The sequence below is a fragment of the Paracoccus albicereus genome (assembly GCF_024359525.1).
Lineage (GTDB): Bacteria > Pseudomonadota > Alphaproteobacteria > Rhodobacterales > Rhodobacteraceae > Paracoccus > Paracoccus albicereus.
Genome location: NZ_JAKZEU010000006.1, coordinates 57,348 through 172,690, shown reverse-complemented (window position 1 = coordinate 172,690; position 115,343 = coordinate 57,348). Strand labels below are relative to the sequence as shown.

Sequence of the window (115,343 nt, the reverse complement as noted above, 5' to 3'; positions counted from 1 at the left end):
GATCGTCACCCCCTGATCCGATCGGCCTCATCAATCATGCTCGACAAGCTGGAAATGTTCATCGCCGTCGCGAAAGAGGGCCATTTCGGTCGTGCGGCGCAAAGCCTCGGGATCACCCAGCCGACGCTGTCCACCGGCCTTAAGCAGCTCGAGGATCAGCTGGGCGTGCAGCTGGTCTTTCGCGGCTCGCGCTATGGCGGGCTGACGCCCGAGGGTCAGACCGCGCTGGTCTGGGCGCGCAAGATCGCGGGTGACGCGCGGCAATTGAAGGAAGAGATGCGGTTCAAGCGTCACGGCCTGTCGGGGCGGCTGCGCATCGCGGCGATCCCGACGGCGCTGACTTGGGCGGCGGAACTGGCCGCGATCTTCACCGATAAGCATCCGAACGTGCGCTTCACCATCCTGTCGCGCACCTCGGTCGAGATCCTGTCGATGCTCGACAATCTCGATGTCGATGCCGGCATCTCGTATCTCGACAACGAGCCGATGGGCCGCGTCAGCACCGAGCCGCTTTACGAGGAACGCTATCTGGTCGTGTGTTCCGCAAGCTCGCCCTTCGCCGCCAAGAAGTCGCTGCGCTGGCAGGATCTGGACGGGCAGAAGCTGTGCCTGCTGACCCCCGACATGCAGAACCGCCGGATCATCAACCGCAATTTCGAATCCCTGGGTGTTACGGCCGAGGCGACGATCGAATCCAATTCGACCGTTGTGCTTCTGGCGACCATCGCCCGCGGTGACTGGCTGACGGTCCTGCCCGAGGACATCGCCCGCTTTCTGGCCGAAGGGAAGGCGCTGAAGCTGATCCCGCTGTCCGGCCAGACCCCTGAACATACGGTCGGGCTGGTGGCGCCCTATCGTGAGCCGCACACCCCTGTTCTTGAGGAATTGCTGCGCGAGGCGCGGCGGCTTTCGGCGGCGAAACGATAGAGACTGTCAATCGACCAACGGAAAGCCTATATTGAATTCATATCATTGCACGTTAGGTTCCGGGAGGAGATAGAAGGGGGGCCAGCCATATGCAGTCAGCCAATCCGGCGTCCATCGACGAAATGCGCGCCATCATTGAAGAACATCTTGGGCTGGAAGGGCCGTTGTTGCCGATTCTGCACAGCCTGCAGGACACCTACGGCTGCATTCCCGAGGACTCGGTCGGCCTGATGGCCGAAGCTCTGAACCTGACCCGCGCCGAAGTGCATGGCGTCATCACCTTCTACCACGATTTCCGCAAGGCGCCGGCGGGCCGCCACGTCGTCAAGATCTGCCGGGCCGAAGCCTGCCAGTCGATGGGCGGGGCGAGCCTGGCCGAAGAGACGCTTACGAAGCTGGGCATCGACTGGCACGGCACCACGAAGAACGGCGCCGTCACGGTCGAGCCGGTCTATTGCCTGGGCCTCTGCGCCTGCGCACCGGCGATGATGGTGGACAAAAAGGTCCACGGCCGACTGGATCGCAGCCGTGTCGATGCCATTCTGGCGGAGGCGGGCGCATGAAGGTTTACATTTCCTCCGACAGCGCCGCGACCGCAGTGGGTGCCGATGATGTCGCCGCCGCGCTGACCAAACATGCCGCCGACAAGGGCATCGAGATCGAGCTGAAGCGGATCGGCTCGCGTGGGATGGCCTGGCTGGAGCCGCTGGTCGAGGTCGAGATCGATGGCGTCCGCCATGGCTTTGGCGGTGTCTCGCCCGACGATGTCGCCGCGGTTCTGGACAACAGCAGCGACAAGGCGCTTGGCCCGGTCGATGAGATCGAGTGGATGAAGCGCCAGACGCGGCTGACCTTCGCCCGCTGCGGCGTGATCGAGCCGCTGAACCTGGATGAATATCGTGCGCATGGTGGCTTGGTCGGCCTGACCCGCGCGACGTCGCTGACCGGCGGCGAGATCGTGCGGGAAGTCACCGACAGCGGCCTGCGCGGCCGCGGCGGTGCGGGCTTCCCCACCGGCATCAAGTGGAAGACCGTCCACGATGCCGTCGCGCCGCAGAAATACATCGTCTGCAACGCCGATGAAGGCGACAGCGGCACCTTCGCCGACCGCATGATCATGGAAGGCGATCCGTTCAGCCTGATCGAGGGCATGGCGATCGCCGGTCTCGCCGTCGGTGCGACGCGCGGCTACGTCTATCTGCGCTCCGAATACCCCGATGCGATCCGCGTGATGAACGCGGCGCTGGATATCGCGCGCCGCGAAGGCGTGCTGGGCGACAGCGTGATGGGATCGGGCCGGGCGTTCGACATGTGGGTCCGCGTCGGCGCGGGTGCCTATGTCTGCGGCGAGGAAACCAGCCTGCTCAACAGCCTCGAAGGCAAGCGCGGCACCGTTCGCGCCAAGCCCCCGCTGCCGGCGCTGGAAGGGTTCCTGGGCAAGCCGACGGTGGTCAACAACGTGATATCGCTGGCAACGGTGCCGGTCATCATGGAGCGCGGCGCCCAGAACTATGCCGATTTCGGGATCGGCCGTTCGCGCGGCACGGCGACCTTGCAGGTCGCGGGCAACGTGGCCCGCGGCGGTCTGTTCGAAACCGCTTTCGGCATGACGCTGGGCGAACTGGTCAACGAGATCGCCGGCGGCACCGCCAGCGGCCGCCCGGTCAAGGCGGTTCAGGTCGGCGGCCCGCTGGGTGCCTATATGCCGCTGTCGAAATTCGACACGCCGCTCGGCTATGAGGAATTCGACAAGGCGGGCGGCCTGATCGGCCATGCCGGTCTGGTCGTGTTCGACGACACCGCCGACATGCTGCAGATGGCGCGCTTCGCGATGGAATTCTGCGCCGTCGAATCCTGCGGCAAATGCACGCCCTGCCGGATCGGCGCCACCCGCGGGGTCGAGACGATCGACCGCATCGCGCGCGGCGACGAGGCAGCCAAGGTCATCCTCGCCGATCTGTGCGAGACGATGAAGGACGGCTCGCTCTGCGCGCTTGGCGGCTTTACCCCTTATCCTGTGATGTCGGCCGTGACCGAGTTCCCCGACGACTTCGCCACCGCAAAGGAGGCAGCGGAATGAAAGACTTCATCATCCCCCCGATGGACCTGCAGGACGACCGTGACATGGGCACCCCCGCCCGCGTCGGTGCGCCTGTCACCCTGACGATCGACGGCTTTTCGGTGACCGTGCCCGAAGGCACCAGCGTCATGCGCGCTTCGGCCGAGCTTGGGATCGACGTTCCCAAGCTCTGCGCCAGCGACAACATGGAAGCCTTCGGTTCGTGCCGTCTTTGCGTCGTGGAAATCGAAGGGCGCCGCGGCACCCCCGCTTCCTGCACCACGCCGGTGACGGAAGGCATGGTCGTCCACACCCAGTCCAGCAAGATCCGCAAGATCCGCAAGGGCGTGATGGAGCTCTACATCTCCGATCACCCGCTGGACTGCCTGACCTGCTCAGCCAACGGCGATTGCGAATTGCAGGACCAGGCCGGCGCCGTCGGCCTGCGCGAAGTGCGCTATACCTCGGGTGAGAACCATTACGATCCGGCGAACAACGGCACGCTGGCGCAGGGCGACGCCCGCGCGCGGGGCACCCGTGGCGCGGACGCCGCCGATCTGGGCAACCCGCTGTTCATCCCCAAGGACAATTCGAACCCGTATTTCACCTACGATCCCAGCAAGTGCATCGTCTGCTCGCGCTGCGTGCGGGCCTGCGAAGAGGTGCAGGGCACCTTCGCGCTGACGATCGAAGGCCGTGGTTTCGACAGCCGCGTCTCGGCCGGTGCTGCCGACGACAACTTCCTGACCTCGGATTGCGTCAGCTGCGGCGCCTGCGTGCAGGCCTGCCCGACAGCGACGCTTCAGGAAAAATCCGTGGCGGCGATGGGCACGCCGGAACGGTCGGTCATCACCACCTGCGCCTATTGCGGCGTCGGCTGTTCCTTCAAAGCGGAAATGCAGGGCGACGAACTGGTCCGCATGACGCCCTGGAAGCACGGCAAGGCCAACCGCGGTCATAGTTGCGTCAAGGGTCGCTTTGCCTATGGCTACGCGAACCATACCGACCGCATCCTGAACCCGATGATCCGCGACACGATCGACGAGCCGTGGCGCGAAGTGTCGTGGGAAGAGGCTCTGGGCTTCGCCGCCAAGCGGATGCGCGGCCTGCAGGAGAAGTACGGCAAGAAGTCGATCGGCGTGATCACCTCTTCGCGCTGCACGAACGAGGAAACCTACCTCGTCCAGAAGCTGACACGCGCCGTCTTCCACAACAACAACACCGACACCTGCGCCCGCGTCTGCCACTCGCCCACCGGCTACGGCCTGGGCCAGACCTACGGCACCTCGGCCGGGACGCAGGATTTCGACAGCGTCGAGCATACTGACGTTGCGATGATCATCGGCGCCAACCCGACCGACGGCCACCCGGTCTTCGCCAGCCGCCTGAAAAAGCGTCTGCGGGCCGGTGCAAAGCTGATCGTCGTCGATCCGCGCCGCATCGACATGGTGAAATCCGCGCATATCAGCGCACAGCATCACCTGCCGTTGCGTCCGGGCACGAACGTCGCCGTCGTTTCGGCGCTGGCGCATGTGATCGTGACCGAGAAGCTCTACGACGAGGCCTTCATCCGCGAGCGCTGCGACTGGAACGAATTCCAGGAATATGCGGAATTCATCTCGCAGGATCGTCACAGCCCGGAACAGACCGAAAGCCTGACCGGCGTTCCCTCGGCCGAGCTTCGCGCCGCGGCGCGGACCTATGCGACCGGCGGCAACGGGGCGATCTATTACGGCCTCGGCGTCACCGAACACTCGCAGGGTTCGACCACCGTGATGGGGATCGCCAACCTCGCCATGCTGACCGGCAATATCGGTCGGCGAGGCGTCGGCGTGAACCCGCTGCGCGGCCAGAACAACGTGCAGGGTTCGTGCGACATGGGTTCGTTCCCGCACGAACTGCCCGGCTATCGCCACGTCAAGCATCCCGACGTCCGTGCGATGTTCGAGGAAGTCTGGGGCGTTCCGATCGATCCCGAGCCGGGCCTGCGCATCCCGAACATGCTGGACGCGGCCGTCGAGGGCACGTTCAAGGGTCTTTACTGCCAGGGCGAGGACATTCTTCAGTCCGACCCGGACACGCATCACGTGGCGGCCGGTCTTGCGGCGATGGAATGCGTCATCGTCCACGACCTGTTCCTGAACGAGACCGCGAACTACGCGCATGTCTTCCTGCCGGGGTCGAGCTTCCTCGAAAAGGACGGCACCTTCACCAACGCCGAGCGCCGCATCAACCGCGTGCGTGAGGTGATGAAGCCCAAGAACGGCTATGCGGATTGGGAAATCACCCAGATGCTGGCCAACGCGATGGGCGCCAACTGGACCTACACGCATCCCAGCCAGATCATGGACGAGATCGCGGCGACCACGCCGTCCTTCGCGAACGTGACCTACGAATTGCTGGAAGAGCGCGGCTCGGTCCAGTGGCCCTGCAACGAAGAACATCCCGAAGGCACGCCCCTGATGCATGTCGACGGCTTCGTGCGCGGCAAGGGTCGTTTCGTGGTGACGGAATACATCGCGACGGACGAAAAGTCCGGCCCTCGCTTCCCGCTGCTGCTGACGACCGGGCGCATCCTGTCGCAGTACAACGTGGGCGCGCAGACCCGGCGGACCGACAATGTGATCTGGCATCAGGAAGACGTGCTGGAGATTCACCCCCATGACGCGGAAAGCCGCGGGGTGAACGAAGGCGACTGGATCAAGCTGGCCAGCCGCGCGGGCGAGACGACGCTGCGCGCGACGCTGACCGATCGGGTCAGCCCGGGCGTGGTCTACACCACCTTCCACCACCCGGTCACGCAGGCCAACGTCATCACCACCGACTTCTCGGACTGGGCGACGAACTGCCCGGAATACAAGGTGACGGCGGTTCAGGTCAGCCCGTCCAACGGTCCGACCGACTGGCAGGAGGAGTACAACGCCCAGGCCGAAATGTCGCGGCGGATCCTGCCCGCGGCGGAATAAGGCGATGGCCGACCGCTTCCCTCCAGCGGTCAGCAGCGCCGCCCTCTCGGTGCAGCGCGAGAATGCTTTGAACGTGCATCACGCGCTGCCCGAAGAGGTGCCCGTGGCGATGGTTTTCGATGCCAGCACGCTGGCCGTGATGATGGCCAGCCCCGCTGACATCGAGGATTTTGCCCGTGGCTTCGCCATCACCGAAGGCGTGATCACCGACCCATGCCAGATCGAGAAATTCGAGATCGCCGACCATCCGGCGGGGATCGAGGCGCGCTTCTGGCTGTCCGAGGATCGGCGCGATGCGCTGGCCGCGCGGCGCCGGCTTCTGGCTGGTCCGGTCGGCTGCGGATTGTGCGGGATCGACTCTCTGGCCGAGGCGATCCGTCCGCTGCCGCAGGTTGCGGATGACGGTCTTCGGCTCAGCCGCGATCAGGTTGCGGGCGCGACGGATCTGCTGCGCGATCTGCAGCCGCTGCACAACCAGACCCGCGCCACCCATGCGGCGGGGTTTCTGGTGCCGGGGCAGGGGATCGTGCTGGCCCGAGAGGATGTCGGCCGCCACAACGCGCTCGACAAGCTGATCGGGGCGATGTCGCGGCAGGGGATCGACCCGGCCTCCGGCGCCTTCGTGATGACCAGCCGCCTGTCGGTCGAACTGGTCCAGAAATGCGCGATCGCGGGCTGCCCCGCGATCATCGCCGTCTCGGCCCCCACGGCGCACGCCCTGCGTCTGGCCGAGGATGCCGGCATCACGCTGATAGCCCTAGCCCGCAACGGCGGCTTTTCCATCTTCACCCATCCTGAACGTATCCAGACGAAGGTTTCCGATGTCGCCTGAGAAAATGATCCACATGTGCAACCAGATCGCGAGCTTCTTCAAGACGCAGCCCAAGATCGACGCCGCGACCAGCATCGCGGGCCATCTGCACGATTTCTGGGAGCCGCGGATGCTGGCGCAGCTCATCGCCTACGTCCACGATGGCGGCGAAGGGCTCGACCCGCTGGTGATCGACGCGGTGGTGAACCACATCGAGCGGCCCGACCCCGAGGTCGAGGAATCCGAACGCGTCGCGGACCAAACCCCCACCGGCTGACCCGATCCGCGCAGGAAAAAGCCCCGCGCAGCGGCGACTGCGCGGGGCTTTCTGTTAAGCGGGCGTCTTAGCCCAGCACTTCCTCGATCGCGTCCTTCGTGGCGGCGACGATCTGGTCGGCCTCGCCCTTCGACAGGCAAAGCGGCGGCGCAAAGCCCAGGATATCGCCCTGCGGCATCGCGCGCGCGATCACGCCGCGCTTCAGCATCGCGGCGACGACCTTCGCGCCCTTGCCTTCCGATGCGTCGAAGAAGCGACGCTCGTCCCGGTCCGCGACCAGTTCGACCGCGCACAGCATCCCCTCGCCGCGCACTTCGCCGACATGGGCGTGATTGCCCACCGCGTCCTGCATCGCGCGGTTCAGGTAGGCACCGGTCTCGCCCGCGTTCTTCACCAGGCCCAGATCGTCGATCAGCTTCAGGTTCGCAATCCCCGCAGCCGCACCGATGGGATGCGCCGAATAGGTCCAGCCATGACCCAGGACGCCGTACTCGTCGGTCCCTTCGGTCAGCACATCCCACATCTTCTGGCCGACGATGCTCGCCGACAGCGGCGCATAGGCGCTGGTCAGCCCCTTGGCCGAGGTGATCAGGTCCGGCGTGATCCCATAGTGATCGCTGCCGAACATCGTGCCCAGACGTCCGAAGCCGGTGACGACCTCATCCGCGATCAGCAGGATGTCGTATTTCTCCAGCACGGCCTGGATCTTGGTCCAGTACCCTGCGGGCGGGGGAACGATGCCCCCGGTGCCCAGAACCGGCTCGCCGATGAAGGCCGCGATCGTCTCGGGCCCTTCGGCCTGGATCAGCGCATCCAGCTTCTGGGCGCAATAGGTCGAGAAATCTTCCTCGCTCATCCCATCCTCGGGGCGACGGAAGTAATAGGGCGCCTCGGTATGGATCACCTGCGCCAAGGGCAGGTCGAACTTCTTGTGAAACAGCTCCAGCCCGGTCAGGCTGCCGGTCATCAGGCCCGAGCCGTGGTATCCACGCCAGCGGCTGATGATCTTCTTCTTCTCGGGCCGGCCGAGGATGTTGTTGTAGTACCAGACCAGCTTGATGTTGGTCTCGTTCGCATCCGAGCCGCCCAGCCCGAAATAGACCCGTGCCATGCCCTTCGGCGCCCGGTCCATGACCATCTTGGCCAGCGTGATGTTCGCTTCCGATCCATGACCCGCATAGGCGTGGTAATAGGCAAGCTCATGAGCCTGTTTCGCGATCGCATCAGCGATTTCGGTTCGGCCATAGCCGACATTGACGCAATAGAGGCCCGCGAAGCCGTCCAGCAGCCGGTTGCCGTCACGGTCGGTGATGAAGCTGCCCTCACCCCCGGTCACGATCCGCTGCGGCGCTTCGCCGCGCGCGAATTGACCCAGGTGGGTCGAGGGGTGAAAGAAGCTCTCGCGGTCCCATTTGGCGAGTTCGTCGTTGGTCAGCATGTGGGGTCCTTTCTGAAATTTCGTGTGGGGGGGGCAGTTATAGGCCGCTCGGCGCTTCGCGCGTTCGCCGCTGAAAATGGTCCACTGGACCTTTTTCCGGGCGCGGCTCACCCCCAATCGCGGCAGACGTACTTGATCTCGGTAAAGGCCTCCAGACCCTGGCGCGCGCCTTCGCGGCCGATACCGGATTGCTTCATGCCGCCGAACGGAATCGGCGCGCCGGTGACCTTGGTGCGGTTCACCGCGACCATGCCGTACTGCAACGCCCGCGTCGCGCGATAGATCCGCCGCGGGTCGAGGCTGTGGACATAGGCCACCAGCCCGTATTCGCTGTCGTTGGCGCGGCGGTAGACCTCGTCCTCGTCGTCGAAGGGCGTCAGCGCGGCGACCGGGCCGAAGGTCTCCTCGCGCATGATCGCGGCCTCGTCAGGCACATCGGCCAGCACCGTCGGCTTGTAGAACAGCGGCCCCAGCGTCTCGTCGACCTCGCCCCCGGTCAGCAACCGCGCGCCTTTCTCCAGCGCGTCGGCGACATGCGCCTTCTGCTTGTCGATCTGCCGGTCGTGGATCAGCGGACCCAGATCGGGATCGTCCATGCCCATTCCAAGCGTCAGCTTTTCGACCGCGGCGGTGAATTTCTCGCAGAACGCGTCATAGACGGCGCGGTGGATGTAGAACCGGTTCGCGCCCAGACAATCCTGCCCGGACGTCGCGAACTTGGCCTTGATCGCCTCGGTCACGGCGCGGTCCAGATCGGCGTTCTGGAACACAATGAAGGGCGCATGCCCGCCCAGTTCCATCACCAGCCGCTTCACCGTGTCGGCCGACTGGCGATAAAGCAGCCGACCCACCTCGGTCGAGCCGGTGAAGGACAGCGCGCGCACCCGTTTGTCACCCGTCCATTCGCCCACGATCGTGGCGGCATCGCCGATCACCGTGTTGACGACGCCGTCCGGAAATCCGGCGCGCTGTGCCAGCACCGACAAGGCCAGTGCCGACAGCGGTGTCTCGGCCGAAGGGTGGATGACAACCGTGCAGCCGGCGCCAAGCGCGGCTGCGGCCTTGCGGGTGATCATCGCGCAGGGAAAGTTCCACGGCGTGATGAGCGCGGCGACACCCACCGGCTCGCGCCACAATTCGACCTCGGCATCGGCAAGATGGCTGGTGATGCCTTCGATATTCGGGCGCAGCGCCTCTTCGGCGTAGAACTGGACGAAGCTCGCGGCATAGTCGATCTCGCCCCGCGCTTCGCCGATGGGCTTGCCCTGTTCGGCGACCATGATCCGCGCAAGGTCTTCCTTCGCGTCGAGGATCAGGCGGTGCCACCGATGCAGGATCGCCGCGCGGTCCTGGGGCAGCATTCCCGACCAGGCGGGAAACGCGGCCTGCGCGGCATCGACCGCCTCGCGCGCCTGCGGGGCGCCGCTGATCGCAACCTGCGCCACCAACCCGCCGGTCGCGGGATCACGCACCGCAAGCCGCCCGTCGCCGGCAAAATCGCCGCGCCCCGGCAGCAGGTCCGCATCGTCCAGCAGATCGGGCAAACGGTCGGGCATCGTGTCGAGCATGGCGAAACTCCTTTGCATCATATGTGCAAGGATGGCGCCGACCACGGGGTGGATTTCACCAAAGACCGCCATCGCGGCAGAGGAATCCTCTGCAATGGCGCGGACAGCCGAGACTTTCCCTGCTGTTCTAGCCGCCCAGCAGCGGCGAGGCGGGCGGCGTTTCCTTCGCGGTCTTGGTCACGATGTAGCTGTAATACCGCCTGACGCCGGCCGGGCTTTCCAGCAGGCCGTCCATCAGGGCCTGGAAAGCCGCGACATCCTTTGCGATGACCTGCAGCAGGTAATCATGCCCGCCGCCCACGGCCCACGCACCAACGACCGCGTCCATCCGCGCCACCACACGCTCGAAGGTCTGGAAGCTTTCGGCCTTGTGGCTGTCCAGTTCCACCGTGACGAAGACCTGCACGTGCGGGCCAAGCGCGGCTAGGTCGATCTCGGCCCGGTAGCCGCGGATCAGGCCCGCCTCTTCCAGTCGCTTCATCCGTTCCCAGCAGGGGGTGGGTGACAGGTTCACGCGGCCTGCAAGCTCGGTCTTCGCGATGCGCCCCTCGCGCGTCAGGACGGCGAGAATGGCGATGTCGCGATCGTCGAGGCGCAGCTTGCTCATGTCCGCTTGTTGTCCCGACCCGGTGCTTTGTCAATCAGCGCGACCGTCGTCGGCACGCTGCCCATCCATGCGTCAGGACAGGTGCGGCAAAAAGCGCCTTGGAAAGGGTCGGAACCATTGTTCACGACCGGTTGTTTGACACCCAACGGCCGAATTGTCATGATTTCAACGTGAAAACTGACGTGGATGCCGTGTGGCCGGATCGTCGGCCACTCGCGGCGGCGGTCCCACCGGGTCCGTCCAAACCGAAAAGCAGGGCGCCCCGGCAACAGCCGCAGGGATCGCCCGCAACAGGAGGTTCAATGACCTATAAAGCGATCACGACCTACAAATCCCTCACCGCCGCCAGCGTTGTCGCGCTGATGCTCGGCGCAGGTGCCGCCAGCGCCGACACCTGGCGCTATGCCTTCGAAGAGGCGATGGAAGAGGTGCAGGGCAAGTACGCCCAGAAATTCAAGGAAGAGGTCGAGGCCAATTCCGACCATGAGGTACAGCTGTTCCCGTTCGGCACGCTGGGTGAATCCGCCGACATCATGGAACAGGCACAGTCGGGCATTCTGCAATTCGTGGACCAGTCGCCCGGCTTCACCGGCGCGCTGATCCCCGAGGCGCAGGTCTTCTTCGTGCCCTATCTGCTGCCCGCCGATGGCGAAGAGCTGAACACCTTCTTCCGCGAAAGCAAGGCGATCAAGGAGCTGTTCCCACCGCTTTACGTCGAGCAGGGCCTGGAACTGCTGACCATGTTCCCCGAAGGCGAGGTCATGATGACCACGCAAAACGCGGTCACCTCGCCCGAGGACCTGAACGAGGTGAAGTTCCGGGTGATGACCAATCCGCTTCTGGTCGAAAGCTATCAGGCCTTCGGCGCGACGCCGACGCCGCTTCCCTGGGGGGAAGTCTACGGCGCGCTGCAGACCGGCATCATCCAGGGTCAGGAAAACCCCGCCTTCTTCATCGAGTCGACGAAGATGTACGAGGTGACGGACCACATCACCCGCCTTGGCCACAACAACTTCACCACCGCGGTGATGGCCAACAAGGAATTCTATGACGGCCTGTCCGACGAGGACAAGGAAGTGGTCCAGAACGCCAGCCAGGCGGCCTTCGACTACATCCTCGAATACCAGCAGGGCCTGACCGAGGAATCGCTGGCCAAGATCAAGGAAGCGAAGCCCGACATCACGATCACCACGCTGACCGAAGAACAGCGCCAGCCGTTCATGGACACGGCGGAATCGGTCGAGGCGGAGTATCTCGAGATCGGCGGCGAACAGGCGCAGGCGATCCTTGACCAGATGAAGGCCGACCTCGAGATGGCGGCAGGCAGCGCCGGCGGCGAGGCCGCAGCGGAGGCCGGCACCGACACCGCGGCGGCCGAGGGCGAGATGGCCGAAGGCGAAGCTGCCGAAGGTGACGCCAGTGCCGAGCCCATGCCCGCCGAGGGCGAACAGCCGTCCAACTGAACGAACTTGATGGGCCCGGCCAATACGGTCGGGCCTTTTTCTTCACGGACAACCAACAGGCGGGGACAGCCTATGCCCAAACCCACGTCGCGGGACGATCAGGTCGACCCGGACATCATCGCTGCAGCCGAAGTCTCGGTCACGGATGACGACATCGACGATTCCACCTATCGCTCCGGCCTGCCGGGTCCGCTTGGGATCGTCGATGTCGCCATCGCCCGGATCGAGGCGGTTCTGCTCGCGGCAGGCGTTCTTCTGATGGCGATCAACACGATCGCCAATGTCGTCGGGCGCTACGTGTTCGGCGAAAGCATCTTCTTTTCCGAGGAACTGAACCAGGCATTGATCGTGCTGATCACCTTCGCGGGCATTTCCTATGCCGCGCGGCACGGGCGCCATATCCGTATGTCGGCTTTCTACGATGCGATGCCCTACGGGATGCGCAAGGCGATGATGATCCTGATCGCCGCGGTCACCGCCGCCGCGATGTTTCTTCTGGCCTGGTACGCCTTCGACTACGTCACCACGCAGGCCTCGCGGGGACGGGTGCTCCCGGCGCTGCAGATTCCGCAATGGTGGATCATCGTCTGGACGCCGCTGGGCTTTGCCCTGACCGGAATCCAGTACGCGCTGACCGCGGTGAAGAACCTGATCGAGCCAGAGATCTGGTTGTCGACCTCGACGCCCGACCAGCATGCGCCCGCACCCGGCAGCCCTGAAAACAAGGAGGCGCAGTCATGACCTGGGCCATCTTCGGCACGATGATCGTGCTGCTTCTTCTGGGCTTTCCGATGATGGTGCCGCTGATCGCGGGATCGCTGATCGGGTTCGTGGCGCTGTTCGGTGGCTTTTCCCAGCTCGACACGATGGTCCAGCAGGTGCTTGCGGGCATTCGTCCCGCCAGCCTGATCGCGGTACCGATGTTCATCTTCGCCGCCGACATCATGACGCGGGGACAATCGGCGACGCGGCTGATCGACCTCGTGATGGCCTTCGTCGGCCATCTGCGGGGCGGGCTGGCCGTCTCGACCGCCGCCGCCTGCACGCTGTTCGGGGCCGTCTCGGGCTCGACCCAGGCGACCGTGGTCGCGGTCGGCGGACCACTGCGCCCGCGGATGCTGAAAGCGGGCTACAAGGACAGCTTCACCCTGGCGCTGATCATCAACGCGTCCGACATCGCCTTTCTGATCCCGCCCTCCATCGGCATGATCATCTACGGCGTCGTCTCGGGTACCTCGATTTCCGAACTGTTCATCGCCGGCATCGGACCCGGTCTGCTGATCCTGCTGATGTTTTCGGTCTATTCGTGGTTCTATGCCAAGCGCCACAACGTTCCGACCGAACCGAAGGCCAGCTGGGGCGAGCGGCGCGACGCGATCCTGCGCGCCCTGTGGCCGCTGGGCTTCCCTGTCATCATCGTGGGCGGCATCTATGGCGGAATCTTCTCGCCGACCGAGGCTGCCGCGGCCTGCGTTCTCTACGCGCTGTTCCTGGAAATGATCATCTTTCGCGAAATGACGTTCAAACAGCTTTATGCCACCGCGAAATCGACGGGTCTGATCACCGCCGTGGTCTTCATCCTCGTCGGTGCCGGGGCCGCGTTCAGCTATGTCATCAGCTTTGCGCAGATCCCGCAGCAGATACTGGGCGCCATCGGCATCGACGAGATGGGGCAGTACGGCGTGCTCTTCACCATCTCGATCGCCTTCTTCATCGGCTGCATGTTCGTCGATCCGATCGTGGTGATCCTGATCCTGGTGCCGATTTTCGCACCGGTCGTGCAATCCGTCGGGCTGGACCCGGTTCTGGTCGGCACGATCATCACGCTGCAGGTGGCGATCGGTTCCGCGACGCCGCCCTTCGGCTGCGACATCTTTACGGCCATCGCGGTGTTCAAGCGCCCCTATGCCGAGGTCATCCGCGGCACGCCACCCTTCATCCTGATGTTGCTGACGGCCTCGGTGTTGCTGATCTTCTTCCCGCAGATCGCCCTGTTCCTGCGTGATCTCGCCTTCCCCGGCTCGGCGGGCTAGACCGTCCTCATGGACGACCTTCTGACCCGCTTCGGACTGATCGCGCTTGCGACCGACATGACGATCGAGCGTGACGCGCAGCGCCTGATGCCCGAGGGCACGGCGCTGCATGTCACCCGCATCGAATTCGCGAACCCCACCACGCCCGACAATCTTCGCGCCACCGGCCCGCGTCTCGCCGCGGCAGCGGCGCTGCTGGTGCCGGGTGTCGATCTGGCCGGGATCGGCTTTGGCTGCACCTCGGCCAGCGCGGTTCTGGGCGACGATCTGCCGCGGCTTCTGGATGACGGTCGCGCGCCGGTCAGCACGCCGGTCAACGGCGCCGTGCGCGGGCTGAAGGCGATGGGCCTGTCGCGACTGGCGTTGATGACGCCCTATCTGGCGGAAACCACGGTGCCGGTCGCCGAAAGCTTCGCCAAGGGTGGCATCGAGGTCGTGTCGCAGCATTCGATGGGTCACGGCGATGATCGCGACATGGCGCGGCTGAGCGATCAGGCGATGATCGACGCGGTCGCGCGTGCCGACACTCCCGATGCGCAGGCGATCTTCATGTCCTGCACTGCGCTGCCGGCGCTGCGGGTGATCCCGCGACTGGAGGCGATGCTGGGCAAGCCGGTCCTGTCCTCGAACCTCGCGCTGTTCTGGTCGATGCTGGACCGGGCCCAGGTGCCTTGTGCGGGACCGTTCCGATTGATGGGGTGCCGCACATGGTAGGTCTGGAGGACATCATCGCGGCGCAGGCCCGGATTGCCGGCAAGGTGCGCGAGACGCCGGTCCGGCAATCGGCCAGCCTTGCGCGGCTTGCGGGCGCGCCGGTCTGGCTGAAATGCGAACACCATCAGGACACGGGCGCCTTCAAGCTGCGCGGCGCCAGCAACGCGGTGGCGCGACTGGATGACGGCAAGGCGGGCGGGATCAAGGGCGTAACCACCGCGTCGACCGGCAATCATGGCCGCGCGCTGGCACAGGCCGCGCGCGATCACGGGATGGACGCGGTGATCTGCGTTTCGCGTCTGGTGCCCAGAAACAAGATCGACGCGATCGAGGCGCTCGGCGCCGAGGCCCGCGTGATCGGCGCGACCCAGGATGAGGCTTTCGAGGAGGCGCACAGGCTTGAGGCCGAAGAAGGCTTCGCGCTGATCCCGCCCTTCGACCATCCTGACGTGATCGCGGGGCAGGGGACCCTGGGGCTGGAAATTCTCGCCCAGATCCCCGACGTGGGCGCGATCGCGGTGCCGCTGTCGGGCGGCGGGCTGCTGGCCGGTGTCGCGGCGGCGGCCAAGGCACTGCGCCACGACATCCGTATCATCGGCATCAGCATGGAAAACGGCGCCGCGATGTCTGAGGCCCTGAAGGCCGGTCATCCCGTGGACGTGACCGAGGTCGAGACGCTGGCCGACAGCCTTGGCGGCGGGATCGGGATGCAGAACCGGCTGACCTTCCCGATGGTCCGCGACCTGATGGACGACCTGATCCTTCTCAGCGAGGACGAGATCGCGGCTGGCATCCGCCACCTGTCCGTGGCCGAAGGCGAAGTGGTCGAAGGCGCCGCCGCCGTCGGCGCTGGCGCGGTCCTGGCGGGCAAGCTGGTGTCGGACAGGCCGCTGGTGCTGATCCTGTCGGGCGGAAACATCGACCTTGCCCGTCACGCCGCCATTGTCCGGGGCGAGGCATGAGCGAAATCCGCGTCCTTGATGAGCAGACGTTGCGCGGCACGGTCTCGCTCGACGGCGCGCTGATCGACGTGATCGAGCGCGCCTTCGCCGGGCTGGCGCAGGGCGGCGTGGTCATGCCACCGGTCCTGTCGATGCATCTGCCCGACGCCAATGGCGAGGTGGACGTGAAGACCGCTTATGTTCCCGGGCTGCCGGGTTTCGCGGTCAAGATCAGCCCCGGCTTCTTCGACAATCCGTCGCGCGGCCTGCCCTCGACCAGCGGGTTGATGGTGGTGCTGTCCGCGGAAACCGGCCGGGTTCAGGCGGTGCTGCTGGACAACGGCTACCTGACCGACCTGAGGACGGCGGCGGCGGGCGGCGTCGCTGCGCGCTGGCTCTCGCGCAAGGATGCGCGCCGCGCCGCGATCTTCGGCGCAGGTATGCAGGCGAAGCTTCAACTGCGGGCGCTGCGGCTGGTGCGCCCGCTGGATGCCGCGACGATCTGGGCACGCGACCCGGCCAAGGCCGAGGCTCTGGCGGCGGAGATGTCGCAGACTGGCCTGCCCACCCGCGCCGAGGCCGATCCCCAAGCCGCCCTCGCGGACGCCGACATCATCGTCACCACCACGCCTGCCAGCCAGCCGATCCTGCAGGCCGACTGGCTGCGTCCCGGACAGCACGTCACCGCGATGGGCAGCGATCAGGCGGGCAAGAACGAACTCGACCCGCGCTGCCTGGACCGCGCGGACCTCTATGTCGCCGACCGCATCAGCCAGACCGAGGCGATGGGCGAGCTGCGCGCCGCGCTCGCCGCGGGCATCGTCGCGCCACCGCTGGACTTTCCCGAACTGGGCGACATCATCACAAAGCGTCATCCCGGTCGCGTCGGGGATGACCAGATCACCATCGCCGATCTCACCGGGACCGGCGTCCAGGACACCGCCATCGCCAGCCACGTGCTGGCCCTCGTGAAGTGACATCATGCCAGAACTCCAGCGCACACCGGAACGCTTCTCCACCGCCGAATACGAACGCCGCCTGCGCCAGACGCGCGAGAGCATGGCAAAGCTGGGACTGGACCTGCTGATCGTCAGCGACCCGTCCAACATGGCCTGGCTGACCGGCTATGACGGCTGGTCCTTCTACGTCCACCAATGCGTGATCGTGGGACCGACCGGCAGCCCGATCTGGTTCGGGCGCGGACAGGACGCGCAAGGCGCGCTGCGCACCTGCTGGATGCAGGAAGACGGCGCGATCATCGGCTATCCCGATTACTACGTCCAATCGACCGAGCGGCATCCGATGGACTACCTGTGGGCGACGCTCGCCGACAAGGGCTGGCACCGCGGCTTCATCGGCGTCGAGATGGACAATTACTGGTATTCCGCCAAGGCGCATGAACGGCTGGTTCACGGCCTGCCGGAAGCCGAGATCCTTGACGCGACCGGGCTGGTGAACTGGCAGCGCGCGGTGAAGTCCGAGGAAGAACTGGACTACATGCGCAAGGCCGCCCGCATCGTCGAGCGGATGCACCGACGCATCGCCGACAAGGTCGAGGTGGGGATGCGCAAATGCGATCTGGTGGCGGAAATCTACGACGCCGGCCTGCGCTATGACGAATGGGCGGGGCACGGTGGCGATTACCCGGCGATCGTGCCGCTGCTGCCCTCGGGGCCGGATGCCGCGGCGCCGCATCTGACCTGGGACGATCAGCCGATGAAGCCCGACGAGGGCACGTTCTTCGAGATCGCCGGCTGCTACCAGCGCTACCATTGCCCGCTGTCGCGCACGATCTTTCTGGGCACCCCGCCGAAGGAAATGGTCGAGGCCGAAAAGGCCGTGCTCGACGGGATGGAGGCGGGTCTGGAAGCCGCGCGCGCGGGCAATACCTGCGAACATATCGCGGCCGCGTTCTTTTCCGTCCTCGAGGCGCACGGGATCACCAAGGACAACCGCACCGGCTATCCGATCGGCCTGTCCTATCCGCCCGACTGGGGCGAGCGCACGATGTCCCTGCGCCGTGGTGACCAGACCGTGCTGCGGCCGGGAATGACCTTCCACTTCATGACCGGCCTCTGGATGGAAAACTGGGGTTATGAGACGACGGAGTCGATCATCATCACCGAAGACGGCCCGCCCGAGATGTTCTGCACCCTGCCGCGCAAGATGCTGGTCAAGGCATGAGCGCCAGTCCGATCCGGCCGACGATCCCACTCGATGCGCCCGGCAAGGCGCATGGCTTCCTGCGGCTGCCCTACAGCCGCAACGACAGCGCGTGGGGGTCGGTGATGATCCCGCTGACGGTGATCGTCGGCGGGGAGGACGGGCCGACCGCGCTGCTGACCGGGGCGAACCACGGCGACGAATACGAAGGCCCGATCGCGCTGCAGCATCTGGCATGGGAGATCGATCCGGCGGATGTGACGGGCCGGATCATCATCGTGCCCTACATGAATTACCCGGCCTTTCGCGCCGGCACGCGGGTCAGCCCGGTCGACCAAGTGAACCTGAACCGCGCCTTTCCGGGCAAGCCTGACGGCACCGTCAGCCAGAAGATCGCCAATTATTTCAACGACGTGCTTGTGCCGATGGCGGATGTTGTGCTGGATTATCATTCCGGCGGCAAGACGCTCGATTTCCTGCCCTACGCCGCCGCGCATCGGCTGGAGGATGCCGAGCATGAGGGTCGCTGCGTCGCCGCGATGCGGGCCTTCGGTGCGCCCTACAGCATGATGATGCTGGAAATCGACGCGGTGGGCATGTTCGACACCGCGGTGGAATCGCAGGGCAAGACCTTCGTGACGACCGAGCTTGGTGGCGGCGGGACGGCGACCGCGCGCTCGGCCGACATCGCGATCCGTGGCGCGAAAAACGTGCTGCGACACGCCGGCATCCTCAAGGGCGCGGTCGAGGCAGCGGACAGTGTCATGCTGGACATGCCGGGCGACGATTGTTTCCATTTCGCCACCCGCGACGGGCTGATCCAGATGCTTTCCGATCTGGGCGATCAGGTGCAGGCCGGCCAGCCGATCGCCCGCATCTGGCCCGCCGACCGCACCGGCGTCGAGCCTGTCGAGGTGACGGCCAACCGCGACGGGCTGATCGCCGCGCGGCATTTTCCGGGACTGATCCAGTCTGGCGATTGCCTCGCCGTGCTGGCCGTCAGGGTGTAGCGGCGCGGCCCGCATATTCGCCGACGATTTCAGCCAGCACCGACACCGCCAGCACCGCAGGATCGCGGGCCGAGGGGATGACGCCGATCGGACTGCGCAGCCGCTCGATGGCATCGGGTCCGACCCCCGCCTCGGTCAGCGCGGCGACCCGCGTCTCGTGCGCACGCTTGCTGCCCTGCGCACCGATCCAGAAGGCGCGTCCGGCCAGCGCGCGGACCAACAGCGGCAGTTCCAGGTCGTGCTCGTGGTAGAACAGCGCGACCGCGGTCCAGGGGTCCGCATCCAGCGCCTCGGTCCCCGTCGCGCCCACACCTGCCGCTGCGCCGGCAGCCTGCGTGGTCTCGTCGTGGCTGTGCAGCACCGCGTCGAACCCCGAGGCGCGGGCGAGGGCCGCAAAACGCACCGGCTCGATCCCCGTGCCTGCGACGGCGAAGCGGAGGTTTGGGGGCAGCGGCACCGCAAATCCGGGACCGCCTGCCGCCATCGCGCCGGTTTTCAGGTCAATCCCCAGATGGCCCGTCTGTCGCGAGGCCTGCCGCGCCAGCGCATCCTTGACCGGCGCGACATCACCGACCGGCACCAGCGCCACGTCGATTCCGCCGCCGCAGGGCAGGATCAGGTCGCGGAAGGGCGAGCCCTGACCATAGCGCAGCGACAGCGGCGCATCGCCCGGTGCAAGCCTGCCGGCATGGATCGCGATGTCGGCCTCGATGCAGCCTGATGACAATTGTCCCACGCGTCGACCATCGGGCAGGAAGGCCATCACCGTGCCGGGTCGGCGGTAATGCGGCCCCTCGACGCCGGTCAGGACGGCCAGAACCGATCCCGGCACAAGGGCGGGCAGCGGGTCGGCCATGTAATCGGCCGAATGACCGGTCAGGGTGTTCTGGGGGATCATCTTGCCTCGGGCTGGCGGGGGCGGCACTCTGACACCGAACCTAGGCATCTTCGGGGCAAAGGCCAAGATGACGACGACGAGCGGACCCGCGGTCATGGGGCTGTTGCTGGCGGCGGGGCAGGGCACGCGCTTCGGGTCGGGCAACAAGCTGCTGGCCGACTGGGACGGGCGCCCGGTCGTTACCGCCGCTGCGCTTGCGCTGCGGCGCGCAGTGGACGGTCCCTGCGTCGCGGTCGTGCGCGATGCCCGCGTGGCGGCGCTGCTGCCGGGGTTCATCATCCTGCGCATGACGGGGCCGGCTCAGGACATGGCGGCCAGCCTGCATCGCGGCATCGCCCACGCGGCCGAGATCCAGGCGGGCCGGGCGCTGGTCGTCCTGGGCGACATGCCCTGCGTGCCGGTCACGCACCTGATGCGGCTGGTCCGCTGCGCGACCGACAGCCGCCCCGCGGCCAGCGGTCATGACGGGCGGCCCGGCGTGCCCGCCTGCCTGCCGGCCCGGCTGTTTTCCACGGCGCTCGCGGCGTCCGGCGACATGGGCGCGCGGCGCCTGCTGACCGATGCCGGCGCGCTGACCATCCCGCTGGCACCCCGCGCACGTCACGACATCGACCGGCCCGAGGATCTGCGCCGCCTGTCGCACAACTGACACGCGACCGCATCTGGACTTCACCCAAGCCTGGGTGCAGGATCGGTGGATCACGGGTCCAGCGAGAAGGCCAGACCATGACCAATCTGACAGTCAACGGAAAAGAGGTCACCTGGGACATCGATCCCGAGACACCTCTGTTGTGGGCGCTTCGCGACCACGAGAAACTCACCGGCACCAAGTTCGGCTGCGGCGTGGCGCAATGCGGCGCCTGCACCGTCATGCTGAACGGCATGCCGCGGCGGTCCTGCGTGACCCCGATCGGGACGCTGGAAGGCGCCGAGGTGACCACGATCGAGGGGATGGAGGGCGCCGAGTTCGAGGCCGTCCAGACCGCCTGGCAGGGTATCGACGTGCCGCAATGCGGCTGGTGCCAATCCGGCCAGATCATGTCGGCGACCGCGCTGCTGCAAATGAACGGCGCGCCCACCGACGAGGATATCGACAACGCGATGGCCGGCAATGTCTGCCGCTGCGCGACCTATGTCCGCGTGCGTCAGGCGATCCATGACGCCGCCAAGACGATGGAGGGCTAGGCGATGAACAAGTCAATCCGAACTTCTCGCCGCGCGTTCCTTGCCGGCACCGCCGGTCTGGTCATCGGCACCTATCTGGCGCCGCGCGGCCTGCGCGCGCAGGAAGCCGCCGCGGGCGGGGGCGGCAATCCGCTGCCGCAGCCCAATGCCTTCGTGCGCATCGCGCCCGACGACACGGTGACCGTGATCGTCAAGCATATCGAATTCGGGCAGGGCCCAAATACCGGCCTCGCCACCCTGGTGGCCGAGGAACTGGACGCCGACTGGTCGCAGATGCGCGCCGAATCCGCGCCGGCGAATGACGAAACCTACAAGAACTTCGCCTTCGGTTCGCAGGGGACCGGCGGATCCACGGCGATGGCGAACAGCTATATGCAGATGCGGCAGGTCGGCGCGATGGCGCGTGCGATGCTGGTTGCCGCTGCAGCCGCCGAATGGGGCGTCCCGGCCGAAGAAATCACGGTCGAGAAGGGCAAGATTAGCCACCCCTCGGGCCAGTCGTCCAGCTTCGGCGCCTTTGCCGAGGCGGCGGCCCAGCAGCAGCCCCCGGCCGAACCGGTGCTGAAGGATCCCGCGAACTTCACCCTGATCGGGACCGATCTGCCGAAGCTCGACACCCAGAAGAAGACGAACGGGTCCGCGATCTTCGGGATGGACCAGTATCCCGACGGCGTGCAGACCGTGGTGCTGGCCCGCCCGCCGAAATTCGGCGCGACGCCGGGATCGGTCGACGATGCGGCGGCGCTTGCGGTGCCCGGCGTCAATGCCGTCCACACACTGCCTCAGGGGGTCGCGGTCTATGCCGACAGCACCTTCGCGGCGCTGCGGGGCCGCGACGCGCTGAGCATCGAATGGGACGAATCCGGGGCCGAGACGCGCAGCAGCGCGGCGATGGAACAGGAATGGGCAGCCGCAGCCAAGGCCGGCGGTGCCGTCGTCGAGGAAGAGGGCGATCTGTCCGGACTGGAAGCCGAGGGTGTCGAGGTGATGGAGGCGGAGTTCATGTTCCCCTTCCTCGCCCACGCCCCGATGGAGCCGCTGAACGGCATCATCGAGGTTTCGGGCGGCGAGGCGCGCGCTTCGTATGGCGCGCAGTTCCCGGGCGGCGACCAGATGACCATCGCGCAAGTGCTGGGCATCGATCCGACCGCCGTGACCGTCGAGGTGACGCTGGCCGGCGGTTCCTTTGGCCGGCGCGCTCAGCAGGACGCGCATTTCGCGGCCGAGCTGGCCAGCGTCGCCAAGGCTGCTGGTGACGGCGCCTACAAGCTGGTCTGGACGCGCGAGGATGACATCAGGGGTGGCTATTATCGCCCGATGACGGCGCATTACCTGCGCGCGGGGCTGGACGGGGATGGCAACATCACCGGCTGGCAGAACGACCTGGCCAACCAGTCGATCATGATCGGCTCGCCCATGGGCGAGATGATGGGCGCGAAGGAGATCGATCCGACCTCGTTCGAGGGCTCGAACATGCTGCCCTACGATTTCGGCGGGCGGCGGGTCAGCTGGACCAAGATGGATGCCGGCGTGCCGGTGCTGTGGTGGCGCTCGGTCGGCAGCAGCCATACCGCGACGGCGGTCGAGGTCTTCCTGGACGAATTGCTGGAAGCCGGCGGCAAGGATGCCGTGCAGGGCCGCCTGGACCTGCTGAAGGAGGACGCGACGCGGGAACGCGCGGTGATCGAGAAGGTGGCCGAGATCGCGAACTGGCAGGGCCGCAGCGCGAACGGCAAGGGCTATGGCATGGCCTATGCCAAAAGCTTCGGCACTTATGTCGCGCAGATCGCCGAGGTCGAGGATCGCGGCGGCGTGCCCCATGTCACCAAGGTCTGGTGCGCGGTCGATTGCGGCGTCGCGGTCAATCCCAACGTCATCCGCGCGCAGATGGAAGGCGGGATCGGCTATGGGCTGGGCGCAGCCCTGTTCGACGAGATCGTGATCGCCGAGGGCGGCGAGGTGGTGCAGTCGAATTTCGACGACTACCGGATGCTGCGCATCGCGGAGATGCCGGCGGTTGAGGTGGCGATCATCGATTCCACGGCCGATCCGACGGGGGTGGGCGAACCGGGCGTGCCGCCGATCGCGCCCGCTGTCATCAATGGTTGGCGCGGGCTGACCGGCCAGAAGATCAGGCGTCTGCCGATCGTGCAGCCGATGGTCTGAGGGGGAAACGGACATGACCGGAAGGATGCGAACGACGGCGATCCTCGCCGCCCTGATGCTGGTGCAGCCTGCCTGGGCGCAGGACGCGACCGAAGCCCCGGCCGAGGCGAGCGGAGAGATGCCGCCGCCCGACGCGATGGCGGACGGCAGCACGCCGGACGAGCCGATGGCAGAGGGTGAGACCGGAGGGGCCGAACCCGCCGCTTCGGATGCGGAGGCCGCTGAAGGCGAAGCGACGGCCGGGACGGAGACCCCGACCGAGGAAGAGCTGGAGGAAACTGCAGCAACCGCAGGGGTCACGCCCGAACAGGGCGCGACCGACGCAGAGGCGGCAGAGGCGACCGCACCCGAGATGGCGACCGACCTCAGCGGCCCCGACGCCTTCGCCGACATCGCTGATGAAGGCGAACGCTCGGTGGCGCTGTTCAACGAGATGGGCAAGGTTCTGCAGCACCCGCGTTGCCTGAACTGCCACCCGGTCACCGGCGGGCCGCTGCAGGGCGACGACATGCATCCGCACATGCCGCCGATGATCCGCGGCGCGGCTGATTTCGGCCCCGATGGGATGAACTGCAACACCTGCCACGGTGCCGAGAACGTCCCCTTCACCACGGGTGAGGGCTCGATCCCCGGACATGAGCCGTGGTCGCTGGCCCCGGTCAGCATGGGCTGGGTCGGCAAGTCGCTGGGCGAGATCTGCGAGCAGATCAAGGACCCGGAGCGCAATGGCGGCAAGGACCTGGAAGCGCTCTACGAGCACAATGCCGAGGACGGTCTGGTCGGCTGGGGCTGGGAGCCGGGCGAAGGACGCACCCCCGCACCGGGCAGCCAGGAGATCTTTGGCGAGCTGACGCGCGCCTGGATCGACACCGGCGCGGCCTGCCCGAGCTGACGCCATCCAAAGCGTCAAACGGAAAGGGCGGCACCGCTAGGTGCCGCCCTTTTTGTTCATGTCGCGTCGGACCCGCCTCTTCGGCTCTCGGCCTCGGCGACCCTGCGGTCGCGCCTGCGGGCCATCATGTTCAGCGCCTCGACCAGCGCGGAAAACGCCATCGCGGCGTAGATGTAGCCCTTGGGCACATGGAAGCCGAAACCGTCCGCGATGAGGGTGGTCCCGATCATCAAGAGGAACCCCAGGGCCAGCATCACGATGGTCGGGTTCTTCTCGATGAAGTTCGCAACCGGGGTGGCCGCGAACAGCATCACCGAGATCGCGACGATGACGGCGATATACATGATCGCCAGTTCGTCCGTCATGCCGACCGCCGTGATGATCGAGTCGACCGAGAACACCAGATCCAGAAGCAGGATCTGGAAGACCGCACCGGCCAGCGTGTTGCTGACCGCCTTGGCGGCGGCCGCTTCCTCGTCGTGATGGGCGTAGGGGTCCACCGCCTCGTGGATTTCCTTGGTGGCCTTCCAGACAAGGAATAGCCCGCCCGCGATCAGGATCAGGTCGCGCCAGGAAAAGCCGTGGCCGAAGGCGTGGAAGATCGGCGTGGTCATGGTCACGATGACCGCGATCGTGGCCAGCAGGATCATCCGCATCACCAGCGCGGCCAGGATGCCCATCCGCCGCGCCTTGACGCGATGTTCGCGCGGCAGCTTGTTGGTCAGGATCGAGATGAAGATGAGGTTGTCGATCCCCAGCACCACCTCCATCACGATCAGGGTCAGCATCGCGGCCCAACCCTCGACGCTGAGAAGGAAATCGAAATGCAGTTCAGGCATGGCGGCGATCCTTGCGGGGCGTCGTCGCGCGGTTGTCAGGCGCCGACCGAAGGGTCGCGGCGCACGGGCGGATGCAGGCAGTCATGGAAAGGGTCCGGGCGGCAGGTCACGGAAATGGGGTGCCGACATCGGCGACGTGCCGCCACGCCGCCCAGAGGGGCCCGGTCACCATCTCGCGTCCGCCCCTTGGCGGACCGCCGAGACATAGGCCCAATGGTAAAAAATGCAAGCGAATTCCCGTCGTGATTGCCCCGCAGCGCCCTGTGGCACCGACGCCGCCACGCTTCGCGTCCGGATGGCGCCACAGGTCCGCGGCCCTTCCCGCAGCAGGATGTTTGCGATAACAGTGGGTCAAGGGAATCGTCGGCCCTACCCGGAGTCCGCGTTCCGTAACCCGCTGCTGCCTGACCGAGAGCCCGATGAGAGACCAGTCCGAGCCCATGCAGATCGACGCCGAGACCTTCCGGGCCGAGATCCTGCGCCATCTGACCTATTCGCTGGGCACCGATCCCGACCACGCCTCGACCCATGACTGGCGCATGGCGCTGTCGCTGACGATCCGTGACCGGGTGGTCGAGCCGTGGTTCGCCTCGACCCGCCAAACATGGGAACAGGACCGCAAGCGGGTCTATTACCTGTCGATGGAATTTCTGATCGGCCGGGTGCTGGAGGATGCGGCGATAAACCTCGGCCTGCGCGACATCGCCGCCGAGGCGCTGGAAGGACTGGGTCAGGACTTTGCCACGCTAGCCGATGCGGAACCCGACGCGGCCCTGGGTAATGGCGGTCTGGGGCGGCTTGCGGCCTGCTATCTGGAAAGCATGGCGACGCTGGGCTGCCCGGCCTACGGCTATGGCATCCGCTATGAACACGGCCTGTTCCGGCAAAGCTTCGATCACGGCCGTCAGGTCGAGATGCCCGAGAACTGGCTGACGGTGCAGAACCCGTGGGAATTCGACCGCGTCGAATCCGCCTACACGATCGGTTTCAAGGGTCATGTCGAGGTGATCGATGGACGATCGGTTTGGCATCCGGGCGAGACGGTCATCGCCTCGGCCCATGACATGCCGGTGGTCGGCTGGCAGGGGCGCTGGGCCAACACGCTGCGGCTGTGGGCGGCGAAACCGACGACGCTGCTGGATCTGGACCGCTTCAACCGCGGCGATTACACCGCCGCCGCGGAGCCGGAGACGCTGGCCCGCACGCTGAGCCGCGTCCTTTATCCCGACGACACCACCTATGCCGGCAAGGAATTGCGGCTGAAGCAGGAGTTCTTCCTGACCTCGGCCGCGCTGCAAGACATCCTGCGCCGCTATCTTGCCACCCATTCCGACCTGCGCGCCTTGCCCGACAAGGTCGCGATCCAGATGAACGACACCCATCCCGCGCTGGCCGGGCCGGAACTGGTGCGGCTGCTGGTCGACGACCACGGGATCGAGATGGGCGAGGCGATCGGCATCGCGCGGTCCTGCCTGGGCTACACCAACCACACCCTGCTGCCCGAGGCGCTGGAGCGGTGGTCCACCTGGCTGATGGGCAACGTCCTTCCGCGCCACATGCAGATCATCGAGGCGATCGACGCGGACCATGCGAAGGCACATCCCGACCGCCCCGCCCATGTCGGCATCGTCGCCCAGAACGAGGTGAAGATGGGCGAACTGGCCTTCGTGATGGCCGACAAGGTGAATGGCGTCTCGGCGCTGCACACCGAACTCGTGAAGAAGAACCTGTTCCCCGATCTCGACCGGCTGCATCCCGGGCGGATCGTCAACCAGACCAACGGCGTCACGCCGCGCCGCTGGATTCGGATGGCGAACCCTGCGCTGTCGCGGCTGATCACCGAGACGGTGGGCGAGGGCTGGGAATCCGATCTGGACCGTCTGGCGGGGCTGGAGAGCCATGTCGAGGATGCCGGGTTCCGCGACGCCTTCGCCGCGGCCAAGCGCGCCAACAAGGAACGCGCCGCCGACTGGCTGGCCGATCGGACCGGCGTTCAGGCCGATCCGGCCGCGCTGTTCGACGTGCAGGTCAAGCGTATCCACGAATACAAGCGTCAGTTGCTCAACATCCTGCAGACCATCGCCCTGTGGAAGCGCATCCGCGAAAACCCCGACGCCGATCATGTCCCAGTCGTGAAGATCTTTGGCGGCAAGTCCGCGCCCGGCTATGCGGTGGCGAAGGAAATCGTCAACCTGATCAACGATGTGGCGGCGGTCGTTAACAACGATTCTGAGGTGCGCGGTCTTCTGAAGGTCATCTATCCCGCCAACTACAATGTCTCGATGGCAGAGGTGGTGATCCCGGCGGCGGACCTGTCGGAACAGATCTCGACCGCGGGCAAGGAAGCTTCGGGGACCGGCAACATGAAGCTGTCGCTGAACGGCGCGCTGACCATCGGCACGCTGGACGGGGCCAATGTCGAGATCCGAGAGAGGGTCGGGGCCGAGAACTTCTTCCTGTTCGGGCTGACCGCCGATCAGGTGATCCAACGCCGCAAGGACGCGCTTCATTCGCGCCACGCGATCGAGGCCAGCCAGTCCCTGCGCGACGTGCTGCAGATGCTGGCCGAGGGCGTGTTCAGCCCCGATCAGCCCGACCGCTACCACGGCGTGGTGGATCGTATCTGGCACCATGACTACTTCCTCGTCGCCGACGATTTCGATGCCTACGAGACCGCGCAGGCGCAGGTGGCCGACCTGTGGCGCACGCCCGACGAATGGGTGCGCAAGGCGGCGCTGAACACGGCGCGGATGGGCTTCTTCTCGTCCGATCGCGCGATCCGTGGTTACATGAACGATATCTGGAGGACCGAGCCCGCCATCTGAGCCTGGCGGGCCGCGAGAGGGGACGACCCTGGGGAGGGGCGACATGGCGGCCGGCAAAGCGAAGACAGAAGCGATCGACCCGGCCTCTGCCCGCGCGCTGGCAGAGGGGCGGCACGGCGATCCCTTCGCGGTGCTGGGTTGGCATGACGGCCGGCTGAGCGTGATGGTTCCGGGCGCGGTGCAGGTCTGGGCGGTGCCCGAGGGCGGCGATTCCGTGGCACTGACCGGCGGGACCGACGCGCCGGGCGTGTTCAGCGGCGCCTTTCCGGGCGGGCCATATCGCTTGCGCGCGCGGTCTGCCGACGGCACCGAATGGGAGTGGGACGATCCCTACCGCTTCGGCCCGGTCCTGGGCGAGATGGATGAATACCTGCTGGGCGAAGGCAGCCACCGCAAGCTGTGGCAGGTTCTGGGCGCCCACCCGGTCGATCATCAGGGCGTCGCGGGCACACATTTCGCGGTCTGGGCGCCGAATGCCGAACGCGTATCGGTCGTTGGTGAGTTCAACCTGTGGAATGGGCTGGCCCACCCGATGCGTCGCCGCGGCGCGACAGGGGTGTGGGAATTGTTCCTGCCCGGTGTCGGCGAGGGCGCGGCCTACAAATACGAGATCCGCGGACCGGGCGGGAAGATCCAGCCGCTGAAGGCCGATCCCTGCGGCTTCGGCGCGGAACATCCGCCGGCGACGGCATCCATCGTGCGCCGCGCGGGGCAGGCGCAGTGGGACGACGGTGCCTGGATGGACATGCGCGCGCGGGCGCAATCGGTCGATGCCCCGACTTCGGTCTATGAGGTGCATCTGGGCAGCTGGCGGCGAGGTCAGGGCGACCGGATGCTGTCCTATGCCGAACTGGGCGATCAGCTTGTGCAATACGCCAAGTGGATGGGCTTCACGCATCTGGAGCTGATGCCGGTCAGTGAGTTTCCGTTTGACGGATCATGGGGTTACCAGCCGGTCGGCCTTTACGCGCCGACCAGCCGCCACGGCACGCCGCAGGATTTCGCGGCTTTCGTCGAGGCGGCGCACAAGGAAGGGATCGGCGTGATCCTGGACTGGGTGCCGGGCCATTTTCCGACCGATCCGCATGGCCTGGGGCATTTCGACGGCACCGCGCTGTACGAACATGCCGATCCGAAGGAAGGGTTCCATATCGACTGGAACACCCTGATCTACAATTACGGGCGCACCGAGGTTTGCAATTACCTGACCGCCAACGCCCTGTACTGGCTGGAAGAATACCACGTCGACGGGCTGCGCGTGGACGCTGTCGCCTCGATGCTCTACCGCGACTATTCGCGCAAGGACGGCGAGTGGGTCCCCAACAAGTTCGGCGGACGCGAGAACCTGGAAGCGATCGACTTTTTGAAGGGGATGAACGTCGCGGCCTATGCCGAAGCGCCGGGTGCGATGACGGTGGCCGAAGAATCGACGGCCTTTCCCGGCGTGTCGCGCCCCGTTCATGACGGGGGTCTGGGCTTCGGCTTCAAATGGAACATGGGCTGGATGAACGACACGCTGAGCTATTTCCAGCGCGATCCGATCCACCGCAAGCATCATCACGGCCAGCTGACCTTCGGGCTGGTCTATGCGTTCTCGGAAAATTTCATCCTGCCGATCAGCCATGACGAGGTGGTCCACGGCAAGGGCTCGATGCTGGGCAAGATGCCCGGCAACGACTGGGAGAAATTCGCCAACCTGCGCGCCTATTACGGCTTCATGTGGGGCCATCCGGGCAAGAAGCTGCTGTTCATGGGCCAGGAGTTCGCACAGGGTCGCGAGTGGAACCACAACCAGAGCCTCGACTGGCATCTGGAGGCGGAAGCGCCGCACAAAGGCGTGCAGGCATGGGTGCGGGCGCTGAACACGCTCTATCGCGACACGCCCGCGCTTTATCGCCACGACAGCCGCCCCGAAGGCTTCGCCTGGATCGAGGCGGGGGATTCCGAAAATTCCGTTCTCGCCTTCGTTCGTCGCGGCGAGTCGGGCGACGCGCCGGTCGTCGTCGTCGCGAACCTGACGCCGGTGCAGCGCGATTATCGGTTGGGCTTTCCGGAAGCGGGGATGTGGGAGGAGATGCTCAACTCGGACGCCGGTGAATACGGCGGCGGCGGGCGCACGAACGGCACCGTGACGACCGAGCCGACCGATTGGCACGGGCAGGCGCAATCGGCCACAGTGGTGCTGCCGCCGCTGTCGGTCCTGTTTTTCAAACGGCACGCGTAAGGGAGGGGATTGGGATGGATCACGGACCGAACAGGCGGCTGTCGTCGCAGGCGATGGCCTTCGTGCTGGCGGGTGGGCGCGGGTCGCGCCTGAAAGAGCTGACGGACAAGCGCGCCAAGCCCGCCGTCTATTTCGGCGGCAAGACGCGGATCATCGATTTCGCGCTGTCGAACGCGCTGAATTCAGGCATCCGCAAGATGGCGATCGCCACGCAATACAAGGCTCACAGCCTGATCCGCCACATGCAGCGCGGCTGGTCCTTCTTCCGGGCCGAGCGGAACGAATATCTCGACATCCTGCCCGCCAGCCAGCGGGTCGCCGAGAACAAGTGGTATCTGGGGACCGCCGATGCGGTGACGCAGAACATCGACATCGTGGACAGCTACGGTGTGAAATACATCATCGTCCTGGCCGGCGACCATATCTACAAGATGGATTACGAGATCATGCTGGCCGCGCATGTGGACAGCGGCGCGGACGTGACCATCGGCTGCCTGACCGTGCCACGCGCCGAGGCCAGCGCCTTCGGCGTCATGGATATCGCCGATGACGGCCGGATCACCGCGTTTCTGGAAAAGCCCAAGGACCCGCCGGGGATGCCGGGCGATCCCGATCACACGCTGGCCTCTATGGGGATCTATGTCTTCGACTGGGATTTCCTGCGCGATCTGCTGATCCGCGATGCCGAGGACCCCAATTCCAGCCACGATTTCGGTCACGATCTGATCCCAGACATCGTCAAGAACGGCAAGGCGATGGCGCACCGCTTTTCGGAAAGCTGCGTGCGGTCCGGGCTGGAGGAGGAGCCTTACTGGCGCGACGTCGGCACGATCGACGCCTTCTGGCAGGCCAATATCGACCTGACGGATTTCGTCCCCAAGCTGGATATCTACGACAACACCTGGCCGATCTGGACCTATGCCGAACTGGTTCCGCCGGCGAAGTTCATCCACGACGAGGAAGGGCGGCGCGGCATGGCCGTAAGCTCGCTGGTCGCGGGCGACTGCATCGTCTCTGGCTCGGACGTGAAGAATTCGCTGCTGTTCACGGGGGTTCGGGCGCATTCCTTCTCGACCCTCGAATATGCGGTGGTGCTGCCCTACGCGCAGGTCGGCCGCAAATCGCAGTTGAAGAACTGCGTAATCGACCGCGGCGTGATCATTCCCGAAGGGCTGGTCGTGGGCGAGGACCCGGATGAGGACGGCAAGTGGTTCCGGCGCAGCGAGAACGGCATCGTGTTGATCACGCAGGAGATGATCGACGCCCGCGCGGCGAAGCTGGGATAGCGGCGATGCGCGTCCTGTCCGTCGCCTCCGAATGCGTACCGCTGGTCAAGACAGGGGGGCTCGCCGATGTGGTCGGCGCGCTGCCTGCCGCGCTGGCGCCGCTGGGGATCGAGATGCGGGTCCTGATCCCGGCCTATCCCGGGCTGACCGAGCGACTGGAAGGCGCGCGCGAGATCTGGGGTGAGCGGGACCTGTTCGGCGGGCCGGGTCGCGTTCTGAGCGGCAAGGCTGCCGGTCTGGATCTGCTGCTGCTGGATGCGCCGCATCTGTTCGACCGGCCGGGCGGGCCCTATTCGGGGCCGCAGGGCGACTACATCGACAATGCCGAGCGTTTCGCGGCCCTGTCCTGGGCCGGGGCGCAGCTTGCGATGGGCGCGGGCACGGACGGCTGGGTCCCGCATCTCATGCACGCGCATGACTGGCAGGCGGGGCTAGCACCCGCCTATCTGCACTATGGTGGCGGCGGAGAAGGCGGTGCCGCGCATTCGGTGATGACGATCCACAACGTCGCCTTTCAGGGCTTCGCGCCCGCCGAACGCCTGCGGGCGCTGCGCCTGCCGCAATCACAATTCACCAGCGATGCGCTGGAATATTACGGCGGCATCTCGGCCCTGAAGGCGGGGCTGGTGACGGCGGACGCGATCACCACCGTCTCGCCCACCTATGCAGAAGAGCTGATGCGGCCGGAATTCGGCATGGGCCTGCAGGGCGTGCTGGCCGCACGGGCGGGCGATCTGCACGGTATCCTCAACGGGGTGGACGACAGAATCTGGTCGCCCGAGACCGATCCGGACATCGCGCCCTATTCCGCCGCCGACCTGAACGGCAAGGCCGAGAACCGCGCCCGTCTGATCGCCGAGTTCGGGCTGGGCCATGTGCCCGGGCCTCTGGCTATCGTGGTCAGCCGCCTGACCGAGCAGAAGGGGATCGACCTTCTGGCCCGTGCGCTGCCCGGTTTTCTCGATCAGGGCGGCGGGCTGGTGCTGCTGGGCTCGGGCGATCCCCGGCTGGAAGCAGAGATGATCGCGCTGGCCGGGCGCTTCCCCGACCGGATGGGGGTCCGCATCGGCTATGACGAGGCGCTGAGCCACCGCTTGTTCGGGGGCGGCGACGCCGTGCTGGTGCCATCGCGGTTCGAACCCTGCGGGCTGACCCAGATGTACGGGCTGCGCTACGGCACGGTGCCGCTGGTCGCGGCGACCGGGGGGCTGAACGACGCGGTGATCGGGACGACGCCGGCGTCGCTGGCGGCGAAGGCCTCGACCGGGATCAGCTTTCACCCGGTCGATCAGATCGCGCTGACCGGCGCATTGCGTCAGCTGTCACGACTTCATGCGGATCAGCGCGGCTGGACGGCCCTGGTCAAACGGGCGATGAAGGCGCCGGTCGGCTGGGGTGAACCCGCCGCTCGTTACGCCGCGCTTTACCGATCGTTGATGTCTTGAACCACAGCCGAAAACCCGCCGCGGGCTTGCCTGCCGATCTGACCATCCGCGCCGGACGTCCCTGGCCGATGGGCGCCACCGTCACCGACGAGGGCGTGAACATCGCCGTCTTTTCCGCCAACGCCACGGCGATCGACCTGTGCCTGTTCGATGCCACCGGCGCCGAAACGCGGCTGCGCCTGCCTGCGCGCGACGGGGACGTCTGGCACGGTTTCGTGCCCGGATTGCAGGCCGGCGCGCGCTATGGGCTTCGCGCCGACGGGCCTTATGCGCCGCACGAAGGGCACCGCTTCAACGTCAACAAGCTGCTGATCGACCCTTATGCAAGGTCGCTCGACGGCGAGATCGTCTGGGACGACGCGCTTTACGGCTTCACGATGGATGATCCCGAGGGCGATCTGTCCTTCGACACGCGCGACAGCGCACCGTTCGTGCCGAAATGCGTGGTTTGCGCGGCGCTGCCCGCGCTGGAGGCCGTGCCACCGCTGACGCCCGCACGCGACAGCGTGATCTACGAGGCGCATGTCCGCGGTCTGACCATGCGTCACCCCGAAATTCCGCAGGATCAGCGCGGGACCTATGCGGGCGTGGCCAGCGACCCCGTGCGCGCGCATCTGCGCCGGATCGGCGTGACGGCGGTGGAATTGCTGCCCGTGCACGCCTTCCTTGACGACCGGTTTCTGGTGAACCGTGGATTGCGGAACTACTGGGGCTATCAGACGATCGGCTTCTTCACGCCGGCCGCGCGTTACGGCAGCGGCGACCCGGTCGCCGAGTTCCGGGCGATGGTGGACGCGCTGCATCGCGACGGAATCGAGGTGATCCTCGACGTCGTCTACAACCATTCGGGCGAGGGTGACGAGAAGGGGCCAACACTGTCGTTCCGCGGTCTCGACAACGCGAGTTACTATCATCTCAGCGGAACCGGCCGGCATTACGTCAACCATACCGGTACCGGAAACGCGCTGAACCTGACCCATCCCGCCGTGCTGCGACTGGTCATGGACAGCCTGCGCTACTGGACCGAGGTGATGGGCGTGGACGGCTTCCGCTTCGATCTGGCGAGCGAACTGACCCGCGGTCGGGACGGGTTCGCGACAGGGTTTCTCGACGCGATCCGGCAGGACCCGGTGCTGGCGCGGGTGAAGCTGATCGCCGAGCCGTGGGACATCGGGCCGGGCGGCTACCGGCTGGGCCAGTTTCCGGTGCCGTTCATGGAATGGAACGACCGCTTTCGCGACGATGTGCGCCGGTTCTGGCGCGGCGACGCCGGGACGCCCGCGGCCCTTGCCAAGCGGCTTCTGGGCTCGGCCGAGGTGTTCGACCACGATGGCAGGTCTGCGTCGAGCAGCGTCAACTTCGTCGCCTGCCATGACGGCTTCACGCTGAACGATGCGGTCAGCTATGCCGGCAAGCACAACGAGGCGAACGGCGAACAGAACCGCGACGGGCACCACGCCAATTTCAGCGACAACCTGGGTTCCGAGGGACCGACCGAGGATGCCGGGATCAACGCCGCCCGAGCCCAGCGAAAGCGCAACATGCTGGCGACGGTGTTCCTGTCCCAGGGCGTACCGATGCTGCTGGCCGGCGACGAGATGGGCCACAGCCAGGGCGGCAACAACAACGCCTATGCGCAGGATAACGAGACGACCTGGCTCGACTGGCCCGGCGATCAGGGGCTGACCGATTTCGTCGCCCGCCTGACCGCCCTGCGCCGCGCGCAGCCGGTGCTGCGTCAGCGCGGCTTCCTGCACAGCCGGATCCGGCCGCAGGACGGGCTGCCCGATCTGGAATGGCACCGCGCCGATGGCCGGCATCCGACGGAGGCGGACTGGCACGACCCGAACTTCCGCGCGCTGTGCGCCGTCATCCGCGGCTCGGCCGAAAGCGACGAGGATACCGGCGCGGCCGAGGTCTATGTCTGCCTGAATTCCGGTGAAGCGACCGCTGTCACGCTGCCCGATGGCCCCTGGCTGCGCGCGCTGGACACCGCCGCGCCCGATGACGAACCTGCACCCGAGGCGGAACCGCAGGCGGACATCGCCGCCCGTTCCGTCACCCTGTTTACCCGTCCATAGGATGAAGCTGCCATGACGACGATCCAGACCCAGCCGATCGAGGGACAGAAGCCCGGCACGTCGGGCCTGCGCAAGAAGACGAAGGTCTTCATGCAGCCGGGCTATGTCGAGAATTTCGTGCAGGCGATCATCGACGCGACCGGCGGGGCGGAAGGCAAGACCTACGTGCTGGGCGGCGACGGGCGGTTCTTCAACAAGCGCGCGGCGCAGGTGATCCTGAAAATGGCGGCGGCCAATGGCGCCGAACGGGTGATCGTGGGACGCGACGCGCTGCTGTCGACGCCGGCGGCCAGCAACCTGATCCGCAAGCGCGGGACCGATGGCGGTTTCATCATGTCCGCAAGCCACAATCCCGGCGGCGAGGACGAGGATTTCGGGCTGAAGTTCAACACGTCGAATGGCGGTCCTGCGCCCGAAAGCGTCACCGACGCGATCTTCGCGAGGACGAAGGACATCACCGAATACCGGCTGCTCGGCGCCGATGACGCCGATCTGTCGCGCTTGGGAGAGCAGTCGATGGGCGGGATGGTGGTCGAGGTCGTCGATCCCGTCGCAGACTACGCCACGCTGATGGAAAGCCTGTTCGACATGGCCACCCTGCGCGCGATGTTCGCAGGCGGGTTCCGGATGCGGTTCGACGCGATGCACGCGATCACCGGTCCTTACGCGACCGAGATTCTGGAAAACCGGCTGTGTGCGGAAAAGGGCACCGTCATCAACAGCACACCCTTGCCGGATTTCGGCGGCGGACATCCCGACCCGAACCCGACCTGGGCCAAGGCGTTGATGGACGAGATGATGGGCGCGAACGCGCCCGATTTCGGCGCGGCGTCCGACGGGGACGGCGACCGCAACATGGTGGTCGGGCGAGGGATCTATGTCTCGCCCTCGGACAGCCTCGCGGTGCTGGCGGCGAACGCCCATCTGGCGCCGGGCTATGCCGGCGGGCTGAAGGGGGTGGCACGATCCATGCCAACCTCGGGCGCCGCCGACCGGGTGGCCGAGAAGCTGGGCATTGACTGTTTCGAGACGCCGACCGGCTGGAAGTTCTTCGGCAACCTGCTGGATGCGGGGCGTGTGACCATCTGCGGCGAGGAAAGCTTCGGCACCGGGTCCGACCACGTGCGCGAGAAGGACGGGCTGTGGGCGGTGCTGCTGTGGCTGAACATCCTGGCCGCGCGGGGCGAAAGCGTGGCCGAGATCCTGAACGCGCATTGGCGGGAGTATGGTCGCAACTATTACTCTCGCCATGACTACGAGGCGCTGCCGCTGGAGCAGGGGCAGGCGATCATGGCCGGGCTGCGCGACAAGCTGGGAGACCTGCCGGGGACCGAGGTGCAGGGGATGCGCGTCAAAAGCGCGGACGATTTCGCCTATACCGACCCGGTCGATGGATCGGTGAGCCAAGGGCAGGGGCTGCGGGTGGTCTTTACCGACGGCTCTCGGATCGTGCTGCGGCTGTCGGGGACGGGGACAGAAGGCGCGACGCTGCGGCTGTATCTGGAACGCTATGTCGCGGGGCCTGACGGGCTGGACCAAGACGTCCAGCAGGCGCTGGCGCCGCTGATCGCCGCGGCCGAGGACCTGTCGGGGCTGCGCGCGACCTCGGGGCGCAGCGAGCCGGATGTCATCACGTGAGCGAGTGGTGGAAGGGGTCTGTTACCTATCAGGTCTATCCGCGCAGCTTTCAGGACGATGACGGCGACGGGATCGGTGACCTGAAGGGGATCACGCGGCGGCTGGATCACATCGCCGGATTTGGCGTCGATGCGGTCTGGCTATCACCGGTCTTCACCTCGCCCATGGCCGACATGGGCTACGATGTCAGCGATTATCGCGACATCGATCCGGTCTTCGGAACGCTGGCGGATTTCGACGCGCTGGTCGCCCGCGCGCACGATCTGGGGCTGAAGGTGATCATCGACCAGGTGATCTCGCACTCTTCGGACCAGCACCCGTTCTTCGCGGAAAGCCGGGCCAGCCGGACCGGGCCGAAGGCGGACTGGTATGTCTGGGCCGATCCGAAGCCCGACGGAACGCCGCCGAACAACTGGCTTGCGATCTTCGGAGGCAGCGCCTGGACCTGGGACACGCGGCGGCGGCAGTATTATTTCCACAACTTCCTGCCCAGCCAGCCCGACTTCAACTTTCACAACCCCGAGGTTCAGGACTGGCATCTGGACACCATGCGCTTCTGGCTAGACCGGGGCGTGGACGGGTTCCGGCTGGATACGGTGAACTACTATTTCCACGATTCGCGGCTGCGCGATGACGCGGCCGATTACCGGATCAAGGAACGACCGGACACCAATCCCTACGAGATGCAATATCATCTGTTTTCGAAGAACCAGCCGCAGAACCTTGATTTCCTTCGTCGGATGCGCGCGGTAACGGACGAGTACGACGCGCGGATGATGGTCGGCGAGGTTGGCGACAGTCATGATCCGATCGGGATCATGGGCGCCTACACGACCGGCGGGCGGCTGCATCAGGCCTACAGTTTCGAGATGCTGGGGCCGCAGTTCACGCCCGCGCATTTCCGCGATGCGGTGCGGGATTTCTTCGCCGATGCGCCGGGCGGATGGCCGTGCTGGGCGTTTTCCAACCATGACGTGCGGCGGCATGTCAGCCGCTGGGCGGAGCATGGGGCCTCGCGCGAGGCGCTGGCGAAGCAGGCGGCAGCGTTGCTGCTGTCGCTGCAGGGGTCGGTGTGCCTGTATCAGGGTGAGGAGCTGGGTCAGACCGAGACCGACCTGGATTTCGACGAGCTGACCGACCCGGCGGGGATCAATTTCTGGCCCGAGGAAAAGGGCCGCGACGGCTGCCGCACGCCGATGGTCTGGGAAGCGCCAGCGCCGAATGCGGGGTTTTCGGTGGCGAACCGGACGTGGCTGCCGGTGAAACCCGAGCAGGCGGCGGTCGCGGTCGACATGCAGGGTGAAGGCTCGGTGCTGGACTTCTATCGCCGGATGCTGGCGCTGCGGCGTGGCAACGAGGCGCTGCGGACCGGCGCGACGGAATGGATCGACGCGGCCGATCCGGTGCTGGCATTCCGCCGCGGCGCTTCGGTTGCGTGTGTCTTCAACCTGTCGCCCGAGTCGGTCGAGACTTCTGCCCCCGAGGGCGAGATCCTTCTGGCAGAGGCGTCAGGGGTCAAGGGCGACATGCTTGCGCTGGGTCCGAACGGGTTTGCGCTGATCGGCTGAGCGCCCCCGCCACCACGCTACGCGGCGGAGGCGGCTAGGTCAGCATGTCCGGGCGCGGAAGTATTCCGGCGCGTCCCAGGCATTGCGACGGATTTCCGCCGCAACCTGTTCGCGGGTCAGCCCGATATCTTGCAGCTGCTGGTCGGTCAGCCGGCCAAGGTCGATGCGGCTTTTCCGGACATCGAAGGCAGTCAGCACGCGTTCCAGCCAGCGCGGCCGTGGAATGATCCCCGTGCCGGTCACAACGCGCAGAAGCGCGGTCGAGCGGGTCGTCATCGTTCAATCCTCCTGATCAATCGTATCATCAGCATCGATGAATGATTGTCTTTCATTGATCGTCTTTAGTGATATGATGGGATTGCTTAGCACATTCGTAAAATGAATGATTTTGATCCCAGGCATCACGAGGATTGGGCAATGCGGAACCTGGATATCGCCACCCTGCGCTCGCTTCAGGCTGTGGCGGAATATGGCGCCGTCACTCGCGCGGCCGAGGCGTTGAACATGACGCAAAGCGCGCTGTCGATGCAGATCAAGCGGCTGGAGGAAGTCTTTGCCCGACCGCTGCTGGAAAAGCAGGGACGGGGCATCGTGCTCAGCGAATTCGCGCAACTGCTGCTGACAGAAAGCCGCAAGCTCGTCGCCCAGAACGACGCGATCATTGCGCGGTTCACCGGCGTGACGCCGGATTGCAGGCTGCGGGTGGGGCTGACGACGGATTGGCCGCCGCTGCACCTGACGCAGGCGGTGCGGCGTTTCCGCGAAGCGCATCCGAACGTCGAGATCGTGTTGAACGACGGCGCGAGCGTCGCGTTGCTGAAGCAGTTCGAGCAGGGTGAGCTGGACGTGATCCTGACGACCGAGGCGGATTGCGGGATGGACGGCACGGTGTTGATGACGATCCCGCTGGTCTGGGTCGGTGCGGTCGATGGCACCGCGTGGCGGCAGCGGCCCTTGATGCTGACCAACGCCTTGTGGTGCGCGTTCCTTCACATGGGGACCGCCGCGCTGAACCGCGCCGGGATCGCATGGCAGCACGCCTCGGGCGTCGGCAGTTGCGAGCGAAACCTGATGATGACGGCTGCCGACCAGGGGGTGAACATCCTGCTGCGCACGCATACCCGCGAGGGTCTGCAGCGGATCGACCACGGGGGCGCTCTGCCGCCGCTGCCCTCGGCGTCGCTGAACATGTATCTGACCAAGGGCAAGGTCGCCGCGATGGCAGGCGAGTTCGGTGGCTATCTGCGCCGTGCGGTTCAGGACGAGGCCCGCGTGGCGGCGTGACGCGTCTGTTCACGGCCGCAAACCGCGCCGATTCCAGGGCAATGGGCGGAATGCGGCCCAGCGGGTCCCGGTTTTGCGGCCAGCGCGTCGTTGCGCCCTTTGCGACCCGCGTGTATCAGGTTTTCAAAAGAACAAAGTGAGGATCGGGCATATGCGCAGGGTCGTTGTCACCGGGCTGGGATTGGTCACGCCGCTGGGATCGGGTGTGGAACATGTGTGGGATCGGCTGCTGAAGGGCGAGTCCGGTGCCGGCACGATCACGCGTTTCGACCCCGAGAACGTGGTCACGAAATACGCCTGCGAAATCCCGTTTGGCGACGGCAGCGACGGCAGCTTCAATCCCGACGACTGGATGGAGCCGAAGGACCGACGCAAGGTCGATGATTTCATCCTGTACGGGATGGCCGCTGCCCAGCAGGCGGTCGAGGACAGCGGCTGGAAGCCCGAAACGGACGAGGATCGCGAGCGCACGGGCGTGATGATTGGGTCCGGGATCGGCGGTCTGACCTCGATCGCGGAAACGGCGGTCCTGATCAAGGAGCGCGGGCCGAAGCGGGTTTCTCCCTTCTTCATTCCGGGCGCGCTGATCAACCTCGTATCCGGGCAGGTCAGCATCCGCTTCGGCTTCAAGGGGCCGAACCATGCGGTCGTCACCGCCTGTTCGACGGGCGCCCATGCCATCGGGGATGCGGCGCGGCTGATCGCGCTCGGCGATGCCGACGTGATGGTCGCGGGCGGGGCCGAGGCGCCGATCAGCGAGATCGGGATCGCCGGGTTCAACGCCTGCAAGGCGCTGTCCACCAAGCGCGCGGATGATCCCAAGGCCGCAAGCCGGCCCTATGACAACGACCGCGATGGCTTCGTGATGGGCGAAGGCGCCGGCGTCGTCGTGCTAGAGGAATACGAACACGCGAAAGCGCGCGGGGCCACGATCTATGCCGAGGTGCTGGGCTATGGGCTGTCTGGCGACGCCTATCACATCACCGCACCCAGCGAGGATGGCGATGGCGGCTTCCGGGCGATGAAGAACGCGCTGCGCTCGGCCGGGATCGAGGCGGACCGGATCGACTATATCAACGCGCACGGGACCAGCACGATGGCCGACACGATCGAGCTTGGCGCTGTCGAGCGGCTGCTGGGCGATCACGCCAAGGATGTCGTGATGTCGTCGACCAAGTCGAGCATCGGGCACCTGCTGGGCGCAGCGGGCGCGGTCGAGGCGATCTTCTGCATCCTCGCCATCCGCGATCAGATCTGCCCGCCGACGATCAACCTGGACGATCCGGCTGTCGAGCCGGTGCTCGATCTGGCGGCGAACGCGGCGGTGCGGCGCAAGGTCGATGTGGCGCTGTCGAACAGCTTCGGCTTCGGCGGAACCAATGCGAGCCTGGTTCTGGGCAAGGTCGCCGGCTGATGTGGCGCAACCTCGCCTCGAACCTGTTCACGCTGATGGTCGTGCTGCTGATCGCGGCGGCGGCGGCGGTGGCGTGGGGCAAGCGTGAATATGCCGGGCCGGGCCCGAGCGAGGTGGCGCAGTGCGTGCAGGTCGCGCCGGGGGCGAGCCTGAACGCGGTGAGCCAGCAGCTGGCCGAACAGGGTGCGATCTCGTCCGCCTACGTGTTCCGGACAGGGGCGGATTACGCAGGCAAGTCGCGCGATTTGAAGTTTGGCAGCTACATGGTGCCGCCGGGCGCCAGCATGGAAGACATCGTCGGCACGATCACCGCGGGCGGCCCGTCCACCTGCGGGACCGAGGTGATTTTCCGCGTCGGCGTGCGCGAGAACAACGTGATCCTGCGCGACATCAATCCCGCGACCGGCGCCTACGAGGATATCGCGCGGCACAATCCGGCCGATGGTGCGGTGCCGGAGGCGATCGCCCAGGCGGCCGAACAGGCGGATGCCCGGCTGCGCTTTGCGGTCGCAGAAGGTGTGACAAGCTGGCAGATCGTCGAAGGGCTGAAGCAGGCGGCGTTCATGTCCGGCGAGGTGGCAGAGGTGCCGGCCGAGGGCAGCCTTGCCCCGGATACCTACGAGGTCGATGCCGGCGCCGATCGGACCGCGCTGCTGAACGAGATGCAGGCGAGGCAGACGGCAATCCTGCAGCGGGAATGGGACGCGCGGCCGTTCGGGTTGCCCTATGCCAGCCCTGAAGAGGCACTGATCATGGCCTCGATCGTCGAAAAGGAGACCGGCATCGCCGAAGAGCGCGAGACGGTGGCGAGCGTCTTCGTCAACCGGCTGGAATCGGGGATGCGGCTGGAGACGGACCCGACGGTGATCTATGGCGTCACGGGCGGCGAGGGGATCCTGGATCGCGGGTTGCGGCGGTCGGAACTGGACACGACGACGCCCTACAACACCTACCGGATCGACGGGCTGCCGCCCACGCCAATTGCGAACCCCGGTGTCGCGGCAATCCGTGCGGCGCTGAACCCGGCCGAGACCGACTACATCTTCTTTGTGGCCGATGGCAGCGGAGGGCATCAGTTTTCGCGCACGCTTGAGGAACATAACGCCGCCGTCGCGCGCTGGCGCGAGATCGAGGCGCAGCGCGGCGAAGCCACGGATTCGCCGGTTCAGGGCGACGGCTGATCGCGCTGGCCGCCCGGAACTGCCGGGCGGGCCGAACCGTTGTCGCGTCATGATTCTTTCATCCGTGGAGGGAGACGGCGATGAAACTGTCCGACATGTTCTCGACCCTGGCGCGCAATGCCGAGGAACTGGAGAAGCGAGTTGCGAAATGGCAGGAGGATCTTGGCAAGAGCGGCGAGGACCTGATGGAAAACGCGCGTCGCTGGCGTGACCAGGCGGCGAAGCGGCAGGACGACCTGAACGCGCAGATCAAGGGCTATTTCGAAGAGGCCGACGAGAAGGTCCGGGCGGAATGGCAGAAGGCCAAGACCGAATGGGACGCAGAGGCGGCCCGCATGGAAGGCAAGACCGTCGAAATGCGCGCCCGGGCAAGCGGCATGGCTGAGGATGCCGCGGCGGACTGGGCCGAGGCCTATGCCGCCAATATGGTGGCCTATGCGCAGAAGGTGCAGGAAGAGGCCAGCAACGCGGTGGCAGCGGCGACAGAGGCACGCGCAAAGGCAAGCGGCAAGGGTTGAGGATTCGCGCTAAGGTTGAGTTTCCGTGCAGCGGTTGCGTCGTTGCACGGTTGCGCACTGTTGGTGTTGCGTGCGGTTAACGGTTTGTTTTATCGTCTTAATCTGATGCTAAAGGCTCGCACTCTGCGTTTGCGATTGACTCACCGCACGCCCTAGAGTAGAACACAAGCAAGCTGGGAGAAGTGGGCAGGCGGCCGGGGGCATCACCCCTTGGGCCGCTTTTTCATTTCTCGCTCGTGCGGACAAAGACACGAGGCGGGACAGTGATTGCATGAACGATATGGAGTGGGGCGGGCCCGGTGACGGTTCCGTGGGGGCCTTGGCGGGCCTTGAAAATCTGCCTGAGGAAGATCGTAAGGTCATCCTCGAGGCGATGAATAAATCCAAGGAAGCCGAGAACGTCGACGAGGTGAATTTCATCTCGTCGCTTTTTCTCAGCTACGTCGCAGACATGCAGCGCGACTATCAGGACATGCGCGCTGGGCGTCATGTTCACATCGACGCGGACGCCCTGAAGAAGGCAGTCAAGTCGGCGCGCGAGGTTCGTGATGCTCTCACCGACCTGAGACGGGAAAGGGATAAGGTTGACAAACTTCGCAAGGACATTGCCGGAAGCATCGGCGGCGGAAGCCTCGACCTTGACGCGGCACGAGATGAGGTCGGGCGCCGCCTGGCTTGCCTCCGCCGAGCCGCGGGAAGTTGACGAGTTCCTGGGCGGGCTGAGCGAGAACGCGCTGATGAGCCTGCCATGGCTGTTCGAGTTCTGGGCGCTGCCGCATCAGTTGCCGCCCGAAGGTGACTGGAAGAGCTGGGTCATCATGGGCGGACGCGGTGCGGGCAAGACCCGCGCCGGGTCCGAATGGGTGCGGCGGCTGGTCGAAGGCTCGACCCCCGTCGCACCCGGCAAGTGCCATCGCGTGGCGCTGGTCGGCGAGACGTTCGATCAGGCCCGCGAGGTGATGGTGATGGGCGAGAGCGGTATTCTCGCCTGTTCGCCGCCCGACCGCCGCCCTCTCTGGGAAGCGGGACGCCGTCGGCTGGTCTGGGCCAACGGCGCGACCGCGACGGTCTATTCGGCGCATGAGCCCGAAGCCCTGCGCGGGCCGCAATTTGACGCGGCCTGGGTGGACGAGCTGGCGAAGTGGAAAAAGGCGGAAGACACCTGGGACATGTTGCAATTCGCACTGCGTCTTGGGGAGCATCCGCAGCAGGTGATCACGACGACGCCGCGCAATGTGGGCGTGCTGAAGCGGATCCTGAAGAACGCGAGCACGGTGACGACCCACGCGCCGACGGATGCAAACCGCGCCTATCTGGCGGAGAGCTTCCTCGCCGAGGTCGAGCAGCGCTATGGCGGCACGCGGCTGGGCCGGCAGGAGCTGGACGGGGTGCTGCTGGACGACGTGGAAGGCGCGCTGTGGACGACCGCCATGCTGGAAGCTTGCCGGGTGGACGAGGCGCCGAAGCTGAGCCGCGTTGTCGTCGCGGTCGATCCGGCGGTGACAGCGGGCAAGGCCAGCGACGAATGCGGCATCGTGGTCGCGGGCGTGGTCAGTGACGGCGAGCCGGGCGCGTGGCGCGGCTATGTGTTGGAGGACGCGACTGTGAAGGGCGGGCCGACCGACTGGGCGCGCGCCGCGATCGCGGCGATGGACCGGCACGGCGCCGAGAGGCTGGTGGCCGAGGTGAATCAGGGCGGCGATCTGGTCGAACAGGTTATTCGGCAGATCGATCCGCTGGTGCCGTTCCGCGGCCTGCGGGCCGGGCGCGGCAAGGGTCTGCGGGCGGAACCGGTGGCGGCGCTGTACGAGCAGGGGCGGATCAAGCATCTGCGGCGCGGCAATCTGGGCGCGCTGGAGGATCAGCTTTGCCAGATGACGGTGCGCGGTTTCGAGGGGCGCGGCAGCCCCGACCGGCTGGATGCGATGGTCTGGGCGTTCCACGACCTGATCATCGAGCCGGCGGCGAGTTATCGGCGGCCGCAGATGCGCTCGCTGTAGGGCCGAGACGACATCGAAGACAAGCAAAGGGCTGCCCTGCGGGGCGGCCCTTTTTCGTACCTGGAGGCCAGGAGGCAAGGCATGGCGTTTCGATTGTTTTCACGGGGGAATGGCGTGGCGGACGCGGCGCCAGCCCCGGTGGTTGAGAAGAAGGCGAGCGCAACCGGGCGGATCGTGGCTTTCGCGAGCGGCTCGGGCCGGGTCGCCTGGTCGCCGCGCGACACGTCGAGCCTGACGCGGGGTGGCTTTGTCGGAAATCCGGTCGGCTTCCGCTCTGTCAAGCTGATCGCCGAGGCTGCGGCGGCTGTCCCGCTGATTTGCGAGGACGCCGAGCGCCGCTTCGACACACATCCCGTGCTGGACCTGCTGCGCCGCCCCAATCCTGGTCAGGGGCGGGCGGAACTGTTCGAGGCGCTGTTCGGGCAGTTGCTGCTGTCGGGCAATGGCTATCTGGAAGCGGCGGGCCTGACCGAGGCCGGGATGCCCGAGGAGCTGCACGTGCTGCGGTCCGACCGGATGAGCGTCGTACCCGGTGCGGACGGCTGGCCCGTCGCCTACGAATATGCGGTGGGGGGGCGCAAGCACCGGTTCGACATGACCGGCAGTCCCGATCCGATCTGTCACATCAAGAGCTTCCATCCGCAGGACGACCATTACGGGTTGTCCCCGATGCAGGCGGCGGCTGTGGCGCTGGACGTGCATTCGAGCGCCAGCGCCTGGTCCAAGGCGCTTCTGGACAATGCGGCGCGGCCCTCGGGGGCCATTATCTATAAGGGGCTGGACGGGCAGGGGAGCCTGTCGCCCGACCAGTATGACCGTCTGGTGGGCGAGATGGAGATGCATCACCAAGGCGCGCGCAACGCCGGCCGACCGATGCTGCTGGAAGGCGGGCTGGACTGGAAACCGATGGGGTTCAGCCCCAGCGACATGGAGTTTCATGCCACCAAGCAGGCCGCCGCGCGCGAAATCGCGCTGGCCTTCGGCGTGCCGCCGATGCTGCTGGGCATACCCGGCGACGCCACCTACGCCAATTACGCCGAAGCGCACCGCGCGTTCTACCGCTTGACCGTCTTGCCGCTTGCGACACGGGTGTCTGCGGCTGTGGCGTGGTGGCTGTCCGAACATCTGGGCGAAGTCATCGAGCTTCGTCCCGATCCCGACAAGATCCCGGCCCTGGCGGAGGAACGTGACCAGCAGTGGAAGCGGATCGGCGAGGCCTCCTTCCTGACCGACGCGGAGAAGCGCGCGCTGCTGGGGCTGCCGCCGCTGGATCAGGATGGCTGAGGTCATGGAGGGGTCGCGGTTCGCGAAGGACGCGTTCGGCTGGCACGACCAGCGCTTCGAGACCCAGGAGCGGATCATGGCGCTGCAGTTTGGTGCGGTCGAGAAGCGACTGGAGAAGATCGAGTCGCTGATCGAGGGGCTGGAACGGCGGTTGTGGATGACGGTTTACGGCGTCGTTGCCGTGATCCTGACCCAGGCCGTTCAGAGCATTCTGGAATTTGCGCCGAAAGGGGGCTGAGATGGATCTGGGGCTAGAGGTGAAGTTCGTGGGCGGTCCGCCGGTGCTGAGCGATGACTCGGTCATCGAAGGCTATGCGAGCCTGTTCGGTGTCACCGATCAAGGCGGGGATTCGGTGCTTCCCGGCGCATTCGCGGCAAGTCTCAAGCGACTTGCCGGTAAAGGCGACAAGGTGCGGATGCTGTGGCAGCACGATCCGACCCGTCCGATCGGCGTCTGGGACGAGGTCCGCGAGGACGGCAAGGGGCTGTGGGTCAAGGGGCGACTGCTGCCCGACGTCGCGCAGGCCCGCGAGGCGGCTGCGCTGATCAAGGCCGGCGCAATCGACGGTCTGTCGATCGGCTATCGCACCGTGCGGGCCGAACGTGACGGCAAGAGCCGCCGTCAACTGGTCGAGCTGGATCTGTGGGAGGTCTCATTGGTGACGTTCCCGATGCTGCCAGAGGCGAAAATTGGCCAGAAGGACGTCGATGATATGCGCGAATTCGCGGCGATCTTTGCTGCGGCGACCGAGGTGCTGCGCGGCGCCTGAAGGATGAAGGACGCCCGGCGTCCGGACAGTTCGACCGCTGCGGGGGCAGCATCGAAAGCGGGAGGCGATGGCCACCCAATCACGCAAGGAGACCGACATGACCGAGGGCAAATCCGCCACCGGCGCCACCGAAATCAATGCGCCCGGTGAGTTGAAGGGGGCCATGCTTGGGTTCGTCAACGAGCTCAGGACCTTTCGCGAAGAAATCGAAAATCGTCTGCAAACACAGGAAAAACGCATGACCATGCTGGACCGCAAGACCGCTTTCCGGGGCCGTGCGCCCTTGTCGACGGAAGCCGAGATCGAAGTGCCGCATCAGAAAGCCTTCAACGCCTATCTGCGCAGCGGTGCTGATGACGGCTTGCGTGGCCTTTCCATCGAGGAAAAGGGCCTGACTGTCGCCGGCGACGGCGGCTTTCTTGCTGCGCCGCAGGTCGCCGACACCGTGCAGAGCGTGCTGAGCGCCAGCGCTTCGCTGCGCAAGCTGGCCAATGTCGTCACGGTCGAAAGTGCGACCTATGAAGTGCTGGTCGACAAGGGTGACACCGGTGCGGGCTGGGCCACCGAGACAGCCAGCGCCGAGACTGCGCCGGGTGGCATCGACCGCATCACCATTCCCCTGCACGAGCTGTCGGCCATGCCCAAGGCGAGCCAGCGTTTGCTGGACGACGCTGCGTTCGACGTCGAGGGCTGGCTGGCCGAGCGGATCGGCGAGAAATTCGCGCGCGCCGAGTCCGCTGCCTTCATCAACGGCGACGGCATCGACAAGCCGAAAGGCATCTTGTTCTACCCGACCGCCGCAAACGGCACCGAGGGTGACGGGCAGCTGGGCACCGTCGATTCCGGTGCGATCGGCGGCTTTGCCGATACCGATCCCGCCGATGCGCTGATCGATCTCGTCTATGCCCTGGCGGCGGAGTACCGGGCCAATGCGTCGTTCGTCATGAACTCGAAGACCGCCGCGCAGGTGCGCAAACTGAAGGACAGCGACGGTCGTTACATCTGGACCGACTCGCTGGCGGCAGGTCAGCCCGCGCTGCTTCTGGGCTATCCGGTCGAAACCAGCGAGGACATGCCCGAGGTTGACAGCGGCGAGACCGCAATCGCTTTCGGCGACTTCCGCGCCGGGTATACGATCGTCGAGCGTCCCGACCTGCGCGTGCTCCGCGATCCGTTCAGCGCCAAGCCCCACGTCCTGTTCTACGCGACCAAGCGCGTGGGCGGCGGCGTGACCGACTTCAAGGCCATCAAGCTGATGAAGTTCGTCTGACGATCCGTCAGGCGAAAAAGGGGCCGCGTCATCACGCGGAACAGGCGGCGCCTGCAGCTGTCCGCGCGTGCAGGAATCGTCCGCGCGACGCGGCCCCACTCTTTTCGCATCTAGTCAAGGTGCCGGGCGGATGCCGCCCGGCTACCGACAACTTGGACGCGGGCTGACGCAGGACGGAAGGGTCGAGGGATGATGTTGATCGAAGAAGCGGCGCTTGCGGCGGATGCCCTGCCCATCGCCGAACTCGCGGAATATTTGCGGCTCGGCTCGGGCTTCGACCTGGTGGACGATGCGGCCGAGAACGCGGCGCTGGCTGGCTTCCTGCGTGCCGCGATCGCGACGATCGAGGCGCGGACAGGCAAGGTGCTTCTGACGCGCCGCTTCCGGATGCAGCTGGATGACTGGCGCGACCGGCTGGGTCAGACGCTGCCGCTTGCTCCGGTCCTATCCGTCGACCGGATCGAGATCGACGACGGCAACGGAACGGTCACGGAATTGCCGGTCGAGAACTGGCGTCTGGTTCCCGACTTGCAACGGCCGACGATCCTGCCTGCCGGTGTGATCCTGCCTCATGTGCCGCGTCGGGGCATGGTCACGATCACCTTCACGGCCGGTTTCGGACAGGCTTGGTCGAACGTGCCGGGCGATCTGGCGCAGGCTGTGCTGATGCTGGCATCGCGCTATTACGAGGATCGCGGATTTGATGGGTCGCGTAGCGGCGTACCGCATGGCGTGAGCGCGCTGATCGACCGCTGGAGGCAGATCCGCACGCTTGCCGGGCGCGGCAGCCGGGAGGCCCGGTGATGGTCGCACCACGGCTTTGCACCCCGCTGATCCTGGAAGAGGCCGAGCGGGTTTCCGACGGAATGGGCGGACACGGGCTGCACTGGCGGCCCGTCGCGCGGCTTTGGGCCGAGCTGAAAAGCGGCAGCGGCCGCGAACGCGGCGGCGAGGTTGGGCCGGTCAGCGTGGCCAACTGGCGGATCACACTGCGCGGCGCCCGTCCGGGCGACCCCAGGCGGCCCCGTCCAGGGCAGAGGCTGCGTATGGCGGGACGGTTCTTCCTGATCGATGCGGTGACCGAAGATGGCGCTGATGGACGCTGGCTGACCTGCTTCGCGCACGAGGAGAATTGAGGCATGAGCTATTCATCGTCAGTGGCGCTTCAGGCGGCCGTATATCGCCATCTGCGCGACGATCCGGCCCTGTCGGATCTGATCGGGGATTCGATCTTTGACGCGATGCCGGTCGAGGCTCCAAGCGGGCCCTATGTCTCATTAGGCCCCGAAGATGCCGTCGATGCGGGTGATATGACCGGACGCGGTTCACGTCATGACTTCGTCGTGTCGGTTCTAGCCGGAAGCGATCAGAGCGTTGGCTTCCATTCGGTCAAGCGCGTCGCGGCTGCAGTGTCGGACGCGCTGGAGAACGGCGGTGTCGAACTGGAGCAGGGACATCTGACGGCGATCTGGTTCCAACGCGCCAAGGCGCGACGGGTTGAAAACGGCGCGGCGCGGCGAGTCGATCTGACCTTCCGCGCCCGAATTGATCTAGGCTGAGGAGTAGGGACCGATGGCTGTACAGAATGGACGTGATCTTCTGATCAAGATGGACATGACCGGCGACGGCGCGTTCGAAACGGTGGCCGGACTGCGCGCAACGCGACTGTCGTTCAACGCCGAGACGGTCGACGTCACAAGCCTGGAGAGCGAGGGCGGCTGGCGCGAGTTGCTGGGCGGTGCGGGGATGCGCAGCGCGACCCTGTCAGGCTCGGGTGTGTTCCGTGACGCCAGCACGGATGGACGAGCAAGACAGATTTTCTTTGACGGAGAGATGCCGCGCTATCAGGTCATCATCCCTGATTTCGGCACTGTCGAAGGTCCCTTCCAGATCACCAGTCTGGAGTATTCCGGCAGCTACAACGGCGAGGCGACCTACGAGCTGAGCATGTCCTCGGCCGGGGCCCTGACATTCGAGGCGATGTGATGGCTAACCCGCAATCCGGGGAGGTCTCGGTCGTGATCGATGGCCGCGCGCAGACCGCCAAGCTGACGCTCGGCGCATTGGCTGAGATGGAGGCATCGTTGGGAGATGACAGCCTACTGGCGATGGTCGAGCGCTTCGAGAGTGGTCAGTTTCGCAGCCGGGACGTTCTGGCGGTTCTGGTCGCCGGGTTGCGCGGCGGCGGCTGGAGAGGCGACACCGGCGATTTGCTCAACGCGGATATCGGTGGCGGGCCACTCGGCGCTGCACGCTCGGCGGCTGAATTGCTCGCACGAGCGTTTCGCTTCGCATGAGTGTCGGCTCGGACGCGAAAGCAAATGGGCTCGACTGGCCCGGACTGATGCGAGCGGGCATTCGCGGACTGGGGTTGAAGCCCGCCGACTTTTGGGCGCTCAGCCCAGCGGAGTTGGCGATGATGCTGGGCGTTGATGCGCACCCCAAGATGATGACGCGGGATCGGCTGGCCGAACTTGCCGCTAAATATCCGGACCAACGCTAGGCTTGATCCGGAAGCATGACGAGGAGCGCGGACATGGCAGACAGAAGCGGGTTCGACAGCGCGTCGGACCGTCTGGACGAGGGGTTCGATCAAGGTGGCCGCGTGACCGCGGAATTCGAGCGTGAACTGGCGCGGCTGCGCCAATCCATGATGTTCACCAGCCGTGAGGTCGGCACTTTGTCCTCGGGTCTCGAAGGCGGTCTGAGGAGAGCCTTCGAGGGGGTGGCCTTTGATGGACTTAAACTATCAGACGCGCTGAAGGGCGTCGCGCGAACGATGGCCGACACGATTTATTCCATCGCCATGAAGCCCGTCGAGCAGGCGCTGGCAGGTTCCATCGCTGGCGGTCTCGGCAACATGATCTCAGGCGTCAAACCCTTCGCCGATGGCGGCGCCTTCAGCCAGGGTAGGGTGATGGCCTTTGCGAAGGGCGGCGTGGTGACGCAGCCGACGCATTTCCCCATGCGCGGCGCCACGGGGCTCATGGGCGAGGCGGGACCAGAAGCGATCATGCCACTGACCCGTGGCGCCGACGGTCGATTGGGTGTCGCGACGCAAGGTGGTCGCGCAACTCAGGTCACCATCAACATCTCGACACCGGACGTCGAAGGATTCCGCCGAAGTCAGTCGCAAATCGCGGCGCAATTGGGCCGCGCACTGGCTCGTGGTGAACGGAACGGGTGAGGTCCAAGAATGGCATTTCATGATGTGCGCTTTCCCGCAAACCTGTCACTGGGGTCGATCGGAGGTCCTGAGCGCCGGACCGAGATCGTCACGCTGACCAGTGGCTTCGAAGAGCGCAACAGTCCTTGGGCGCACTCGCGTCGGCGCTACGATGCGGGAATGGGACTGCGATCCTTGGACGACATGTCCGAGCTTCTGGCCTTCTTCGAGGCGCGCGGCGGACAGATGCATGGCTTTCGCTGGAAGGACTGGGCCGATCACAAGAGCTGTGCGCCCTCGGTCCAACCGGGATTCGAAGATCAGGTCATCGGCATCGGCGACGGAGTCCGGCGTGAATTCTCGCTGACGAAGGCTTATTCGTCCGGCGGGGTGAGTTACCTGCGGCCGATCCAGAAGCCGGTTCTTAACAGTGTCCGAGCTGGTGTTGGCGGCGTCGAAAGAGTTCAGACGCTCGATTACGCCATCGACCATGACACGGGTACCTGCACTTTTGCGGTTCCGCCGGACGTCGGCGCCAGCGTTACGGCTGGTTTCGAGTTCGACGTGCCCGTGCGCTTCGACACCGACCGGATCGCGGTATCGGTGGCGTCCTTCCGAGCAGGCGATCTGCCGCAGGTTCCCATCATCGAGGTGCGGATATGACGACGACAACGATCGCGCGCGCTTGGCGGATCAACCGGTCAGACGGCACCACATTGGGGTTTACTGATCACGACGGCCCCTTGGAATTCGATGGTGTGGTCTTTCGACCGGATAGCGGACTGTCGGCGCGCGCTCTTGTGCAGGCGGTCGGACTTTCGGTCGACAACACCGAGGCTGAAGGCGCGCTGAGCGACGAAGCCATCACCGAGACCGACCTGATCGCTGGGCGATGGGATGGTGCGGAACTGAGCATGTGGGAAGTAGACTGGAGCGATCCTTCTCAGCGGCGTTTGGCATTTCGTGGTCATATCGGCGAGGTGTCACGACGAGGTGGCGGCTTTCGTGCCGAGCTGCGTGGCCTGTCCGAGGCGCTAAACAAGTCCATGGGACGGGCCTATCACCCGCGTTGTTCGGCCCGCTTGGGCGATCGTTGGTGCAAGGTCGATCTTGAGCAGGCACAATTGCGGGTCGAAGCGAGTATCGTCGCGATTGACGATGACAGGACGTTTCGGATCGATACCCTGGTGGGTTACAGGGCGCGTTGGTTCGACCATGGGTCGATGAGTGTCCTTAGTGGCGCCTGCTCGGGTGTCACGGCGCCCATCAAAAACGACCGTCTGCTTTCAGTTGGGCGCCGGCAGATCGAACTTTGGGCTGCTGCAAGCGCACCTATGGCGGTGGGCGACAGGGTAAGCTTGACCGCGGGCTGCGACAAGAGCGGGGCCTGCTGTCGCGATAAGTTCGACAACTATCTGAATTTTCGTGGCTTTCCGCACATGCCGGGAGAGGATTGGCTAGTCGCGCCTCAGGTCGAAAAGCGCCGCAAGGATGTTGCCGTGGTTGCGCAGTTTCAGCCTTACAGCGGCAGGTCGGGCGATGACAGCTGACGTCGTTGATATGGCGCGGCGCTGGATCGGGACCCCATACATTCATCAACACAGCGCAAATGGCGCCGGAACGGACTGTCTTGGTCTGATCCGCGGCTTGTGGCGTGAGCGCTACGGCTCTGAACCAGAAGTGGCGCCGGCCTACACCCCAGATTGGGGCGAATGCGGCCGAGAAGAAGTGTTGCTGGCCGGTGCGTTGCGGCACCTGCGACCGGTGCATGCGGCAGCGGTCGAGGTGCCGGGTGAGGTGCTTCTGTTCCGGATGCGTCAAGGCGGCGTTGCGAAACATCTGGGCGTGCTGTCCGAGACGGGAGAGCACGCGGCCTTCATTCACGCTTACGACCGTCATGGCGTTGTCGAGAGCCCGCTGAGTACGCCCTGGCGACGACGCATCGCCGCCAGGTTCCTTTTCCCATGACCTGACTTTCAGGAGAACGCCCATGGCCACGTTGGTCCTATCTGCCGTCGGAGCATCGCTGGGTTCCGGCTTCGGTGGAACATTGCTGGGCCTTTCCGGGGCAGTGGTTGGTCGTGCAGTCGGTGCGTCGGTGGGACGCGTCATCGACCAGCGCCTGCTGGGGCAGGGCTCGAAGCCGGTCGAGACGGGGCGGATCGACCGCTTGCGCCTTCAGTCGGCAGGCGAAGGCATGCACATCCCAAAGGTCTGGGGTCAGATGCGGGTGCCTGGCCATGTCATCTGGGCGTCGCCGTTGGAGGAAGTGCGCACGTCGCAGGGCGGCGCGGGAAAGGGTGCCCCGCAGCCGCAGGTCACCGAAATCAGTTACACGATGTCGGTCGCGTTGGCGCTCTGCGAAGGTGCGATCAATGGTGTCGGTCGAGTCTGGGCTGACGGAGAGGAAGTCACCGCCGACGACCTCAACATGCGCGTCTATGAAGGCGATGAGAGCCAGCTGCCTGATTCCGCCATTGTTTCGTGGGAAGGAGCAGAGGCCCCGGCCTATCGTGGCATCGCCTACGTCGTGTTGGAAAACCTGAGCCTTGAGCGATGGGGCAACCGCATGCCGCAGTTGTCCTTCGAGGTCACGCGACCGGCCCAGACTGGAGGCGGTGTCAGCCGCGACGTTCGCGCCGTCGCGATGATCCCCGGTACGGGCGAATATGCGTTGGCTACGAGTCGAGTCGAGGCTGACCTTGGTCTTGGTGAGACCGTCGCATTCAATGAGAACACGCCGCTTGGAGGGACGGATTTCTCTGCCTCGCTCAAGGTTCTAGAACGAGAGTTGCCGCGAGCGAAATCGGTATCGCTGGTTGTGTCCTGGTTCGGCGACGATCTGAGGATCGGCCGGTGCGAGGTGAGGCCCAAGGTCGAATACCGGGAGCGTGATGGCGGCAACATGCCGTGGCGGGCAGGCGGAATTGCACGTGAAAGCGCGCGCGAGGTTGCGCGGCGCGATGGTCGACCGATCTATGGCGGCACGCCGGGCGATCAGTCTGTTGTGGAGGCGTTGCGAGCGCTTGCGGCATCCGGACGAAAGGCCGTGTTCTATCCGTTCATTCTGATGGAACAGCAGGAGGGCAACGGTTTGCCGGATCCCTACGGTGGAGGCGAACAGGCGCCCATGCCTTGGCGAGGACGCATCACCACTGAGAAGGCTCCGGGGCAGGCCGGCTCAACCGACGGGAGCGCCGCTGCAGCCGCAGAAGTGGCGCAGTTTTTCGGCACAGCGAAGGTGGAGGATTTTCAGCGTGACGGTACTCGCATTCTATATAGCGGGCCGTCCGAATGGTCGTATCGACGCTTCATTCTACACTACGCCCATCTTTGTGCGGCGGCAGGCGGTGTCGACACCTTCCTGATCGGGTCGGAAATGGTTGGGATGACCCAGATCCGGACGTCGGGCGGACGTTACCCTGCGGTGGCCGCCCTGGTCCGTCTCGCGGCTGATTGCCGTAGAATCCTGGGGCCCGATGTCAAGCTCAGCTACGCTGCGGACTGGTCGGAGTATTTTGGGCACCACCCGGGCGGCGGGGACGTGCGGTTTCACCTCGATCCGCTGTGGGCTGACGCCAATATCGACTTTGTCGGTATCGACAATTACATGCCGCTGTCCGATTGGCGGGATGGAGACGACCATCTCGATGCGCACTGGGGCAGCGTGCGCAATCCGCGTTATCTTGCCGCGAACGTGGCTGGTGGCGAAGGCTACGACTGGTACTACCCATCCGAAGATGACCGCCGGGCGCAGCGCCGTGTATCGATTACCGACGGCGCGCACGATGAGCCTTGGGTCTGGCGGTACAAGGATCTGCGCGGTTGGTGGGGTAACACGCATCACGAGCGGATCGGAGGCGTTCGCAAGTCGACCCCTACTGAATGGGTGCCAGCCTCCAAGCCGTTCTGGTTTACCGAGTATGGCTGCGCGGCACTGGACAAGGCTACCAACCAGCCGAACAAGTTCCTTGATGCATTCAGCTCGGAAAGCGCGTTGCCGCATTTCTCGAACGGGATGCGCGACGACGCCTTGCAAGCTGCCTATCTTGAGGCTGTCAACGCCTATTGGGCCGATCCCGCTAACAATCCGCGGATGGCTGACGGACGAGCGATAGTCGATATGGGGCGTGCCCATGTCTGGTGCTGGGATGCGCGGCCTTACCCCGCATTCCCGCAGCGGCACGACCTGTGGTCCGACGGTCCGGCGTGGGAGCGGGGTCATTGGCTCAACGGTCGTGCAGGCGCGGTCCCGCTGTCAGGTGTTGTAACAGATATTTGCGTCGATGCTGGCGTGACCGAAATTGATGTTACAAGGCTTGAAGGACTCGTTCGCGGTTTCGCGCTCGAGGGTGCCGAGACAGGACGCTCGGCGCTGCAGCCGCTGATGCTTGCCTTCGGCTTCGACGCGATCGAACGGGATGGCATGATCCGCTTTGTGACCCGGTCCGCGCGGGCGATAGCAACCTTGAAGGCGAGCGATCTGGCGCTCTCCGATGACCTGAGCGGGCTGGAGTTGACCCGGGCACCCGAGCCAGAACTCGCGGGGCAGATTCGCCTGACGCATATTGAAGCGGGGGGCGATTACGAAACGACTACGGCAGAGACAATGCTGCCGGACGATGTATCCTCAGTCACGTCCGAGACCGAGTATCCGCTTGCCCTTACGCGCCCGGAAGGTCGTGCAATCGCGCAGCGCTGGCTCGCCGAATCCAGAGTGGCCAGGGATAGTGTTCGCTTTGCGTTACCTCCGTCGCGGGCGCAGTTGGGGGCGGGTGACATCATTCGCTTCGAAGATGGCGTCGCTGAGCATTATCGCTGGCGTATCGACCGAGTTGAAAGGGCCGGTGTTGGTCTGGTCGATGCAGTTAGGGTTGATGATGGAGCCTACCAACCGGCTGAGTCGCTTCTCGAAGTTGCGGGAGGGCCCGCCTATCGTCCGCTGATGCCTGTTTGGGCGACGTTCCTAGATCTGCCACTTCTGCGCGGGGATGAATTGCCGCATGCTCCGTATCTCGCGGCGACGGCGACACCGTGGCAGGGCAGCGTCGCTGCCTTTGCGTCAGTTGATCCAGCAGGCGGCTATGAATACCAAGGCGTTGCAACGCGCTGTGCCGTCGTGGGTGTGACAGAGACCGGCTTACGACGCGCGCGTATCGGTCTGGTGGACCGGGGATCGCCTTTACGCGTTCGTATCAAGGGTGGAAACTTGTCAGCCGCTTCGATGGCGGGCCTGCTGGCTGGCGCCAACGCTATGGCTATCGGTAACGGACAGGGCGGATCTTGGGAAGTTTTCCAGTTCGGAACTGCCACACCTTTGGGTGACGGACGCTGGGAAATCAGCGACAGGCTTCGCGGTCAGGCAGGCACCGATGGGATCATGCCCGAATTGTGGCCGGCTGGTAGCGTCGTCGTCCTTCTAAACAAGGCTGTTGAGCAGATCTCAGTACCGCCTGCCTGGCGTGGGCAAGAACGTTTCTGGCGGATTGGTCCAGCCAAGAAGGCTGCCGATGACCCGAGTTATCGTTCGCTGCCGTTGAGCCTTCGCGGGATCGGCCTGCGGCCCTACGCGCCCTGTCATCTTCGTCTTGATGGGCGTCGCATATCGTGGGTGCGCAGGACCCGCATAGAGGGCGATGGCTGGGAAGGAACCGATGTCCCGCTGGGTGAGAGCCGAGAAGAGTATCTTGTTCGGATTCAGAGCGGTGGCGCGACCGTCCATGAGGCGACCGTCACCCGCCCCGAATATACCATCCCGGAGACGGTCTGGACGGAGACACGGACAACAGGGGCGATCACGATCGCTGTCGCGCAATTGTCCGAGCTTGTGGGTGCCGGGCCGTTCATCAAAGAGGTTTTCTGACCATGTCGATTACTGAAACCAATCGTCTTGCGTTGCCTCTGCTGCAGCCGGCGCAGGCTCAGAAGCACGTCACCGTCAACGAAGCATTGATGCGGATCGACGGACTGACGAATCTGGTGTTGCAAAGCATCAGCGTCGGCGTTCCGCCTGCGGATCCTGAGGATGGTGAATGCTGGGGCGTGCCCGGTGGTGCCACCGGCGCATGGTCAGGCCAAATCGGGCGTATCGCGATTGCGAGTAACGGCGGATGGGTCTTTGTACGGATCACCCGCGGGATGCAGGCGTTCGTGCTGGATCGAGGAGTCAGGGCGATTCACACGGGCACAGCTTGGAGCCTCGGTGCTGCGTCGCTTGGTATGCTCGGTTCCTCGATGCTGGAGGGGATGGAGGAAGCGGAGATCATGGTGAGCGCAGGCGAGACCGTCGCCACGGGAGTTGTTATTCCGGCGGGGGCAATGGTCATCGGGGCGGTCGCAAGGGTTGTAACCGCAATCGGCGGCAGCCTCTCAAGCTGGAAGCTTGGCACGGATGGTGCCGAGGATCGCTTTGGAAGCGGTCTCGGGACGTCGACCGGATCCTGGGCACGTGGAATGCTAGGGCAGCCAATGACCTATTATCAGCCTGCCGAACTTCTGATGACGGCCAGTGCAGGTACGTTTTCTGGCTCGGGAAAGGTCCGGCTTGCGGTACACTGGCTTGAACTCCGCTTGCCATCGGCATGAGCGACGAACGGGTTTTCGTTCAGCCGATTAAAGAGTAAGACGGTACCGACGCAGCTGGGGCGGAACCGCTATGAATCTTCAGACCAAAGCTTCCAGTCAGAGCGCCCCGATCCGTGAGGCGATCTGGAGCCAGGTCCGCGACGAAGCGTCAGAGGCTGTGAGAAACGAACCGCTGCTGGGTGCATTGATCCATGCGGGGTTGCTGCACCATCACAGTCTCGAGGCGGCACTGGCGTATCGGTTTTCGCTCAAGCTTGCCTCGGGCGAGATGAGCGAGCAGATCCTGCGGGAATTGGCCGACCATGCCTATGCGGATTCGCCTGCGCTTGGCGATGCCGCACGAAACGACCTGATGGCAGTCTATGATCGCGATCCTGCGACACACCGTCTGATCCAGCCGCTATTGTTCTATAAGGGTTTTCAGGCGCTACAGGCCTATCGAATCGGCCATTGGCTGTGGACGCACGAGCGGTTCGACATGGCTTACTTCGTGCAGATGCGTTGCTCGGAATGTTTCGGCGTCGATATTCATCCTGCGGCAGGCATCGGCACTGGTGTCATGATTGACCACGCCCATTCCATCGTCATCGGTGAAACGGCTGTGGTCGGCGATGATGTGTCGATGCTGCACTCTGTGACGCTCGGCGGGACCGGTAAGGAAGATGGCGATCGTCATCCGAAGATCGGCAATGGCGTACTGATCGGCGCTGGTGCGAAGGTTCTGGGCAATATCCGGATCGGGCATCATTCGCGCATCGCCGCAGGTTCGGTGGTGCTGCACGAAGTGCCACCCTGCAAGACGGTCGCCGGCGTTCCGGCACGTGTTATAGGCGATGCTGGCTGTTCGGAGCCGGCACATAGCATGAATCAGCTCCTCGGACTGGACGACTACCTCTGAAAGCAGAGGCGCTAAACCAATTCGTCCGCACCGCTTCCTCTGATCTCCTCGAGGCTCATGCGTGTCGATTTAAGCCTCGCATCAAGGCCTTGTGCAATTTTGGTCGCGAGCGAAAATCCGTGGTAGATCAGCGCCGAGTACACTTGAACCGCGCTTGCGCCGGCGCACAACTTGGCCCAAGCCTGATCTACGTTCGCAATGCCGCCGACACCGATCAGCGGCATCTTTCCATTAGTCTCGCGGTACAGTTGCGCCAGAACCCTTGTAGAGCGGTCAAACAGCGGCGCGCCGGACAATCCCCCAGTTTCTGATGCCTGTGGATCCTTCAGACCATTACGCGCGACTGTAGTATTGGTGGCGATGATCCCATCGATCCCTGCCTCAGCCGCGACGGCGGCGATGTCGCGGACGGACGGATCGTCGAGATCGGGCGCGATCTTCAAAAATAGCGCTGGCCGATTGACCAGGTCTCGACGCGCTTCATTCACCTGTGCCAGCAACGCGACCAACGCCTCCGGTTGCTGCAGATCGCGCAGGCGGCCGGTGTTCGGTGAACTGACGTTCACGGTCACGAAGTCAACAGCTCCCCCCGCCTGCCGCACAACTTCCACATAATCCGCAGCACGGTCCGTACTGTCCTTGTTTGCGCCGACGTTCAGGCCGACCGGAACGATGCCGTGCACTCTTGCCGCCAAACGCTGTGCGATGACAGCCACGCCATCATTGTTGAAACCGAAGCGGTTGATGATCGCGCCGTCTGCTGTAAGCCGGAACAGGCGCGGTTTGTCGTTGCCCGATTGCGGACGCGGCGTGGCAGCGCCGACCTCGATGAAGCCGAAGCCCGCACGCCTCAGCGGGGCGATTGCAATCGCGTTCTTGTCGTAACCCGCCGCCAATCCCACCGGATTTGGAAGCTCCATCCCGGCAAGACGCAGACGCAGGCGGTCAGAGGTGAATGGCGCCCTGGGCAGGGGAACGATCCCCATCCGCAGTGCTCGGAGCGACAGATCGTGCGCTCGCTCAGGATCAAGACGGTGGAGAAGATGCAGGCCGGCGCGCTCGATCATCTTCAAAGCAGCGATCCCGCCTGCAGGCTGGCCGTGATCGGCTTGGTCCACGCCACATCCGCCAAGGTCATTGCGCGGTAAAGATGCGGAAACTGCACCCCACCACGTGACACCTCCCATCGTAGGGCCGAGCCCAGCACACCGGAATCGACCGCGACAAGCACAAGATCGTTCTCATCTGAGAAATGCTTGTCCAGTGTCCCTTGAACCTGGTCTGCCCCGGACAGATGAATGAAGCCGTCGCGCTGGTCGTCAGGTGAGCCTTGGGATGCGCCATTGCCGCGCAACTCTTCCCATTCCTCCGATCGAAGAACCTTATAGATCAGCATCGCGCCCTTTCCGCTTTCATCCGGAAACAGCGTTTGACCCCTCAGGGGGGCTGCGTCAATGTATCGGCGTCTTTCAAACCTGATCGAGAGGTGTCCCGATGCTGAACCGTCTCCTTGCCACAACGGCATTCATCGCGCTTGGCGCTGGCGCGGCACAAGCCGAGATGGTGCTGCACATCCTGCACACCAACGATCTGCATAGCCGGATCGAGCCGATCAACGCCTACGACAGTACCTGCGATCAGGAGACGCTGGACGCGGGCGAGTGTTTCGGCGGCGTCGCGCGGGTCGCGGCCAAGGTCAAGGAACTGCGCGACCAGATCACGGCCGAGGGCGGCAACGTCATCGTGTTGGACGCGGGTGATCAGTATCAGGGCAGCTTGTTCTACACGACCTACAAGGGCAAGGACACGGCCGAGTTCATGACCGCAATCGGCTACGACGCGATGGCGGTCGGCAACCATGAATTCGACGACGGGCCCGAGGGTTTGGACGTTCTGCTGGAGGGTGTCGAATTTCCGGTGACATCAGGCAACCTCGATCTGTCGCAATCGAACATCCTCAACGACAAGGTCGCGGACACCGTGACGCTCGATGTTGGCGGCGAGAAGATCGGCATCGTATCGGCGCTGGCAATGGACACGCCGGAGACGGCGTCGCCTGGTCCTAATGTCATCTTCATGGACGACATGGACAGCCTGAAGGCGGACGTTCAGGCGCTGACCGATGAAGGCGTGAACAAGATCGTCGCGCTGACCCATGTCGGATACCTGCGTGATCAGGAATACGCTGCCGAGGTTGCCGGGCTCGACGCGATCATTGGCGGTCACTCGCACACGCTGCTGGGGGACATGGACGGCGCGGAAGGTGCTTACCCGACCATGGTGGCGGGGCCCGACGGGTCCGAGGTTCCGATTGCGACCGCCTATGCCTATTCCAAATATCTCGGCCATCTGGTCCTGACCTTCGATGACGACGGCAATCTGACCAGTGCCGAGGGTGAGCCGATCCTTCTGGACAATTCGGTGCCTGAGGACGAGGCGATCAAGGCTCGTGTCGCCGAGATGGCTGCCCCGATCGAAGAACTCAGGCAGAAGGTCGTGGCCGAAACTGCGGCCCCGATCGATGGCGACCGCGCGAATTGCCGGGCAAAGGAATGCGAGATGGGGGTGTTGGTCGCCGACGCGATGCTGGCGAGAGTCGCCGATCAGGGCATGAGCATAGCGATTACCAATGGCGGCGGACTGCGTTCATCAATTGATGCGGGTCCGGTCACGATGGGTGAGGTTTACAGTGTCCTTCCGTTCCAGAACACGCTTGCCACGTTCCAGCTAAAGGGGGCCGACGTCGTCACGGCACTTGAAAACGGTGCCAGTCAGTATGAAGAGGCCGCCGGTCGCTTCGCTCAGGTTGCCGGGCTGAAATATACGGTCGATCCTGCGGCCGAGGTCGGAAGCCGGATCAGCGACGTGATGGTGATGGACGGGGGAGACTGGGCGCCGATCGATCCCGAGGCGACCTACGGTGTCGTCTCGAACAACTACATGCGCGGCGGCGGCGACGGTTATGACGTGTTCGCGGCAAATGCCCAGAATGCCTACGATTTCGGCCCGGATCTGGCAGAGGTCGTGGCCGATTACCTGGCTCAGCAAGGTGCAGACTACACACCCAAACTGGACGATCGCATCACCGTCAAATGACGCGTTGAGCATCCGGATCCGTCGCGCACCATCCGGTGACGCGGCGGATTCACGTCAGATAGCGAGCGTGTCGCACAGCGCCTTGCCGTTCTTTCGGTGACGCTCGGCCAGTTGCCGGCCTTCGCGACCCTTCAGGAATCGGCGGGCACCTTCGGGGCGAAAGTCGGGATCGGACAGGTGCGGAAACAACGCGACAATCTCGCGCCGCGCGGAGTCCCCCACTGCTTCCAGAGCCTGCGCCCCGGTGAAGAGGCTTTCGGTCCAGGCTCCGTTTGACAGCACCAGTTCATGGCCGTCGAAGAGCATGTGGAAGTAGGTCACACCATCATCGGGGACGATCACCTCGATCCCCGGCATCCCAACCAGATGCTTGGCAGCCACCAATATTTCGACCTCGCCAAACATCCGCTGGGTTATGGCCGAGCGGACCAGTACCCGATGTTGAGGGGATAGGATCAGATCGGCAAAGGGCAGTCTGTGGCCAAGCGCACCCGCCGCGATGCGGATCGGCCGCAGGTTTGGCTGCAGGTCAAGCCGCGCGGCGTCGACCCTGGTTCCGCCGATCCACGACAGCCAGCGCATGCCGTTGTCCCGTGTCCGGATCATGTCACCCACACGCAACTGCTCGACCGGTCGCGGACCGAACAGCGTGTCGATCAACGTGCCTGCTGCAAAGCAATCCACCGCGCTGGGATAGGAATAGCTAAGTCCATAGTTTGTGCTGGAGTACTGGTCGCGGCCTGCATAGGTGAAGGTACGCGCTGGATCAAACTGAGGAAAGACTGGCTTACCATCGGCACCCAGCTTCACGGTCCCATCTGCATTCTTCACCGGCCGCGGGAATACCAGAACCGACGTCTTGCCGCCAATCTCGGACGGGGTCAGCCCCGTCCCGATGCGCGGAAAGGTGACAAGAAACTCGTTACCTGCATCGTCGCGAATGATCGAATTGAAGGCGTAGTTCAGTTGCGTCCCGGCCGCGATGGTCGTGGCGTTGCCGCCCGATCCGAAGGTTGCCGACTCAACCAGCCTCTGTTCGGTTTCAGTTACGGCAAGCTGGACGTTTTCCAGCTTGCCGTCGCTGTCACTCACGGTGATCGTGGACAGCTTCGCGTCAGGCATTGTGATCCTGCTGGCATTGAACCAGGGTTCGTACCGGCCGGGTGACGAACTTCCGGTCGGAACGGGGGTGCTGATCGTGAGCACCAGGATCTTGTAGTCCAACACTGCCCTCCACGGCCGATACGCCACGCAAACACGGGACTTTGTCCCTGATTTTGCACAGAGAATTACGGGTGGAATGGTTAAGGGTTCGTTAACTTCACGTGTCGCGCGCGATTAAATTGCGACTGCGCGCCAAATGGCGTCGTCAGGCGCTGCCGGTACCACGTTCGCGATAGGGTGTGCTGCCATATTGGGCGCGATAGCATTTCGAAAAGTGCGACGGACTGGAAAAGCCGCAGGCCAACGCAATCTCGATGATCGACAATTCGGTCTGCATCAGCAGCTTGCGCGCCCGGCCCAGCCTCGTCTCCATGTAATATCGCTTCGGGCTGCGTTTCAGATAGCGACGGAACAGGCGTTCCAGTTGTCGCGTGGACATGCCGGCATCGGCCGCAAGCTGCGCTGGGCTGATCGGCTCCTCCAGGTTCGCTTCCATTCGTGCGATAACCTCCGTCAGGCGCGGATGACGGACGCCGATCCGGGTCGGGATCGACAGCCGCTGGTCGTCTTGCCCGGTGCGGATGCCGGTATGGAGCAGTTGATCGGCCACCTCTGTCGCCAGCGGATCGCCGTGATCCTCGGCGATCAGGTGCAGCATCAGGTCGATGGCCGACGTTCCACCGGCAGCCGTGATCCGGTTCCCGTCATCCACGAAGACCGAGCGGAAAAGGTCGACCTCGGGAAACTCTTCGGCGAAGCCATCATGATATTCCCAATGGATCGTCGCCTTTCGCCCGTCCAGCAGTCCGGCCTTCGCCAGGACCCATGCCCCGGTGCAGAATGCGCCCATCCCACCCGCGCCCCGTGCCATGCGTCGCAGAAAGGCCAGCACCGGCTTCGTCGCTTCGGCCGCGACCTCGATCCCACCGCAGACGATGACGAATTCATGTCCGCGCGGCTCGACATCCAGCCCCCCGTCCAGGATCAAGCGCGCGCCGTTCGAACAGGTCGCGGACTCGCCACCGGGACCAACCAGCCGCCATTCGTAAAGCGTTCGGCCTGCGGCGCGGTTTGCCAACCGCAAAGGCTCGATGGCCGAGGCAAACGGCATCATCGTGAAGCGATTCAGCAGCACGAAGGTGTACAGGGTCGGCTTCTCGGAACTCATCTTGCGGTCCATCGCAGGTCGTTGCGGCAGATCAGCAGGGAATTCGCGCCGCGGCAAGGGGGCGCGGGCTTTTCCTTCGCCCGCCAAAACCTTATAGAAGGCCGATCATTCGAACCCGAGGACAGCGCCATGACGCAAGCGAACCGCCAAAGCACCGCCGGCCAGACCTGGGACAAGGCCGGCTGGCGCGCCTATCCGCGCGTCCAGATGCCGGACTATACGGACGAGACCGCGCTGAAAGCGGTCGAGGCGCAACTGTCCCGGTTCCCGCCGCTGGTTTTTGCAGGCGAGGCCCGCCGCCTGCGGGATGAACTGGCAGAGGTCGCACAAGGTCGTGCCTTCCTGCTGCAGGGTGGCGATTGCGCCGAAAGCTTCGCCGAATTCTCGGCTGACAATATCCGCGACACGTTCAAGGTCATGCTTCAGATGGCCGTCGTGCTGACCTGGGGTGCGCAGCTGCCCGTCGTCAAGGTCGGCCGCGTCGCGGGCCAGTTCGCGAAGCCGCGCAGCGCACCGACCGAGACTGTCGGCGGGACCGAACTGCCCAGCTACCGTGGCGATATCATCAACGGTTTCGACTTCACCGCCGAGGCCCGTATCCCCGATCCCCAGCGGATGCTGGCGGCCTATACGCAGGCGGCCGCGTCTTTGAACCTTCTGAGGGCGTTCTCGACCGGCGGCTACGCCGACATGCATCGTGTCCAAAGCTGGATCGCCGATTTCGTCGGCGGACCCGAGGCCGCGAAATACCGCGACATCGCGGGCCGGATCAGTGACACGATGGCCTTCATGCAGGCCGCCGGTGTGACATCGGAAACCGCGCATGAACTGGGCAAGGTCGACTTCTACACCAGCCATGAAGCGCTGCTTCTGGAGTATGAAGAGGCGCTGGCACGCACCGATTCCACCACCGGTCTGCCAGTTGCGGGGTCGGGCCACATGATCTGGATCGGCGATCGCACCCGTCAGCCTGACGGCGCTCATGTGGAATTCTGTCGCGGCGTCCAGAACCCGATCGGCCTGAAATGCGGCCCCTCGACAACCGAGGACGACCTCAAGGTGCTGATGGCCAAGCTGAACCCCGACAACGCGGCCGGCCGGTTGACTCTGATCGCGCGCTTCGGTGCGGGAAAGGTCGGCGATCACATGCCGCGCCTGATCAAGACCGTTCAGTCCGAAGGCGCGAACGTCGTCTGGTCCTGCGACCCGATGCACGGCAACACGATCAAGTCGGCTTCTGGCTACAAGACCCGTCCGTTCGACTCGGTTCTGCGCGAGGTGCGAGAGTTCTTCGCGGTCCACAAGGCCGAGGGCACGATCCCCGGTGGCGTCCATTTCGAGATGACCGGCCGCGATGTGACCGAATGCACCGGCGGCGTCCGTGCTGTCACGGACGAGGACCTGTCTGACCGCTATCACACGGCCTGCGACCCCCGCCTGAACGCAAGCCAGTCGCTGGAACTGGCCTTCCTCGTGGCCGAGGAACTGCGCGACCGCCGCCAGAACGGCGGCGCCATGCCCCAAGTCCGGGCTGGGTAGAAGCAAACGACACGAACACGGAATGCGGTCGGCCCCTAGGCAGGCCGCTTTTTACTTCCACCTCCGGTGCACCCAGAACCACTGGTCGGGGTGACGGCGGACCAGCGTCTCGAGATCGTCGTTCAACGACTGCATCATGGCTATCGCATCGGCATGGGCGACAGGCGCGCCGGCATGGACGCGGAAGCTCAATCCGTCAGGCTGGCGGATGCCATGGATTGGCAGAATCAATGCGTCGTGACGCAGGGCCAGCTCTGCGGGTGTCAGGACCGTGCGGGCGGGTTGGCCGAAGAACGACAGATGCGGGGCGTGCCGATCGTGCTGATCGAACCCCAACGCCATCCAGCCGCCGCCGCGCAGAAACCGGATCATGGCGGTCAGACCGCTTCGCCCACGCGGGAATACCGGCTCGGCGATGGCGGTTATGGCGGGCACGTAATGGGCGTTGAACGCCTCGTTGTTCATCGGCCGGTACAAGGCGCCGACCGGCCAGCCCCGTGCCGACAAGGCAGCCCGCATCGCGTCGTAATTCCCGAAATGCGCACAGGCGAGGATGACCGGACGACCCGCCTCGAACGCTTCTTCCAGTGCAGGCAGGCCCGGACCTTCCAGAGGATCGGCCTCGCGAATGCGCGCTGAAAAGGCCTCTCCGGCATAGATCTCGGCCATCGACCGTCCGGCATTGTCCGGCACCGCGCGGGTCAGCCGCGCGACCTCGGAATCGGGCAGGTCGGGCCATGCCAGCGCCAGATTGTCGTGGATACGTCGCCGCCATCCCGCGACCGGTGCGACCACCTGCGCAAAGAACCAACCGACTGCCGGAATCCGACGGTCATAGGGCAGCATCCCGGCCAGCCGCATGACCCCGAGGAAAAGTCCGCTGGCCAGCCGGTCGCGCAAGGGGACCTTTTCCTCTGGCGCGTCGCTCATGGGGCCAGCCGCGCCGTGCGCGCCTCTCTGGACCAGACATAGATGCCAGCGACCACGATGATCGTGGCGCCAGTGATGGTCCAGCCATCGGGGATTTGCCCGAAAAACATCCATCCCCAGAGACCTGCCCAAATCAGCCCCGTGTAGCCGAAGGGCGCGACCGCGCCCGCTTCGGCCAGCGAAAAGGCGCGGATCAGCATTGCCTGGCTGCCCGCGCCAAGGCAACCGATCAGCAGGAACGCCCACAGGTGCTGCCAGGCGACAGGCTGCCAGACGAAGGGCACGACGCAGCTTGCGATGATGGTGCCGAAGATCGTCGACCACAGCAGCGAGGTTGCGGTGCTGTCCGTTCGGACGATCCGCGTCAGCAGTGCGCCCGCCGCATAGGTGAAGGCGCCGATCAGCGGTAGAATCGCTGCGGGTTGAAAGACACCGAGGCCGGGCCGGATGATCATCAGCGCCCCCGCCAGCGCCGCCGCGATTCCCAAGATGCGACGAATGCCGATCTTCTCGCCCAGAAATAGGGCGGCGCCCAGGGTGATCAGAACGGGATTGAGATCCATGACCGCCGTGGCCTCGGCGAGGCCGATATGCTGCAGCGCGCTGAAGAACAGCCCGACCGACGCGATCTGCGTCAGGCAACGCAGGAACTGCATCCCTGGCTGACGCGTCTTCAGGTGCCCGGGAAGCCTAGTGCGAAAGACCAGCGCCAGCAGCACCATGTTGCCCGCGAAGCGCGCCCAGACGACCTGTGCGGGGTGATAGGTCTGGGTCAGATACTTGGCCGTCGCGTCCATCAGCGTGAAGGTGAAGATCGCGGCCAGAAGAAGCAGGATCCCCAGCGTCTGGCTGTCGGGTGGCGTGCGAAGCCCGTCACGCTCGCGCCCCATCAGCGCGAAGGCGCGGGGCAGGGCACGCATCAGGCCGCGCCCCGTATGGGGGCGCAGGCCCTTGTCTTCAGGCTATCCCCGCCAAGGGCGGACCGGCGGTTCACAGCAGCGCCTTGGCCTTTTCAACCACGGCTTCAGCGGTGATGCCGAAATGCTTGTAGAGATCCTTCGCCGGGGCCGATCCGCCAAAACCCGTCATGCCGACGAAGTCCGAGCGCTCCTCGCGGCCGCGCTCGCCCAGCAGCAGCCAGTCCCAGGGCTGGCGGATGGCCGCCTCGACCGCGATGCGGACCGTGTCGCCGGGCAGAACCTGACGGCGGTATTCCGGATCCTGTTCGCGAAACAGCTCCATCGAGGGGACCGAGACGACGCGAGTCGGCGTGCCCTCGGCCTCAAGTGTCTCGCGCGCGGCGACTGCGATCTCGACCTCGGACCCGGTGGCCATCAGGACGACCTTCGGCTCTGCAGAGGCTTCGCGCAGCACATAGGCGCCCTTCATCGACAGGTTTTCATCACCCGCTTCGTTGCGCAACGTCGGCAGGTTCTGCCGCGACAGCGCCAAGACGCTGGGCGTGCTTTCGCGCGACAGCGCGATTTCCCAGGCTTCCGCGGTTTCGACCTGATCACAGGGCCGCAGCATCAGTGTGTTCGGCGTCGCCCGGCAGATCGCCAGATGTTCGACAGGTTGGTGGGTCGGACCATCCTCGCCCAGCCCGATGCTGTCATGCGTCATGACGTAGACCGTCGGCACGCCCATCAGCGCCGACAGCCGCATCGCGCCACGTGCGTAATCGGTGAAGCACATGAAGGTGCCACCGTAAGGGCGGAAGCCCCCATGCAGCACGATCCCGTTCATCGCCGCCGCCATGCCGTGTTCGCGGATGCCGTAGTTGATGTAGCGTCCGGTCCGGTTCTCCGGGCTGAAGATGCCCAGATCCTTGGTGAAGGTGTTGTTCGACCCGGTCAGGTCGGCTGAGCCGCCGAAGTTTTCCGGCATCTCGGGGTTCAGCACCTCCAGCGTGTTCTCGCTGGCCTTGCGGGTCGCAACCTTGGGCGCACCGGCGATGGTCTGTTCCTTCAACGCGTGGATCGTCGGCGCTAGATGGGGACTGACCTTGTTGCCGATGCGGCGGGTGAACTCCGCACGTTCATCATCGCCGAGCGCATCGACGCGGGCGGACCATGCCTCACGCGTGTCGCGACCCTTGGCGCCGATCGCACGCCAGGCGTCGGCGACATCGTGGGGAATGGTGAAGGGCGAGTGGTTCCAGCCGAAGGCCACGCGCGTCGCCGCGATCTCGTCACCGCCCAGGGGAGAGCCGTGTGCCTTATGGCTGTCGGCCTTGGTCGGGGCGCCGAATCCGATGATGGTCTTGCAGGCCACGAACACCGGGCGGCCATCGTCCTTTTTGGCCTCGGTCAGCGCGCGGTCGATATCCTTTGCATCATGACCGTCGCATTCCAGAACCCGCCAGCCCGACGCTTCGAACCGCGCCTTCTGATCAGTCTTGTCGGACAGCGACACGCGGCCGTCGATGGTGATGTTGTTGTCATCCCACATCACGATCAGCCGGCCCAGTTCCTGACGCCCGGCAAGGCCGATCGCCTCCTGGCTGATCCCCTCCATCAGGCAGCCATCGCCCGCGATGACCCAGGTGCGATGGTCGCACAGGTCCGATCCGAACTCGGCGCGCATCGCCTCTTCGGCGATCGCCATGCCAACGGCGGTGGCCAGACCCTGACCCAGCGGTCCCGTCGTCGTCTCGATCCCGGCAGCGTGGCCGTACTCGGGATGGCCCGCGGTGATCGCGCCGAGCTGGCGGAAATTCTTCAGCTGCTCGATCGTCATGTCTTCATAGCCGGTCAGATGAAGCAGCGAATACAGCAGCATCGAGCCGTGGCCTGCCGACAGGACGAAGCGGTCGCGATCGAACCAGTCGGGCGTGCTGGCGTCGAATTTCAGGTGGTTGCGAAACAAGACCGTCGCCACGTCGGCCATGCCCATCGGCATACCCGGATGACCCGAATTGGCCTGCTCAACGGCGTCCATCGCCAGCGCGCGGATCGCGGTCGCGAGGTTCCACATATCGGGGTCGGCAGCCGTGCGGCGATCGGCGATGTCCATGATAGGTCCTCCGGGGCGTATGCTGATGGAAAGCGTTGCGGTCCTGATAGGTTCGGGCGCGCGCGGTTGCAAGCGTATGGGGGCGGGGCTACGCTGCCTTCGGCCGCATCCAAGGCCGACCGCCCTTTCGCCCCGATCCGATGGGGAGTGTTCTTGCCCGCCGACCCGGTCCCCCAATCTTCCATTGCAGGCTTCCGTCAGGATCGTATCGGGGCCCGGATCGTCGGTCTGCTGAATGTGCTGCGGCTTGAACGGGACTTCGGTGCCAAGGCGCAATTTTTGTGGCTGGCCGAGCCTCACGGACCCTATCCCGAACTGGCCGACCCGCGCGATTTTCTCGACGCGGATTTCGTTGACCGCCACATCACGCTGATCGGCGAGCGTGCCGACCTGTCGGCGCGCCGCAACCTGATGGCCGAGGCCGCGCGGATGGACAGGGCGCATTTTAAAGACGCCTTGGCGAAGGGCGCGCTTTTTCACAGCGACGCGGCCTTCGGCATTTTGCGCATGATCGACGAAAGCCCGGATGAGGTGCGCGCGTCCGTCGCCCGCATCACCGCCGACCTGCCGCTTGCCCCGCGGCTTGCAGCCGCGCTCGATCGGGCGCGCGAACGGCTGGCACAGCACTGGGGCGGCACCGCACCGCTGGCGATCCACGTCCGGCGCGGCGATCTGCTGGACGGACTGCCCTGGTCGCTAAGTTCCTGGCCGGCGAAGTATGTCCCGGACGAATTCTTTCGGGCCTGGGTCGCCAGCCATGACGGCCCGGTCATCGCCTTCAGCGATACGCCCGCGGCGATCGCCCATCTGGCGCAGGGTAACCCACGCATCGTGCCGGTCGGCGATCTTCTGGATGATGCGGGAATGCTGCCTGCGCAACGCGATGTGCTGGACCTGATGCTGATGGCAGGCTGCACACGGGTCGGCGCGCCGTCGGGCAGCGCCTTTTCCCGCGCGGCCGAGATTGTCGGCCTCGCCACGGTGGACAGTCTGCCCGCCGATCTGCCGACCGATCTGCGGGAGGCTGCGCATGACGCGCTGCTTGATCGCGCCCTGTCTCGGCCTGACAGCTTCTTCGCGCCCGGTGACCTTGCACAATCGCTGCAATACGCTGCACCCCATGCGGTTGCCGCGGGTCGGGCGGGGGATGTCATGGCGAGTTTTGCGGCGCAGGAGACGCTGTGTGCTGCCCATCCCTTCGTGCGCCGACTTCTGGCCGCGACGGCGATGTCGGATGGCGACCATGAGGCTGCGATGACGCAGGTAAGGCTGGCACTGGAGGACCCGCGCCTGCAGCGACGTGATCGGCTGCAATGCCAGCATGTCAAGACGATGGCCGACCTTGTGAATCTTTCCGACGACGATCCACGCATCGACGCGGCCTTCCTGTCGGAGATCTTCCTGCCACGCAATTACGGCAGGCCTTTTTTGCCGCAGCTTGCCGCCCGCGCCCTTGGACGGACGGGCAGGGCCGGACAGGCCCTGCTGCTGCCGGTACGGCTGGCGAAAGGTCTGTCCGCGCCAGCGCCGGCCGACGAGCCCCGTTCGACACAGCCTGATCTACTGCCCGAATGGTGCTATCTTTCAGACTGGGAGGAATTGCTGCCCAACGACCGTGCCCGTCAGTCGTTGCGGTTATCACCCGGGCTGAATGGCAAGTTGAGCCATGTCGGCTGCGGGGCAGAGATGATCGAGGCGATCACTGCCGACCAATCCGTGTCGACCCTCACCAGCGCGGACGGCGACCGCGTCGGGTTGCACGCCGCCTGCCTGTCGCTTCACGGTCGCTACCGCAGGGCTCTCGAATTGCTGCACTGGCTCGATCGGCAACAGCCGGGTGATGTGCTGACGCTGAAACGCATTGCAGACACCTGCTTTCGCATCGGAAACCTGCAGGCGGGAATGGAGACACTGGACCGCGCGCTGGCGCTCGACCGCGAAAACCCGCTGATGCAATTGTCGAAAGCGCGTCGGATGGCCCAGCAGCGAAGACCCAAGCCGGCGCTGTTTCACTTGTCACGCGCCGAAGGGCTTTGGCCCGGGCTCGATCTGATGGCGCAGCAGCGCAAGCTGGTCGAGCGCGCCTTAACGCGGCCCCGAAAGACGTGATCAGTCCGCCTCGATCGCCGGTTGTGCGGCCCGTCGCGTCAGCGGTCGAATGCGAAGCCGGGTTATGCGGTTGTCCCGCCGCGACAGAACCTCGAACCGGAACCCATGGAAGCTGAACACCTGACCCTGTTCGGGGATCGACTGTGCCATGTGGATCACAAGCCCCGCGACTGTATTCGCTTCGTCATCCGGCAGCGACCAGTCTAGCGCGCGGTTCAGGTCGCGGATCGTCATGCCGCCGTCGACGGTATAATCGCCCTGCGCGTTTGGGGTCAGCGTCTGGTCGGCCTCGGTGTCGTGTTCGTCGGCGATCTCGCCCACGATCTCTTCCAGAATGTCTTCCAGCGTGATCAGTCCGCGCAGGCTGCCATATTCGTCGACGACCAGCGCGAAATGCGCGCGGCGGTCGAGGAATTCGCGCATCTGTTCGTCCAGCGCGGTGGTGTCGGGCACGAAATAAGGCTGCATCGCGACCGACATCAGGTCGAAATGCGCCAAACCCGGTTCGTCCCCCGCATCACGGAAGGCGCGGTTGACGGCGCGCAGCAGATCTTTGGCGTGGATGACGCCGACGACGTTCTCGCGCTCTCCCTTGAAAACCGGCAGCCGGGTATGCGGGCTGGCCAGCACCGCCTCGATCAGCGCGTCGGGCGCCAGATCGGCGTCGATCATCTGGATTTCCGATCGATGCAGCATGATCTCCTCGACCGTGCGTTCACCCAGATCCAGCGCGCCCAGCAGACGGTCGCGATCCTCTTTCTGAACAGCGCCCGTCGCGTGGCCGATGGACAGCGCGCCCGCGATTTCTTCGTGGACGCTGAACAGATGACCGCCCGGCGCGGTTTCGTGTCCCAGAACCGCCATCAGACCGCGCACGATCACCCGGATCACCGCGACGATCGGGGTCAGCACGACGACGATGATGCGGATCGGTCGCGCGACCAGCCGTGCCACGTCTTCGGGCGCCGAAATGGCGTAGGTTTTGGGCATCACCTCGGAAAAGATCAGCACCAGCACGGTCATCACCAGCGTGGCCAGGGCAACGCCGCTGCTGCCGAAGGCCTGGGTGAACAGCGCGGTGGCAAGGCTTGCCGACAGGATGTTGACGACGTTGTTCCCCAGAAGGATCGACCCGATCAGCCTTTCGCTGTCTTCGGTCAGCGCAAGGGCCGCCGCCGCCCCGCCGTCGCCTCGGTCGGCGCGCGCGCGCAACTTGGCGCGGCTCGACCCGGTCAACGCGGTCTCTGACCCGGAAAAGAACGCAGAGGCCATCAGCAGGATGAGGATCGCGGCGCAGGTCAGCCAGTAGGTCACGGTCATGGGGTTCGCATCAATCTCGGGTTGGGGTTTGAGCCAGCGGATGGTGCTTCAGCACCAGATCGCGCATCCGTTCGTCAAGGACATGAGTGTAGATCTCGGTCGTGCCCAGATCGGCATGGCCGAGCAGCGTCTGGATCGCGCGAAGATCGGCGCCGCCTTCCAGCAGATGCGTGGCGAAGGCATGACGGATGACATGCGGGCTGACGCGCGCCGGATCGATCCCGGCGGCAGCGGCGATGTCGGACAGCAAGCGGCCGAAGCTTTGACGGGGCAGGTGGCCCGCCGCACCGGGGGCAGGAAACAGCCAGCGCGCGCCGCGGCCCGCGACCAGGCGCCCCAGCGGGCTGTCGTCCGCGGCGCCGTCGCGATGGGCGATCCAGTCCCGCAGTGCAGCGCGGGCGGGTTCGGTCAGCGGCACCATCCGGTCCTTGTCGCCCTTGCCACGGATCATCAGCATCTGCGGATTGCCACGGCAGGTCGCCACGGCCAGCGAGACCAGTTCGGACACCCGCATTCCCGTCGCATAAAGCAACTCGATCAGACACGTCGTCCGGGCACGATCGGTGGCGGTCCGGCCGACGGAGGGGGCTGCCCCGAGCATCGCCGACACCTCGTCGCGCGACAGCGTCTTGGGCAATCGCTGTGCGCGCCCCGGACCGCTGATGCGGATTGCGGGGTCGGTGTCTCGCCAGCCCTCTTCCAGCGCGAAGCGGCTGAACTGGCGGATCGAGGACAGGCGCCGCGCGCGAGTGGCGCGGGACAGACCCTCTGCGTCGCAGGCGGTCAGGTAATCCTCGATCCGTTCGCGCGTCAGATCGCGCAGGCAGCCGCCCTGTCCCGCGACCCAACCGGCGAAGTCGCGCAGGTCGCGCCCATAGGCCAGCAACGTGTTGCGCGCGGCGCCAGACTCGGCCGCCTGTGCGTCGAGAAAGGCGGATATGTCCGACGCGTCGCCCATCAGTTCCGTGCCGACTGGATCGCCGACATCATCTGCGGCGCAAGGCGCAGCTGCGTCTCGGCCAAATCTGCGTCGCGCCCAAGCCCGAGGGCGCGCAGCATCGCGATGCCGTTCGCAGCGCGCGCCTCGTCTCCGTCGAGGCCGGCATCGACATCGGCCATCGCGGAAAGCAGGGCCTCACCCAACCGGCTCTTCGGCATCTGGGGCGCGTTTTCGACGCTCGGCAAGGGTTTGCCCGGCAGATCGGCCGGCCTGGTCAGACCCTGCCAGGCGGCCAGCCAGCCAGCGATTTCGGCGCCGCGCCCCGCGCTTTGCTGGGACAGCGGTTCCACCTCGGCCCCGATCAGGGTCGCCAGAACACCCCCCATCCCCGCCGATGCGAAGGCGTCGAAAGCCGCAGGCAGGGCCGACAGCGGATCGCCACCTGCGAGCGCCGTCTCATAGGCCTGCAGCGTCGCCGCGCGATCCCAGACACCGCCGGACGCGGCAGGCTGCTGTTCGGCATAGATGCGTCGCAACCGGTCGGGCGGGATCGCACCTTGACGGGCCAACCGCTCTGCCGCCTCGATCCGTGCCTTCCAGCCACCATTGTCGCGCAGATCGGAATGCGCGAAGGCCAGTGGCAGCGATGCGGTCGGCAGGGGCTGGCCGATCGCCTCGTGCATGCGGAAATCCAGTGGTGTGACCGGGTCGGGCGGGTCCAGCGTTTCGCCCCGATCGACGTATGAATCGTCAAGGAAATGGTGCAGCAGCGTCACCCGCTCTGGCTCGATCAAATTCAGTGCCTCGGCCCCGTGCATGGTCAGCGCCGCAGCCGACCAGTCGCCGGAATGGGCAAGGCAGAAGATGCGTGCCCCGATGCTGGGCGCGATGCCCGGCGTGCGGTCCATCAGGTCGCAGGCCTGCGATTCGTTGCCCTGCAGCAGCGCGATATCGAACAGCCGCCGGAACGCCTCGGGCGCCGCTGTCCCCGCCGCGTGGAGCAGTGCCCGGGCCGAGGACAGATGCCCTGTCGCCAGCAAGCGGTCGACGCGCGCAAGGAAGAACGCGCCCCGTGTCGCATCCGTCGCAGCAGGCGGCGATGATTGGACCAGCAGCAACCGCTGCATCAGCGCATCCATCGCGGGCAGTCGGGTCGGAGTCTGGGCAATCAGCCTTGCGACGTCTTCGGCCTGACTGCCATTCCACAGATCGTCGGGCAGCGCGGCGTCGGCCGCGCCAAGCGTGCCGCTGGTATCGGGATCGGGACGATCAAGACGGCTGACCGCGACGTCACCCACGGCGCCGCTTTCGGCAACGGGATCGATCGTGCGTCCGGGCAGCGTCGGGGGTGGTCGTGTTCCTGGCCGCCAAGCCGAGCTTTCGCGCGGCGGGTTTCGGACAGACCCCGACAGCCAGTCGCTGGCCGACAGCGGCTCTTGCGCCTGTGCCGAGCCGGCTATGCCGATCAGGAAGGGCAGTGCCAGCGTGCGCCGGGCTCGCTCAATCACGCAGTCCCTCCAGCTGGACCGGGTTGCGCGTCTCCTGCGGGTCGGCGTCCATGTCGCCCAGATAGGCATAGCCCACAAGGCCGATCGCGGTGAGGATCACCAACACCAGAAGAAGCTTCAGAATCCGCATGATTCGTCCTTGAACTGCTCGATCATTCTCCGGTCTTCGGCCGGTCGGGGTCGAATATATATGGCAATCGCAGAAAGATCACGCCATTCAAGCCAACGGGATAAGGGCGCCCCTTGCGAATGGGTGCCACACGCAAGGGAGAGCGTCGCAAGGTGGATCGGCACATCGTCCTGGTGGGCATGATGGGCGCGGGCAAGACCGCGATCGGGGCAGAGCTTGCGCGACGCCTGCACGTTCCATTCACCGATTCCGACGCCGAAATCGAGATCGCGGCAGCCATGTCGATCCGCGAGATATTCGAGCGCGATGGCGAGGCGTTCTTCCGTGCGCGCGAGACGCAGGTGCTGACCCGTCTGCTGGCGGGGCGCCCGCGCGTCATCTCGACCGGCGGCGGGGCGTGGATCCGTGCAGAAAATCGCGATCTGATCTCGCACCGTGCCATGTCGGTCTGGCTCGATTGCGATCTTGATACGCTGTGGCACCGGGTCAAACAGCGCCCGACGCGGCCGCTTCTGCAGACCGAGGACCCGCGCGGCACGCTTGCCCGCCTGCTGGAGCAGCGGGCGCCGATCTATGGTCTGGCGGACCTGACCTTCAAGGGCCGGTCCAGCGACACGGTAGAGGCGTCGGCGACACGGCTTGCCACGCAGATTGCGGAAGCCGCGCCCAAGATGCTGGAGAAAAGATGAGCGATACCTCGACGGTTCACGTTGCGCTTGGCGAACGGGCTTATGATGTGCGGATCGGTCGCGGTCTTCTGGCGCGCGCGGGTTCCGAGATCGCGCCGATGCTGCGCCGAAAGCGCGTCGCGATCCTGACCGACGAGACCGTCGCGTCGTATCATCTGCGCCCGTTGCAAGACGCCTTCGCCGCCGAGGGTATCGCTTCAGAGGCGCTTGCATTGCCCGCCGGCGAAGCGACGAAGGGCTGGCCGCAATTGACCCGCGCCGTCGAATGGCTGCTGGAACAACGGATCGAGCGCAGCGATATCGTCGTCGCCCTTGGTGGCGGCGTCATCGGTGATCTTGCAGGCTTTGCCGCCGCGATTCTGCGCCGCGGGGTGCGCTTCGTGCAGATCCCGACAACGCTGCTGGCGCAGGTGGATTCATCCGTCGGTGGCAAGACCGGGATCAACAGCCCGCATGGCAAGAACCTGATCGGCGCATTCCATCAGCCGTCACTGGTTCTGGCCGACATCGACGTTCTGTCCACCTTGCCCGACCGCGATTTCCGCGCCGGTTACGGGGAAGTCATGAAATACGGGCTACTGGGCGACGCGTCGTTTTTCGGCTGGCTCGAAGCTAACGGTCCGCGCCTGCGCGACGATCCGCAGGCGTTGCAGCACGCGGTCGCCCATTCTGTCGCCATGAAGGCCCGCATCGTCGAGCGCGACGAGACCGAGCAAGGGGAGCGCGCGCATCTGAACCTGGGTCACACGTTCGGTCATGCGCTGGAAGCCGCGACCGGCTATTCCGATCGCCTGCTGCACGGTGAAGGCGTGGCGATCGGTTGCGCGCTGGCCTTCGATCTGTCGGCACGGATGGGGCTTTGCCCGCAGGAGGATCCGACCCGCGTCGCGGCACATCTTGCGGCGATGGGGATGCCCGCGCGCTTGGCTGACATCCCGGGTGATCTGCCCGACAACCGGGCCCTTATCGCGCTGATGGGGCAGGACAAGAAGGTCGTGGACGGCCGGCTGCGTTTCGTGTTGGCGCGTCGGATCGGCGAGGCCTTCGTCAACGACGACGTGGCACTTGATAGTCTGGATCAGGTTTTATCCGAAGCGCGTTGATTCGACAGGGCTTTCAATAGAAGGTCGAGCGCGTGCTCGACGGTCTTTGCCCGGACGTTCGACCGGCCCAAGGCGCCGAATTCGACTGTCTCGACCATTACTCCAGTCGGTCCGGCAAGCCCGAAGCAGACGCGTCCTTCGGGCTTGTGTTCGGAACCGCCCGGGCCAGCGATGCCCGTCACGGCGACGGCGAAATCCGCTGTGGAACGTTTCAGCGCGCCCGACGCCATCTCGGCCGCGATCTCTTCGCTGACCGCGCCATGGACGTCCAGGGTGGCTTGGCTGACGCCCAGCATCTGGATCTTGGCGGCGTTGGAATATGTGACAAAACCACGATCCACCACGTCCGACGATCCGGCGATGTCGGTCAACGCCGCCACGATCAATCCGCCCGTGCAGCTTTCCGCGGTGGCGATCATCGCCCCGGCGCGGCGTGCGGCGTCCAAGACCTCGGCCGCAAGGCTCATCGCATCAGCCCGTGATACAGCCCGGCCAGCACCACAGAGGTCAGGCCCGCGAAGAGCCCGGCCCACAGATCGTCCAGCATCAGCCCGACCGGATCGCCCCGCCTGTCGGCAGAACCGACGAGCCAGGGCTTCCAGATGTCGAACAGGCGAAACATCAGGAACGGCACCACGAAAGCAGGCCAGGCAGACATAATCGGAACGCCGTGGCGTGCCAGCGGGATCATCGTGAAGCAAAGCGCGAGCCATTGGCCTGCGACCTCGTCGATCACGATTTCGCCCGGGTCAGGTTCGGTCGAGTCGACCAGGGCCAGCGGAACGGCCCAGAAGCCCAGCATCGTCACTAGCAGAAAGGCCAGGGGCAGCAGATAGGCGCCCCCCGCACGGTACAGCAGGACAGCCAGGATCGTCGCCGCCAGCGAGCCCCAGGTGCCAGGTGCCGGATGCAGGCGGCCGATCCCAAAGAACGTCACGATGAGGGTGATCATGCCTTCAGCCTTTCAGAAGCGTGCAGGTGGCCAGTGCCGCGATGCCTTCGCCACGGCCGGTGAAGCCCAGCCGTTCCGAAGTCGTGGCCTTGACGCTGATGCGACCAGGATCCGCATTCATGATTTCGGCCAATCGCGTCTGCATAGCGCCGGCATGGGGGCCGATCTTTGGTGCCTCGCAGATCAGGGTGACGTCTGCGTTGCCAAGCCGAAACCCGTGTTCGCGTGCCAGATCCGCGGCGTGACGCAGGAAGATCGCGCTGTCTGCGCCCTTCCAATCCGCCTCGGACGGCGGGAAGTGGCGCCCGATGTCACCCTTGGCCAGCGCGCCGTAGATGGCATCGGTCAAGGCGTGCATGCCCACGTCGGCGTCCGAATGACCGACCAGCCCGTGATCGTGATCAAGCCGCACGCCGCAAAGCGTGACGTGATCGCCCGGCCCAAGGGCGTGGACGTCGAAACCGTTGCCCATCCGGATATCCATCGTGCCATCCTTTCGGGATGCAAGGATACGCTCGGCGCGGGCGAAATCCTCGGCGAAGGTGATCTTGAGGTTGTCCTCGCTGCCGGGCGTGATCGTGACGGGAATACCTGCGCGCACCACCAGCGCCACATCGTCGGCCGCGTCCTGCGGATGCTGCCCGTGTGCGTCGGATATCTCACCCAGGGCGAAACCCTGAGGTGTCTGCGCGCGGAAAAGGTCATCGCGCGGGGCGCTGTCGCTGACCCTGCCATCGACACCGCGCCACAGGGCGTCGGTAACGGGCAGCGCTGGCGCTGCGGCAGGGGCGCCCGATTGAAGCGCGTCGATGACCCCCTTGATAACGGCGTCGTCGACCAGGGGGCGGGCGCCGTCATGGATCAGGACATGGGTGACGTCGCTGCCCGAAAGCGTGTCGAGTGCGGCGCGGACGCTGGCGCTGCGGGTCTCGCCGCCGGTGACGATGGTGGCACGTCCTGCAAAGGCGTCGATGGCGCGGTCCATTTCATCGCGATGGACGACAAGGATCACCCGGTCGAAGCCCGCGAAGGCGTCGAGCGCATGTTCCAGAACGGGACGTCCGGCGAGGTCGCGCCATTGCTTTGGATCGCCATCACCCACGCGGGTGCCGCGCCCGGCTGCGGTGACGATTGCGGCATAACCCGGGGGTGCGATCACGCTCATGCGTGATCCGGCGTCGTGCCCTGGATCGCCGCGACGAAGGCACCGCGATAGAGCGTCGAGAGGTCGGCCAGATCGCCAGCATCATCGCCCATCTGCACCGCAAGCCCGCCGAACTGGCCGACCTGGGCGGCCTGTACGTCGGCGTCGCGGGCTGCCTGCAGCAGCGCTTCGGCCCCGTCTGCCGAACAGGCGACCAGATAACGGGCCTGATCCTCGCCGAAAAGCTCACCGATGTCGCCGCTGTCCAGGCGAAGGCCGATTCCCGCGGCTTCCGCCATCTCGAATGCAGCCAGCGCCAGGCCGCCATCCGACAGATCGGTCGCGGCACGTAAGTGGGCGCGGTTCGCGCGGATGAATTCGCCGTGTTTGCGTTCGGTCGCCAAATCGACGGGCGGAGCGTCGCCTTCTTCGATACCAAAGGCTTCGGCCGCCAGCGCCGACTGGCCCAGATGACCCTCGGTTCGGCCGATCAGGATGGCGATGTCGCCGTCTTCGGGCAAACCGGCGATAAGGTCGTCCAGATCTTCGATCAGGCCAACGCCACCGATGGTGGGCGTGGGCAGGATGCCCTTGCCGTCGGTTTCGTTGTAAAGCGAGACATTGCCCGACACGATCGGGAAGTCGAGCGCCCGGCAGGCTTCACCGATCCCCTGCACGGCACCAACGAACTGGCCCATGATCTCGGGCTTTTCAGGATTGCCGAAGTTCAGGTTGTCGGTGGTGGCCAGCGGGACCGCACCCACGGCGCAGAGGTTGCGATACGCCTCGGCGACGGCCTGCTTGCCGCCCTCGACCGGGTTTGCACGCACATAGCGCGGCGTCACATCGCTGGTGAAGGCGAGCGCCTTGCTGCTGGTGCCGTGAACGCGGACCACGCCCGCGCCAAGGCCAGGGCGGCGGATCGTGTCGGCGCCGACCTGGGTGTCGTATTGTTCCCAGACCCAGCCCTTGTGAGCGTAGGAGGGGCTGCCGATCAGCGCGCGCAATCCCTCGATCGGGCGGATAGGCGGCAGGGGCGACATCGCCGAGGCTGCGGGCGTCGCAATCCACGGCCGGTCGTATTCCGGCGCGCTGGAGGACAGTTTCGACAGCGGCAGATCGGCCTTCACGTCGTCGCCGTGCAGGATGAGGAAGCGATCCTCGGCGATGGTCTCGCCCACGATGGCGAAATCGAGATCCCATTTCTCGAAGATCGCGCGCGCCTCGGCCTCCTTCTCGGGCTTCAGCACCATGAGCATGCGTTCCTGGCTTTCGGACAGCATCATCTCGTAGGCGGTCATCGCCGCCTCGCGCTGCGGGACCGCGTCGAGCTGCAGCTTGATGCCAAGACCGCCCTTGTCGCCCATCTCGACGGCGGAACAGGTCAGGCCGGCGGCACCCATGTCCTGGATCGAGATCACGCTGCCCGAGGCCATCAGCTCCAGGCAGGCTTCCAGAAGACATTTTTCGGTGAAAGGATCGCCGACCTGCACGGTCGGTCGCTTTTCCTCGATCGTGTCGTCGAACTCGGCGCTGGCCATCGTCGCGCCGCCGACGCCGTCGCGGCCGGTCTTGGCCCCCAGATAGACGACCGGCATGCCAACGCCCGACGCGGCGGAGTAGAAGATCGCATCGGCATCCGCGAGGCCGGCAGCAAATGCGTTGACAAGGCAGTTGCCGTCATAGCTGCGGTGGAACCGCACCTCTCCGCCAACGTTCGGGACGCCGAAGGCATTGCCGTAGGCGCCGATCCCTTCGACCACGCCCTTGACCAGATGCGGCGTCTTGGGATGGTCCGGCCGCCCGAAGCTGAGCGAATCCATCGCGGCGATGGGACGCGCGCCCATGGTGAAGACGTCGCGCAGGATACCTCCGACGCCGGTCGCGGCACCCTGATGCGGCTCGATGTAGCTGGGATGGTTGTGGCTTTCCATCTTGAAGACCACCGCCTGACCGTCGCCGATATCGACGACGCCCGCATTCTCGCCGGGGCCGCAGATCACCTGCGGGCCGGTGGTGGGCAGCGTGCGCAGCCATTTCTTGGACGACTTGTAGGAACAATGCTCGTTCCACATCGCGCTGAAAATGCCGAGTTCCGTGAAGCTCGGCTCGCGCCCGATGATGTCGAGAATGCGGTCGTATTCGTCGGGTTTCAGCCCGTGCGCGGCGATCAGATCGGGGGTGATCGACGGTTCCTGCATGTCCGGCCTTTCCTGCCCGAGAAGTCAGCGCCTTTTACGGGTGGAGAGGCCGCGAGGGAAGGGGACGCGGACCGAACGATCAGCCTGCATGGACAGGGTGCCCCAACGCAGCGGAAAAAAAAGCCGGGCACGAGGCCCGGCCTGAGTCCAACAGGGAGGTAGAAGATGATGCGCCACAAGGCTGCCATCGCCTTCATGATCGATCTATGGGCACGATGCCTATTAGGCAAGACGCAGGATGCTGCAAATGCAGCATGGCGGGTATGCAGTTGCTGAATAGCGACACGCTAAAGTTGTAGGTTAACATTGGAAGGGCCGCGAAACTCGGCACGGTTGATCAAGCAAATCAGACAATTGCCGGATCAAGCTGTGCCGGATTCGCTCTGCCATTTGCGATAGGACTGAATTTCTTCCAGGACGAAATCGCGAAACGCCGTCACGCGTTTCGACTGCCGCAATTCTTCAGGGAAGGCGAGGAAGACTGGCACTTCATGCGATTCGACCTCTGGCAGGACCCTCACAAGCTGCGGGAAGTCTGCGGTCAGGTAATCGGGCAGGATGCCCACGCCGACATCCCCCAGAACCGCCTGCAGGACACCGAAATAGTTGTTCACCATCAGCGTCGAGTTCAGATTGTAGCTGAGCAGCATCTGCGACAGCACCGCGCCGGAGCTGACCTGAGGCGTCGTAGGGCTTTGGCAGATCAGCCGGTGATTGGCGATATCGGCCAGACCTTCCGGTGTCCCTGTCCGGGCGAGGTAGTCCTCGGTCGCGTAAAGACGCATGCGGATGTTCAGCAGGCGGCGGCGGATCAGGTCGGACTGGCTCGGCTCCTTCATGCGGATGGCAACGTCCGCTTCGCGCATGGGCAGATCCAGCAACCGCTCTTCCAGGATCAGGTCGATCTTCAGGTCCGGGTGGCGGTCGTAGAGCTTGGCCAAGCGCGGAACCAGCCACAGCGTGCCGAAGCCGGTGGTCGTCGTCACCTTCAATTCGCCGATGACATGTTCTTCGCTGTCGCGGATGCGCGCGGCCGTCGTGTCCAGCGTCTGCGCCATGGCAGCGGTCGCCGCGTAAAGCAATTCGCCCTGTTCGGTCAGGATCAGGCCGCGCGCGTGGCGGTGGAACAGGGTCGTGCCGAGTGATTCTTCAAGCGCGCGAATCTGCCTGCTGACGGCGGATTGCGACAGGTGAAGGCTCTCACCGCCATGGGTCAGGCTGCCGACATCCGCAACGGCGTGAAAGATTCTAAGCTTGTCCCAGTCCATCACGGTCACAATCCTGCGCGATCAGCCATGCAGCGGACGCAACCCTAAACTTTGCGCGGCAGGGTGCCAATATCTAGGGACCTGACGATTTCGTTTTATCGGTCAGCTTTTCTGACCTATAATGGCGGAAATGCCATCCAGCCGCTGAGGAGGAGCGCCAGATGAGCAAGACCGAATTTTCCTTGGGCGACCGCTTCGATCTGGACAAGCGCCACGTTCTTCTGAACGGGACACAGGCGCTGGTTCGGCTGATGCTGATGCAATCGGCGCGCGATCAGGCCGCCGGCCTGAACACGGCCGGGCTGGTCACCGGCTATCGCGGCAGCCCGTTGGGCGGCGTCGATATCCAGATGACGCGTGAGCGGAAGCGGCTGTCGGATGCGAAGGTCCGCTTCCAGCCCGGTCTCAACGAGGATCTGGCAGCGACTGCAATCTGGGGCAGCCAGCAGGCTGAGTTGCGCGGCGAGGGGAAATACGATGGCGTTTTCGCGCTGTGGTACGGCAAGGGGCCGGGGGTGGACCGGTCGGGCGACGTGATGCGCCATGCGAACATGGCGGGATCGTCGAAACTTGGCGGCGTCGTGATGGCGATGGGCGACGACCACACCGGCGAAAGCTCGACCGTGCTGCATCAGTCCGACTGGGCGATGGTCGATGCCTATGTTCCGGTTCTCTCGCCCGCTGGCGTGCAAGAGATTCTGGATTACGGGCTGTACGGCTTTGCGCTGTCGCGATTCGCGGGCGTCTGGACCGGCCTCAAGACGATGAAGGACACGGTCGAGGCGACCAGTGTCGTCGATGGCGACCCGTTCCGGCAATCTTTCGTCACACCTGATTTCACGATGCCCGACGGGGGGCTGAATATCCGCTTGGGCGACACCCCGGTCGCGCAGGAAGCGCGGATGATCGACTACAAGCGCTTCGCGGCAGAGGCTTTCGCGCGCGCCAATCGCATCGACCGCCCGGTCTGGGGAAAGCCGGGGGCGCGGATCGGCTTCATCGCGGCGGGTAAGAACTGGCTCGATCTGGTCCATGCACTATCACTGCTGGACATCGACGAGGCAGAGGCCGATCGGCTCGGACTGACCACCTACAAGGTCGGCCAGACCTTCCCGATGGACATGAAGTCGTTCCAGGAATGGTCCGAGAGCCTGGATGTGATCGTGGTGGTCGAGGAGAAGCGCAAGCTGATCGAGGTGCAGGTGAAAGAGGCGATCTTCGACAATCGCCACGGTCGCCGCGTCCACGGCTGGAAGCACGACCGCACCGGCGAGGAACTGTTCCCGACCCGCTATGCGCTTGACCCGGTGATGATCGCCCAGAAGATCGGCGGCATCCTGATCGAAGAGGGACGCGGCACCGAAGGCATCAAGGCTGGCCTGACCCGGCTGACCGAGGTGCGCCGCAATGACAACGCGCCCGAGATCGCGACCCGGACCCCTTGGTTCTGTTCGGGCTGCCCGCACAACAGCTCGACCCGGTTGCCCGAGGGCAGCCGTGCCTATGCCGGGATCGGCTGTCACTACATGGTACAGTGGATGGGTCGCGAGACCGAGGGCTTCACCCATATGGGCGGCGAGGGTGCCAACTGGATCGGTGAGGCGCCGTTCAGCAACCGCGACCATGTGTTCCAGAACCTCGGCGACGGGACGTACAATCATTCCGGCTCTCTGGCGATCCGCGCGGCGAAGGCGGCGGGCACGAACATCACCTACAAGATCCTCTACAACGATGCGGTCGCGATGACCGGCGGCCAGCCGAACGAGGGCGGGCTGACTGCGCCACAGATCGCGCGCGAGCTGGCCGCGATGGGCGTCGATCCTGTGGTCGTCGTCTATGACGAGAAGGAGGACGTGGATCGCGGCCAGTTCCCGTCGGGCATGCGGTTCGAGGAACGCGACGAGATGATGGCCGTCCAGCGCGAAATGGAAGGGGTCAAGGGCGTCAGCGCGATCCTGTATGTCCAGACCTGCGCGGCCGAGAAGCGTCGGCGGCGCAAGAAGGGCGCGTTCTCGGACCCGGACCGGCGCATCTGGATCAACCCGGAAGTCTGCGAGGGCTGTGGCGATTGCGGAGTGCAGTCGAACTGCGTCTCGATCGTCCCGAACGACACGGAACTGGGCCGCAAACGCAAGATCGACCAGTCGTCCTGCAACAAGGATTACTCCTGCGTGAAGGGGTTCTGCCCCAGCTTCGTCTCGGTCCTCGGCGGCACGCTGAAGAAGCCCAAGGCCGCTGCCTTCGATCTGCCGGACCTGCCCGCGCCATCGCTGCCCACGATCCAGGGCACGCATAACGTCGTCATCACCGGCGTTGGTGGCACCGGCGTCGTGACCATCGGCGCGGTGCTGGCGCAGGCCGCGCATATCGACGGCAAGGGCGCCGGCATGATGGAGATGGCGGGGCTGGCCCAGAAGGGTGGCGCGGTCCACATCCACCTGCGGTTGGCCGATCGTCCCGAAGACATCAGCGCCATCCGCGTCGCAGTGGGCGAGGCCGATTGCGTGATCGGCGGCGATCTTGTGGTGACGGCGGGCGCTAAGACCATTGGGCTGATGACCAAGGACCGTACCGGCGCGGTAGTGAACGACCATGAGATCATCACCGGACAGTTCACCCGCGACCGAACCTTCCACATTCCGGCTGAGCGGCTGAAGATGTCGCTGCAGGCGCGTCTGGGCGATCACGTCGCCTTCTTCGACGCCAACGAACTGGCGCTGAAGCTGCTGGGCGATTCGATCTATTCGAACATGCTGGTCCTGGGCGCGGCGTGGCAGCAGGGCCTTTTGCCACTGTCGGAATCGGCCATCGCCGAGGCGATCCGTCTGAACGGCGCCAAGGTCGAGGAAAACCAGCGGGCCTTCGCGATCGGCCGCTGGGCCGTCGCCGAGCCCGAGGCCGCGCGGCGGATGCTGGCGCCGGTTGAGACCGCAGAGGACACGGTCGATCCGGTCGAATACCGCGCCGAGCGGTTGGTCGGCTATCAGGACGAGCGGCTGGCGCGACGCTTCCGCAATCTGGTCGCGCGGGCGCCGGCCGAGCTGCGCGAATCCGTCGCGCGCGGTTACTACAAGCTGCTCGCTTACAAGGATGAATACGAGGTCGCGCGATTGCATCTGGCGACGGCAGATCAGGTCGCGGCGCGATGGGATGGAGACACGAAGCTGTCCTTCCACCTCGCCCCGCCGCTGCTGCCCGGCCGCGACGCCGAAGGGCGCCCGAAGAAGCGCGAATTCGGGCCGTGGATGCTGAATGTCTTCCGCGTCCTGGCGCGCGGCAAGCGGCTGCGGGGCACGCGCCTGGACCCGTTCGGCTACCTGCCGGAACGGCGGCGCGAACGCGCGATGATCGCGGAATACGAGGCCGATATGGCAGAGATTCTGCCAAGCGTGACGTCTGCCACGATGCCGCAAGCGCTGGAATTGGCCGAATTGCCGCTGACCGTTCTGGGTTACGGCCCGGTCAAGGACGCGGCGGCCGACAAGGCGGCGGTGCGGCGGGCGGAACTGTTGGCCGAGTTTCGCGCTGGTGGCTCGCCCATGCGTGAAGCGGCGGAATAAGGTCGCGCTTTTCACCTTGGCCCCCTGCGCGTAAAGGATGGTTTCGGCGGGCAGGAGAACGGGCGATGGCGGTTGGCGTATTCGATTCAGGGCTTGGGGGGCTGACGGTCCTCAAGGGCATCCGCGAAAGGATGCCGAACCTGCCGCTGGTCTATCTGGGCGATAATGCGCACACGCCCTATGGCGTGCGCGACGCCGACGACATCTATGCCCTGACCTGCGCGGGCGTCGAACGGCTGTGGGACGAGGGTTGCGATCTGGTGATCCTGGCCTGCAACACCGCCTCGGCCGCCGCCTTGCGCCGGATGCAGGAAAAGTGGCTGCCTTCCGACAAGCGGGTGCTGGGCGTCTTCGTCCCGATGATCGAGGCGCTGACCGAACGGCAATGGGGCGACAATTCGCCCCCGCGCGAAGTGGCGGTGAAGCATGTGGCGCTGTTCGCGACCCCCGCGACGGTCGCGAGCCGCGCCTTCCAGCGCGAACTGGCCTTCCGCGCGGTCGGTGTGGATGTCGAGGCGCAGCCCTGCGGCGGCGTCGTCGATGCGATCGAGCAGGGCGACGAAATTCTGGCAGAGGCGCTTGTCGCCTCACACGTCGAGGCATTGTTGCGCCGGATGCCGCATCCGGAAGCCGCGGTGCTGGGCTGCACGCACTATCCGCTTGTCGAGGGCGCGTTCCGGCAGGCCCTGGGCCCCAAGGTCGCGGTCTATTCGCAGGCGGGTCTGGTCGCGGCCAGCCTGGCCGACTATCTTGAGCGCAGGCCCGAATTCATGGGGACCGGAACGGAATCCCGGTTCCTGACCACGGGCGATCCGGTGCGGGTCTCGGGCAAGGCGACGCAGTTCCTGCGCAGCGCGATCCGGTTCGAGGCGGCCTGAGGAGGCGAACATGGCAGGCATGAAATCGCTGAAGAAGCGGCGGCGTATTCAGGTCATCACGGCGGCTATGTTGGCGCTGGTGATCGCGGCCGGCTTGATCGGTTACGGCTTTCGCGACGGCATCAACCTTTATCGCTCGCCTAGCCAGGTCAGCGAGGCGCCACCCTCGCCTGACGAGTATTTCCAGATCGGTGGTCTGGTCAAGGAAGGCTCGATCGTGAACCGTGACGGCGTGGCCTTCGATTTCGTCGTGACCGACGGCGCGACCGAGATCCCGGTCGCCTATGTTGGCCGCGATCCGCGCCCCGATCTGTTCAAGGAAGGGCAGGGCACGATCGCCAAGGGCCATTTCCGCGAGGGCCGCTTCGAAGCGAGCGACCTGCTGGCCAAGCACGATGAAAGCTACATGCCACGCGAAGTCGTCGACACGCTGAAGGAAGCCGGCGTCTACCAGGACCCCAACTCCTGATGCGGCGCGCAACGGGCGAGGGGTTAAGGGCGCGTTAACCCTGTTCCGCCACCTTTTCGGATGGGCCGAAAAAGGGGGCGTGATGCGCACAGTCGAAGAGATCGCGACGGAAATCGTCGCGCGTGAAGGGGGCTACGTCAACGACCCCGACGATCCCGGTGGTGCGACGAAATACGGCGTCACGATCGGGACGATGCGCAGGCTGGGTTTGGATCTGACCGGGGACGGCAAGGTCGATACCGCCGACGTCAAGGCGCTGACCCGCGACCAGGCCACGCAGATCTTCGTCGAGCATTATTTCCGTCGTCCCGGCATCGCCGGTCTGCCGCCGGCGATCCAGCCAAGCGTTTTCGACATGTACGTCAATGCCGGCGCGAACGCGGTGAAGATCCTGCAACGGCTGGTGTCGCGCATGGGCTTTGCCGCCAAGGATGACGGTGTCGTCGGTCCGAAAACGCTGGGGGCCTGCAATGCGGCGGCCGCAGCCGCGCCGCTGCATCTGGCCGACGCCTACGGGATCGCGCGGCGGAATTATTATTACGCGCTGGCCGATGCCCGCGCCGCCAGCCGCAAATATGCCCGCGCCCGCAACGGCGGCAAGGGCGGCTGGATCACGCGGGCCGAGGAATTTATCGCACCGCAGTATCACCTGACTGCCGCAGAGCATCGCGAAAGGACCGCACAATGGGCGTGATCGACCGCTTCATCAATGTCGGCGCGCAGGTCAGCGCGGTCGGCACCGCCGCCAGCAACGTCGCAGAGGTTTTCACCCAGAATGCCACCCGCCGGATGGAGCTGGACGAGGAGGCCTATGCCCGCGCTATCAGCCAGCACGGGCAGGAGTTCGGGCAGGCGCCCAAAACTTGGTTCGACAGCCTGGTGAACGGCATGAACCGTCTGCCACGACCGATGATGACGCTGGGCGTGCTGGGTCTGTTCGTCTACGCGATGGCCGAGCCGGTGGGATTCTCGCTGCGAATGGAGGGGCTCGCGCTGGTGCCCGAGCCGTTGTGGTGGCTGCTGGGCGCGATCGTCAGCTTCTATTTCGGCGCACGCGAGGCACATTACTTTCGCGGTCGGGTCTGGCCGACATCGGTGACAAAGACGACGGTCAGGAACGACGCCGCTCAGGTCAGCGGCGGCACGACCGCTTCCGACTCGATCTTCCCGACGCCGATCGCGTCCGCGCCTGCGCAGACCGACAGCTTCGCCGACAACGCCGCGCTGCGTGACTGGACCGCATCGCTGCGCGGCTGAGGCCGCAACACACGCAAAGCTGACAGGTTCGGGCCAAGGTGGGGCTTTCCCCGCCTTGGCCCAGCTTTTATGGTCGCCCCGACAAGGGGAGACGCCGATGGTAGCGGAGCTTGGGCATTTCGCGCTGATCCTGGCACTGGGGGTCGCGCTGTTTCAGACCGTGGTGCCGATGGTGGGCGCGTATCGTGGTTCGCCCGCCTGGATGGACAGTGCCCGTCCTGCGGCGATCGCGCAATTTGGGCTGCTCGCGATTTCGTTCGCGGCCTTGACCCAGGCCTTCGTGACCTCGGATTTTTCGGTCCGGCTGGTCTACGAGAACAGCCACACGGCCAAGCCGATGCTTTACAAGATCACCGGCGTCTGGGGGAACCACGAGGGCTCGATGCTGCTCTGGGTGCTGATCCTCGCGCTGTTCGGGGCGGCGGCGGCGGTCGCCGGGGGCAATCTTCCACCCAGCCTGCGCGCGCGGGTGCTGTCGGTGCAGGGCGCGATCGGCGTGGCCTTTCTGGCCTTCATCATCCTCACTTCGAACCCGTTTCTGCGCTTCACCAATCCGCCGTTCGACGGGCGTGACCTGAACCCGCTGCTGCAGGACCCCGGTTTGGCTTTCCATCCGCCGTTCCTGTATCTCGGCTATGTTGGGCTTTCGATGTCATTCAGCTTTGCCGTCGCCGCCCTGATCGAGGGGCGGGTGGATGCGGCATGGGCCCGCTGGGTCCGGCCCTGGACCTTGGCCGCCTGGATGTTCCTGACGGTCGGCATCGCCCTTGGCTCGTGGTGGGCTTATTACGAGCTTGGCTGGGGCGGTTTCTGGTTCTGGGACCCGGTTGAAAACGCCAGCTTCATGCCATGGCTTCTGGCAGCCGCGCTGCTGCATTCCGCAATCGTCGTGGAAAAGCGGGAATCGCTGAAAAGCTGGACAATCCTGCTCGCGATCATGGCCTTCGGCTTTTCGCTGATCGGCACGTTCATCGTGAGGTCCGGGGTCATCACCTCGGTCCACAGCTTCGCGAGCGATCCGGCGCGCGGCGTGTTCATCCTGGCGATCCTCGCCTTCTTCGTTGGCGGCGCTCTGACGCTTTATGCGGCGAGGGCGGGCGCGATGACGGCGAAAGGCGTGTTCCAGCCGGTATCGCGCGAAGGGGCGTTGGTGCTGAACAACGTCCTGCTGGCAGTTTCGGCTTTGGTCGTCTTCGTCGGTACGATGTGGCCGTTGCTGGCCGAACTGCTATGGGACCGAAAGCTGTCGGTCGGCGCGCCGTTCTTCAACAAGGCGTTCACGCCGTTCATGATCGTGCTGGCGATCGTTCTGCCCTTGGGGTCGATCCTGCCGTGGAAGCGCGGGCAGATCGCGCGCGCCGCGCGCCCGCTGGCGGCGGCACTGGTACTGGCGCTGGCTGTGGCAACCCTGGTTTTTGCCGTCTCGACCGGACGATCCTCCATCGCCGTGATCGGCGCCGGTCTGGGGGCGTGGCTCATCTTCGGGGCGGCGGCCGAGTTGTGGCACCGTACCGGCAGCGCGGGTCTAGGGCGTCTGGCACGTCTGCCGCGCGCCGACTGGGGCAAGGCGATAGCCCATGCAGGCGTCGGTGTGACCTTCATCGGGGTCAGCCTTCTGACTGCGTGGCAGGTCGAGGATATCCGCGTCGCCCGCCCGGGTGAAAGCTTCGACATCGCAGGCTATCAGGTGACGCTGGTCGATGTGGCCGAGGTGCAGGGACCGAACTACCTGTCCACGACCGCGACCATGAGGGTCAGGCGCGACGGGCGCGAGGTGGCGGTGATGCATCCCGAAAAGCGCGTCTATCCCGTCCAGGCTATGCCGACGACCGAGGCCGCGATCGATGGCGGGCTGTTCCGCGACCTGTATCTGGTCATCGGCGACGCGCAGGCGGACGGGGGCTGGGCTGTGCGCGCCTATGTCAAACCCTTCGCCTTCTGGATCTGGCTGGGCTCGGGCCTGATGGCCGTGGGCGGATTGGTCAGCCTGACCGACCGGCGCTATCGCGTTGCGGCCGGTGCGCGGTCGCGGCGGCTTGCAGCGGTGCCCGCGGAATGAAACGTGCCGGATTGATCCTGGCGCTGATGTTGAGCCTCGGATCGGCGGCGTTGGCCGTGCAGCCCGACGAGGTGCTGGACGATCCTGCGCTTGAATCACGCGCGCGGGAAATCTCGCAGAAGCTGCGTTGCCCGGTTTGCCAGGGCGAGAACATCGACGAGTCGAACGCGCCAATCAGCCGGGACCTGCGACTTTACGTGCGCGAGCGGCTGGTGGACGGCGACAGCAACGATGAGGTCATCGACGCGGTCACCGACCGCTTCGGCGAGTTCGTCCTGTTCGAACCGCGTGCGCGTGGCGGCAACCTGATCCTGTGGCTGGCCGGACCGATCCTTGCGTTGATCGGGCTGATCATCGCGTGGAGCTTCCTGCGCTCGCGTCGCGAGATTGCCGCGCCGGTCCCACTGAGCGATGCCGAACGGTCGCGTCTCGACCGGCTGATGGAAGACGATACGCGCGCTTGACGCGCCGTCGCGCTGGCCTTGCTCGCCTCGCTGCGCATGATGACCGCCGACATGCCAGAGGAGGTCACGATGAGTCAGGAAACGATCCGCTTCAACGCCGAGGGTGGCATCGCGACGCTGATCCTGAACCGTCCCGACGTGCTGAACGCGCTGAACCGGACGATGCGGGCCGAGATCACGGCGGCGTTGACCGATCTTCCCGAAGGTACGCGGTGCGTCGTCATCACAGGGTCCGGGCGTGGTTTCTGTTCCGGGCAGGATCTGGCGGACGGTGCGGTCAGCGCCGATCTGGAGGCGGTGTTGCGCGATGAATACGAGCCGATGCTGCGCGCCATCGTCTCTTGTCCGGTGCCGGTCATCGCGGCGGTGAATGGTATCGCGGTCGGGGCGGGGGCCAATCTCGCACTGGTCGCCGATGTCGTGATCGCGGCGGAAAGTGCGGTGTTCGGGCAGGCCTTTACCCGGATCGGGCTGATCCCCGATGCAGGCGGAACATGGGCTATTCCGAGGGCGGTGGGTCATGCGCGTGCCATGGGAATGATGCTGTTCGCCGACCAGATCCCGGCGCGGCAGGCCGCCGATTGGGGCCTGATCTGGGAGGCATTGCCGGACGCCGAATTCGCCCAGGGCGTCGCGGCGCGCGCGCGCCACATCGCGGATGGACCGACCGGTGCCTATGTCTCGATCCGCGAGGCGCTGTCCGCGAGCTTCGACAACGACCTGGAAGATCAGCTGAAGCTCGAGGCGAAGTTGCAGGGCAAAGCCGGGCGCAGCGCCGATTTCCGCGAAGGGGTCACGGCGTTTCTGGAAAAGCGAAAACCGCGCTTCACCGGACGCTAAGCGATCTGGGAGAAGCGCGGGGTGCGGGTCCGGTTGTCGAAGAACGGCACCGTGTCCGGCGCGCGAAGCGGGCCGTCACCGACCTCGACCAGAAGCTCGGCCAATTCGGCCAGGACGACCTCTGTGATGAAGGGCAGGTCCAGTGCCCGCGCCTCGGGCAGAGGAACCCAGTGCAGGTGCGACAATTCGTCGCAGGCGCGGCTGAAATCCTCGGGGTCGCCGTGGATTTCGGCGGCGTCGATCAGGAAGAACCGCGCATCGAACCGGCGCGGACGTGCCGGCGGCGTGATCGCGCGAAACAGATAGATCAGCGATCCGGCATCCGGGATCAACTGTGCCTCGGCGTAACCGGGCAGGGGACAGCCGGCTCCGGAGCGGCCGATCAGCAGCCCCGTTTCCTCGGCCAGTTCACGCAGCGCGGCGGCAGCGAGCGCCGCAGGGTCAGGAGTGACGCCATCACGCGGTTCTGCCAGAAGGCGCGCTTGGTCTGAGGAGGCGAGCGGGCGGGCGAGATGCAGGTCAGCATCGCCCGGATCAACCGCGCCGCCCGGAAAGACGTATTTCGATGGCATGAAGGCGGCCATGGCACCGCGCATCCCCATCAAGACGGCGGGCGGGCCGGGTTGGCGACGGATCGCGATGATCGTCGCCGCGTCGCGGATGGGCGGTCCCTGATCGCTCACGCGCTGGCGGGGTCAGGCACGGTCGTTGCAGGACCGATGTCGCCACCAAATCCGTGCATTCGCCGCGCCCATTGGAAGGCGACCAGCGCGCCCTTGATCCGCGGCAGCATCGCCAGCGATGCAACGATGGCCCCGATCCCGAAGATCGCCAGCATCACCGCCACCGAAGGGCGCCATTCAACGAACACCCAAAGCAGCACCGGTGCGCACAGATGCGAGACAATCAGAACCGTCAGATAGGCCGGTCCGTCATCGGCGCGCTGATGATGCAGCGCCTCGCCACATTCGGGGCACGTGTCGCGAACCTTCAGAAATGACGAAAAGATCCGACCCTCGCCGCAAGCAGGGCAGCGACCGAGGGCGCCGCGAAGCACGGCCCTGCCGGTCGGACGTTCGGTTTCGGAAATGCGTGAAGTGACGGTCTGGGTCATGGCGTGTTTTCGGCCTGTCGTGGAACCGTCTTCTATCTAGGCTTTCAGCGCGACAAATTCCAGTGCCGCGAGCCATGCGGAGCCAGTTCGACGCTGGAATCCAATCGGGATGTCACCCTTGTTCAGGTCAGGCAGCGATATGCCCCCGATCGGGAATCACGCGATTCCTGCCTTTGCTCTTGGCAGCCATCATCGCGCGATCGGCACGGTCCAGCAGCGCCTCGGCCGTTGCGTCGGCCTCTTCGAAAAGATCGCGTTCGCGCAGCGACGCCACGCCGATCGACAGCGTCAGACGCACCGGGCCTTTGGCTTTTTCGAAGGGCAGCGCGATGTCTGCCCCCATGACCTCTGCCCTGATGGCTTCGGCCTGTGCGCAGGCCTCGCGCACCGAAACGCCCGGCAGGATCGCCACGAATTCCTCGCCGCCCATCCGCGCAACCAGACCTGAAAGCCCCACGACGCGTTCGATGCGTGACGCGGTTTCGCGCAGCGCCGCATCGCCCGCCGCATGACCATGCCTGTCGTTGATCTGCTTGAAGCGGTCGATGTCCATCACCAAAACCGACAGCGCCGACCCGCGCGTTTGGGCATCGCGCATCGCCTCGGCAAGACGCGGCAGTGCATAGCGGCGATTGTAAAGCCCGGTGAGCGGATCGGTCATGGCCCAGGTCAGCGAGCGCTCTGCGGCTGTCCGGCGCTGATCGGTCAGCGCCTTCTGCGCAAGCTGACGGTCGATCGCGATGACCGCCGTCTCGATCCGATCGGGCGCGGCCAGCAGAAGCGGCACGGTGTCGCCCGCACCCAGATCCAGCGCGATAGCCGCCAGATCGGGCCGCTCTGTCGGGGTGGCGACGATGAAGGCCGCGTGGCGTGAGGCAGGACGCGAGCGCAGTTCGGACAGCAACCGCAGACCTTCGCCCGGCTGATCGATATCGGCGGCGAGCAGGTACAGATCAGCCGCGCGACCCGCCGCGACGTCGGTCAGTGCCTGATCGGGGTCGCGGACCTGCAATCGATGGGCCAGATACGGTGCCAGCGCATATTTCCACGCCAGCGCCCGCGCCGGGCGGTCCGCGATCAGGGCGATACGCTGCGCCACGGCAGGCCCGACTGTTGCCTGCCCGCCGAATTCCGCGCGGGGTTCGGCGAAACCGGATATCGCATCAAGCGGCGTCCCCAGACCCTGTGCCGCGTCACGAAGAAGACCGCGCACACGCGCAAGAAGCATGAATTCGTCACCCTGCGGATCCAGCACCGCGCTGGCACCGGCGCGAAGCGCGGAAAGGCGCATATCGTCCCGGCAAAGAACCAGAACGGGAATGTCGCGCTGTCTGGGTATCTGACGCAACGCGGCGCAAAGCCGAGCCTGCTCATCATCGGGAAGCCCCGATCCCACGATCACGAGGTCGCAACGCTGCGTTTCCGCCGCCTGCATCGCCTGATCGACGCCGGAGGCGGTCAGAATGTCATAACAGGCGGCAGACAGCCGAACCTTCAGCGTGATTCGGTTCGTCGCCTGCGCATCTGCGATGAGGATCTGGCCGGTCATGACGACGCGTTCTTCCCAACTGCTGGTTGTCTTGCTCAAGGATACGCATCAAACCTTTAACAAAGTGTTTCGCCCCACCTTTTCGAGACACATGAAGCTTCATCGCACGAGGAAGGGTTCAACATGCGCGACGAGAAAGCCGCAGCACAGGATGTGGCCACGCAGGCGCTCGCCCATATCGCGGGCGACAACGAGATGTGCGAGCAGTTTTTGGCCAATGCCGGGATCGATGCCAGCCAGCTGAGACAGGCCGCCCACGATCCGGATTTCACGGTCTTTGTGCTGGATTTCGTGACGGCAGACGACAGGCGTCTGCTGGATTTTGCGCAGGCAGCGCGGCTGTCGCCCGACCGGATCATGCGCGCGCGGACCATTCTTGCGGGACCGGGGAGCGAGGGGTGGAGCGCGGACTGATCGCGCGTTTCCGAATTCTTAACGCTTTTGTCCTATTACTCGCCTCAGAGGGCAAGATGCACGGTTTGATCAATCGCTCGATCGAAGGATTTCTGCGCGGCACCTATGGTGACGCGTTCTGGCTCGGCGTGGCCGAGGCGTCGGGCATCGACGCGCGTGGCTTTCAGACGATGCGCGACTACCCGGATGCGATCAGCCATGCGCTGATCAATCAGGCGGCGCTGCGGCGCAACAAGCCCGAGGCGGAGATGCTGGAGGATTTGGGCGCGTGGCTGGCACAGATAGAGCCGGTGCGCCGTCTTCTGCGATTTTCGGGGCGCGATTTCCAGGAGTTCCTGCATTCGCTGGACGAGCTGCCCGGGCGCGCCCAGATGGTGATCCCAAGCCTCGGCATGCCGCGGATTCGCGTCACTGCCGGCGAGGGTGAGGACACCCACGTCGCGATGACCGGCTGTTTCGCTGAATGGCGCAGCGTCATGGCCGGGTTGATCCGCGCGATGGCGGACGATTACGGCGCATTGGGTCTGATACTGGTCGAGGGGGAAGCGGTCGTTGTCCGCATCTCGGACGATGCGTTTGCGGAGGGTCGCAAGTTCGAGCTCGGCGCATGGACCGGTCCTGACGCAGCGGCGGCATCGTGAAGAACACACCGGATCTGACCTCGGGCACGACCGCGAGGGCTCCCGCAGTCGAGTCGCCCTCGTTTCCCGGTGCCACGCTGGATGCGCTCGCCCTGGCCCAATTAATGCCGATGCACCTGCAGATGGGGCGTGAAGGCAGCATCGTTTCGGCCGGGCCGACCATGTGCAAGCTGTTGCCGCCCGATGGGCATCGGTTTGGCGATGCCTTTCAACTGACCCGTCCCAGCACCGGTGAAGACGATGTCGCGACGCTGTTTCACGCCGCGCATCTGGGCGAACGGATCTTTCTGCGTATGCTGGGCGGGCCGCGCCTGACGCTGCGCGGACACGGGGTCGAACTGGGCGACGGCACGCTTCTTCTGAACCTCGGTTTCGGCATCGCGCTGGCCGAAGCGGTGCGCGAGCTTGGTCTGACCGACGGCGACTTCGCGCCGCACGAACTGGCGATGGAGCTCTTGTTCCTGCACGAGGCAAATCGCGCTGTGATGGCCGAATTGTCGCGTTTCAACCTTCGTTTGGACGAGGCGCGCGAACAGGCCGAGGTGCAGGCCTTCACCGATCCGCTGACGGGTCTCTACAACCGGCGCGGTCTGGAACTGGCGCTGAACGTCGCGTTGCGGTCGGTAGAGGCGTCTCGGCCGCAAGGAACCCGGGGGGAGTTCGCCCTTGCCCATCTGGATCTGGACTTCTTCAAGGAGGTCAACGACCAGCACGGTCACGCCGCGGGTGATGAGGTGTTGCGACAGGTGGCGCAGGTGTTGCTGCGCGAGACTCGCAATAACGACACGGTCGCGCGCTATGGCGGTGATGAATTCGTGCTGATCCTGTCAGGCGCCGGTTCGCCCGCCGCATTGCAGGCATTGGCCGCCCGGATCATCGCGGGGATCGAGCAACCCATCACGGTCGAGGGTGTGACCTGCCGGGTGTCCGCCAGCATCGGGATCGCCTTGTCGACCAGCTTTGCGATCCCGGCGGTCGAGCAAATGCAGGAGGCGGCGGATGCGGCGCTTTATCGCTCGAAACATGCGGGGCGCGGGCGGGCCAGCCTGCACGGCCATGACGAAGCGGGCGAACCAGTGTGAGCGAGACCATTCCGCGACGGTGGTAAGCCGCTGCCCAAGTCGCCGGCTCGCTTCGCAAAACCGCCCGTAATCGCTTGGCGGGTCGGGCAACGCGCTTTACACCTTTGCGGATGTCATCGGATTTCCCCATCGCCCTGCCTGGACAGACGATTGGCCTGCTGGGTGGGTCTTTCGATCCGCCCCATGAAGGTCATGTCATGATCACCGAGGAGGCTTTGCGCCGCTTCGGTCTCGACCGGGTATGGTGGCTGGTCAGTCCGGGCAATCCGCTGAAGGCTCACGGGCCAGCCCCGATGCAAGATCGTGTCGCGCAAGCTCGTGCCTTGATGCCCGATCCTCGGGTCAGGGTTACGGGGCTTGAGGCGCGGCTTGGCGCGCGGTTGACCGCCGACACGATCGCGGCGCTGCAGCGGCGCTATCCGGGCGTCGCGTTCGTCTGGCTGATGGGCAGCGACAATCTGGTGCAATTCGACCGTTGGACGCGATGGCGCGAGATCGCCGCGCGCGTGCCCATCGGGGTCTTCGCGCGGCCCGGCACCCGGCTTTCGGCACGACAATCTCGGGCGGCGTCGATCATGCGCCGCTGGCGGCTGCCAGAGTGGCGCGCGCGGGAACTGGCATGGACGACGGCGCCGGCCTGGGTCCTGATCGACGTTCCGATGTCGAACCTTTCCTCCAGCGCGATCCGCGCCCGACGCAAGCGCAGCAATGGACGCAGCGATGTTTGATCGCCGGACGTTTCTGATCGGGGCGTTCCTGGCACCGGCCGCGCTGCGCGCAGAGATCTCGTCCACAGCATTGGGTGCCCGGCCACCACTGCGCCCCGCGCCCGATCCCACGTCGCTGATCGCCGCGGCGGGGCTGGCGGGCGATGTCAGCTTTGCGGCCATCGATGCCGCGACGGGCGACGTTATGGCCATGCTAGGCACGCAGGCCTTTCCGCCGGCGAGCACGATGAAAGCGATCACCACGCTTTACGCGCTGGACAGGCTTGGGCCGGACCATCGCTTTCGCACGCGCGTGGTCCGCGCCGGCGATATGCTGGTGCTGGCCGGGGGCGGCGATCCCGTGCTCAGCACCGACGATCTTGCGTTGCTCGCCGATCAGCTTGTAAAAGCCGGCGAACCTTCGCCCGCGCGCTTCGCCGTCTGGGGCGGCGCGCTGCCGACAATCCAGTCGATCGCGCCCGAGCAAGCGATCCATGTCGCCTACAATCCCGCGCTGTCGGGAATGATCCTGAATTTCAACCGTGTCCATCTGGACTGGCGGCAGGCAGGCAGCGACTATCAGATCTCGCTCGAGGCACGGGCTGCATCCAACTCGCCGCGCGCCTACACGGTGACCGCGCGCGCCGCGGATCAAGCGGTGCTTTTCACCTATCATGCCGACGAGGCGCAGGAATCCTGGGCCGTCTCACGGGCAGCGATGGGCCGCTCGGGCAGTCGCTGGCTGCCGGTGCGCCTGCCCGAGCTTTATGCGGGCGATGTCTTCCAGACACTGTGCCGCGCACGTGGGCTGGTTCTGCCTACGCCAGAGGTGATCGACACCTTGCCCGCGGGATCGGAGGTCGCGGCGGTCGAAAGCCCGCCCCTGCAGGTGATCCTGCGCGACATGATGACCTATTCGACGAACCTGACGGCGGAAGTCGTCGGCTTGCACGCCAGCGGCGCATCGACGCTGGCGGCGTCAGGCGCAGCCATGCGTGATTGGCTGGCCGGGAAGGGGATCGGCGATCCGATGGTGCTGGCCGATCATTCCGGCCTGTCGCCGGACAGCCGCATCACCTCGATGACGATGGCGCGGGTGATGGCGGGGCCGGGAAAGGCCGCGGATCTGCAACGCCTGATGAAGGCGCATCCGCTGGACGAAGACCTCGGCGACGCGGACGCCCGGTCTCCCGCGGTCCGGGCGAAGACCGGGACGCTGAATTTCGTCTCCAACCTTGCGGGTTATGCGACGGACGCGGATGGCCGGCAAATCGCCTTCACCATCTTCTGTGCCGATCTGGACCGCAGGGCCGCGACCGAAGGTCAGGAACTGCCGGCGGGCGTCAGCACCTGGACGCGGCGCGCCAAGATCCTGCAGCGCGCATTGATCGACGCCGTCGCTGCCGCCTGAAGAGGGGTTCTAAAGCCGGCGGTGACGCACTTGCGCCGCAAGCTCGATCGCGGCGGCGTGCAGGCGAGAGATCTCAAGCTGGTCGCGGATTTCCTGCAGCAGTGCCGCTTCGCCCTCGCTTACCTGACCGTCGGATGCGGCGACGTCGCAGGCCAGGACATAGGCGGTCTCGTACAACCGCTCTGGCAGCGAGTCGCGAACCAGACCGAACAAGGCGTCGATCCCGTCCTCTTCTTCGAAAAGCGAGATCACCGTCTGGCTGACGCCCCGGATGCGGTCGGTGTCGTAATTGGCAAAGACCGGCGTGTGATCGACGATCCGCTGAATCGCGATCAGTTCGGCGGTGCGCATGTTCTGGTCCGAGGCCGATACGGCCACCATGACCGCGACCAGCGTGTCGGCGGGCGAGAACGAGGGCAGATCGAGGGTCATGGGTCCACTCCCAATGGGCTTGCGGGGCAAATTATTGACGATCCCGCGGGGTTTCAATAAGCCCCGGTCGATCCCCGTGACCGGAGTTTTTCAGATGACGACCCTGCGCGATGCCGCGATGACCTCCAAGGCCTGGCCCTTCGAAGAGGCGCGCCGGGTGCTGAAACGCTACGAGAAGGCGCCGCCCGAAAAGGGCTTCGTGCTGTTCGAGACGGGTTACGGCCCTTCGGGTCTGCCCCATATCGGCACCTTCGGTGAAGTCGCGCGGACAACGATGATCCGCCGCGCCTTCGAGATGATCAGCGACATCCCTACGAAGCTGATCTGCTTTTCGGACGATCTGGACGGAATGCGCAAGGTTCCCGACAACGTCCCGCAGACCGAGATGCTGCGCGAGCATCTGCAGGAACCGCTGACATCGGTGCCCGATCCGTTCGGCGAACATGCGAGCTTCGGCGATCACAACAACGCCATGCTGCGCCGGTTCCTCGACACGTTCGGCTTCGATTATGAATTCATCAGCGCGACCGAATTCTATCGCTCGGGCCGGTTCGACGACACGCTGCGCCTGGCCGCCGAACGCTACGAAGCGATCATGGACGTTATGCTGGCCAGTCTGCGCGAAGAGCGTCAGCAGACCTATTCCTGCTTCCTGCCGATCAGCCGCAAGACGGGTCGCGTGCTGTACGTCCCGATCAAGCATGTCGATGCGGCGAACGGCACGATCACTTTCGACGAGGATGGTGAGGAAACGACGCTGCCCGTCACCGGCGGTAACGTGAAGCTGCAGTGGAAGCCCGATTTCGGCGCCCGCTGGGCCGCGCTTGACGTCGATTTCGAGATGTACGGCAAGGATCACAGCACCAACACGCCGATCTACGACGGCATCTGCGAGATCCTCGGCGGTCGCAAGCCAGAGCATTTCACCTACGAGCTGTTCCTCGATCAGCACGGACAGAAGATCTCGAAGTCGAAGGGCAACGGGCTCAGCATCGACGAGTGGCTGACCTATGCGGCGACCGAAAGCCTGTCCTATTTCATGTACCAGAAGCCAAAAACGGCCAAGCGGATGCATTTCGACGTGATCCCGAAGGCCGTCGACGAATACCATCAGCAGTTGCGCGCCTATCCCGACCAGACGCCGGAACAGCAGGCGGCGAATCCGGTCTGGCACATCCACGGTGGCGACGTTCCCGCAAGCGATATGGTCGTGCCGTTCCAGATGCTGCTGAATCTCGCTTCGGTCGCGGGTGCTTCGGACAAGGACGGTCTGTGGGGGTTCATCCGCCGCTATGCGCCCGATGCGAGCCCGGAAGCCAATCCCGGTCTTGATAAGGCGGCAGGGTTCGCGGTGCGTTATTTCAACGATTTCGTCGCACCGACACGATCGTTCCGTGTGCCGACCGATGTCGAGCGTCGGGCGATGGAGGATCTGGCCGGGCGGCTGGCCGCATGGGATCAGCCCGCCGATCCGGAAGCACTGCAAAGCATGGTCTTCGCGGTCGGCAAGGAACACGGGTTCGAACCTTTGCGCGACTGGTTCGCGGCCCTCTATCAGGTGCTGCTGGGTGCCGATCAGGGACCGCGCTTCGGGGGCTTCATTGCGCTTTACGGCGTCGATGAGACTCGTGCGCTGATCGAACGCGCGCTGGCCGGAGAGCTTGCGACCGCCGAAGACTGAGCACCCCTGCCACGGCCGGGTTTACCGCAACGACAGTTGCGCGGCGCGCCGTTGCGCCGCGCGGGCGATTCAGGCCGCGTTAACCGTTCGTAAACTATCTGTTGACCAATCACGCCGCCCCGGGCGGCCGGTTTGATTGGGAGACGTCGCGATGAACATTGCCATCACCAACGGATTGCAGTTGATGCCGCCCGATTTCCGTGCGGGGCTGCGTGTCTGGTCGCGCACCGATGGCACATCGGGTTCACCACGCTGGTCGGATGCGCCGAATGCCGGAATCGTGCCGGGCGATCAGGATTTCGGCGTGTGCATGGAGATCAGCAAGACCGACACGATCACCCGCCTGCGCTTCGTGGGCGAGACCCCGATGATCCCCGGCGTCTATCTGCGCGTCTCGGCCCGCCTGAAAGCCATCGCCGGACCGCTTTGCAGTGCGCGGATCGCGGGGTGGGCAGGCACCGCCTCGCGCACCCATGTCGGCGGGCTCGTCGAGGTCGGCCCCGCCGTCGCCATGCGCAGCTACGGCGACATCATCGAGGTCAGCGCCATCGTCGGCGTCGGGGCACGGCCGGGCGTGGACATGCGCTGGGGCACGGTGCCGGTCTTCGGGCATTTCGGCTTGGATCTGGTCGGCGCGAACGGCGGCTCGATCCGCATCGAGTCGGTCAGGATCGAGGATATCACTGCGGCCTTCGTCCCATCGATGATCGACTGGGTCGATGTGCGCGATTACGGGGCGATTGGTAACGGCACGACGGACGACCGCGCGGCCTTCATCGCCGCCGACAGGGCTGCCAAGGGCGGCGGCATCCTTGTTCCCGAAGGACGCTATCGGATCGGTTCGGATCTCAGCATCAACGCCCCGATCCGTTTCAAGGGCACGTTGACCGCGCCCGCCGCGGTCCGCATCGCCTTCATGCAAAGCTTCGATTTCCCCACCTACGCCGACGCCTTCGGCAACGAGACGCTGGGTCTGGAAAAGGCGCTGCAAGCCATGTTCGGCTATGTCGATCACGTCGAGCTGGATCTGCGCGGTCGGCGCGTGGATCTGGCGCGGCCGATCCAGATCCACAACCTGGTCAAGGGACGGTCGTGGTCAAGCCGGCGGTCTATCGCAAACGGTCAGATCCTTGCGCTGAACACAGCAGCCTTTCGCACCGGAACGGCCACCAGCACCGCCAAATACGACATCAACAGCCCCTATCAGCTGACCAACGTGGCGAACGTCGCTGCGATCGAGGTCGGCAGCCGGGTGATCGGCAACGGCGTCGGGCGCGAGGTCTATGTCCGTGCCCGCAACGTCGCGGCCAAATCGCTGACGTTGTCGCAGCCTCTTTACGGCGGTTCGGCGACGCGAACCTACGCCTTCCATCGGTATCGCTACCTGTTCGATTTCTCGGGCTGCACCAATTTCGACCGGCTGCAGTTCGTCGATCTTGAGTTGCACTGCAACGGCGTCGCCAGCGGAATCATGCTGCCGCCGTCGGGGTCGATGTTCTCGATCCGCGATTGCTACGTCACCCGTCCGCGCGACCGCGGCATCACCTCGATCGGGCGAGGATGTCAGGACCTGCTGGTCGATCGCTGCCAGTTCATCTCGAACGAGTCCGAGAAGAACGCGCAGGACCGCACGTCGATCGCGATCAACGTGAACGCTAACGACACCAAGATCCGCGACAACCGCTTCGTCCGCTTCGGCCATTTCATGGTCGCGAATGGCGGCGGCCATATCATCAGCGGCAACCACTGGTTTCAGGGCGACGGCCGCAAGGATGGCTTGCGCTATGCCGGGCTGGTGCTGACGCTGACCAACGTGCAGACCACGATCACCGGCAATTATGTCGACAATTCCTCGATCGAATGGACGAACGAACATTCGGCCCGACCGCGATTCACCGGAAGCCAGTACAGTTTCGGGGGGCTGACCATCACCGGTAACACCTTCCTGTGTTCAAACACCGTGAACTGGTTCACCTGGCTGACCGTGAAGCCCTATGGTCCGGGGCACTTCATTCACGGGCTGACCGTATCGGGCAACGTGTTCAAGGCGCTGGATGGCGCGGTTCAACGGATCGAGCGGGTGGATACGTCCTTTGCCGACCTGGACTACAACAGCATGCGCAACATCCAGTTCGACGGAAACACGTTCAACGGGATCGAGACCTACGTGGCCAACCCACTGCTTGTGCGCCATCAGCAAGCCGCCGCTGCCGTGACCTGGACGCCGGCCGTCGTGCGGGGGCTGCCTTTCATGGGCTGGGTCAGGTCCATCGGATCAGTCGTGGCGGAAACGCCAATCACAAATGCGGCGGGGGCGCGCGTGGCTGAAATGCCATGGACGCAGACGATGATCGGCGCGAGCCACCGCCAGTTGCGGCTGAACTGGAAAAGCGCGGTGAAGGGTACCGTGGCGATGCAGGTGAGGATGGATATGCCGGGCTGAGCCGGGCGCGTTAGCCGACCTCCTAAGACGCCATCGACGCCGTCGCGATCATTCGCGACGGCGTTCTTTTGTTTCCAGATTATGCCTCGCCAAGATCGATTCTTGTTCGCTCGTTTTTCACTGCCTCTGCCGGCGGGGCACCATTCGACGCTTGCGGACGATAACTGAGGTGCCCAGCCTCCACTCGATTCTCTTTTAACATCAATCCTATGAGTGAAGTATCGCCAAAAAAGAAAGACATTTACCCCCTGCAACAAGCCGACTAGATTGCATGCGATGGATGAGGGGGCGCCATCGTTGGCTAAGGCTCGTGTTTGGCGTCCGGAACACAGAGAGGGAGGTCTGCGATGACGGACACGGTCGCCAAGCACGCGATACCGGAGGGGTTCGAAAACGCCCGCGCCAAGGCCGACGATTATGCGCGGCTCTATGCGGAGTCGATCGACGATCCCGACGGGTTCTGGTCGCGCGAGGCGAAGCGGATCGACTGGATCAAGCCTTTCACCAAGGTCAAGAACACCGATTTCACGTTCGGCAATGTTAGCATCAAGTGGTTCGAAGATGGACAGCTGAACGTCTCGGTCAACTGTATCGATCGCCATCTTGAAAGCCGCGGCGACCAGACGGCGATCATCTGGGAGCCGGACGACCCCCAGAACGATCACAAGCACATCACCTATCGTGAACTGTCCGAGCAGGTGAACCGGATGGCGAACGTGCTGCGCGATCAGGGCGTGGCCAAGGGCGACCGCGTTGTCCTGTATCTACCGATGATCCCCGAGGCAGCCTATGCGATGCTTGCCTGCGCGCGGATCGGTGCGATCCATTCGATCGTCTTCGCGGGCTTTTCGCCGGACGCGCTGGCCAACCGCATCAACGATTCCGGCGCCAACATCCTGATCACGGCCGATCAAGCGCCGCGCGGCGGAAAGGCCACGGCCCTGAAGTCGAATGCGGACGCGGCGCTGCTGCGCTGTTCGGACCGGGTGAAGTGCCTTGTGGTGAAACATACCGGCGGCCAGACGACCTGGACCGAAGGACGCGACATCGACCTGACCGCGCTGATGAACGAGGCGTCGACAGAATGCGAGCCAGAGGCGATGGGGGCCGAGGATCCGCTGTTCGTGCTGTATACATCCGGTTCGACAGGACGGCCGAAAGGCGTCGTCCATACGACCGGCGGTTATCTGGTCTATGCCGCGATGACGCATGAATACGTCTTCGACTACCATGACGGCGACATCTACTGGTGCACCGCCGACGTGGGTTGGGTCACGGGGCACAGCTATATCGTCTATGGCCCGCTGGCCAACGGTGCGACCACGCTGATGTTCGAGGGGGTGCCGACATTCCCCGATGCTGGCCGCTTCTGGGAGGTCTGCGCCAAGCACAAGGTCAACCAGTTTTACACCGCACCCACGGCGATCCGCGCACTGATGGGCAAGGGCACCGAGTTCGTCGAAAAGCACGACCTGTCCAGTCTGAAGGTTCTGGGCACCGTGGGTGAGCCGATCAACCCCGAGGCCTGGAACTGGTACGACACGAATATCGGCAAGGGCCGCTGCCCGATCGTCGATACCTGGTGGCAGACCGAAACCGGGGGGCACATGATCACCTCGTTGCCGGGTGCCATCGAGACGAAGCCCGGTTCGGCCACGCTGCCGTTCTTCGGCGTCAAGCCGGTCATTCTGGACGCCGAATCCGCAAAGGTTCAGGAGGGCGATCCCGCCGAGGGCGTGCTCTGCATCGCCGACAGCTGGCCGGGGCAGATGCGCACGGTCTGGGGCGATCACCAACGCTTCATGGAGACGTATTTCCAGCAATATCCGGGCTACTACTTTACCGGCGACGGCTGCCGTCGCGACGAGGATGGCTATTACTGGATCACCGGCCGTGTGGACGATGTCATCAACGTCTCGGGCCACCGGATGGGAACGGCAGAGGTCGAGAGCGCGCTGGTCGCCCATGAAAAGGTCGCCGAAGCCGCGGTCGTCGGATATCCGCATCCGGTCAAGGGGCAGGGCATCTACGCCTATGTCACGCTGATGGGCGGAGTCGAGCCCAGCGAGGAGTTGCGCGCCGATCTGGAAAAATGGGTGCGGACCGAAATCGGCCCCATCGCCAAGCCCGACCTGATCCAGTGGGCACCCGGAATGCCCAAAACCCGGTCCGGCAAGATCATGCGCCGCATCCTGCGCAAGATCGCGGAGGACGATTATAGTAGCCTTGGCGACACATCGACGCTGGCCGAACCCGAAGTCGTCGATGATTTGATTGCAAACCGCATGAATCGCGGGAAGTAATTTTATTACCCGCTTGCGTCAGCAAGCGGGTCCAGCGCCCCGGCACGCCGCCGGTGACCGGGGCGGACATCATAAAAGCGGCGGAACCGGGAGGGAAATGTCCGACAAGGGAGGGAACCGAGGGACATGAACACGAAAACATCTGACCGCATGGGCTACTGGCGGGCCAATGTCAGGGTCATCTGGATCTGCCTCGCCATCTGGGCGCTGGTGTCCTACGGCTTCGCCATCATCCTTCGCCCGCTTCTGTCGGGGATCAAGATCGGAGGCACGGACCTTGGCTTCTGGTTCGCGCAGCAAGGCTCGATCCTGGTCTTCATCGTGCTGATCTTCTTTTACGCCGCGCGGATGAACAAGATTGACCGCGACTACGGCGTGGAAGAGTAGGGAGTACGAAACATGAGCCAGTATTCCCTTAACCTGATCTTCATCGGCCTCAGCTTCGCGCTGTATATTGGCATCGCCATCTGGGCCCGTGCGGGATCGACCTCGGAATTCTATGCAGCCAATCGGTCCGTCGGCCCGGTGATGAACGGGATGGCGACAGCGGCCGACTGGATGTCGGCGGCGTCCTTCATCTCGATGGCCGGTCTGATCGCCTTCACCGGCTACGACAACTCGACCTACCTGATGGGCTGGACCGGCGGCTACGTGCTGCTGGCGCTGCTGCTTGCGCCCTATCTGCGCAAGTTCGGCAAGTTCACCGTGCCCGAGTTCATCGGCGAGCGCTTTTATTCGCGCACCGCGCGGATCATCGCGGTGGTCTGCCTGCTGATCATCTCGATCACCTATGTGATCGGCCAGATGACCGGCGTCGGCGTGACCTTCTCGCGCTATCTGGAGGTGTCGAATTCGACCGGCCTCTGGATCGGTGCGGCGCTGGTCTTCGTCTATGCCGTTCTGGGCGGAATGAAGGGCATCACCTACACGCAGGTGGCACAATATCTGGTCCTGATCGTCGCCTACACGATCCCGGCGGTCTTCATCGCACTGAATCTGACCGGGCACGTGCTGCCGCAGACCGGGCTTTTCGGCTCGCTCAACGGCGGGGGTGAGAAGTTCCTGACCACGCTTGACCGGGTGGTGACCGATCTCGGCTTCACCTCCTACACGGGGCACCACAAGTCGACGCTGGACATGGTGCTGTTCACACTGGCGCTGATGATCGGGACCGCGGGTCTGCCGCACGTGATCATCCGCTTCTTCACGGTGCCGCGCGTGGCGGACGCCCGCAAATCGGCGGGATGGGCGCTGGTCTTCATCGCACTTCTCTACACCGTCGCGCCGGCCGTCGGCTCGATGTCGCGCTTCAACCTGACCACGACGATGTGGCCCGGAGCCGCGACGGGCGAGACCTTCAGTCAGCCGGCCGTGTCGCTGGAAGACATCGAGAACAGCGATCAGCTGGGCTGGATGCGCAACTGGCAGGTGACCGGTCTGCTGAACTGGGAAGACAAGAACGGCGACGGTCTGATCCAGCACTACAACGACGCCGCAACCGACGGTCCGGCGGCGGAAATGGCCGCTTCGCAGGGGCTGCAGGGGAACGAGCTGACCACGGTCAACAACGACATCATGGTTCTCGCCAACCCTGAAATCGCGAACCTGCCCGGCTGGGTCATCGCCATCGTGGCGGCAGGCGGTCTGGCCGCGGCCCTGTCCACGGCGGCAGGCCTGCTGCTCGCCATTTCGGGTGCAGTCAGCCACGACCTGGTGAAGGGTGCGTTCAATCCCAACATCAGCGAAAAGGGCGAACTGCTCGCTGCCCGGATCTCGATGGCGGTGTCGATCCTTGTGGCGACGCTGCTGGGTCTGAACCCGCCGGGCTTCGCAGCGCAGACCGTGGCCTTGGCCTTCGGGCTTGCCGCGTCCTCGATCTTCCCGGTTCTGATGATGGGCATCTTCTCGAAGCGCATCAATCAGCAGGGGGCGATCTGGGGCATGGTCGCGGGCATCGTCTCGACGCTGATCTACGTCTTCATCTACAAGGGTTGGTTCTTCATCGCCGGCACCAACATGCTGGAAGACAACGCGGCAAACTGGCTGTTCGGGATCTCGCCCGCATCCTTCGGGGTGATCGGCGCGATCATCAACTTCGGCGTCGCCTATCTGGTGTCAAACGCAACCGAAGAGCCGCCGGTCGAGGTGCAGGAACTGGTCGAGTCGATCCGCGTGCCCCAGGGTGCTTCGGGCGCGACCGCGATGCACTGACATCGGCATCGGTGACATGACGGGAAAGCCGGCGCGGACCTCGTGCCGGCTTTCGCTTTTCGAACGGACGAGGGGTCAAGATGAGCGGTGTCGGATTGGACATTCTGGGCGTGGTTGCCGTCGGCGTCGGTGCGGCGGCGCTGGTGCTGATCCTGCGCCATTGGGCTGGGCTGTCAGGCCGTGGTCTGCCCGCTTGGCTGATGCCCGCCGCGATCGGGGCCGCGATGCTCGGCTACGCGATATGGAACGATTACACGTGGTATCCGAGGCTGAAGGCGCAGCTGCCCGATACGGTTCAGATCCTCAGCACCGGGGCCGGCGGCAAGGCGTTCCGACCCTGGAGCTTCGTGATCCCCGCCACCACCCGTTTCGCCGCGCTGGACAGGGCGACGGTGCAGCCCGGTGGAGGCGGAGCCCGCGCGCGGGTCTTTCTGGTCGAGCGTTGGCGTCCGACGCTGACCATGCGGATCGTGGCCGATTGCGCGGGCAATCGGCAGGGGCTGGTCGCGGCGAATGGCGATGTCGCCGAATGGCAGCCGCTGGCAGCGGACGATCCCTTACGGGGGTCGTTATGCCCGGCTGCGAAATGATGCTGCCGGGTCGGCTTTCCTCTGCCGCGCATAGGGCCTAGGGTCGCGCTCCGAACGGCAGGAGACAAGCGATGAACCCCGAACTCACGCAATGGAGCGGCCCGCACGGGTTGCCGCGTTTCGATCTGATCGAGGATGCGGATTTCGCCCCCGCCTTCGAGACCGAACTGGCCCGCGCCGAAGCGGCGGTCGAGGCGATCGCGTCCAGCCCCACCTCGCCGACATTCGAGAATACGATCGCAGCGATGGAGATGGCGGAAGAAGGTCTGAACCGTGTCCTTGCGGTTTTCTACACGCTGGCCGGCACCGACTCGAACCCCGCACGGCAGGAACTGGAACGGGATTTCGCCCCCAAGCTTGCCGCTTACGGCAGCAAGGTAGGGATGGACCCGCGGCTTTATGACCGGGTGGCGCAGGTGGCCGAGCATCTGGAGCGGCTGGAGCCCGAGGATCGCCGCGTAACCGAACTGGCGCTGCGCGATCTGAAACGGTCGGGCGCGGGGCTGGGGACCGATGCGCGCAAGCGTATGGCCGAGATCCGTGGCCGGCTGGCGGTCCTAACCACGCAATTCTCGCAGAACGTGCTGACGGATGAGCGCGATTACGTCCTGCCTGTGCCCGATAGCGGTCTGTCGGGTTTGCCTGCGTGGCTTGTGGCGTCGATGCGGGCGGCGGCGCGCGAGCGCGGGCTGACGGGGCAGGTGATCACCCTGAACCGCTCGCTGATTGTGCCGTTCCTGGAACATGCCAGCGACCGTGCCCTGCGTGAAACGGCCTTCACCGCCTGGACCCGGCGCGGCAGCGGAGAGGGCGCGGGCGGCGAGGAAACGAACAACCTGCCGATCCTGACCGAGATCCTGGCCCTGCGCCACGAACGCGCGCAATTGCTGGGCTATGCCGATTTCGCGTCCTACAAGCTGGAACCCGAAATGGCCGGCGACGCGGAAAAGGTCCGCGCGCTTCTGACCGAGGTCTGGGAGGCGGCGATGCGCCGCGCGTCCGACGACGAGGCGAAGCTGACCGAGATGCTGCACGGTGACGGCATCAACGGCGCGCTGGAAGCGTGGGACTGGCGCTATTACGCAGAGCGGCGGCGCAAGGCGGAGCACGATCTGGATGACAGCGCGGTCAAGCCGTATCTGACGCTCGACGCGATGATCGGCGCGGTCTTCGATACCGCGCACCGGTTGTTCGGGCTGGAATTCGATCCGATCAACGCCGCCCTGTGGCGCCCGGATGTGCGGGCTTGGACGATCACGCGGGACGGCAAGCCGATGGCGACGTTCATCGGTGATTTCTTCGCGCGTCCGGGGAAGCGGTCGGGCGCGTGGTGTTCCAGCCTGCAGGTTCAGCACAAGCTGGGTGGTCCTGACGATGCCCGGCCTGCGCCGGGCGGGGGACAGCGCGCGATCGTCGTGAATGTCTGCAACTTCACGCCCCCGGACGAACCGGGCGAGCCAGCCTTCCTGTCCTGGAACGACGCCCACACCCTGTTCCACGAGTTCGGCCACGCGCTGCACCACATCCTGTCGGACGTGACCTGGCCCTCGATCTCGGGGACATCAGTCGCCCGCGATTTCGTCGAGTTGCCGAGCCAGCTTTACGAACACTGGCTGGAGCAGCCGCAGGTGCTCGATGCGCATGCCCGACACTACGAGACGGGCGAAGCGCTGCCCGAGGATCTTCGCAAGCGCATCGTCGCGGCCGACCGTGCCCAGCAGGGTTTCGCGACAACAGAGTATCTGCAATCCGCGCTGGTCGATCTGGACTTCCACTCGGGCGAGCCGCCTGCCGACCCGCTGGCGCGTCAGCGTGCATTGCAGGACAGGCTTGGCGCGCCCGCCGCGATCCCGATGCGTCATGGCACGCCGCATTTCAGCCACGTCTTCTCGGGCGACGGCTATTCCAGTGGATATTATTCCTATCTCTGGTCCGAGGTGATGGACGCCGATGCCTTCGCCGCGTTCGAGGAGGCGGGAGACATCTTCGATCCCAAGACCGCGAAACGGCTGGAAGACACGATCCTGTCGCGTGGCGGATCGGCACCAGCGGACGAACTTTGGACGCGGTTCAGGGAACGGATGCCGGGGGTCGATGCCTTGTTGAAAGGACGCGGCCTGAACTGAGCGCCGCCCAGACAGGGAACGATGACCATGAAGATCACCTATCTCGTTGCTGCCGCGACCCTGGGTCTGGCGGGATGTGCCGTCGCGCCGTCCGACGGAAAGGGCACGCCTCCCGCCGGGATCGCCGCGCTGGCGGGCGACTACAACCTTGCGCGAACCGAATGCGGCCAGCCCAACTCGCTGACCAGCCTGTCGGTCACGGGCGGCAACTTCCGCTTCTACGAATCCAGTTGCACGGTCTCGTCTTACGATCAGACGACGGGCGATGCGGTCCTGGCCTGTACCGGCGAGGGGAGCAACTTCACCCGGAACGTCCGGCTGGAAAGCGCGCCGGGTGAACTTCACATGACGGATGACGGTGTGACGTTGACCTATCTCAGTTGTGCCGCACCCGATGCACAACGGACGATCGATGCGGCAGGCGCCGCCGCACGGTCGGCCGCGATCACCGCTTCCGTGATGTAGCGCTCCTCCGGACTATTCGCGGGTCTCGTCGGGATCGACGCCCCAGATCGTCGTCTTCGGGACCCACCCGCGCTGTCCACCACCCGAGACCCGGCACCAATCTGGCTCGCATTCGCCCAGGCGAAGGATCGCACCCGCCTCGGCACGGGCCACGACATCGGAACCGGTGGCGGGGCGCGCAAGCAACTCGGTCATGTCCTGTTCCACGATCACCGTGCGCACACCGGACAGCAGTGAATAGTGCACCCAGCCCCCGGCGCCGTCGCGATCCTCGACCCGGCGCCAGTGACCGAATTCGGCGACCACCCGCAGCGGCATCCCGGCGTGCCGGAACACCCAATCGATCCGGTGCGACAGGCTGGGGCCACGCCGCGCGTTGCCTTCGCCGCCCTTCAGGCTGACATAGCGGGGCAGGGGCAGATTGGTGATCGCGCCACGGTTGGGATCGGTGCGTCGTGTGATCTGCGCATCGGCGCTTTGCGCCTGGATCAGCTGTGCTGCCTGCGCTTCGGGGGTCATGCCGGGATCCTGCGCCGCGGCAGGACCCGACCAAAGCACCGCCATCACAGCCCATGCGAACGCAGTGGCGCACGGCGCCAGCCCGTTGAGTTTGTTCATGTCCTGCCCGCTCGTCGTCTTTTTCTTGGCGATCGCGACCTTGGTGCCGTCCCGTCTGTCGGGGACTTGTGCCGGTCGCACATCACGGGCAGTTTGCCATAAGCGCTTTGCCAATGAAAGCGTGCCACCGCACGGCCGACAGCTAGAAGAGGTTCGTTCATGCCCCCATCCGCCTCGCCCTCTTCGCGGCTGCGTGTCGCGGTGACACGCCGCCTGCCCGAGACGGTCGAGACGCGAATGAAGGAGCTGTTTGACGTCGCCTTGAACGAAACCGACGCGAAGATGTCGCGCGATGAAATCGTGGCGGCCATGCGCGGCGCCGACATTCTTGTGCCGACCGTGACCGACCAGATCGACGCGAACATGCTGGCGCAGGCGGGCGACCGTCTGAAACTGATCGCGAATTACGGCGCGGGCGTGGACCATATCGACGTTCAATCCGCCCGCCAGCGTGGCGTCCTGGTCAGCAATACACCGGGCGTGGTCACCGAGGACACGGCCGACATGACGATGGCGCTGATCCTCGCCGTGACCCGCCGCATTCCCGAGGGTCTGGCTGAGATGCAGGCAGGCCGCTGGGGCGGCTGGTCACCGACCGCGCATCTGGGCGGACGCGTCGGCGGGCGGCGTCTGGGTATCCTTGGGATGGGCCGGATCGGGCAGGCGGTCGCGCGGCGGGCCAACGTGTTCGGCATGCAGGTCCATTACCACAACCGCAAGCGCCTCCGCCCCGAGATCGAGACGGACCTGTCCGCGACCTACTGGGAAAGCCTGGACCAGATGCTGGCGCGGATGGATATCATCAGCGTCAACGCGCCGCATACGCCGTCGACATTCCATCTGCTGAACGCCCGGCGGCTGAAGCTGATGAAACCCTCGGCCGTCGTCGTGAACACCTCACGTGGAGAGGTGATCGACGAGAACGCCCTGACCCGGATGCTGCGCGCGGGCGAAATCGCGGGCGCCGGCCTCGACGTCTTCGAGCACGGACACGAGATCAATCCCCGCCTGCGCGAACTGCCGAACGTGGTCCTTCTGCCGCATATGGGCAGCGCCACGATCGAGGGCCGCGCCGAGATGGGCGAGAAGGTCATCATCAACATCAAGACCTTCGCCGACGGCCACCGCCCCCCGGATCTGGTTCTTCCGTCGATGCTCTAGCCCAGCACGCGGCCCTTCGTTTCGGTCTTCACCAGCATCAACGCCACCGCGCCCGCGACGAGGCAGGCGGCGAACATGCCGATGGCGAGACCAAAGCCCTGTTCGACGACGCGCGCCACGATGGTCGGTGCGGCCAGGCCGCCCAGGCGGGCCATTGCGCTTGCGGTGCCCATGCCGGTGCCGCGCAGGCGGGTGGGATAAAGCTCTGGGGTGAAGGCATAGAGCGCGCCCCAGGTACCCAGCAGCGCGAAGCTCATCAGCAGCATCGAGGTCGCGATCAGGATCGGCGAATAGGTCAGCGTGAACAGGAAACATCCGGCCGCCGACAGGATCAGGAAGGCCTGCAGCGTCGGCTTGCGACCGTACCGCTCGACCCCCCAGGCGGCCAGCGCGTAGCCCGGGATCTGGGCCAGTGCGACGAGGACAAGGAAGCCGTAGCCGCGCACGAAGCCGAAGCCCTCGCTGGCCAGCCGCAGCGGCATCCAGATGAAGATGCCATAGTAGGAAACTGACACCAGCAGCCAGACCAGCAGAATGGCGATCGTGCGCGAACGAAGGATCGGGGCGAAGATACCGCCCTTTTCGACGCCCTTGTCCGGGGCGGGCAGGATCAGACGCGCGTCGTCAGGCAGGCGCTCGGCCCCGTTTTCTGCCAGAACCGCGTTCATCACCTCGCGCGCGTCGGGCTCGCGGCGGCGGCGCAGCAGGTACATCGGCGATTCCGGCACCCAGAGGCGCAGGAAGATTCCGATGACCGCGGGCACGGCCGCGACGAAATAGATCACGCGCCACGCTTCCTTGATGCCCATGCTGGATGCGATCCAGGCGGTCAGGGCGATGACGATGGTGCCAACGGCCCAGAAGCCTTCCAGGAAGACCAGCCAGCGGCCACGGTTTTTCGGCGGCAGGAATTCGGCCATCATCGCGTAATCGACGGGCAGGGTGCCGCCCACCGCCGCGCCGGTCAGGAACCGCAGGATCAGCAGCAGTTCGAAATTGCCGGCGAAGGCCGAGGCGATGCCGAATATGGCGTCGCAGGCCACCGTCAGCATCAGCACGTTGCGACGCCCGATCCGGTCGGCCAGTCGACCGAAAAGCCAGGCGCCCGCGAACATGCCCAGAAAGAAGATCGTGCCGGTCTGCAATGCTTCGGGAATGGACAGCCCGAAGGTCGAGGCGAGCGATGCGGCGGCGAAGCCCACGGCGATGACCTGCATCGCGTCCGCCGCCCAGACGAGCCCGAAGATGCCCAGCAGACGCTTCTGGAACGCCCCCGCACCGCCGCGCGTCAGCGCTTCGTCGATGGTCAGTTGCATGGGCTGTCCTTCCATTTGTCGTCAGAGGTCGCTTTCGGTCGCAAACCGTCGCGCCGAACTTTCGCGATCAGGCGCGCTCTGGCAAGAGAGTTGCGTGAAATATGAGGGGCATGCGCCATGAAAACCCATGTAAAGGCCTTGGTTGTCGGCGGCGGCGCGGTGGGATGCGGCATCGCCTACCATCTTGCCAAGGCAGGCTGGGACACGATGCTGGTTGAACGCGACGAGTTGACCGCGGGCTCGACCTGGCACGCGGCGGGGCTGCTGCCCCTGTTCAACATGGGTTACGCGACCGGGCACATCCACGATTACTCGGTCAAACTGTATGCCCGGCTGGAAGAAGAAACCGGCCTGAACGCCGGCTTTACCCGCTGTGGCAACCTGCGCATGGCCCAGACCGATGCGCGGATGGACGAATACAAGCTGTATTCCTCGACCGCCGAGACGATCGGGATCGAGCACGAATTCCTGACGCCGCAGCAGATCAAGGACCGCTGGCCGCTGGTCCGGACCGAGGATCTGAAGGGCGCGCTGTTCCACCCGACCGACGGCTACATCAACCCCGCCGACGTAACGCAGGCCATGGCCAAGGGCGCGCGGATGGCGGGCGCCACGCTGGAGCGCAAGATCCAGGTCAACGGCTATCGTTGGACCGGAGAGGAATGGATCGTCACCTGCGAGCGGATGGTCGATCGCGGCGGCAACCTGGTCGGCGCGGGCGAGACGTTCGAGATCCATGCCGAGCATGTCGTCACCGCGACCGGCAACCACGCGCAGCGGACCGCGCGGCTTCTGGGCATCAAGATCCCCGCGATCCCGGTCGAGCACCAATACATCGTGACGGATCGCGACCCGGCCCTGGCCGCCTTTCGCGCTGAAGGC

104 protein-coding genes (1 of these 104 only partly in view) are annotated in these 115,343 nt (G+C 65.1%); 76 read left to right on the top strand and 28 right to left on the bottom strand.

From position 1 onward, the window contains the following. The first annotated feature begins 36 nt into the window (after positions 1–36). The 6 genes from MLD63_RS16060 (at position 37) to MLD63_RS16035 (ending at position 7,040) form a co-directional block, all read left to right on the top strand. Positions 37–927, top strand: a complete 891-nt coding sequence (locus MLD63_RS16060) for a LysR family transcriptional regulator (RefSeq protein WP_255330932.1) — start codon at positions 37–39, stop codon at positions 925–927. Positions 928–1,016: 89 nt separating this feature from the next. Next, positions 1,017–1,490 (top strand): formate dehydrogenase subunit gamma, encoded by a 474-nt coding sequence (locus MLD63_RS16055; protein WP_255330931.1) that lies wholly within the window; start codon positions 1,017–1,019, stop codon positions 1,488–1,490. After that, a complete protein-coding gene (locus MLD63_RS16050) occupies positions 1,487–3,007 on the top strand; it encodes an NADH-ubiquinone oxidoreductase-F iron-sulfur binding region domain-containing protein (RefSeq protein ID WP_255330930.1) in 1,521 nt (506 codons plus the stop codon). Before MLD63_RS16055 ends, MLD63_RS16050 begins: the two co-directional genes overlap by 4 nt. Continuing rightward, positions 3,004–5,952 carry a formate dehydrogenase subunit alpha gene (fdhF, locus tag MLD63_RS16045; protein WP_255330928.1) on the top strand — a complete coding sequence of 983 codons (2,949 nt, stop codon included), beginning with the start codon at positions 3,004–3,006 and terminating at the stop codon, positions 5,950–5,952. Before MLD63_RS16050 ends, fdhF begins: the two co-directional genes overlap by 4 nt. Before the next feature lie 4 nt (positions 5,953–5,956). After that, the gene (gene fdhD / locus MLD63_RS16040; protein ID WP_255330927.1) at positions 5,957–6,784 is read left to right on the top strand and encodes a formate dehydrogenase accessory sulfurtransferase FdhD; all 828 of its coding nucleotides are present in this window, start codon (positions 5,957–5,959) and stop codon (positions 6,782–6,784) included. Then, positions 6,774–7,040: a formate dehydrogenase subunit delta gene (locus MLD63_RS16035; protein WP_255330926.1), complete on the top strand. Its 267-nt coding sequence runs from the start codon at positions 6,774–6,776 to the stop codon at positions 7,038–7,040. The genes fdhD and MLD63_RS16035 overlap by 11 nt, the downstream gene beginning before the upstream one ends. 67 nt (positions 7,041–7,107) lie before the next feature. On the opposite strand, the gene MLD63_RS16030 is transcribed toward MLD63_RS16035, so the two are convergent. From MLD63_RS16030 to MLD63_RS16020, 3 genes are all read right to left on the bottom strand, one after another. Then, positions 7,108–8,478 (bottom strand): aspartate aminotransferase family protein, encoded by a 1,371-nt coding sequence (locus MLD63_RS16030; RefSeq protein ID WP_255330925.1) that lies wholly within the window; start codon positions 8,476–8,478, stop codon positions 7,108–7,110. A gap of 107 nt (positions 8,479–8,585) precedes the next feature. Beyond that, positions 8,586–10,046: an NAD-dependent succinate-semialdehyde dehydrogenase gene (locus MLD63_RS16025; RefSeq protein ID WP_255330924.1), complete on the bottom strand. Its 1,461-nt coding sequence runs from the start codon at positions 10,044–10,046 to the stop codon at positions 8,586–8,588. Between the two features lie 127 nt (positions 10,047–10,173). Then, positions 10,174–10,653 (bottom strand): Lrp/AsnC family transcriptional regulator, encoded by a 480-nt coding sequence (locus tag MLD63_RS16020; RefSeq protein WP_255330923.1) that lies wholly within the window; start codon positions 10,651–10,653, stop codon positions 10,174–10,176. Positions 10,654–10,955: 302 nt separating this feature from the next. Here MLD63_RS16020 and MLD63_RS16015 point away from each other — a divergent pair, with 302 nt between their 5' ends. From MLD63_RS16015 to doeB, 8 genes are all read left to right on the top strand, one after another. Continuing rightward, complete coding sequence (locus tag MLD63_RS16015) at positions 10,956–12,116, top strand: TRAP transporter substrate-binding protein (protein ID WP_439957678.1); 1,161 nt, start codon at positions 10,956–10,958, stop codon at positions 12,114–12,116. A gap of 72 nt (positions 12,117–12,188) precedes the next feature. Next, positions 12,189–12,857: a TRAP transporter small permease gene (locus tag MLD63_RS16010; protein WP_255330922.1), complete on the top strand. Its 669-nt coding sequence runs from the start codon at positions 12,189–12,191 to the stop codon at positions 12,855–12,857. Beyond that, positions 12,854–14,149, top strand: a complete 1,296-nt coding sequence (locus MLD63_RS16005) for a TRAP transporter large permease (protein ID WP_255330921.1) — start codon at positions 12,854–12,856, stop codon at positions 14,147–14,149. The genes MLD63_RS16010 and MLD63_RS16005 overlap by 4 nt, the downstream gene beginning before the upstream one ends. A 9-nt stretch (positions 14,150–14,158) precedes the next feature. Continuing rightward, positions 14,159–14,863: a maleate cis-trans isomerase family protein gene (locus MLD63_RS16000; RefSeq protein WP_255330920.1), complete on the top strand. Its 705-nt coding sequence runs from the start codon at positions 14,159–14,161 to the stop codon at positions 14,861–14,863. Next, positions 14,857–15,825: a hydroxyectoine utilization dehydratase EutB gene (gene eutB / locus MLD63_RS15995; protein WP_255330919.1), complete on the top strand. Its 969-nt coding sequence runs from the start codon at positions 14,857–14,859 to the stop codon at positions 15,823–15,825. The genes MLD63_RS16000 and eutB overlap by 7 nt, the downstream gene beginning before the upstream one ends. Beyond that, positions 15,822–16,781: a cyclodeaminase gene (locus MLD63_RS15990; RefSeq protein WP_255330918.1), complete on the top strand. Its 960-nt coding sequence runs from the start codon at positions 15,822–15,824 to the stop codon at positions 16,779–16,781. The genes eutB and MLD63_RS15990 overlap by 4 nt, the downstream gene beginning before the upstream one ends. Before the next feature lie 4 nt (positions 16,782–16,785). Further along, a complete protein-coding gene (doeA, locus tag MLD63_RS15985) occupies positions 16,786–17,988 on the top strand; it encodes an ectoine hydrolase DoeA (protein ID WP_255330917.1) in 1,203 nt (400 codons plus the stop codon). After that, entirely contained in the window at positions 17,985–18,977 is a 993-nt protein-coding gene (gene doeB / locus MLD63_RS15980; RefSeq protein ID WP_255330916.1) for a N(2)-acetyl-L-2,4-diaminobutanoate deacetylase DoeB, read from the top strand. Before doeA ends, doeB begins: the two co-directional genes overlap by 4 nt. Here doeB and MLD63_RS15975 read toward each other — a convergent pair. Continuing rightward, the gene (locus tag MLD63_RS15975; protein WP_255330915.1) at positions 18,967–19,875 is read right to left on the bottom strand and encodes an XdhC family protein; all 909 of its coding nucleotides are present in this window, start codon (positions 19,873–19,875) and stop codon (positions 18,967–18,969) included. The two genes, doeB and MLD63_RS15975, sit on opposite strands and share 11 nt — an antisense overlap. A 67-nt stretch (positions 19,876–19,942) precedes the next feature. Between MLD63_RS15975 and MLD63_RS15970 the strand changes: the two genes are divergently transcribed. The 4 genes from MLD63_RS15970 to MLD63_RS17990 all read left to right on the top strand — a co-directional run bounded on the left by MLD63_RS15970 (position 19,943) and on the right by MLD63_RS17990 (position 24,118). Continuing rightward, positions 19,943–20,524, top strand: a complete 582-nt coding sequence (locus MLD63_RS15970; RefSeq protein ID WP_255330914.1) for a nucleotidyltransferase family protein — start codon at positions 19,943–19,945, stop codon at positions 20,522–20,524. Positions 20,525–20,601: 77 nt separating this feature from the next. Further along, entirely contained in the window at positions 20,602–21,060 is a 459-nt protein-coding gene (locus tag MLD63_RS15965; protein WP_255330913.1) for a (2Fe-2S)-binding protein, read from the top strand. Positions 21,061–21,063: 3 nt separating this feature from the next. Then, positions 21,064–23,226 carry a xanthine dehydrogenase family protein molybdopterin-binding subunit gene (locus tag MLD63_RS15960; RefSeq protein ID WP_255330912.1) on the top strand — a complete coding sequence of 721 codons (2,163 nt, stop codon included), beginning with the start codon at positions 21,064–21,066 and terminating at the stop codon, positions 23,224–23,226. Between the two features lie 352 nt (positions 23,227–23,578). Beyond that, on the top strand, positions 23,579–24,118 hold the full coding sequence (locus tag MLD63_RS17990; protein ID WP_369697012.1) for an Isoquinoline 1-oxidoreductase subunit: 540 nt from the start codon (positions 23,579–23,581) through the stop codon (positions 24,116–24,118). 56 nt (positions 24,119–24,174) lie between these two features. On the opposite strand, the gene MLD63_RS15950 is transcribed toward MLD63_RS17990, so the two are convergent. After that, entirely contained in the window at positions 24,175–24,957 is a 783-nt protein-coding gene (locus MLD63_RS15950) for a TerC family protein (RefSeq protein WP_255330909.1), read from the bottom strand. Between the two features lie 419 nt (positions 24,958–25,376). Here MLD63_RS15950 and MLD63_RS15945 point away from each other — a divergent pair, with 419 nt between their 5' ends. Genes MLD63_RS15945 through MLD63_RS15915 form a run of 7 tightly spaced genes read left to right on the top strand, consistent with a single transcriptional unit; the run spans position 25,377 to position 38,024 of the window. Then, complete coding sequence (locus MLD63_RS15945) at positions 25,377–27,782, top strand: glycogen/starch/alpha-glucan phosphorylase (RefSeq protein WP_255330908.1); 2,406 nt, start codon at positions 25,377–25,379, stop codon at positions 27,780–27,782. Between the two features lie 43 nt (positions 27,783–27,825). Further along, positions 27,826–30,006: a 1,4-alpha-glucan branching protein GlgB gene (gene glgB / locus MLD63_RS15940; RefSeq protein WP_255330907.1), complete on the top strand. Its 2,181-nt coding sequence runs from the start codon at positions 27,826–27,828 to the stop codon at positions 30,004–30,006. Positions 30,007–30,020: 14 nt separating this feature from the next. Continuing rightward, positions 30,021–31,292, top strand: a complete 1,272-nt coding sequence (gene glgC / locus MLD63_RS15935; protein WP_255330906.1) for a glucose-1-phosphate adenylyltransferase — start codon at positions 30,021–30,023, stop codon at positions 31,290–31,292. A gap of 5 nt (positions 31,293–31,297) precedes the next feature. Next, positions 31,298–32,737: a glycogen synthase GlgA gene (gene glgA, locus MLD63_RS15930; RefSeq protein ID WP_255330905.1), complete on the top strand. Its 1,440-nt coding sequence runs from the start codon at positions 31,298–31,300 to the stop codon at positions 32,735–32,737. A 26-nt stretch (positions 32,738–32,763) separates the two neighbouring features. After that, entirely contained in the window at positions 32,764–34,818 is a 2,055-nt protein-coding gene (gene glgX / locus MLD63_RS15925; protein ID WP_439957677.1) for a glycogen debranching protein GlgX, read from the top strand. 12 nt (positions 34,819–34,830) lie between these two features. Then, positions 34,831–36,456 (top strand): alpha-D-glucose phosphate-specific phosphoglucomutase, encoded by a 1,626-nt coding sequence (locus MLD63_RS15920; RefSeq protein WP_255330903.1) that lies wholly within the window; start codon positions 34,831–34,833, stop codon positions 36,454–36,456. Further along, positions 36,453–38,024, top strand: coding sequence for an alpha-amylase family glycosyl hydrolase (locus tag MLD63_RS15915; protein ID WP_255330902.1), 1,572 nt, complete (start codon positions 36,453–36,455; stop codon positions 38,022–38,024). Before MLD63_RS15920 ends, MLD63_RS15915 begins: the two co-directional genes overlap by 4 nt. 39 nt (positions 38,025–38,063) lie before the next feature. Here MLD63_RS15915 and MLD63_RS15910 read toward each other — a convergent pair whose 3' ends face one another. After that, positions 38,064–38,300 (bottom strand): DUF1127 domain-containing protein, encoded by a 237-nt coding sequence (locus tag MLD63_RS15910; protein ID WP_255330901.1) that lies wholly within the window; start codon positions 38,298–38,300, stop codon positions 38,064–38,066. A 141-nt stretch (positions 38,301–38,441) separates the two neighbouring features. On the opposite strand from MLD63_RS15910, the gene MLD63_RS15905 reads away from it, so the two are divergent. The 23 genes from MLD63_RS15905 to cysE all read left to right on the top strand — a co-directional run bounded on the left by MLD63_RS15905 (position 38,442) and on the right by cysE (position 58,394). Beyond that, entirely contained in the window at positions 38,442–39,308 is an 867-nt protein-coding gene (locus MLD63_RS15905) for a LysR family transcriptional regulator (RefSeq protein ID WP_255330900.1), read from the top strand. A 151-nt stretch (positions 39,309–39,459) separates the two neighbouring features. Further along, positions 39,460–40,722, top strand: coding sequence for a beta-ketoacyl-ACP synthase II (gene fabF / locus MLD63_RS15900; RefSeq protein ID WP_255330899.1), 1,263 nt, complete (start codon positions 39,460–39,462; stop codon positions 40,720–40,722). Continuing rightward, positions 40,722–41,903: an endolytic transglycosylase MltG gene (mltG, locus tag MLD63_RS15895; protein WP_255330898.1), complete on the top strand. Its 1,182-nt coding sequence runs from the start codon at positions 40,722–40,724 to the stop codon at positions 41,901–41,903. The genes fabF and mltG overlap by 1 nt, the downstream gene beginning before the upstream one ends. A gap of 80 nt (positions 41,904–41,983) precedes the next feature. Next, the gene (locus tag MLD63_RS15890) at positions 41,984–42,421 is read left to right on the top strand and encodes a hypothetical protein (protein WP_255330897.1); all 438 of its coding nucleotides are present in this window, start codon (positions 41,984–41,986) and stop codon (positions 42,419–42,421) included. Positions 42,422–42,692: 271 nt separating this feature from the next. Continuing rightward, positions 42,693–43,124: a hypothetical protein gene (locus MLD63_RS15885; protein ID WP_255330896.1), complete on the top strand. Its 432-nt coding sequence runs from the start codon at positions 42,693–42,695 to the stop codon at positions 43,122–43,124. Further along, positions 43,075–44,421: a DNA-packaging protein gene (locus MLD63_RS15880; RefSeq protein WP_255330895.1), complete on the top strand. Its 1,347-nt coding sequence runs from the start codon at positions 43,075–43,077 to the stop codon at positions 44,419–44,421. Before MLD63_RS15885 ends, MLD63_RS15880 begins: the two co-directional genes overlap by 50 nt. A gap of 81 nt (positions 44,422–44,502) precedes the next feature. Beyond that, positions 44,503–45,705, top strand: coding sequence for a phage portal protein (locus tag MLD63_RS15875; RefSeq protein WP_255330894.1), 1,203 nt, complete (start codon positions 44,503–44,505; stop codon positions 45,703–45,705). Between the two features lie 4 nt (positions 45,706–45,709). Continuing rightward, entirely contained in the window at positions 45,710–45,943 is a 234-nt protein-coding gene (locus MLD63_RS15870; protein ID WP_255330949.1) for a GTA head formation protein, RCAP_rcc01685 family, read from the top strand. 1 nt (position 45,944) lies between these two features. Beyond that, complete coding sequence (locus MLD63_RS15865; protein WP_255330893.1) at positions 45,945–46,475, top strand: HK97 family phage prohead protease; 531 nt, start codon at positions 45,945–45,947, stop codon at positions 46,473–46,475. A gap of 97 nt (positions 46,476–46,572) precedes the next feature. After that, a complete protein-coding gene (locus MLD63_RS15860; protein ID WP_255330948.1) occupies positions 46,573–47,745 on the top strand; it encodes a phage major capsid protein in 1,173 nt (390 codons plus the stop codon). Positions 47,746–47,934: 189 nt separating this feature from the next. Beyond that, entirely contained in the window at positions 47,935–48,549 is a 615-nt protein-coding gene (locus MLD63_RS15855; RefSeq protein ID WP_255330892.1) for a head-tail connector protein, read from the top strand. Further along, complete coding sequence (locus MLD63_RS15850; RefSeq protein ID WP_255330891.1) at positions 48,549–48,881, top strand: head-tail adaptor protein; 333 nt, start codon at positions 48,549–48,551, stop codon at positions 48,879–48,881. Before MLD63_RS15855 ends, MLD63_RS15850 begins: the two co-directional genes overlap by 1 nt. 3 nt (positions 48,882–48,884) lie before the next feature. Beyond that, positions 48,885–49,304 carry a DUF3168 domain-containing protein gene (locus MLD63_RS15845; RefSeq protein WP_255330890.1) on the top strand — a complete coding sequence of 140 codons (420 nt, stop codon included), beginning with the start codon at positions 48,885–48,887 and terminating at the stop codon, positions 49,302–49,304. A gap of 13 nt (positions 49,305–49,317) precedes the next feature. Continuing rightward, positions 49,318–49,731 (top strand): phage major tail protein, TP901-1 family, encoded by a 414-nt coding sequence (locus MLD63_RS15840; protein ID WP_255330889.1) that lies wholly within the window; start codon positions 49,318–49,320, stop codon positions 49,729–49,731. Further along, positions 49,731–50,042, top strand: coding sequence for a gene transfer agent family protein (locus MLD63_RS15835; RefSeq protein ID WP_255330888.1), 312 nt, complete (start codon positions 49,731–49,733; stop codon positions 50,040–50,042). Before MLD63_RS15840 ends, MLD63_RS15835 begins: the two co-directional genes overlap by 1 nt. Further along, positions 50,039–50,248 (top strand): phage tail assembly chaperone, encoded by a 210-nt coding sequence (locus MLD63_RS15830; protein ID WP_255330887.1) that lies wholly within the window; start codon positions 50,039–50,041, stop codon positions 50,246–50,248. Before MLD63_RS15835 ends, MLD63_RS15830 begins: the two co-directional genes overlap by 4 nt. 33 nt (positions 50,249–50,281) lie before the next feature. Continuing rightward, positions 50,282–50,932, top strand: coding sequence for an RcGTA-type gene transfer agent tail tape measure protein (locus MLD63_RS15825; RefSeq protein ID WP_255330886.1), 651 nt, complete (start codon positions 50,282–50,284; stop codon positions 50,930–50,932). A 9-nt stretch (positions 50,933–50,941) separates the two neighbouring features. After that, the gene (locus MLD63_RS15820) at positions 50,942–51,574 is read left to right on the top strand and encodes a DUF2460 domain-containing protein (protein WP_255330885.1); all 633 of its coding nucleotides are present in this window, start codon (positions 50,942–50,944) and stop codon (positions 51,572–51,574) included. Further along, the gene (locus MLD63_RS15815) at positions 51,571–52,461 is read left to right on the top strand and encodes a phage/gene transfer agent baseplate hub protein (protein ID WP_255330884.1); all 891 of its coding nucleotides are present in this window, start codon (positions 51,571–51,573) and stop codon (positions 52,459–52,461) included. The genes MLD63_RS15820 and MLD63_RS15815 overlap by 4 nt, the downstream gene beginning before the upstream one ends. Further along, positions 52,451–52,879: a C40 family peptidase gene (locus MLD63_RS15810; protein WP_255330883.1), complete on the top strand. Its 429-nt coding sequence runs from the start codon at positions 52,451–52,453 to the stop codon at positions 52,877–52,879. The genes MLD63_RS15815 and MLD63_RS15810 overlap by 11 nt, the downstream gene beginning before the upstream one ends. Positions 52,880–52,901: 22 nt before the next feature. Then, positions 52,902–56,774: a baseplate multidomain protein megatron gene (locus tag MLD63_RS15805; RefSeq protein WP_255330882.1), complete on the top strand. Its 3,873-nt coding sequence runs from the start codon at positions 52,902–52,904 to the stop codon at positions 56,772–56,774. A gap of 2 nt (positions 56,775–56,776) precedes the next feature. Continuing rightward, positions 56,777–57,496, top strand: coding sequence for a DUF2793 domain-containing protein (locus MLD63_RS15800; RefSeq protein ID WP_255330881.1), 720 nt, complete (start codon positions 56,777–56,779; stop codon positions 57,494–57,496). A gap of 70 nt (positions 57,497–57,566) precedes the next feature. Then, positions 57,567–58,394 carry a serine O-acetyltransferase gene (gene cysE, locus MLD63_RS15795; RefSeq protein ID WP_255330880.1) on the top strand — a complete coding sequence of 276 codons (828 nt, stop codon included), beginning with the start codon at positions 57,567–57,569 and terminating at the stop codon, positions 58,392–58,394. Between the two features lie 11 nt (positions 58,395–58,405). Here the strand turns inward: cysE and MLD63_RS15790 are convergent, their stop codons facing one another. Together MLD63_RS15790 and MLD63_RS15785 are read right to left on the bottom strand one after the other, a co-directional pair. Beyond that, entirely contained in the window at positions 58,406–59,467 is a 1,062-nt protein-coding gene (locus MLD63_RS15790; protein ID WP_255330879.1) for a quinone-dependent dihydroorotate dehydrogenase, read from the bottom strand. Then, complete coding sequence (locus tag MLD63_RS15785; RefSeq protein ID WP_255330878.1) at positions 59,464–59,790, bottom strand: DUF952 domain-containing protein; 327 nt, start codon at positions 59,788–59,790, stop codon at positions 59,464–59,466. The genes MLD63_RS15790 and MLD63_RS15785 overlap by 4 nt, the downstream gene beginning before the upstream one ends. 98 nt (positions 59,791–59,888) lie before the next feature. Between MLD63_RS15785 and MLD63_RS15780 the strand changes: the two genes are divergently transcribed. Further along, a complete protein-coding gene (locus tag MLD63_RS15780; protein WP_255330877.1) occupies positions 59,889–61,490 on the top strand; it encodes a bifunctional metallophosphatase/5'-nucleotidase in 1,602 nt (533 codons plus the stop codon). A 54-nt stretch (positions 61,491–61,544) separates the two neighbouring features. On the opposite strand, the gene MLD63_RS15775 is transcribed toward MLD63_RS15780, so the two are convergent. Continuing rightward, complete coding sequence (locus MLD63_RS15775; RefSeq protein WP_255330876.1) at positions 61,545–62,714, bottom strand: Hint domain-containing protein; 1,170 nt, start codon at positions 62,712–62,714, stop codon at positions 61,545–61,547. Positions 62,715–62,859: 145 nt separating this feature from the next. Next, entirely contained in the window at positions 62,860–63,822 is a 963-nt protein-coding gene (locus MLD63_RS15770; RefSeq protein WP_255330875.1) for a GlxA family transcriptional regulator, read from the bottom strand. Between the two features lie 129 nt (positions 63,823–63,951). Between MLD63_RS15770 and MLD63_RS15765 the strand changes: the two genes are divergently transcribed. Then, the gene (locus MLD63_RS15765) at positions 63,952–65,361 is read left to right on the top strand and encodes a class II 3-deoxy-7-phosphoheptulonate synthase (protein WP_255330874.1); all 1,410 of its coding nucleotides are present in this window, start codon (positions 63,952–63,954) and stop codon (positions 65,359–65,361) included. Positions 65,362–65,412: 51 nt separating this feature from the next. Here MLD63_RS15765 and MLD63_RS15760 read toward each other — a convergent pair whose 3' ends face one another. The 3 genes from MLD63_RS15760 to tkt form a co-directional block, all read right to left on the bottom strand. Next, on the bottom strand, positions 65,413–66,291 hold the full coding sequence (locus tag MLD63_RS15760) for a lysophospholipid acyltransferase family protein (protein WP_255330873.1): 879 nt from the start codon (positions 66,289–66,291) through the stop codon (positions 65,413–65,415). Further along, a complete protein-coding gene (locus MLD63_RS15755; RefSeq protein WP_255330872.1) occupies positions 66,288–67,211 on the bottom strand; it encodes a DMT family transporter in 924 nt (307 codons plus the stop codon). Before MLD63_RS15755 ends, MLD63_RS15760 begins: the two co-directional genes overlap by 4 nt. Positions 67,212–67,281: 70 nt before the next feature. Further along, entirely contained in the window at positions 67,282–69,306 is a 2,025-nt protein-coding gene (tkt, locus tag MLD63_RS15750; protein WP_255330871.1) for a transketolase, read from the bottom strand. A 153-nt stretch (positions 69,307–69,459) separates the two neighbouring features. Here tkt and MLD63_RS15745 point away from each other — a divergent pair, with 153 nt between their 5' ends. Next, complete coding sequence (locus tag MLD63_RS15745; protein ID WP_255330870.1) at positions 69,460–71,415, top strand: hypothetical protein; 1,956 nt, start codon at positions 69,460–69,462, stop codon at positions 71,413–71,415. On the opposite strand, the gene MLD63_RS15740 is transcribed toward MLD63_RS15745, so the two are convergent. From MLD63_RS15740 to MLD63_RS15725, 4 genes are read right to left on the bottom strand one after another with little or no spacing between them, the layout of a single operon-like run. After that, positions 71,416–72,735 carry an HlyC/CorC family transporter gene (locus tag MLD63_RS15740; RefSeq protein WP_255330869.1) on the bottom strand — a complete coding sequence of 440 codons (1,320 nt, stop codon included), beginning with the start codon at positions 72,733–72,735 and terminating at the stop codon, positions 71,416–71,418. 10 nt (positions 72,736–72,745) lie between these two features. Further along, a complete protein-coding gene (locus MLD63_RS15735; protein WP_255330868.1) occupies positions 72,746–73,693 on the bottom strand; it encodes a site-specific tyrosine recombinase XerD in 948 nt (315 codons plus the stop codon). Next, positions 73,693–75,183 carry a hypothetical protein gene (locus MLD63_RS15730; protein ID WP_255330867.1) on the bottom strand — a complete coding sequence of 497 codons (1,491 nt, stop codon included), beginning with the start codon at positions 75,181–75,183 and terminating at the stop codon, positions 73,693–73,695. The genes MLD63_RS15735 and MLD63_RS15730 overlap by 1 nt, the downstream gene beginning before the upstream one ends. Then, complete coding sequence (locus tag MLD63_RS15725; protein ID WP_255330866.1) at positions 75,176–75,313, bottom strand: hypothetical protein; 138 nt, start codon at positions 75,311–75,313, stop codon at positions 75,176–75,178. The genes MLD63_RS15730 and MLD63_RS15725 overlap by 8 nt, the downstream gene beginning before the upstream one ends. A 119-nt stretch (positions 75,314–75,432) precedes the next feature. Between MLD63_RS15725 and MLD63_RS15720 the strand changes: the two genes are divergently transcribed. Together MLD63_RS15720 and aroB are read left to right on the top strand one after the other, a co-directional pair. Continuing rightward, entirely contained in the window at positions 75,433–76,002 is a 570-nt protein-coding gene (locus MLD63_RS15720; protein WP_255330865.1) for a shikimate kinase, read from the top strand. Then, on the top strand, positions 75,999–77,105 hold the full coding sequence (gene aroB, locus MLD63_RS15715) for a 3-dehydroquinate synthase (RefSeq protein WP_255330864.1): 1,107 nt from the start codon (positions 75,999–76,001) through the stop codon (positions 77,103–77,105). The genes MLD63_RS15720 and aroB overlap by 4 nt, the downstream gene beginning before the upstream one ends. Here aroB and MLD63_RS15710 read toward each other — a convergent pair. From MLD63_RS15710 to MLD63_RS15690, 5 genes are all read right to left on the bottom strand, one after another. Continuing rightward, the gene (locus MLD63_RS15710) at positions 77,081–77,572 is read right to left on the bottom strand and encodes a CinA family protein (RefSeq protein ID WP_255330863.1); all 492 of its coding nucleotides are present in this window, start codon (positions 77,570–77,572) and stop codon (positions 77,081–77,083) included. The genes aroB and MLD63_RS15710 overlap by 25 nt on opposite strands. Continuing rightward, positions 77,569–78,057 (bottom strand): phosphatidylglycerophosphatase A family protein, encoded by a 489-nt coding sequence (locus MLD63_RS15705; RefSeq protein WP_255330862.1) that lies wholly within the window; start codon positions 78,055–78,057, stop codon positions 77,569–77,571. The genes MLD63_RS15710 and MLD63_RS15705 overlap by 4 nt, the downstream gene beginning before the upstream one ends. 4 nt (positions 78,058–78,061) lie before the next feature. Continuing rightward, a complete protein-coding gene (locus MLD63_RS15700) occupies positions 78,062–79,222 on the bottom strand; it encodes a bifunctional 2-C-methyl-D-erythritol 4-phosphate cytidylyltransferase/2-C-methyl-D-erythritol 2,4-cyclodiphosphate synthase (RefSeq protein ID WP_255330861.1) in 1,161 nt (386 codons plus the stop codon). Beyond that, positions 79,219–81,402, bottom strand: a complete 2,184-nt coding sequence (gene purL, locus MLD63_RS15695) for a phosphoribosylformylglycinamidine synthase subunit PurL (RefSeq protein ID WP_255330860.1) — start codon at positions 81,400–81,402, stop codon at positions 79,219–79,221. The genes MLD63_RS15700 and purL overlap by 4 nt, the downstream gene beginning before the upstream one ends. Positions 81,403–81,764: 362 nt before the next feature. Beyond that, a complete protein-coding gene (locus MLD63_RS15690; RefSeq protein ID WP_255330947.1) occupies positions 81,765–82,670 on the bottom strand; it encodes a LysR family transcriptional regulator in 906 nt (301 codons plus the stop codon). A gap of 161 nt (positions 82,671–82,831) precedes the next feature. Between MLD63_RS15690 and MLD63_RS15685 the strand changes: the two genes are divergently transcribed. From MLD63_RS15685 to MLD63_RS15650, 8 genes are all read left to right on the top strand, one after another. After that, on the top strand, positions 82,832–86,230 hold the full coding sequence (locus tag MLD63_RS15685; RefSeq protein ID WP_439957676.1) for an indolepyruvate ferredoxin oxidoreductase family protein: 3,399 nt from the start codon (positions 82,832–82,834) through the stop codon (positions 86,228–86,230). 65 nt (positions 86,231–86,295) lie between these two features. Beyond that, positions 86,296–87,108 carry a glutamate racemase gene (locus MLD63_RS15680; protein WP_255330859.1) on the top strand — a complete coding sequence of 271 codons (813 nt, stop codon included), beginning with the start codon at positions 86,296–86,298 and terminating at the stop codon, positions 87,106–87,108. A gap of 19 nt (positions 87,109–87,127) precedes the next feature. Beyond that, the gene (ccmE, locus tag MLD63_RS15675; protein ID WP_255330946.1) at positions 87,128–87,577 is read left to right on the top strand and encodes a cytochrome c maturation protein CcmE; all 450 of its coding nucleotides are present in this window, start codon (positions 87,128–87,130) and stop codon (positions 87,575–87,577) included. Between the two features lie 82 nt (positions 87,578–87,659). Continuing rightward, positions 87,660–88,271 carry a holin-associated N-acetylmuramidase gene (locus MLD63_RS15670; protein WP_255330858.1) on the top strand — a complete coding sequence of 204 codons (612 nt, stop codon included), beginning with the start codon at positions 87,660–87,662 and terminating at the stop codon, positions 88,269–88,271. Continuing rightward, the gene (locus MLD63_RS15665; RefSeq protein ID WP_255330857.1) at positions 88,262–88,834 is read left to right on the top strand and encodes a holin family protein; all 573 of its coding nucleotides are present in this window, start codon (positions 88,262–88,264) and stop codon (positions 88,832–88,834) included. Before MLD63_RS15670 ends, MLD63_RS15665 begins: the two co-directional genes overlap by 10 nt. A gap of 97 nt (positions 88,835–88,931) precedes the next feature. Further along, the gene (locus MLD63_RS15660) at positions 88,932–90,893 is read left to right on the top strand and encodes a heme lyase CcmF/NrfE family subunit (RefSeq protein ID WP_255330856.1); all 1,962 of its coding nucleotides are present in this window, start codon (positions 88,932–88,934) and stop codon (positions 90,891–90,893) included. After that, positions 90,890–91,357, top strand: a complete 468-nt coding sequence (locus MLD63_RS15655) for a cytochrome c-type biogenesis protein (protein WP_255330855.1) — start codon at positions 90,890–90,892, stop codon at positions 91,355–91,357. The genes MLD63_RS15660 and MLD63_RS15655 overlap by 4 nt, the downstream gene beginning before the upstream one ends. Before the next feature lie 69 nt (positions 91,358–91,426). Beyond that, on the top strand, positions 91,427–92,197 hold the full coding sequence (locus MLD63_RS15650) for an enoyl-CoA hydratase-related protein (protein WP_255330854.1): 771 nt from the start codon (positions 91,427–91,429) through the stop codon (positions 92,195–92,197). Here the strand turns inward: MLD63_RS15650 and MLD63_RS15645 are convergent. From MLD63_RS15645 to MLD63_RS15635, 3 genes are all read right to left on the bottom strand, one after another. Continuing rightward, positions 92,194–92,880 (bottom strand): NUDIX hydrolase, encoded by a 687-nt coding sequence (locus MLD63_RS15645; protein ID WP_255330853.1) that lies wholly within the window; start codon positions 92,878–92,880, stop codon positions 92,194–92,196. The two genes, MLD63_RS15650 and MLD63_RS15645, sit on opposite strands and share 4 nt — an antisense overlap. Continuing rightward, entirely contained in the window at positions 92,877–93,311 is a 435-nt protein-coding gene (locus MLD63_RS15640) for a DUF983 domain-containing protein (RefSeq protein ID WP_255330852.1), read from the bottom strand. Before MLD63_RS15640 ends, MLD63_RS15645 begins: the two co-directional genes overlap by 4 nt. A gap of 127 nt (positions 93,312–93,438) precedes the next feature. Further along, complete coding sequence (locus MLD63_RS15635) at positions 93,439–94,899, bottom strand: diguanylate cyclase domain-containing protein (RefSeq protein WP_255330851.1); 1,461 nt, start codon at positions 94,897–94,899, stop codon at positions 93,439–93,441. An 84-nt stretch (positions 94,900–94,983) separates the two neighbouring features. Between MLD63_RS15635 and MLD63_RS15630 the strand changes: the two genes are divergently transcribed. From MLD63_RS15630 to dacB, 5 genes are all read left to right on the top strand, one after another. Then, positions 94,984–95,274 carry a DUF3572 domain-containing protein gene (locus MLD63_RS15630; protein WP_255330850.1) on the top strand — a complete coding sequence of 97 codons (291 nt, stop codon included), beginning with the start codon at positions 94,984–94,986 and terminating at the stop codon, positions 95,272–95,274. A 56-nt stretch (positions 95,275–95,330) separates the two neighbouring features. After that, the gene (locus MLD63_RS15625) at positions 95,331–95,915 is read left to right on the top strand and encodes a heme NO-binding domain-containing protein (protein WP_255330849.1); all 585 of its coding nucleotides are present in this window, start codon (positions 95,331–95,333) and stop codon (positions 95,913–95,915) included. Further along, positions 95,912–96,997 (top strand): GGDEF domain-containing protein, encoded by a 1,086-nt coding sequence (locus tag MLD63_RS15620; RefSeq protein WP_255330848.1) that lies wholly within the window; start codon positions 95,912–95,914, stop codon positions 96,995–96,997. The genes MLD63_RS15625 and MLD63_RS15620 overlap by 4 nt, the downstream gene beginning before the upstream one ends. A gap of 110 nt (positions 96,998–97,107) precedes the next feature. Continuing rightward, positions 97,108–97,725 (top strand): nicotinate-nucleotide adenylyltransferase, encoded by a 618-nt coding sequence (locus tag MLD63_RS15615; RefSeq protein WP_255330847.1) that lies wholly within the window; start codon positions 97,108–97,110, stop codon positions 97,723–97,725. After that, positions 97,718–99,115 (top strand): D-alanyl-D-alanine carboxypeptidase/D-alanyl-D-alanine endopeptidase, encoded by a 1,398-nt coding sequence (gene dacB, locus MLD63_RS15610; protein WP_255330846.1) that lies wholly within the window; start codon positions 97,718–97,720, stop codon positions 99,113–99,115. The genes MLD63_RS15615 and dacB overlap by 8 nt, the downstream gene beginning before the upstream one ends. 9 nt (positions 99,116–99,124) lie before the next feature. On the opposite strand, the gene MLD63_RS15605 is transcribed toward dacB, so the two are convergent. After that, positions 99,125–99,547 (bottom strand): tellurite resistance TerB family protein, encoded by a 423-nt coding sequence (locus MLD63_RS15605; protein WP_255330844.1) that lies wholly within the window; start codon positions 99,545–99,547, stop codon positions 99,125–99,127. Between the two features lie 94 nt (positions 99,548–99,641). Between MLD63_RS15605 and MLD63_RS15600 the strand changes: the two genes are divergently transcribed. The 8 genes from MLD63_RS15600 (at position 99,642) to MLD63_RS15565 (ending at position 111,366) form a co-directional block, all read left to right on the top strand. Continuing rightward, positions 99,642–101,228: a lysine--tRNA ligase gene (locus MLD63_RS15600; RefSeq protein WP_255330843.1), complete on the top strand. Its 1,587-nt coding sequence runs from the start codon at positions 99,642–99,644 to the stop codon at positions 101,226–101,228. A gap of 151 nt (positions 101,229–101,379) precedes the next feature. Continuing rightward, positions 101,380–103,671 (top strand): glycosyl hydrolase family 28-related protein, encoded by a 2,292-nt coding sequence (locus MLD63_RS15595; protein WP_255330842.1) that lies wholly within the window; start codon positions 101,380–101,382, stop codon positions 103,669–103,671. A 347-nt stretch (positions 103,672–104,018) separates the two neighbouring features. After that, a complete protein-coding gene (acs, locus tag MLD63_RS15590) occupies positions 104,019–105,974 on the top strand; it encodes an acetate--CoA ligase (protein WP_255330841.1) in 1,956 nt (651 codons plus the stop codon). Positions 105,975–106,100: 126 nt separating this feature from the next. Beyond that, positions 106,101–106,361 carry a DUF4212 domain-containing protein gene (locus tag MLD63_RS15585; RefSeq protein ID WP_255330840.1) on the top strand — a complete coding sequence of 87 codons (261 nt, stop codon included), beginning with the start codon at positions 106,101–106,103 and terminating at the stop codon, positions 106,359–106,361. A gap of 12 nt (positions 106,362–106,373) precedes the next feature. Then, positions 106,374–108,185 carry a sodium:solute symporter family protein gene (locus MLD63_RS15580; protein WP_255330839.1) on the top strand — a complete coding sequence of 604 codons (1,812 nt, stop codon included), beginning with the start codon at positions 106,374–106,376 and terminating at the stop codon, positions 108,183–108,185. An 80-nt stretch (positions 108,186–108,265) separates the two neighbouring features. Further along, entirely contained in the window at positions 108,266–108,775 is a 510-nt protein-coding gene (locus MLD63_RS15575) for a hypothetical protein (RefSeq protein ID WP_255330838.1), read from the top strand. Positions 108,776–108,846: 71 nt separating this feature from the next. Further along, entirely contained in the window at positions 108,847–110,901 is a 2,055-nt protein-coding gene (locus tag MLD63_RS15570) for a M3 family metallopeptidase (protein ID WP_255330837.1), read from the top strand. Positions 110,902–110,922: 21 nt separating this feature from the next. Next, positions 110,923–111,366, top strand: a complete 444-nt coding sequence (locus MLD63_RS15565; RefSeq protein ID WP_255330836.1) for a hypothetical protein — start codon at positions 110,923–110,925, stop codon at positions 111,364–111,366. Positions 111,367–111,378: 12 nt separating this feature from the next. Here MLD63_RS15565 and MLD63_RS15560 read toward each other — a convergent pair whose 3' ends face one another. Beyond that, complete coding sequence (locus MLD63_RS15560) at positions 111,379–111,984, bottom strand: SH3 domain-containing protein (protein ID WP_255330835.1); 606 nt, start codon at positions 111,982–111,984, stop codon at positions 111,379–111,381. A 159-nt stretch (positions 111,985–112,143) separates the two neighbouring features. Between MLD63_RS15560 and MLD63_RS15555 the strand changes: the two genes are divergently transcribed. Continuing rightward, positions 112,144–113,145 carry a 2-hydroxyacid dehydrogenase gene (locus MLD63_RS15555; protein WP_255330834.1) on the top strand — a complete coding sequence of 334 codons (1,002 nt, stop codon included), beginning with the start codon at positions 112,144–112,146 and terminating at the stop codon, positions 113,143–113,145. On the opposite strand, the gene MLD63_RS15550 is transcribed toward MLD63_RS15555, so the two are convergent. Beyond that, entirely contained in the window at positions 113,142–114,461 is a 1,320-nt protein-coding gene (locus MLD63_RS15550) for an MFS transporter (RefSeq protein WP_255330833.1), read from the bottom strand. The genes MLD63_RS15555 and MLD63_RS15550 overlap by 4 nt on opposite strands. Before the next feature lie 117 nt (positions 114,462–114,578). Between MLD63_RS15550 and MLD63_RS15545 the strand changes: the two genes are divergently transcribed. Beyond that, a protein-coding gene (locus MLD63_RS15545; protein WP_255330832.1) for a GcvT family protein crosses the window boundary here: on the top strand, positions 114,579–115,343 show its 5' portion. The gene runs 1,725 nt beyond the window's last position; only the first 765 of its 2,490 coding nucleotides appear in the window; the start codon lies at positions 114,579–114,581; its stop codon lies off the right edge, out of view.

Coding starts and splice junctions, on each gene's coding strand:
- MLD63_RS16060 (WP_255330932.1), top strand. CDS start 37: ATGCTCGACAAGCTGGAAATGTTCATCGCCGTCGCGAAAGAGGGCCAT.
- MLD63_RS16055 (WP_255330931.1), top strand. CDS start 1,017: ATGCAGTCAGCCAATCCGGCGTCCATCGACGAAATGCGCGCCATCATT.
- MLD63_RS16050 (WP_255330930.1), top strand. CDS start 1,487: ATGAAGGTTTACATTTCCTCCGACAGCGCCGCGACCGCAGTGGGTGCC.
- fdhF (WP_255330928.1), top strand. CDS start 3,004: ATGAAAGACTTCATCATCCCCCCGATGGACCTGCAGGACGACCGTGAC.
- fdhD (WP_255330927.1), top strand. CDS start 5,957: ATGGCCGACCGCTTCCCTCCAGCGGTCAGCAGCGCCGCCCTCTCGGTG.
- MLD63_RS16035 (WP_255330926.1), top strand. CDS start 6,774: ATGTCGCCTGAGAAAATGATCCACATGTGCAACCAGATCGCGAGCTTC.
- MLD63_RS16030 (WP_255330925.1), bottom strand. CDS start 8,478: ATGCTGACCAACGACGAACTCGCCAAATGGGACCGCGAGAGCTTCTTT.
- MLD63_RS16025 (WP_255330924.1), bottom strand. CDS start 10,046: ATGCTCGACACGATGCCCGACCGTTTGCCCGATCTGCTGGACGATGCG.
- MLD63_RS16020 (WP_255330923.1), bottom strand. CDS start 10,653: ATGAGCAAGCTGCGCCTCGACGATCGCGACATCGCCATTCTCGCCGTC.
- MLD63_RS16015 (WP_439957678.1), top strand. CDS start 10,956: ATGACCTATAAAGCGATCACGACCTACAAATCCCTCACCGCCGCCAGC.
- MLD63_RS16010 (WP_255330922.1), top strand. CDS start 12,189: ATGCCCAAACCCACGTCGCGGGACGATCAGGTCGACCCGGACATCATC.
- MLD63_RS16005 (WP_255330921.1), top strand. CDS start 12,854: ATGACCTGGGCCATCTTCGGCACGATGATCGTGCTGCTTCTTCTGGGC.
- MLD63_RS16000 (WP_255330920.1), top strand. CDS start 14,159: ATGGACGACCTTCTGACCCGCTTCGGACTGATCGCGCTTGCGACCGAC.
- eutB (WP_255330919.1), top strand. CDS start 14,857: ATGGTAGGTCTGGAGGACATCATCGCGGCGCAGGCCCGGATTGCCGGC.
- MLD63_RS15990 (WP_255330918.1), top strand. CDS start 15,822: ATGAGCGAAATCCGCGTCCTTGATGAGCAGACGTTGCGCGGCACGGTC.
- doeA (WP_255330917.1), top strand. CDS start 16,786: ATGCCAGAACTCCAGCGCACACCGGAACGCTTCTCCACCGCCGAATAC.
- doeB (WP_255330916.1), top strand. CDS start 17,985: ATGAGCGCCAGTCCGATCCGGCCGACGATCCCACTCGATGCGCCCGGC.
- MLD63_RS15975 (WP_255330915.1), bottom strand. CDS start 19,875: ATGATCCCCCAGAACACCCTGACCGGTCATTCGGCCGATTACATGGCC.
- MLD63_RS15970 (WP_255330914.1), top strand. CDS start 19,943: ATGACGACGACGAGCGGACCCGCGGTCATGGGGCTGTTGCTGGCGGCG.
- MLD63_RS15965 (WP_255330913.1), top strand. CDS start 20,602: ATGACCAATCTGACAGTCAACGGAAAAGAGGTCACCTGGGACATCGAT.
- MLD63_RS15960 (WP_255330912.1), top strand. CDS start 21,064: ATGAACAAGTCAATCCGAACTTCTCGCCGCGCGTTCCTTGCCGGCACC.
- MLD63_RS17990 (WP_369697012.1), top strand. CDS start 23,579: ATGGCGACCGACCTCAGCGGCCCCGACGCCTTCGCCGACATCGCTGAT.
- MLD63_RS15950 (WP_255330909.1), bottom strand. CDS start 24,957: ATGCCTGAACTGCATTTCGATTTCCTTCTCAGCGTCGAGGGTTGGGCC.
- MLD63_RS15945 (WP_255330908.1), top strand. CDS start 25,377: ATGAGAGACCAGTCCGAGCCCATGCAGATCGACGCCGAGACCTTCCGG.
- glgB (WP_255330907.1), top strand. CDS start 27,826: ATGGCGGCCGGCAAAGCGAAGACAGAAGCGATCGACCCGGCCTCTGCC.
- glgC (WP_255330906.1), top strand. CDS start 30,021: ATGGATCACGGACCGAACAGGCGGCTGTCGTCGCAGGCGATGGCCTTC.
- glgA (WP_255330905.1), top strand. CDS start 31,298: ATGCGCGTCCTGTCCGTCGCCTCCGAATGCGTACCGCTGGTCAAGACA.
- MLD63_RS15920 (WP_255330903.1), top strand. CDS start 34,831: ATGACGACGATCCAGACCCAGCCGATCGAGGGACAGAAGCCCGGCACG.
- MLD63_RS15910 (WP_255330901.1), bottom strand. CDS start 38,300: ATGACGACCCGCTCGACCGCGCTTCTGCGCGTTGTGACCGGCACGGGG.
- MLD63_RS15905 (WP_255330900.1), top strand. CDS start 38,442: ATGCGGAACCTGGATATCGCCACCCTGCGCTCGCTTCAGGCTGTGGCG.
- fabF (WP_255330899.1), top strand. CDS start 39,460: ATGCGCAGGGTCGTTGTCACCGGGCTGGGATTGGTCACGCCGCTGGGA.
- mltG (WP_255330898.1), top strand. CDS start 40,722: ATGTGGCGCAACCTCGCCTCGAACCTGTTCACGCTGATGGTCGTGCTG.
- MLD63_RS15890 (WP_255330897.1), top strand. CDS start 41,984: ATGAAACTGTCCGACATGTTCTCGACCCTGGCGCGCAATGCCGAGGAA.
- MLD63_RS15885 (WP_255330896.1), top strand. CDS start 42,693: ATGAACGATATGGAGTGGGGCGGGCCCGGTGACGGTTCCGTGGGGGCC.
- MLD63_RS15880 (WP_255330895.1), top strand. CDS start 43,075: ATGAGGTCGGGCGCCGCCTGGCTTGCCTCCGCCGAGCCGCGGGAAGTT.
- MLD63_RS15875 (WP_255330894.1), top strand. CDS start 44,503: ATGGCGTTTCGATTGTTTTCACGGGGGAATGGCGTGGCGGACGCGGCG.
- MLD63_RS15870 (WP_255330949.1), top strand. CDS start 45,710: ATGGAGGGGTCGCGGTTCGCGAAGGACGCGTTCGGCTGGCACGACCAG.
- MLD63_RS15865 (WP_255330893.1), top strand. CDS start 45,945: ATGGATCTGGGGCTAGAGGTGAAGTTCGTGGGCGGTCCGCCGGTGCTG.
- MLD63_RS15860 (WP_255330948.1), top strand. CDS start 46,573: ATGACCGAGGGCAAATCCGCCACCGGCGCCACCGAAATCAATGCGCCC.
- MLD63_RS15855 (WP_255330892.1), top strand. CDS start 47,935: ATGATGTTGATCGAAGAAGCGGCGCTTGCGGCGGATGCCCTGCCCATC.
- MLD63_RS15850 (WP_255330891.1), top strand. CDS start 48,549: ATGGTCGCACCACGGCTTTGCACCCCGCTGATCCTGGAAGAGGCCGAG.
- MLD63_RS15845 (WP_255330890.1), top strand. CDS start 48,885: ATGAGCTATTCATCGTCAGTGGCGCTTCAGGCGGCCGTATATCGCCAT.
- MLD63_RS15840 (WP_255330889.1), top strand. CDS start 49,318: ATGGCTGTACAGAATGGACGTGATCTTCTGATCAAGATGGACATGACC.
- MLD63_RS15835 (WP_255330888.1), top strand. CDS start 49,731: ATGGCTAACCCGCAATCCGGGGAGGTCTCGGTCGTGATCGATGGCCGC.
- MLD63_RS15830 (WP_255330887.1), top strand. CDS start 50,039: ATGAGTGTCGGCTCGGACGCGAAAGCAAATGGGCTCGACTGGCCCGGA.
- MLD63_RS15825 (WP_255330886.1), top strand. CDS start 50,282: ATGGCAGACAGAAGCGGGTTCGACAGCGCGTCGGACCGTCTGGACGAG.
- MLD63_RS15820 (WP_255330885.1), top strand. CDS start 50,942: ATGGCATTTCATGATGTGCGCTTTCCCGCAAACCTGTCACTGGGGTCG.
- MLD63_RS15815 (WP_255330884.1), top strand. CDS start 51,571: ATGACGACGACAACGATCGCGCGCGCTTGGCGGATCAACCGGTCAGAC.
- MLD63_RS15810 (WP_255330883.1), top strand. CDS start 52,451: ATGACAGCTGACGTCGTTGATATGGCGCGGCGCTGGATCGGGACCCCA.
- MLD63_RS15805 (WP_255330882.1), top strand. CDS start 52,902: ATGGCCACGTTGGTCCTATCTGCCGTCGGAGCATCGCTGGGTTCCGGC.
- MLD63_RS15800 (WP_255330881.1), top strand. CDS start 56,777: ATGTCGATTACTGAAACCAATCGTCTTGCGTTGCCTCTGCTGCAGCCG.
- cysE (WP_255330880.1), top strand. CDS start 57,567: ATGAATCTTCAGACCAAAGCTTCCAGTCAGAGCGCCCCGATCCGTGAG.
- MLD63_RS15785 (WP_255330878.1), bottom strand. CDS start 59,790: ATGCTGATCTATAAGGTTCTTCGATCGGAGGAATGGGAAGAGTTGCGC.
- MLD63_RS15780 (WP_255330877.1), top strand. CDS start 59,889: ATGCTGAACCGTCTCCTTGCCACAACGGCATTCATCGCGCTTGGCGCT.
- MLD63_RS15770 (WP_255330875.1), bottom strand. CDS start 63,822: ATGAGTTCCGAGAAGCCGACCCTGTACACCTTCGTGCTGCTGAATCGC.
- MLD63_RS15765 (WP_255330874.1), top strand. CDS start 63,952: ATGACGCAAGCGAACCGCCAAAGCACCGCCGGCCAGACCTGGGACAAG.
- MLD63_RS15760 (WP_255330873.1), bottom strand. CDS start 66,291: ATGAGCGACGCGCCAGAGGAAAAGGTCCCCTTGCGCGACCGGCTGGCC.
- MLD63_RS15755 (WP_255330872.1), bottom strand. CDS start 67,211: ATGCGTGCCCTGCCCCGCGCCTTCGCGCTGATGGGGCGCGAGCGTGAC.
- tkt (WP_255330871.1), bottom strand. CDS start 69,306: ATGGACATCGCCGATCGCCGCACGGCTGCCGACCCCGATATGTGGAAC.
- MLD63_RS15740 (WP_255330869.1), bottom strand. CDS start 72,735: ATGACCGTGACCTACTGGCTGACCTGCGCCGCGATCCTCATCCTGCTG.
- MLD63_RS15735 (WP_255330868.1), bottom strand. CDS start 73,693: ATGGGCGACGCGTCGGACATATCCGCCTTTCTCGACGCACAGGCGGCC.
- MLD63_RS15725 (WP_255330866.1), bottom strand. CDS start 75,313: ATGCGGATTCTGAAGCTTCTTCTGGTGTTGGTGATCCTCACCGCGATC.
- MLD63_RS15720 (WP_255330865.1), top strand. CDS start 75,433: ATGGGTGCCACACGCAAGGGAGAGCGTCGCAAGGTGGATCGGCACATC.
- aroB (WP_255330864.1), top strand. CDS start 75,999: ATGAGCGATACCTCGACGGTTCACGTTGCGCTTGGCGAACGGGCTTAT.
- MLD63_RS15710 (WP_255330863.1), bottom strand. CDS start 77,572: ATGAGCCTTGCGGCCGAGGTCTTGGACGCCGCACGCCGCGCCGGGGCG.
- MLD63_RS15705 (WP_255330862.1), bottom strand. CDS start 78,057: ATGATCACCCTCATCGTGACGTTCTTTGGGATCGGCCGCCTGCATCCG.
- MLD63_RS15700 (WP_255330861.1), bottom strand. CDS start 79,222: ATGAGCGTGATCGCACCCCCGGGTTATGCCGCAATCGTCACCGCAGCC.
- purL (WP_255330860.1), bottom strand. CDS start 81,402: ATGCAGGAACCGTCGATCACCCCCGATCTGATCGCCGCGCACGGGCTG.
- MLD63_RS15690 (WP_255330947.1), bottom strand. CDS start 82,670: ATGGACTGGGACAAGCTTAGAATCTTTCACGCCGTTGCGGATGTCGGC.
- MLD63_RS15685 (WP_439957676.1), top strand. CDS start 82,832: ATGAGCAAGACCGAATTTTCCTTGGGCGACCGCTTCGATCTGGACAAG.
- MLD63_RS15680 (WP_255330859.1), top strand. CDS start 86,296: ATGGCGGTTGGCGTATTCGATTCAGGGCTTGGGGGGCTGACGGTCCTC.
- ccmE (WP_255330946.1), top strand. CDS start 87,128: ATGAAATCGCTGAAGAAGCGGCGGCGTATTCAGGTCATCACGGCGGCT.
- MLD63_RS15670 (WP_255330858.1), top strand. CDS start 87,660: ATGCGCACAGTCGAAGAGATCGCGACGGAAATCGTCGCGCGTGAAGGG.
- MLD63_RS15665 (WP_255330857.1), top strand. CDS start 88,262: ATGGGCGTGATCGACCGCTTCATCAATGTCGGCGCGCAGGTCAGCGCG.
- MLD63_RS15660 (WP_255330856.1), top strand. CDS start 88,932: ATGGTAGCGGAGCTTGGGCATTTCGCGCTGATCCTGGCACTGGGGGTC.
- MLD63_RS15655 (WP_255330855.1), top strand. CDS start 90,890: ATGAAACGTGCCGGATTGATCCTGGCGCTGATGTTGAGCCTCGGATCG.
- MLD63_RS15650 (WP_255330854.1), top strand. CDS start 91,427: ATGAGTCAGGAAACGATCCGCTTCAACGCCGAGGGTGGCATCGCGACG.
- MLD63_RS15640 (WP_255330852.1), bottom strand. CDS start 93,311: ATGACCCAGACCGTCACTTCACGCATTTCCGAAACCGAACGTCCGACC.
- MLD63_RS15630 (WP_255330850.1), top strand. CDS start 94,984: ATGCGCGACGAGAAAGCCGCAGCACAGGATGTGGCCACGCAGGCGCTC.
- MLD63_RS15625 (WP_255330849.1), top strand. CDS start 95,331: ATGCACGGTTTGATCAATCGCTCGATCGAAGGATTTCTGCGCGGCACC.
- MLD63_RS15615 (WP_255330847.1), top strand. CDS start 97,108: ATGTCATCGGATTTCCCCATCGCCCTGCCTGGACAGACGATTGGCCTG.
- dacB (WP_255330846.1), top strand. CDS start 97,718: ATGTTTGATCGCCGGACGTTTCTGATCGGGGCGTTCCTGGCACCGGCC.
- MLD63_RS15605 (WP_255330844.1), bottom strand. CDS start 99,547: ATGACCCTCGATCTGCCCTCGTTCTCGCCCGCCGACACGCTGGTCGCG.
- MLD63_RS15600 (WP_255330843.1), top strand. CDS start 99,642: ATGACGACCCTGCGCGATGCCGCGATGACCTCCAAGGCCTGGCCCTTC.
- MLD63_RS15595 (WP_255330842.1), top strand. CDS start 101,380: ATGAACATTGCCATCACCAACGGATTGCAGTTGATGCCGCCCGATTTC.
- acs (WP_255330841.1), top strand. CDS start 104,019: ATGACGGACACGGTCGCCAAGCACGCGATACCGGAGGGGTTCGAAAAC.
- MLD63_RS15585 (WP_255330840.1), top strand. CDS start 106,101: ATGAACACGAAAACATCTGACCGCATGGGCTACTGGCGGGCCAATGTC.
- MLD63_RS15580 (WP_255330839.1), top strand. CDS start 106,374: ATGAGCCAGTATTCCCTTAACCTGATCTTCATCGGCCTCAGCTTCGCG.
- MLD63_RS15575 (WP_255330838.1), top strand. CDS start 108,266: ATGAGCGGTGTCGGATTGGACATTCTGGGCGTGGTTGCCGTCGGCGTC.
- MLD63_RS15570 (WP_255330837.1), top strand. CDS start 108,847: ATGAACCCCGAACTCACGCAATGGAGCGGCCCGCACGGGTTGCCGCGT.
- MLD63_RS15565 (WP_255330836.1), top strand. CDS start 110,923: ATGACCATGAAGATCACCTATCTCGTTGCTGCCGCGACCCTGGGTCTG.
- MLD63_RS15560 (WP_255330835.1), bottom strand. CDS start 111,984: ATGAACAAACTCAACGGGCTGGCGCCGTGCGCCACTGCGTTCGCATGG.
- MLD63_RS15555 (WP_255330834.1), top strand. CDS start 112,144: ATGCCCCCATCCGCCTCGCCCTCTTCGCGGCTGCGTGTCGCGGTGACA.
- MLD63_RS15550 (WP_255330833.1), bottom strand. CDS start 114,461: ATGCAACTGACCATCGACGAAGCGCTGACGCGCGGCGGTGCGGGGGCG.